The 112,778-nt window shown below is 61.9% G+C and carries 105 protein-coding genes, 1 pseudogene and 1 riboswitch (1 of these 107 only partly in view); of the genes and pseudogenes, 56 read left to right on the plus strand and 50 right to left on the minus strand.

The window, feature by feature from the left end:
* The 9 genes from mdcA to madM all read left to right on the plus strand — a co-directional run.
* A protein-coding gene (gene mdcA / locus AO268_RS10470) for a malonate decarboxylase subunit alpha (protein ID WP_076963175.1) crosses the window boundary here: on the plus strand, nucleotides 1–1,104 show its 3' portion. The gene continues 567 nt to the left of window position 1, outside the view; the window shows 1,104 of its 1,671 coding nt (coding positions 568–1,671); the start codon falls outside the window, past its left edge; it ends in the stop codon at nucleotides 1,102–1,104.
* Nucleotides 1,105–1,962: a triphosphoribosyl-dephospho-CoA synthase gene (locus AO268_RS10475; RefSeq protein ID WP_099168627.1), complete on the plus strand. Its 858-nt coding sequence runs from the start codon at nucleotides 1,105–1,107 to the stop codon at nucleotides 1,960–1,962.
* Nucleotides 1,962–2,261, plus strand: a complete 300-nt coding sequence (locus tag AO268_RS10480; RefSeq protein ID WP_099168628.1) for a malonate decarboxylase subunit delta — start codon at nucleotides 1,962–1,964, stop codon at nucleotides 2,259–2,261. The genes AO268_RS10475 and AO268_RS10480 overlap by 1 nt, the downstream gene beginning before the upstream one ends.
* Nucleotides 2,254–3,096: a biotin-independent malonate decarboxylase subunit beta gene (locus AO268_RS10485; RefSeq protein WP_099168629.1), complete on the plus strand. Its 843-nt coding sequence runs from the start codon at nucleotides 2,254–2,256 to the stop codon at nucleotides 3,094–3,096. The genes AO268_RS10480 and AO268_RS10485 overlap by 8 nt, the downstream gene beginning before the upstream one ends.
* Entirely contained in the window at nucleotides 3,093–3,872 is a 780-nt protein-coding gene (gene mdcE / locus AO268_RS10490; protein ID WP_099168630.1) for a biotin-independent malonate decarboxylase subunit gamma, read from the plus strand. Before AO268_RS10485 ends, mdcE begins: the two co-directional genes overlap by 4 nt.
* A complete protein-coding gene (locus AO268_RS10495; protein ID WP_099168631.1) occupies nucleotides 3,866–4,462 on the plus strand; it encodes a malonate decarboxylase holo-ACP synthase in 597 nt (198 codons plus the stop codon). Before mdcE ends, AO268_RS10495 begins: the two co-directional genes overlap by 7 nt.
* The gene (gene mdcH / locus AO268_RS10500) at nucleotides 4,459–5,364 is read left to right on the plus strand and encodes a malonate decarboxylase subunit epsilon (RefSeq protein WP_099168632.1); all 906 of its coding nucleotides are present in this window, start codon (nucleotides 4,459–4,461) and stop codon (nucleotides 5,362–5,364) included. Before AO268_RS10495 ends, mdcH begins: the two co-directional genes overlap by 4 nt.
* 66 nt (nucleotides 5,365–5,430) lie before the next feature.
* Entirely contained in the window at nucleotides 5,431–5,823 is a 393-nt protein-coding gene (madL, locus tag AO268_RS10505; RefSeq protein ID WP_076963182.1) for a malonate transporter subunit MadL, read from the plus strand.
* A gap of 5 nt (nucleotides 5,824–5,828) precedes the next feature.
* Entirely contained in the window at nucleotides 5,829–6,593 is a 765-nt protein-coding gene (madM, locus tag AO268_RS10510) for a malonate transporter subunit MadM (protein WP_099168633.1), read from the plus strand.
* 42 nt (nucleotides 6,594–6,635) lie between these two features.
* Here the strand turns inward: madM and AO268_RS10515 are convergent, their stop codons facing one another.
* Nucleotides 6,636–7,550: a LysR family transcriptional regulator gene (locus AO268_RS10515; protein ID WP_099168634.1), complete on the minus strand. Its 915-nt coding sequence runs from the start codon at nucleotides 7,548–7,550 to the stop codon at nucleotides 6,636–6,638.
* A gap of 131 nt (nucleotides 7,551–7,681) precedes the next feature.
* On the opposite strand from AO268_RS10515, the gene trhA reads away from it, so the two are divergent.
* Nucleotides 7,682–8,299: a PAQR family membrane homeostasis protein TrhA gene (trhA, locus tag AO268_RS10520; protein ID WP_076963185.1), complete on the plus strand. Its 618-nt coding sequence runs from the start codon at nucleotides 7,682–7,684 to the stop codon at nucleotides 8,297–8,299.
* A 51-nt stretch (nucleotides 8,300–8,350) separates the two neighbouring features.
* Here trhA and AO268_RS10525 read toward each other — a convergent pair whose 3' ends face one another.
* On the minus strand, nucleotides 8,351–9,253 hold the full coding sequence (locus AO268_RS10525; protein WP_057960866.1) for a LysR family transcriptional regulator: 903 nt from the start codon (nucleotides 9,251–9,253) through the stop codon (nucleotides 8,351–8,353).
* 105 nt (nucleotides 9,254–9,358) lie between these two features.
* Between AO268_RS10525 and AO268_RS10530 the strand changes: the two genes are divergently transcribed.
* Genes AO268_RS10530 through AO268_RS10540 form a run of 3 tightly spaced genes read left to right on the plus strand, consistent with a single transcriptional unit; the run spans nucleotide 9,359 to nucleotide 11,890 of the window.
* Nucleotides 9,359–10,600 (plus strand): D-amino acid dehydrogenase, encoded by a 1,242-nt coding sequence (locus tag AO268_RS10530; protein WP_099168635.1) that lies wholly within the window; start codon nucleotides 9,359–9,361, stop codon nucleotides 10,598–10,600.
* A 9-nt stretch (nucleotides 10,601–10,609) separates the two neighbouring features.
* The gene (locus AO268_RS10535; RefSeq protein ID WP_099168636.1) at nucleotides 10,610–10,963 is read left to right on the plus strand and encodes a RidA family protein; all 354 of its coding nucleotides are present in this window, start codon (nucleotides 10,610–10,612) and stop codon (nucleotides 10,961–10,963) included.
* Nucleotides 10,964–10,987: 24 nt separating this feature from the next.
* Nucleotides 10,988–11,890: a transporter substrate-binding domain-containing protein gene (locus tag AO268_RS10540; RefSeq protein ID WP_076963188.1), complete on the plus strand. Its 903-nt coding sequence runs from the start codon at nucleotides 10,988–10,990 to the stop codon at nucleotides 11,888–11,890.
* A gap of 60 nt (nucleotides 11,891–11,950) precedes the next feature.
* Here the strand turns inward: AO268_RS10540 and AO268_RS10545 are convergent, their stop codons facing one another.
* Both AO268_RS10545 and AO268_RS10550 read right to left on the minus strand, forming a co-directional pair.
* Entirely contained in the window at nucleotides 11,951–12,670 is a 720-nt protein-coding gene (locus AO268_RS10545; RefSeq protein ID WP_099168637.1) for a 16S rRNA (uracil(1498)-N(3))-methyltransferase, read from the minus strand.
* Nucleotides 12,671–12,759: 89 nt separating this feature from the next.
* Nucleotides 12,760–14,166, minus strand: a complete 1,407-nt coding sequence (locus tag AO268_RS10550; protein ID WP_099168638.1) for an adenosylmethionine--8-amino-7-oxononanoate transaminase — start codon at nucleotides 14,164–14,166, stop codon at nucleotides 12,760–12,762.
* Between the two features lie 284 nt (nucleotides 14,167–14,450).
* Between AO268_RS10550 and AO268_RS10555 the strand changes: the two genes are divergently transcribed.
* Both AO268_RS10555 and AO268_RS10560 read left to right on the plus strand, forming a co-directional pair.
* On the plus strand, nucleotides 14,451–15,002 hold the full coding sequence (locus tag AO268_RS10555; RefSeq protein WP_076963191.1) for a cytochrome b: 552 nt from the start codon (nucleotides 14,451–14,453) through the stop codon (nucleotides 15,000–15,002).
* Between the two features lie 32 nt (nucleotides 15,003–15,034).
* Nucleotides 15,035–15,634: a YceI family protein gene (locus AO268_RS10560; protein ID WP_076963192.1), complete on the plus strand. Its 600-nt coding sequence runs from the start codon at nucleotides 15,035–15,037 to the stop codon at nucleotides 15,632–15,634.
* 102 nt (nucleotides 15,635–15,736) lie between these two features.
* Here the strand turns inward: AO268_RS10560 and AO268_RS10565 are convergent, their stop codons facing one another.
* The 4 genes from AO268_RS10565 to ahcY all read right to left on the minus strand — a co-directional run bounded on the left by AO268_RS10565 (nucleotide 15,737) and on the right by ahcY (nucleotide 21,201).
* Nucleotides 15,737–17,611: a DEAD/DEAH box helicase gene (locus AO268_RS10565; protein ID WP_076963193.1), complete on the minus strand. Its 1,875-nt coding sequence runs from the start codon at nucleotides 17,609–17,611 to the stop codon at nucleotides 15,737–15,739.
* Between the two features lie 223 nt (nucleotides 17,612–17,834).
* The gene (locus tag AO268_RS10570; RefSeq protein WP_099168639.1) at nucleotides 17,835–18,638 is read right to left on the minus strand and encodes a substrate-binding periplasmic protein; all 804 of its coding nucleotides are present in this window, start codon (nucleotides 18,636–18,638) and stop codon (nucleotides 17,835–17,837) included.
* Nucleotides 18,639–18,767: 129 nt separating this feature from the next.
* Nucleotides 18,768–19,613 (minus strand): methylenetetrahydrofolate reductase [NAD(P)H], encoded by an 846-nt coding sequence (gene metF, locus AO268_RS10575; RefSeq protein ID WP_076963195.1) that lies wholly within the window; start codon nucleotides 19,611–19,613, stop codon nucleotides 18,768–18,770.
* Nucleotides 19,614–19,791: 178 nt separating this feature from the next.
* Nucleotides 19,792–21,201 carry an adenosylhomocysteinase gene (ahcY, locus tag AO268_RS10585; RefSeq protein WP_099168640.1) on the minus strand — a complete coding sequence of 470 codons (1,410 nt, stop codon included), beginning with the start codon at nucleotides 21,199–21,201 and terminating at the stop codon, nucleotides 19,792–19,794.
* Nucleotides 21,202–21,222: 21 nt separating this feature from the next.
* A riboswitch (S-adenosyl-L-homocysteine riboswitch) is annotated at nucleotides 21,223–21,330 on the minus strand.
* Between the two features lie 197 nt (nucleotides 21,331–21,527).
* Here ahcY and AO268_RS10590 point away from each other — a divergent pair.
* From AO268_RS10590 to AO268_RS10605, 4 genes are all read left to right on the plus strand, one after another.
* A complete protein-coding gene (locus tag AO268_RS10590; protein ID WP_076963198.1) occupies nucleotides 21,528–21,926 on the plus strand; it encodes an acyl-CoA thioesterase in 399 nt (132 codons plus the stop codon).
* 87 nt (nucleotides 21,927–22,013) lie between these two features.
* Nucleotides 22,014–22,901 carry a formate/nitrite transporter family protein gene (locus AO268_RS10595; RefSeq protein ID WP_076963199.1) on the plus strand — a complete coding sequence of 296 codons (888 nt, stop codon included), beginning with the start codon at nucleotides 22,014–22,016 and terminating at the stop codon, nucleotides 22,899–22,901.
* A 74-nt stretch (nucleotides 22,902–22,975) separates the two neighbouring features.
* On the plus strand, nucleotides 22,976–23,809 hold the full coding sequence (locus AO268_RS10600) for an EamA family transporter (protein WP_076963200.1): 834 nt from the start codon (nucleotides 22,976–22,978) through the stop codon (nucleotides 23,807–23,809).
* A gap of 31 nt (nucleotides 23,810–23,840) precedes the next feature.
* The gene (locus AO268_RS10605) at nucleotides 23,841–24,227 is read left to right on the plus strand and encodes an MAPEG family protein (RefSeq protein WP_099168641.1); all 387 of its coding nucleotides are present in this window, start codon (nucleotides 23,841–23,843) and stop codon (nucleotides 24,225–24,227) included.
* A gap of 131 nt (nucleotides 24,228–24,358) precedes the next feature.
* Here the strand turns inward: AO268_RS10605 and mltA are convergent, their stop codons facing one another.
* The gene (gene mltA / locus AO268_RS10610; protein ID WP_099168642.1) at nucleotides 24,359–25,546 is read right to left on the minus strand and encodes a murein transglycosylase A; all 1,188 of its coding nucleotides are present in this window, start codon (nucleotides 25,544–25,546) and stop codon (nucleotides 24,359–24,361) included.
* 127 nt (nucleotides 25,547–25,673) lie between these two features.
* On the opposite strand from mltA, the gene AO268_RS10615 reads away from it, so the two are divergent.
* Entirely contained in the window at nucleotides 25,674–26,123 is a 450-nt protein-coding gene (locus AO268_RS10615; RefSeq protein ID WP_076963203.1) for a c-type cytochrome, read from the plus strand.
* An 18-nt stretch (nucleotides 26,124–26,141) separates the two neighbouring features.
* Here the strand turns inward: AO268_RS10615 and AO268_RS10620 are convergent, their stop codons facing one another.
* From AO268_RS10620 to AO268_RS10640, 5 genes are all read right to left on the minus strand, one after another.
* Entirely contained in the window at nucleotides 26,142–26,537 is a 396-nt protein-coding gene (locus AO268_RS10620; protein WP_076963204.1) for a DUF1090 domain-containing protein, read from the minus strand.
* An 80-nt stretch (nucleotides 26,538–26,617) separates the two neighbouring features.
* Nucleotides 26,618–28,297 carry an NAD-dependent DNA ligase LigB gene (gene ligB, locus AO268_RS10625; RefSeq protein ID WP_373562125.1) on the minus strand — a complete coding sequence of 560 codons (1,680 nt, stop codon included), beginning with the start codon at nucleotides 28,295–28,297 and terminating at the stop codon, nucleotides 26,618–26,620.
* Nucleotides 28,298–28,395: 98 nt separating this feature from the next.
* Nucleotides 28,396–28,743: a DUF1090 family protein gene (locus AO268_RS10630; RefSeq protein ID WP_076963206.1), complete on the minus strand. Its 348-nt coding sequence runs from the start codon at nucleotides 28,741–28,743 to the stop codon at nucleotides 28,396–28,398.
* A gap of 250 nt (nucleotides 28,744–28,993) precedes the next feature.
* Nucleotides 28,994–30,184, minus strand: coding sequence for a methionine adenosyltransferase (metK, locus tag AO268_RS10635; protein ID WP_029297363.1), 1,191 nt, complete (start codon nucleotides 30,182–30,184; stop codon nucleotides 28,994–28,996).
* A 19-nt stretch (nucleotides 30,185–30,203) separates the two neighbouring features.
* On the minus strand, nucleotides 30,204–31,199 hold the full coding sequence (locus tag AO268_RS10640) for an ArsR/SmtB family transcription factor (RefSeq protein ID WP_099168644.1): 996 nt from the start codon (nucleotides 31,197–31,199) through the stop codon (nucleotides 30,204–30,206).
* 260 nt (nucleotides 31,200–31,459) lie between these two features.
* Here AO268_RS10640 and tkt point away from each other — a divergent pair, with 260 nt between their 5' ends.
* From tkt to fba, 6 genes are all read left to right on the plus strand, one after another.
* The gene (gene tkt / locus AO268_RS10645) at nucleotides 31,460–33,457 is read left to right on the plus strand and encodes a transketolase (RefSeq protein ID WP_099168645.1); all 1,998 of its coding nucleotides are present in this window, start codon (nucleotides 31,460–31,462) and stop codon (nucleotides 33,455–33,457) included.
* Between the two features lie 138 nt (nucleotides 33,458–33,595).
* Entirely contained in the window at nucleotides 33,596–34,651 is a 1,056-nt protein-coding gene (gene epd / locus AO268_RS10655) for an erythrose-4-phosphate dehydrogenase (RefSeq protein ID WP_099168646.1), read from the plus strand.
* Nucleotides 34,652–34,668: 17 nt separating this feature from the next.
* Nucleotides 34,669–35,832, plus strand: coding sequence for a phosphoglycerate kinase (locus AO268_RS10660; protein ID WP_099168647.1), 1,164 nt, complete (start codon nucleotides 34,669–34,671; stop codon nucleotides 35,830–35,832).
* A 29-nt stretch (nucleotides 35,833–35,861) separates the two neighbouring features.
* Nucleotides 35,862–36,083 (plus strand): hypothetical protein, encoded by a 222-nt coding sequence (locus AO268_RS10665; RefSeq protein ID WP_076963211.1) that lies wholly within the window; start codon nucleotides 35,862–35,864, stop codon nucleotides 36,081–36,083.
* Nucleotides 36,084–36,143: 60 nt separating this feature from the next.
* On the plus strand, nucleotides 36,144–36,479 hold the full coding sequence (locus AO268_RS10670; RefSeq protein ID WP_076963212.1) for an MliC family protein: 336 nt from the start codon (nucleotides 36,144–36,146) through the stop codon (nucleotides 36,477–36,479).
* A 170-nt stretch (nucleotides 36,480–36,649) separates the two neighbouring features.
* On the plus strand, nucleotides 36,650–37,714 hold the full coding sequence (fba, locus tag AO268_RS10675; RefSeq protein WP_029297347.1) for a class II fructose-bisphosphate aldolase: 1,065 nt from the start codon (nucleotides 36,650–36,652) through the stop codon (nucleotides 37,712–37,714).
* Between the two features lie 140 nt (nucleotides 37,715–37,854).
* Here the strand turns inward: fba and AO268_RS32360 are convergent, their stop codons facing one another.
* Nucleotides 37,855–38,127 (minus strand): hypothetical protein, encoded by a 273-nt coding sequence (locus AO268_RS32360; protein WP_130898224.1) that lies wholly within the window; start codon nucleotides 38,125–38,127, stop codon nucleotides 37,855–37,857.
* Between the two features lie 205 nt (nucleotides 38,128–38,332).
* Between AO268_RS32360 and AO268_RS33725 the strand changes: the two are divergent.
* A pseudogene (locus AO268_RS33725) lies at nucleotides 38,333–38,407 on the plus strand (class II fructose-bisphosphate aldolase); the annotation flags it as partial.
* A 122-nt stretch (nucleotides 38,408–38,529) separates the two neighbouring features.
* On the opposite strand, the gene AO268_RS32365 reads toward AO268_RS33725, so the two are convergent.
* From AO268_RS32365 to AO268_RS10690, 3 genes are all read right to left on the minus strand, one after another.
* Complete coding sequence (locus AO268_RS32365; protein ID WP_130898223.1) at nucleotides 38,530–38,787, minus strand: hypothetical protein; 258 nt, start codon at nucleotides 38,785–38,787, stop codon at nucleotides 38,530–38,532.
* A 418-nt stretch (nucleotides 38,788–39,205) separates the two neighbouring features.
* On the minus strand, nucleotides 39,206–40,435 hold the full coding sequence (gene alr / locus AO268_RS10685) for an alanine racemase (RefSeq protein ID WP_099168648.1): 1,230 nt from the start codon (nucleotides 40,433–40,435) through the stop codon (nucleotides 39,206–39,208).
* 130 nt (nucleotides 40,436–40,565) lie between these two features.
* On the minus strand, nucleotides 40,566–41,231 hold the full coding sequence (locus tag AO268_RS10690; RefSeq protein WP_099168649.1) for a polysaccharide lyase family 7 protein: 666 nt from the start codon (nucleotides 41,229–41,231) through the stop codon (nucleotides 40,566–40,568).
* Between the two features lie 320 nt (nucleotides 41,232–41,551).
* Between AO268_RS10690 and AO268_RS10695 the strand changes: the two genes are divergently transcribed.
* From AO268_RS10695 to AO268_RS10705, 3 genes are read left to right on the plus strand one after another with little or no spacing between them, the layout of a single operon-like run.
* Nucleotides 41,552–43,672: a putative bifunctional diguanylate cyclase/phosphodiesterase gene (locus AO268_RS10695; protein WP_076965319.1), complete on the plus strand. Its 2,121-nt coding sequence runs from the start codon at nucleotides 41,552–41,554 to the stop codon at nucleotides 43,670–43,672.
* 42 nt (nucleotides 43,673–43,714) lie between these two features.
* Entirely contained in the window at nucleotides 43,715–44,221 is a 507-nt protein-coding gene (locus AO268_RS10700) for a M48 metallopeptidase family protein (protein WP_099168650.1), read from the plus strand.
* Between the two features lie 17 nt (nucleotides 44,222–44,238).
* Nucleotides 44,239–44,535: a winged helix-turn-helix domain-containing protein gene (locus AO268_RS10705; protein ID WP_099168651.1), complete on the plus strand. Its 297-nt coding sequence runs from the start codon at nucleotides 44,239–44,241 to the stop codon at nucleotides 44,533–44,535.
* A gap of 261 nt (nucleotides 44,536–44,796) precedes the next feature.
* Here AO268_RS10705 and AO268_RS10710 read toward each other — a convergent pair whose 3' ends face one another.
* The gene (locus tag AO268_RS10710) at nucleotides 44,797–45,249 is read right to left on the minus strand and encodes a GNAT family N-acetyltransferase (RefSeq protein WP_076965316.1); all 453 of its coding nucleotides are present in this window, start codon (nucleotides 45,247–45,249) and stop codon (nucleotides 44,797–44,799) included.
* Between the two features lie 256 nt (nucleotides 45,250–45,505).
* Here AO268_RS10710 and AO268_RS10720 point away from each other — a divergent pair, with 256 nt between their 5' ends.
* Nucleotides 45,506–46,243, plus strand: coding sequence for a substrate-binding periplasmic protein (locus tag AO268_RS10720; protein ID WP_099168652.1), 738 nt, complete (start codon nucleotides 45,506–45,508; stop codon nucleotides 46,241–46,243).
* A gap of 94 nt (nucleotides 46,244–46,337) precedes the next feature.
* On the opposite strand, the gene yccS is transcribed toward AO268_RS10720, so the two are convergent.
* From yccS to betI, 11 genes are all read right to left on the minus strand, one after another.
* On the minus strand, nucleotides 46,338–48,521 hold the full coding sequence (yccS, locus tag AO268_RS10725) for a YccS family putative transporter (protein ID WP_076965313.1): 2,184 nt from the start codon (nucleotides 48,519–48,521) through the stop codon (nucleotides 46,338–46,340).
* Between the two features lie 122 nt (nucleotides 48,522–48,643).
* Entirely contained in the window at nucleotides 48,644–49,822 is a 1,179-nt protein-coding gene (locus AO268_RS10730) for an NAD(P)/FAD-dependent oxidoreductase (protein WP_076962327.1), read from the minus strand.
* A 143-nt stretch (nucleotides 49,823–49,965) separates the two neighbouring features.
* Nucleotides 49,966–51,303: an ATP-dependent RNA helicase DbpA gene (gene dbpA, locus AO268_RS10735; RefSeq protein ID WP_232243967.1), complete on the minus strand. Its 1,338-nt coding sequence runs from the start codon at nucleotides 51,301–51,303 to the stop codon at nucleotides 49,966–49,968.
* Nucleotides 51,304–51,433: 130 nt separating this feature from the next.
* Entirely contained in the window at nucleotides 51,434–52,861 is a 1,428-nt protein-coding gene (mdtD, locus tag AO268_RS10740) for a multidrug transporter subunit MdtD (protein WP_076962325.1), read from the minus strand.
* A 35-nt stretch (nucleotides 52,862–52,896) separates the two neighbouring features.
* On the minus strand, nucleotides 52,897–53,787 hold the full coding sequence (locus AO268_RS10745) for an alpha/beta fold hydrolase (protein WP_099168653.1): 891 nt from the start codon (nucleotides 53,785–53,787) through the stop codon (nucleotides 52,897–52,899).
* 164 nt (nucleotides 53,788–53,951) lie between these two features.
* A complete protein-coding gene (locus tag AO268_RS10750; protein ID WP_099168654.1) occupies nucleotides 53,952–55,268 on the minus strand; it encodes a TldD/PmbA family protein in 1,317 nt (438 codons plus the stop codon).
* Nucleotides 55,268–56,710, minus strand: a complete 1,443-nt coding sequence (locus AO268_RS10755) for a TldD/PmbA family protein (RefSeq protein ID WP_099168655.1) — start codon at nucleotides 56,708–56,710, stop codon at nucleotides 55,268–55,270. The genes AO268_RS10750 and AO268_RS10755 overlap by 1 nt, the downstream gene beginning before the upstream one ends.
* A gap of 106 nt (nucleotides 56,711–56,816) precedes the next feature.
* The gene (locus AO268_RS10760; protein WP_029297314.1) at nucleotides 56,817–57,512 is read right to left on the minus strand and encodes an RraA family protein; all 696 of its coding nucleotides are present in this window, start codon (nucleotides 57,510–57,512) and stop codon (nucleotides 56,817–56,819) included.
* Nucleotides 57,513–57,758: 246 nt separating this feature from the next.
* A complete protein-coding gene (gene betA, locus AO268_RS10765) occupies nucleotides 57,759–59,459 on the minus strand; it encodes a choline dehydrogenase (protein ID WP_099168698.1) in 1,701 nt (566 codons plus the stop codon).
* Nucleotides 59,460–59,591: 132 nt separating this feature from the next.
* Complete coding sequence (betB, locus tag AO268_RS10770; RefSeq protein ID WP_076962321.1) at nucleotides 59,592–61,064, minus strand: betaine-aldehyde dehydrogenase; 1,473 nt, start codon at nucleotides 61,062–61,064, stop codon at nucleotides 59,592–59,594.
* 94 nt (nucleotides 61,065–61,158) lie between these two features.
* Nucleotides 61,159–61,752 (minus strand): transcriptional regulator BetI, encoded by a 594-nt coding sequence (gene betI, locus AO268_RS10775; protein WP_032858683.1) that lies wholly within the window; start codon nucleotides 61,750–61,752, stop codon nucleotides 61,159–61,161.
* Nucleotides 61,753–62,130: 378 nt separating this feature from the next.
* Here betI and AO268_RS10780 point away from each other — a divergent pair, with 378 nt between their 5' ends.
* The gene (locus AO268_RS10780) at nucleotides 62,131–64,068 is read left to right on the plus strand and encodes a BCCT family transporter (RefSeq protein ID WP_236309905.1); all 1,938 of its coding nucleotides are present in this window, start codon (nucleotides 62,131–62,133) and stop codon (nucleotides 64,066–64,068) included.
* A gap of 126 nt (nucleotides 64,069–64,194) precedes the next feature.
* Here AO268_RS10780 and choV read toward each other — a convergent pair whose 3' ends face one another.
* From choV to AO268_RS10795, 3 genes are all read right to left on the minus strand, one after another.
* Complete coding sequence (gene choV, locus AO268_RS10785; RefSeq protein ID WP_076962319.1) at nucleotides 64,195–65,373, minus strand: choline ABC transporter ATP-binding protein; 1,179 nt, start codon at nucleotides 65,371–65,373, stop codon at nucleotides 64,195–64,197.
* Nucleotides 65,370–66,215 (minus strand): choline ABC transporter permease subunit, encoded by an 846-nt coding sequence (gene choW / locus AO268_RS10790; RefSeq protein ID WP_076962318.1) that lies wholly within the window; start codon nucleotides 66,213–66,215, stop codon nucleotides 65,370–65,372. The genes choV and choW overlap by 4 nt, the downstream gene beginning before the upstream one ends.
* Before the next feature lie 67 nt (nucleotides 66,216–66,282).
* Nucleotides 66,283–67,230, minus strand: a complete 948-nt coding sequence (locus tag AO268_RS10795; RefSeq protein ID WP_076962317.1) for a choline ABC transporter substrate-binding protein — start codon at nucleotides 67,228–67,230, stop codon at nucleotides 66,283–66,285.
* 427 nt (nucleotides 67,231–67,657) lie between these two features.
* Here AO268_RS10795 and AO268_RS10800 point away from each other — a divergent pair, with 427 nt between their 5' ends.
* Nucleotides 67,658–69,034 carry an L-serine ammonia-lyase gene (locus tag AO268_RS10800; protein WP_099168656.1) on the plus strand — a complete coding sequence of 459 codons (1,377 nt, stop codon included), beginning with the start codon at nucleotides 67,658–67,660 and terminating at the stop codon, nucleotides 69,032–69,034.
* Nucleotides 69,035–69,518: 484 nt separating this feature from the next.
* Nucleotides 69,519–70,622, plus strand: a complete 1,104-nt coding sequence (locus AO268_RS10805) for a GlxA family transcriptional regulator (RefSeq protein ID WP_076962315.1) — start codon at nucleotides 69,519–69,521, stop codon at nucleotides 70,620–70,622.
* A gap of 88 nt (nucleotides 70,623–70,710) precedes the next feature.
* Here AO268_RS10805 and AO268_RS10810 read toward each other — a convergent pair whose 3' ends face one another.
* The 5 genes from AO268_RS10810 to AO268_RS10830 all read right to left on the minus strand — a co-directional run bounded on the left by AO268_RS10810 (nucleotide 70,711) and on the right by AO268_RS10830 (nucleotide 74,826).
* Entirely contained in the window at nucleotides 70,711–70,974 is a 264-nt protein-coding gene (locus AO268_RS10810) for a hypothetical protein (protein WP_099168657.1), read from the minus strand.
* A 248-nt stretch (nucleotides 70,975–71,222) separates the two neighbouring features.
* On the minus strand, nucleotides 71,223–71,696 hold the full coding sequence (locus AO268_RS10815) for a thioesterase family protein (RefSeq protein WP_076962313.1): 474 nt from the start codon (nucleotides 71,694–71,696) through the stop codon (nucleotides 71,223–71,225).
* A gap of 117 nt (nucleotides 71,697–71,813) precedes the next feature.
* Nucleotides 71,814–72,779, minus strand: coding sequence for an L-carnitine dehydrogenase (locus AO268_RS10820; RefSeq protein WP_099168658.1), 966 nt, complete (start codon nucleotides 72,777–72,779; stop codon nucleotides 71,814–71,816).
* Between the two features lie 142 nt (nucleotides 72,780–72,921).
* Nucleotides 72,922–73,809 carry a 3-keto-5-aminohexanoate cleavage protein gene (locus AO268_RS10825; RefSeq protein ID WP_099168659.1) on the minus strand — a complete coding sequence of 296 codons (888 nt, stop codon included), beginning with the start codon at nucleotides 73,807–73,809 and terminating at the stop codon, nucleotides 72,922–72,924.
* Nucleotides 73,810–73,887: 78 nt separating this feature from the next.
* Nucleotides 73,888–74,826, minus strand: coding sequence for a choline ABC transporter substrate-binding protein (locus AO268_RS10830; protein WP_099168660.1), 939 nt, complete (start codon nucleotides 74,824–74,826; stop codon nucleotides 73,888–73,890).
* A gap of 193 nt (nucleotides 74,827–75,019) precedes the next feature.
* On the opposite strand from AO268_RS10830, the gene AO268_RS10835 reads away from it, so the two are divergent.
* On the plus strand, nucleotides 75,020–75,964 hold the full coding sequence (locus tag AO268_RS10835; protein WP_099168699.1) for a GlxA family transcriptional regulator: 945 nt from the start codon (nucleotides 75,020–75,022) through the stop codon (nucleotides 75,962–75,964).
* Between the two features lie 162 nt (nucleotides 75,965–76,126).
* Here the strand turns inward: AO268_RS10835 and AO268_RS10840 are convergent, their stop codons facing one another.
* Together AO268_RS10840 and AO268_RS10845 are read right to left on the minus strand one after the other, a co-directional pair.
* Nucleotides 76,127–76,534, minus strand: coding sequence for a DUF3010 family protein (locus AO268_RS10840; RefSeq protein ID WP_099168661.1), 408 nt, complete (start codon nucleotides 76,532–76,534; stop codon nucleotides 76,127–76,129).
* A gap of 42 nt (nucleotides 76,535–76,576) precedes the next feature.
* The gene (locus AO268_RS10845) at nucleotides 76,577–76,978 is read right to left on the minus strand and encodes a lysozyme inhibitor LprI family protein (RefSeq protein WP_076962307.1); all 402 of its coding nucleotides are present in this window, start codon (nucleotides 76,976–76,978) and stop codon (nucleotides 76,577–76,579) included.
* Between the two features lie 220 nt (nucleotides 76,979–77,198).
* Here AO268_RS10845 and AO268_RS10855 point away from each other — a divergent pair, with 220 nt between their 5' ends.
* The 6 genes from AO268_RS10855 to etfB all read left to right on the plus strand — a co-directional run bounded on the left by AO268_RS10855 (nucleotide 77,199) and on the right by etfB (nucleotide 84,971).
* Entirely contained in the window at nucleotides 77,199–78,176 is a 978-nt protein-coding gene (locus AO268_RS10855; protein WP_032858660.1) for a dipeptidase, read from the plus strand.
* A 69-nt stretch (nucleotides 78,177–78,245) separates the two neighbouring features.
* The gene (locus AO268_RS10860) at nucleotides 78,246–78,776 is read left to right on the plus strand and encodes a 4-vinyl reductase (protein ID WP_076962305.1); all 531 of its coding nucleotides are present in this window, start codon (nucleotides 78,246–78,248) and stop codon (nucleotides 78,774–78,776) included.
* 15 nt (nucleotides 78,777–78,791) lie between these two features.
* Entirely contained in the window at nucleotides 78,792–80,852 is a 2,061-nt protein-coding gene (gene dgcA, locus AO268_RS10865) for a dimethylglycine demethylation protein DgcA (protein ID WP_099168663.1), read from the plus strand.
* Nucleotides 80,853–81,027: 175 nt separating this feature from the next.
* Entirely contained in the window at nucleotides 81,028–82,965 is a 1,938-nt protein-coding gene (gene dgcB / locus AO268_RS10870) for a dimethylglycine demethylation protein DgcB (protein ID WP_099168664.1), read from the plus strand.
* On the plus strand, nucleotides 82,965–84,185 hold the full coding sequence (gene etfA, locus AO268_RS10875) for an electron transfer flavoprotein subunit alpha (protein ID WP_076962302.1): 1,221 nt from the start codon (nucleotides 82,965–82,967) through the stop codon (nucleotides 84,183–84,185). Before dgcB ends, etfA begins: the two co-directional genes overlap by 1 nt.
* 15 nt (nucleotides 84,186–84,200) lie before the next feature.
* Entirely contained in the window at nucleotides 84,201–84,971 is a 771-nt protein-coding gene (gene etfB / locus AO268_RS10880; protein WP_099168665.1) for an electron transfer flavoprotein subunit beta, read from the plus strand.
* An 885-nt stretch (nucleotides 84,972–85,856) separates the two neighbouring features.
* Here the strand turns inward: etfB and gbcA are convergent.
* Nucleotides 85,857–87,152: a glycine-betaine demethylase subunit GbcA gene (gbcA, locus tag AO268_RS10885; protein WP_076962300.1), complete on the minus strand. Its 1,296-nt coding sequence runs from the start codon at nucleotides 87,150–87,152 to the stop codon at nucleotides 85,857–85,859.
* 281 nt (nucleotides 87,153–87,433) lie between these two features.
* Here gbcA and gbcB point away from each other — a divergent pair, with 281 nt between their 5' ends.
* The gene (gene gbcB, locus AO268_RS10895; RefSeq protein WP_076962299.1) at nucleotides 87,434–88,534 is read left to right on the plus strand and encodes a glycine-betaine demethylase subunit GbcB; all 1,101 of its coding nucleotides are present in this window, start codon (nucleotides 87,434–87,436) and stop codon (nucleotides 88,532–88,534) included.
* Between the two features lie 292 nt (nucleotides 88,535–88,826).
* Here gbcB and AO268_RS10905 read toward each other — a convergent pair whose 3' ends face one another.
* The 3 genes from AO268_RS10905 to AO268_RS10915 form a co-directional block, all read right to left on the minus strand.
* Nucleotides 88,827–89,360 (minus strand): REP-associated tyrosine transposase, encoded by a 534-nt coding sequence (locus AO268_RS10905; protein WP_099168666.1) that lies wholly within the window; start codon nucleotides 89,358–89,360, stop codon nucleotides 88,827–88,829.
* A gap of 73 nt (nucleotides 89,361–89,433) precedes the next feature.
* Nucleotides 89,434–89,634 (minus strand): hypothetical protein, encoded by a 201-nt coding sequence (locus AO268_RS10910; protein ID WP_099168667.1) that lies wholly within the window; start codon nucleotides 89,632–89,634, stop codon nucleotides 89,434–89,436.
* A 214-nt stretch (nucleotides 89,635–89,848) separates the two neighbouring features.
* The gene (locus tag AO268_RS10915; RefSeq protein ID WP_099168668.1) at nucleotides 89,849–90,889 is read right to left on the minus strand and encodes a threonine aldolase family protein; all 1,041 of its coding nucleotides are present in this window, start codon (nucleotides 90,887–90,889) and stop codon (nucleotides 89,849–89,851) included.
* 90 nt (nucleotides 90,890–90,979) lie between these two features.
* Here AO268_RS10915 and AO268_RS10920 point away from each other — a divergent pair, with 90 nt between their 5' ends.
* From AO268_RS10920 to fdhA, 8 genes are all read left to right on the plus strand, one after another.
* Nucleotides 90,980–91,708 (plus strand): TraX family protein, encoded by a 729-nt coding sequence (locus tag AO268_RS10920; protein WP_099168669.1) that lies wholly within the window; start codon nucleotides 90,980–90,982, stop codon nucleotides 91,706–91,708.
* A 234-nt stretch (nucleotides 91,709–91,942) separates the two neighbouring features.
* Nucleotides 91,943–93,196 (plus strand): serine hydroxymethyltransferase, encoded by a 1,254-nt coding sequence (locus AO268_RS10925; RefSeq protein WP_076962294.1) that lies wholly within the window; start codon nucleotides 91,943–91,945, stop codon nucleotides 93,194–93,196.
* A gap of 22 nt (nucleotides 93,197–93,218) precedes the next feature.
* Nucleotides 93,219–94,469 (plus strand): sarcosine oxidase subunit beta, encoded by a 1,251-nt coding sequence (locus tag AO268_RS10930; protein WP_076962293.1) that lies wholly within the window; start codon nucleotides 93,219–93,221, stop codon nucleotides 94,467–94,469.
* Between the two features lie 15 nt (nucleotides 94,470–94,484).
* The gene (locus tag AO268_RS10935) at nucleotides 94,485–94,787 is read left to right on the plus strand and encodes a sarcosine oxidase subunit delta (protein WP_076962292.1); all 303 of its coding nucleotides are present in this window, start codon (nucleotides 94,485–94,487) and stop codon (nucleotides 94,785–94,787) included.
* Nucleotides 94,784–97,801: a sarcosine oxidase subunit alpha gene (locus tag AO268_RS10940; RefSeq protein ID WP_099168670.1), complete on the plus strand. Its 3,018-nt coding sequence runs from the start codon at nucleotides 94,784–94,786 to the stop codon at nucleotides 97,799–97,801. The genes AO268_RS10935 and AO268_RS10940 overlap by 4 nt, the downstream gene beginning before the upstream one ends.
* Before the next feature lie 132 nt (nucleotides 97,802–97,933).
* Complete coding sequence (locus AO268_RS10945) at nucleotides 97,934–98,566, plus strand: sarcosine oxidase subunit gamma (RefSeq protein WP_076962290.1); 633 nt, start codon at nucleotides 97,934–97,936, stop codon at nucleotides 98,564–98,566.
* A gap of 123 nt (nucleotides 98,567–98,689) precedes the next feature.
* Entirely contained in the window at nucleotides 98,690–99,547 is an 858-nt protein-coding gene (purU, locus tag AO268_RS10950; RefSeq protein WP_029296961.1) for a formyltetrahydrofolate deformylase, read from the plus strand.
* 179 nt (nucleotides 99,548–99,726) lie between these two features.
* Complete coding sequence (fdhA, locus tag AO268_RS10955; protein ID WP_076962289.1) at nucleotides 99,727–100,926, plus strand: formaldehyde dehydrogenase, glutathione-independent; 1,200 nt, start codon at nucleotides 99,727–99,729, stop codon at nucleotides 100,924–100,926.
* 162 nt (nucleotides 100,927–101,088) lie between these two features.
* Here the strand turns inward: fdhA and AO268_RS10960 are convergent, their stop codons facing one another.
* On the minus strand, nucleotides 101,089–101,547 hold the full coding sequence (locus AO268_RS10960; protein WP_076962288.1) for an anti-sigma factor domain-containing protein: 459 nt from the start codon (nucleotides 101,545–101,547) through the stop codon (nucleotides 101,089–101,091).
* A gap of 182 nt (nucleotides 101,548–101,729) precedes the next feature.
* Here AO268_RS10960 and AO268_RS10965 point away from each other — a divergent pair, with 182 nt between their 5' ends.
* Nucleotides 101,730–102,299 carry a DUF2780 domain-containing protein gene (locus AO268_RS10965; protein WP_076962329.1) on the plus strand — a complete coding sequence of 190 codons (570 nt, stop codon included), beginning with the start codon at nucleotides 101,730–101,732 and terminating at the stop codon, nucleotides 102,297–102,299.
* Nucleotides 102,300–102,439: 140 nt separating this feature from the next.
* Nucleotides 102,440–102,688, plus strand: a complete 249-nt coding sequence (locus AO268_RS10970) for a hypothetical protein (protein ID WP_076962287.1) — start codon at nucleotides 102,440–102,442, stop codon at nucleotides 102,686–102,688.
* Nucleotides 102,689–102,727: 39 nt separating this feature from the next.
* Here AO268_RS10970 and AO268_RS10975 read toward each other — a convergent pair whose 3' ends face one another.
* Nucleotides 102,728–103,606: an acyltransferase gene (locus AO268_RS10975; RefSeq protein WP_099168671.1), complete on the minus strand. Its 879-nt coding sequence runs from the start codon at nucleotides 103,604–103,606 to the stop codon at nucleotides 102,728–102,730.
* Nucleotides 103,607–103,781: 175 nt separating this feature from the next.
* Between AO268_RS10975 and rloA2 the strand changes: the two genes are divergently transcribed.
* Genes rloA2 through creD form a run of 4 tightly spaced genes read left to right on the plus strand, consistent with a single transcriptional unit; the run spans nucleotide 103,782 to nucleotide 107,867 of the window.
* Complete coding sequence (gene rloA2, locus AO268_RS10980) at nucleotides 103,782–104,282, plus strand: retropepsin-like aspartic peptidase RloA2 (RefSeq protein WP_076962285.1); 501 nt, start codon at nucleotides 103,782–103,784, stop codon at nucleotides 104,280–104,282.
* A 58-nt stretch (nucleotides 104,283–104,340) separates the two neighbouring features.
* Nucleotides 104,341–105,018: a two-component system response regulator CreB gene (gene creB / locus AO268_RS10985; protein ID WP_076962284.1), complete on the plus strand. Its 678-nt coding sequence runs from the start codon at nucleotides 104,341–104,343 to the stop codon at nucleotides 105,016–105,018.
* Nucleotides 105,018–106,457, plus strand: a complete 1,440-nt coding sequence (creC, locus tag AO268_RS10990) for a two-component system sensor histidine kinase CreC (RefSeq protein WP_076962283.1) — start codon at nucleotides 105,018–105,020, stop codon at nucleotides 106,455–106,457. Before creB ends, creC begins: the two co-directional genes overlap by 1 nt.
* A 51-nt stretch (nucleotides 106,458–106,508) precedes the next feature.
* On the plus strand, nucleotides 106,509–107,867 hold the full coding sequence (gene creD / locus AO268_RS10995; protein WP_076962282.1) for a cell envelope integrity protein CreD: 1,359 nt from the start codon (nucleotides 106,509–106,511) through the stop codon (nucleotides 107,865–107,867).
* Nucleotides 107,868–108,008: 141 nt separating this feature from the next.
* Here the strand turns inward: creD and AO268_RS11000 are convergent, their stop codons facing one another.
* From AO268_RS11000 to AO268_RS11015, 4 genes are all read right to left on the minus strand, one after another.
* Entirely contained in the window at nucleotides 108,009–108,638 is a 630-nt protein-coding gene (locus tag AO268_RS11000) for a glutathione S-transferase family protein (protein WP_076962281.1), read from the minus strand.
* Between the two features lie 164 nt (nucleotides 108,639–108,802).
* A complete protein-coding gene (locus AO268_RS11005; protein ID WP_099168672.1) occupies nucleotides 108,803–108,982 on the minus strand; it encodes a hypothetical protein in 180 nt (59 codons plus the stop codon).
* Nucleotides 108,979–110,082 (minus strand): PepSY-associated TM helix domain-containing protein, encoded by a 1,104-nt coding sequence (locus AO268_RS11010; protein ID WP_099168673.1) that lies wholly within the window; start codon nucleotides 110,080–110,082, stop codon nucleotides 108,979–108,981. Before AO268_RS11010 ends, AO268_RS11005 begins: the two co-directional genes overlap by 4 nt.
* A 63-nt stretch (nucleotides 110,083–110,145) precedes the next feature.
* Nucleotides 110,146–112,575 carry a TonB-dependent siderophore receptor gene (locus AO268_RS11015; RefSeq protein WP_099168674.1) on the minus strand — a complete coding sequence of 810 codons (2,430 nt, stop codon included), beginning with the start codon at nucleotides 112,573–112,575 and terminating at the stop codon, nucleotides 110,146–110,148.
* Nucleotides 112,576–112,778 lie beyond the last annotated feature (203 nt).

Here is a 112,778-nt window from a genome sequence, read left to right on the forward strand (position 1 = left end):
GTCAACCAATTGGTGGACGACGTCAGCGACTTGCCCCGGGTGGATATCCCGGCCAGTTGGGTGGATTTCGTGGTGGTGGCCGATAAGCCTTTCTATATCGAGCCGCTGTTCACCCGCGACCCCCGGCATATCAAGCCGGTGCATGTGTTGATGGCGATGATGGCGATCCGTGGCATCTACGAAAAACACAACGTGCAGTCGCTGAACCATGGCATTGGCTTCAACACCGCCGCGATTGAACTGATCCTGCCGACCTACGGTGAGTCCCTGGGCCTTAAAGGCAAGATCTGCCGCAACTGGACCCTCAACCCGCACCCCACGCTGATCCCCGCCATCGAAAGCGGCTGGGTTGAAAGCGTGCATTGTTTCGGCACCGAACTGGGCATGGAAAACTACATCGCCGCGCGCCCGGATGTGTTCTTCACCGGCCGCGACGGCTCGTTGCGCTCCAACCGGATGTTCTGCCAACTGGCGGGGCAATACGCGGTGGACCTGTTTATCGGCGCCACGTTGCAGGTGGATGGCGACGGTCATTCGTCCACCGTGACCCGTGGCCGGCTCGCCGGGTTTGGCGGCGCGCCGAACATGGGCCACGACCCACGCGGGCGCCGCCACGGCACCCCGGCCTGGCTCGATATGCGCCACGACGATGCCCCCGAAGCCCTGCTGGAGCGCGGTAAAAAACTCGTCGTGCAAATGGTCGAGACCTTCCAGGAGGGCGGCAAACCGACCTTCGTCGAGACCCTGGATGCGGTGGAAGTGGCGCGCAAAAGCGGCATGCCCCTGGCGCCGATCATGATCTACGGCGACGACGTGACCCACTTGCTCACCGAAGAAGGCATTGCCTATCTATACAAGGCACGCTCCCTGGAAGAGCGCCAGGCGATGATCGCCGCAGTGGCCGGGGTGACCGCCATCGGCCTGCGCCACAACCCCAAGGACACCGCGCGCATGCGCCGCGAAGGCCTGATCGCCTGGCCCGAAGACCTCGGGATCCGCCGCACCGACGCCACCCGCGAACTGCTGGCGGCCAAAAGCGTGGCCGACCTGGTGGACTGGTCCGGTGGCCTGTACAACCCGCCTGCCAAGTTCAGGAGCTGGTAAATGCACGCACTCAAACTGCACACACTGACCCTGGCCGAGCAACTGGCGGACCTGGCGGTCGATGCACTGATCGACGAAGCGGACCTGTCGCCCAAGCCGGCGCTGGTGGATCGGCGCGGCAATGGCGCCCATCAGGATTTGCACCTGGGCCTGATGCACGCCTCGGCGCTGTCCTTGTGGCCGGCCTTCAAGGAAATGGCCGAAGCGGCGATTGCCCTGGGCGAGATCGACCTGCCGCTGCGCGAAGCCCTGGGCCGGATTGGCCGCGAAGGCGAGCAGGCGATGCTCGCCACTACCCAGGGCGTGAATACCCACCGTGGCGCGATCTGGGCCCTCGGCTTGCTAGTGGCCGCCGCCGCGCTGGCGCCTGCTTCGCGCACGGCCAATGCGCTGACTTTAAGGGCTGCGCGCCTGGCCCTGCTCAATGACCGTTTTGCCCCGCAACCGTTGAGCCATGGCGCGCAGGTCGCGCAACGCTATGGCGTACGTGGCGCCCGCGAAGAGGCGCAACTGGGCTTCCCCGCGGTGTTGCAACGGGGCCTGCCGCAACTGCGCGCAAGCCGTTTGCAACAACACGGCGAGCAGAACGCGCGCCTCGATGCGCTGCTGGCGATCATGACCCAACTGGCCGACACCTGCGTGCTCTACCGCGCCGGCACCGATGGCTTGCAGGCCATGCAACGGGGCGCCCAGGCCGTGCTGGATGCGGGCGGCAGCGCGAGCCTGGCGGGGCGGCGTCGCCTCAATGAATTGGACCAGCAACTGCTGGCGCTGAATGCCTCCCCCGGTGGCGCCGCCGACCTGTTGGCTGCCTGCCTGTTTATCGACCGCATCGAGTCTTGCGACGGAGCGTTTTGATGGAAACCCTATCCTTTGAATTCCCCGCCGGTCAGCCACCCAAAGGCCGCGCACTGGTGGGCTGCGTCGGTTCCGGCGACCTTGAAGTGCTGCTGGAACCGGGCACGGCGGGCACCTTGAGCATCCAGGTGCACACCTCGGTCAATGGCGCCGAGCAACGCTGGCAGCATCTGTTCCAGCGGCTCTTCCAGGAGCAGACGCCACCGGCGCTGAACATCCAGATCCACGATTTTGGCGCCACCCCCGGCGTGGTGCGTTTGCGCCTGGAGCAAGGTTTCGAGGAGCTTGGCCATGACTGATTTACTCAACCGGCACAGCTTCGTCGAACTCGGCGCCCGCCAGCGGGCCAAGGCCTTGCTCGATGCCGGCAGCTACCGCGAACTGATCGACCCGTTCCAGCGTGTGATGTCGCCGTGGTTGAGCCGCCAGGGCGTGGTGCCGCAGGCCGACGATGGGGTGGTGATTGCCAAGGGCACGCTCGACGGCCTGGCGCTGGTGATCGCCGCCATCGAAGGCAATTTCCAGGGCGGCAGCCTGGGTGAAGTGGGCGGGGCAAAAATCGCCGGCGCCCTGGAACTGGCCGCCGAAGACAACCGCAACGGCATCCCGACGCGTGCGGTGCTGCTGCTGGAAACCGGCGGCGTGCGCTTGCAGGAAGCCAACCTCGGGCTGGCGGCGATTGCCGATATCCACGCGGCGATTGTCGACCTACGCCAGTACCAACCGGTGATCGGCGTGGTGGCCGGTAGCGTTGGCTGCTTTGGCGGCATGTCGATTGCCGCAGGCCTGTGCAGCTACCTGTTGGTGACCCGCGAAGCGCGCCTGGGCCTGAACGGCCCGCAAGTGATCGAGCAGGAAGCCGGCCTGGAAGAATACGACTCCCGCGACCGACCCTTTATCTGGAGCCTGACCGGCGGCGAGCAGCGCTTCAACACGGGTTTGGCCGACCGCTATGTGGCGGACGATGTGGCGCAGATCCGCCAGCAGATCAGTGAACTGTTGCAGCAAGGTTTGCCGGCCTCGCAACGCAGTCGCCAGGCCGACTATTACCTGGCGCGCCTGGCTGCGCTGGATGCCGAGCCGCAGATCGAGCCGGCCACGGTTCGTGACCTGTATCAGGGAGAACGCCCATGAGAGGCTTGCAGTGGTTCAACGCATTAAGCGCCGGCACAGCGCCTGTGGCGGGTTTGCCGGCATCGTTGAAAGTCGCCGATGGCCTGCTCGGCGAGCAGGCCGTGCGCTTTATCGCGGTGGTGCCGGATGCCGCCAACCGCTTCCCCCGCGCTCGCCAGGGCGAAGTCGGCCTGCTGGAAGGCTGGGGCCTGGCCAAGGCGGTGGATGAAGCCATCGCCTGCGGCGATCAGCGCCCGATCATTGCCATCGTCGACGTGCCGAGCCAGGCCTATGGGCGCCGCGAAGAAGCTCTGGGCATTCATCAGGCCCTGGCGGCGGCAGCGGACAGTTATGCCCGTGCGCGCCTGGCCGGGCACCCGGTGATCGGGTTGCTGGTGGGCAAGGCCATGTCCGGGGCGTTTCTCGCCCATGGCTACCAGGCCAATCGCCTGATTGCCCTGCGCGACCCTGGGGTGATGGTGCACGCCATGGGCAAGGCCTCGGCGGCGCGAGTCACTCTGCGCAGCGTCGAAGAACTGGAAGCCCTGGCTGCCAGCGTGCCGCCCATGGCCTATGACATCGACAGCTATGCCAGCCTCGGCTTGCTCTGGGAAACCCTGACGGTCAGCCAGATTGAACAACCAACCGCCGCCGACCTGGCGCAGGTCAGGGATTGCCTGGTGCAGGCGATCGAGGAGGTGCAGAACAGCGGCGTGCGGGATTTGCGCGGGCGCCTGGGCGCCGCCAACCGTGCCGCGTCCAGCCATGTACGCCAGCTGCTGCGGGAACAATGGTGAACGCCCACGACTTGCTCTGGGGCATGACCCTGGCGCACCTGCCGGCTGACGCACCGGCTTGGGTACGGGCGGTGATCGCTGCGGCACACCCGGTGGTGGTGCGCCGGGCGCTGGCCGAGCCGGGCTATGTGGCGGTGGGTGTGCGCGGGCGTTTGCGTGAGCAGCGTTTTGCGGCCGTGATGCCCCAGGCGGCAGTGCAAAGGCGGGTGACGCCGGAGGCGCTGCGCGGGGTGATTTCGCCCCGGGATTTACCGGCATTGTGCGCCCTCGATCAATTGCGCCCGGTGCTGGCGCGCAAGGTTTGGGGGGTTACCGGCAGCGCGGGTTTCGAGTTGGCCACGGGCATTGAGGCACTGCATGCCCAGAGCGACCTGGATTTGCTGCTGCGCACTCCCGAGCGTCTTGAGCGTGGCGAGGCCGAGGCTCTGCTGGCGATTCTGGACACCGCGCCGTGTGCCGTGGACCTGCAATTGCAAACCCCTTACGGCGCCGTCGCCTTGCGTGAATGGGCCGGCCCAGCGCGGCGGGTGCTGCTGAAAACCGCCAGCGGTGCGCAACTGGTCAGCGACCCTTGGCAGGCCGTGGCATGAGCAGCCTCCTGGTGTTTCCGGGGCAGGGCGCCCAACGCCCGGGCATGCTCCAGCAACTGCCCGCCAGCGTCCTCGATGAGGCCAGTGACGTGTTGGGCGAAGATGTACGCCAGCTCGATTCGGCGCAGGCCCTGGCCAGCACCCGCGCTGTGCAACTGTGCCTGCTGATCGCCGGCGTGGCCCATGCCCGTCAGTTGCAACACACGCCGGACTACGTGGCGGGCCTGTCCATCGGCGCGTATCCGGCGGCGGTGATTGCCGGCGCCCTGGCGTTTGCCGATGCGCTGCGGCTGGTCAGCCTGCGCGGCGAGCTGATGCAGCGCGCTTATCCACAGGGTTACGGCATGACCGCGCTTATCGGCGTGGAGTTATCCACCGTCGAAAATGTGCTGGCCGAAGTCCATGGCCCCGGTTCACCGGTGTACCTGGCCAATATCAATGCCGACAACCAGTGCGTGATTGCCGGCAGCGACGCAGCCATGCAACGGGTCGCGGATCGCGTCAAAGGCCAGGGCGTGGCCAAGCGCCTGGCCGTCAGCGTGCCGTCCCATTGCGCGTTGCTGGATACGCCTGCGCAAACACTGGCCGAGGCGTTCGCCAAGGTCACGCTCAAGGCGCCGGCCATCACCTACCTGAGCAGCACCCGGGCGCGGCCAATTCGTGATCCCGCGCAGTTGCGCGACGACCTGGCGTTCAACATGTGTCGCCTCGTCGATTGGCGCGGCACCGTGCAAAGCGCTTATGAGCGCGGCGTGCGCCTGCATATCGAACTGCCCCCGGGTGCGGTCCTCACCGGCCTTGCGCGGCGGGTATTTGAGCAAGGCACGGTGATCGCCTTCGAGGGCGCGCGCCTGGACACCTTGCAGGCCTTGCTGGAACAGGAGGGCCGCCACCATCGATAAAGCATGACCTTGGCTGTCGAAGCACAAAAACAACAATTTCGATCAAGCATCAAGAGGACTACCAGCATGATTATTTACGGTGTGGCGTTTCTGGCCCTGTGTACCCTGGCAGGCCTGTTTGTCGGCGAGCTGCTGGGCCAATGGATGGGCATCCCGGCCAACGTCGGCGGGGTGGGGATCGCGATGTTGCTGCTGATCGGCCTGGGCAGCTACCTGGGCAAGCGTGGCCTGTTTACCGGCAAGTCGGAGCAGGGTGTGAGCTTCTGGGCGGCGGTGTATATCCCGATTGTGGTGGCCATGGCCGCCCAGCAAAACGTGTATGGCGCCATCAGTGGCGGCCCCATGGCGATCCTTGCCGGCACCTGCGCGGTGCTGGTGGCATTTGCCCTGGTGCCGGTGCTGGTACGCATCGGCAAGCGTGAGCCGGATGCGGTCGTCACTCCCAAGTCGGCAGGGTGAGCGCCATGTATGAATCCTTGATGAAAGTCATCACCGGCTACGGCCTGATCAGTGGTTTTGCGGTGATCGGCCTGACCATGTGGGTGTCCTACTGGATCAGCGACACCTTCACCAAAGGCCGCCTGCATGGTTCGGCCATCGCAATCCTGCTGGGGCTGCTCCTGTCCTATGTGGGCGGTGCGTTTACCGGCGGGGCCAAGGGCGTGGTGGATATCCCGCTGCTGTCGGGCATCGGCCTGCTGGGCGGGGCGATGCTGCGCGACTTTGCCATCGTCGCCACCGCGTTCGGGGTGAGTGTCGATGAGCTCAAGCGCGCCGGGTATGTGGGGGTGCTGGCATTGTTTGTCGGCGTTGGCTCGTCATTTATCGCCGGCGTTGGGGTGGCCATGGCGTTTGGTTATACCGATGCAGTGAGCCTGACCACCATCGGCGCCGGGGCTGTGACCTACATCGTCGGGCCAGTGACCGGCGCGGCGATTGGCGCCAGTTCCGAGGTGATGGCGCTGTCCATTGCCGCAGGGTTGATCAAGGCCATTTTGGTGATGGTCATGACCCCGTTCGTCGCGCCGCTGATCGGCCTGAACAGCCCGCGCAGTGCGGTGATCTTTGGCGGGTTGATGGGCACGTCCAGTGGTGTGGCGGGCGGGTTGGCGGCGACTGACCCGAAGCTGGTGCCTTATGGTTGCCTGACAGCGGCGTTTTATACGGCGCTGGGGTGTTTGTTGGGGCCTTCGTTGTTGTTTTTGCTGATGCGGGGGTTGGTGGGCTAGGGCGTAGATCGTTATTGAAAGATAGGGCCTGCGATGGCGGTTTCAAACCTGCCGATTGGCATACATCCGACACTCCGCCAACAACGCCAGCAAATTCGGATCGCGCTCCTTGGCTTTCAAGAACACCACGCCTATGTGCTGCTGCAACCGGTAGCGTGGCTGCAACGGGATCAGCTTGACCCGGTTCTCATACACCGCCGCAATCCTCCCCGGCAGCAGCGCATAGCCAACGCCCGAGCTGACCATGCTCAGCAGGGTAAAGATGTCGTTGACCTGCATCGCCACCTTCGGCTCGAAACCCGCCTGTTTGAACACCCGTGCGCCGTCCTGGTGGGTGGCGAAGCCTTGGGTCAGGGTGATGAAGGTGGCGTCGCGCACCTGGGCCAGGTCGATTTCCTGTTCGCGGTCCAGGGGCGAATCGGCGGGGGTGGCGAGGAAGATATCGTCGGAAAACAGCTGGATCTGCGCGCAGTCCGGCTCGACGGCCTGGTCGTCGAGGGAGATCAGGATCGCATCCACTTCCATGTTCTTGAGCTTGTACATCAGGTCGACGTTGGAGCCCAGGATCAGGTCGATATTGAGCTCGCTACGCCTGATTTTCAGGCCCATGATCAGTTGCGGCACGGTCTTGACCGTCAGTGAATACAGGGCGCCGAGCTTGAAGCGCTCGGCGGAGAACCCGGCGGCTTCGCGGGTCAGGCGCACGCTGTCGACCACGTCTTGCACCAGCTTTTGCGCGCGTTCTTCGAGCACGTAGGCGCTTTCCAGCGGGGTGAGGTTGCGCCCTTCGTGCTTGAACAGCGGGCAGCGCAGGGCGTTTTCCAGGGAGTGGATGGCGCGGTGCACGCTGACATTGCTGGTGTGCAATTCGGCGGCGGCGCGGGCCAGGTTGCCGGTGCGCATGAAGGCCAGGAAGATTTCCAGTTTCTTGAGGGTGAATTCTTCGTCGATCAGCATGGCGGTGGCTCTTATTGGAATGCGCTCGATTGTGCCCTTAAAGCACCGCAACCGTCATAACGGTCTTGCACTCTCGCCTGTCAGGCATGAGCCTTACGGGGACGTGCAGCCGTTTTGGAGGTGGATGAGGTATGTATCACGGCGAACGATTCAACGCCTGGAGCCATTTGCTCGGCGCCGTGGCGGCCTTTATCGGCGCGGTGTGGATGCTGGTGGTGGCGAGCCTGGACGGCAGCCCGTGGAAGATCGTCAGCGTGGCGATCTATGGTTTTACCCTGCTGGTGCTGTACAGCGCCTCGACGGTGTATCACAGCGTGCGCGGGCGCAAGAAAGCGATCATGCAGAAGGTCGACCACTTTTCGATCTACCTGCTGATCGCCGGCAGCTATACGCCGTTTTGCCTGGTGACCCTGAACGGGGCGTGGGGCTGGACGCTGTTCGGGATTGTCTGGGGGCTGGCGGTGATCGGCATCCTGCAGGAGATCAAGCCGCGCTCGGAGGCGCGGATTTTGTCGATTGTGATTTATGCGGTGATGGGCTGGATTGTGTTGGTGGCGGTCAAGCCGTTGATCGCGGCGCTGGGTACGCATGGGTTTATCTGGCTGGCGTCGGGCGGGGTGTTGTACACGGTGGGGATTATCTTTTTTGCCCTGGAACACCGGTTAAGGCATTCCCATGGGATCTGGCACTTGTTTGTAATTGGCGGCAGCCTGCTGCATTTTGTGGCGATCATGCGCTACGTGCTCTGAAGCTGTAGGCGCTGGCTTGTGTGGGAGCTCCCACATGGATTTTTTGGTGTTTTACAGGCGGTCCAACTGCTCCTGGGCACGGCTGCCAAAGATCTCCAGCAGGCTCGCCAACATATGCGGCGGTGGCTCGTCGGCACGGGTCAGGGCATATAAGGTGATGGGCAGCGGCGGGGCCAGGGGGCGGATGCAGGTGCTGTCGGTGGACGCGCCCAGCGCCGTGAAGGGGTCGATCACCGCCAGGCCGGCGCCGGATTCCACCATGGCGCGGGCCAGGGAATAGGTCTGTACCGAGATCCGCACCCTGGGCGGCGGCTCGACCGCTTCGAGGTAGCTGTCGAGCCGCGCCGAGAGTGGGTCGGCACTGGACAAGCCAATCAACGGCGCGCCCGCCAGGGCCATCAACGGCAAGGGTTTGCCCAGCTCCGCCGCCGGCCAGAAACCCCGTGGCGCCAGGGCCACCAGCACGCCGTGGGCCAATGCCTGGGCCTTGAGCCCGGGATGGTCCGGGGACTTGAGGGTCAGCGCCACATCCATCTCGCGCATCAGCAGGTTTTGCACCAGTTCGCGGCTGTGGGCGCTGGATAGTTCGCAGGCGATGTCCGGGTAGCGCTGGGTCCATTCGCCAATCGCCGGTGGCAACAACGACAAGGCCAGGGCCGGCGTGGCGCCGATGCGCAGGCTTTGGCCGGGTGCGCGCCGCAGGTTCTGGGCCAGGCGCCGCACGCCTTGCAGGCTTTCGCTGACCTTATCGACTTCACGTTCCAGAGCCAGGGCCTCCGGGGTTGGCTGCAGCTTGCCGCGTATGCGCAGGAACAGCGGGAAACCCAACTGCAGCTCGGCATGTTGCAGCACCTTGGTCACCGCCGGTTGTGAGACGTGCAGCAACTGCGCGGCGGCGCTGACCGAGCCGGTCTGGCGGATGGCCTGGAAGATTTCGATATGACGCAAGCGCATGACAAGTCCATAACCTTTGTTTATAGGTGGCCCATCTTTATTCATTGTCCGGCGCCTGTCACCTGGCCCTAATCTTGGTGCTCATTACAACGCTCGGGAATCGACATGGCTCAGCAGGTTTGCATCATTGGCGGTGGGGTCATCGGTCTGGCGAGCGCCTATGCCCTGGTGCGCGCTGGCATGGACGTGACGGTGGTCGAAGCCCGCGACAGCCTGGGCAGCGAGACCAGTTTTGCCAATGGCGGCCAGTTGTCCTATCGCTACGTTGCGCCGCTGGCGGACAAAGGCGTGCCGTTGCAAGCCATTGGCTGGCTGTTGCGCGGCGACTCGCCGTTAAAGCTGCGCCCGCGCCTGGACCCGGCGCAATGGCGCTGGATGGCCGCGTTCCTCGGTGCCTGCCGGGCCTCGGTCAACAAGCGCAATGCCGGCCACTTGTTGCGCCTGGCCACCTTGAGCCAGGGCACCTTGCAGCAGTGGCGCGAAGAAGACGGGCTGGACGGCTTCGACTGGAAACGCAATGGCAAGCTGGTGACGTTTCGCAGCCACCACAGCTTTGAACACGCTCGCAATAAGGTGCTCGATCGCCTGCAACAGCAGGTGCTGTCGGCGGCCGATTGCACGCGCCTGGAACCGACCCTGGGGGCCACGGATTTTGTCGGGGGCATCTACACACCCAATGAAGAAGTGGCGGATTGTCATGGCTTCTGTCAGCAATTGGCGGCACGCCTGGAAGCGTCGGGCCGTTGCCGGTTTGTGCTGGGGCGCAAAGTCACGGGCATCCGCCAGGCCAACGGCACGGTGCAGGGGATTGAGTTGGGCGGCGAGGTGATGCCGGTGCAGCATCTGGTGCTGGCGGCCGGAGTCCGCAGCCCCGAGCTGGCCTTGCCGGGCATCGTGCTGCCGCTGTACCCGCTCAAGGGCTACAGCCTGAGCGTACCGATTGGCGCGCAGCACGCCGCGCCAAAAATCAGCATCACCGACTATGACCGCAAGATCGTCTACGCACGGATCGGCGAGCAATTGCGGGTGGCGGCGATGGTCGACATCGTCGGCTTTGATACCGGCCTTGAGCCCAAGCGCCTGGCCCTGATCAAGCGCCAGGCCAGTGAGACCTTCCCCCTGGCCGGCGACTACAGCCAGGCCATCGAATGGGCCGGCATGCGCCCGGCCACCCCCAGTGGCGTGCCGTTGATTGGCGCCAGTGTGTACCGCAACCTGTGGCTCAACCTTGGCCACGGCGCCCTGGGCTTTACCCTGGCCTGTGGCAGCGGCCAGCTGTTGGCGGAGTTGATCGGCCAGCACACCACTTCCATTGATATGCAGGGCCTCGCGCCCCGCGCCGCTTAGGACACTGCAATGACCATCACCCGGATCAACAGCAATAATCGCCTGTCGGGCGCCGTGGCCTTCCAGGAGCTGGTCTTCCTGTCTGGCCAGGTGCCGGGCGACGGCCAGGACGTGACCACCCAGACCCAAGAGGTGCTGGCCAAAATTGATGCGCTGCTGGCCGAAGCCGGCAGCGACAAGGATCATCTGCTCAACGCGACCATTTACCTGAAGAATATCCAGGAGGGCTTTGCGCCGATGAATGATGTCTGGTCCGCCTGGCTCACGCCCGGCCAGGCACCGACCCGCACCACCCTGCAGGCGGAACTGGCACGCCCCGGTGTGCTGGTGGAAATCAGCGTTATCGCTGTACGCCGCCCATAACAAGAAAACCAACGGAGAATAACAATGCAAAAAATCACGTTGATCGGCACGGCCCTCGGGCTGTTACTGGCGGCCCAGGCCCAGGCCAATGAAGCGCCGCTGACAGGCACCCTGGCCAAGATCGCGAATGCTAAGAGCATCACCTTGGGCTATCGCGATGCGTCGGTGCCGTTTTCCTATGTCGGTGACCACACTGGCAAGCCCATGGGCTATTCGGTGGACCTGGCGAGCAAGATAGTCGAGCGCATCCAGCAGAAGACCGGCGTGCCCCAGCTCAACGTGAAGTACAACCTGGTCACCTCGCAGACGCGCATCCCGTTGGTGATCAACGGCACCGTGGACCTGGAGTGCGGCTCCACCGGGGTGACGGCCGAGCGGCAGAAGCAGGTGGCGTTTTCCTATGGCTTTATCTATGTGAAGGGCCAGTTGCTTACCGCCAACGACAGCGGCATCCAGCGCTTCGCCGACCTGCGCGGCAAGAACGTGGTGACCACCGCCGGCACCACCAACGAACGGTTCCTCAAGAGCTACAACCACGAGCACAAGCTGGATATGTCGGTGATCAGCGCCAAGGATCACGGCGAGGCGTTCCAGATGCTGCAATCGGGCCGGGCCGTGGCGTTCTATATGGACGACGCATTGCTCTACGGCGAGCGCGCCAAGGCCCAAGACCCGCACAAGTGGGTGGTGGTGGGCGAGGAGCAGTCGCGGGAAATCTACAGCTGCATGGTGCGCAAGGACGACCCGCAGTTTCTGGCGGTGGTCAACGAGACCCTGGGCGAGCTGTACAGCTCGGGGGAAATCAACGGGATCTACCAGCGCTGGTTTGAACAGCCGATCCCGCCGAAGGGCTTGAACCTGGAATTCCCCATGACCAGCGAGCTGAAGGCGATTATTGCCAAGCCGGTCAGCGATCCGGTGGAATAAACCACCAATCCCAATGTGGGAGCTTGCTCCCACATTTTTGATTGGGTTTGCAAGGTGGGGTTAGAAGTCGCCCCACAGCTGTTGTGCAACCGCCAGCGCCACCACCGGCGCGGTCTCGGTGCGCAACACCCGCGGCCCCAGCCGTGCGGCGTGGAAGCCAGCGCCTTGCGCGGTCTGGACTTCGCCATCGGTCAAGCCTCCCTCCGGGCCGATCAAAAACGCCAGGCTCGACGGTTTGGCATGGCTCACCAGTGGCTCGGCCACCGGGTGCAGCACCAGCTTCAAATCCGCCTCGGCCTGTTGCAACCAATCGGCCAGTAACAACGGTGGGTGAATCACCGGCACCGTGGAGCGCCCGCATTGCTCGCAGGCGCTGATTGTGACCTGGCGCCAGTGCAGCAGGCGTTTGTCGGCACGTTCGTCCTTGAGGCGTACTTCGCAACGCTCGCTGAAGATCGGCGTGATGGCGTTGACCCCAAGCTCGGTGGCTTTCTGGATGGCCCAATCCATACGCTCGCCCCGGGACAGGCCCTGGCCCAGATGAATGTGCAGCGGTGATTCGACCTGGCCGGCGAAGGCTTCGGTGAGTTGCACCGTCACACGTTTTTTCCCGACTTCCAGCAGGCTGCCGCGAAATTCCTGGCCAGAACCGTCGAACAGTTGCACGGCATCGCCTTCATTCATGCGCAGCACGCGGCTGATGTAATGCGCCTGGGCTTCGGGCAGTTCGTGGTCGCCAAGGCTCAGCGGGGTATCGGTGAAAAAACGCGACAGTCTCATTTCTGTTCTCGGGAAAATGCAAAACCTGTGGGAGCCGGGCTTGCCCGCGATGCGGCAGGCCAGGCGCCAGATTAATAGGCTGGGTTCAATCAGCCGGGGTCGCGAAAGCCTGGGTGGAAGTCCTTGGGCACGGCCACGCTGACTGTGCTGTTAGTGGCGATATCAATGCCTTCAGTGGCCACTTCGGCCAAAAAGTCGATCTGCTCCGGGGTGATCACATACGGCGGCAGGAAATACACCACGCTGCCCAAGGGCCGCAACAACGCGCCGCGCTCCAGGGCGTGCTCGAACACTTTCAGGCCGCGCCGTTCCTGCCACGGGTAGGCGGCCTTGGTGGCCTTGTCCTGGACCATCTCGATGGCCAGCACCATGCCAGTCTGGCGCACTTCCGACACATGGGGATGGTCCACCAGGTGTGCGGTGGCGGTGGCCATGCGCTGGGCCAGGGCCTTGTTGTGTTCGATGACGTTGTCTTCTTCAAAGATATCCAGGGTCGCCAGGGCCGCCGCACACGCCAGCGGGTTGCCGGTGTAGCTGTGGGAATGCAGGAAGGCGCGCAGGGTTGGGTAGTCGTCGTAGAAGGCGCTGTACACATCCTCGGTGGTGACCACGGCGGCCAGGGGCAGGTAGCCGCCGGTCAGGGCCTTGGACAGGCACAGGAAGTCCGGGCGGATACCCGCCTGTTCACAGGCGAACATGCTGCCGGTGCGGCCGAAGCCCACGGCGATTTCGTCGTGGATCAGGTGCACGCCATACCGGTCGCAGGCTTCGCGCAGCAGCTTGAGGTACACCGGGTGGTACATGCGCATGCCACCGGCGCCCTGGATCAGCGGCTCGACGATCACGGCGGCGACGCTGGCGTGGTTATCCGCCAGGGTTTGTTCCATGGCCTGGAACATGTTGCGCGAATGTTCTTCCCAACTCATGCCATCGGGGCGCAGGTAGCAGTCCGGGCTTGGCACCTTGAGGGTGTCCAGCAGCAAGGCCTTGTAGGTCTCGGTGAACAGCGGCACATCGCCAACCGACATCGCGGCGATGGTTTCGCCGTGGTAGCTGTTGGTCAGGGTGACAAAGCGCTTTTTGTTCGGCTGGCCGCGGTTGAGCCAATAGTGAAAGCTCATTTTCAGCGCGACTTCGATGCATGACGAGCCATTGTCGGCGTAGAAGCAGCGGGTCAGGCCTTCGGGGGTGAGCTTGACCAGGCGCTCGGACAGCTCGATCACCGGCTGGTGGCTGAAGCCGGCGAGGATCACGTGCTCCAGTTGGTCCACCTGATCCTTGATACGCTGGTTGATACGCTGGTTGGCGTGGCCGAACACGTTGACCCACCAGGAGCTGACAGCATCGAGGTAGCGCTTGCCTTCAAAGTCTTCCAGCCACACGCCTTCACCGCGCTTGATTGGCACCAGCGGCAGCTGCTGGTGGTCTTTCATCTGGGTGCAGGGATGCCACAGCACCGCCAGGTCGCGTTGCATCCACTGGTTATTCAAGCCCATCTTTTCGTCTCCTCGAAGCGCTGCCGTGACCCGCGCAGGCAAAACAATCGCGCAAGCCTATGCAATGGCGGGCGGTGTCACAACCCAATTGAGCGTTTGTAGGATAATTCGCGATAAATGCAGGACGGTCTGTCACGTATCTTAGGAATAGTCGTTAATCCATCGTTAACTTAATCTGTGTACTCTTTAAGATCGTTTTTTTCGATGTTTCATAGCGAAATTTTCCGCTTTATATCGATAAGTAAAACGCTAGTCTTGAGCACGGCTCTTACGGGATTTGGTTAATGCAACTACGAAACTCATCGACCCGCTACGGCTGGGTCAGCATTGTGATTCATTGGGGCGTGGCACTGGTGGTGTTCGGTCTGTTTGCGCTGGGCTTGTGGATGGTCGGTCTCGACTATTACAGCGCCTGGCGTAAAGACGCGCCGGATTTGCACAAAAGCATTGGCCTTACGTTGTTTGCGGTCATGTTGGTGCGCATTGTCTGGCGCCTGCTCAGCCCGCCGCCGCCAGCGCTGGCCAGCTATAGTCGTCTGACCCGTATCGGTGCCGCATTCGGCCACGGGTTCCTGTATCTGGGGCTGTTTGCGGTGATGATTGCCGGCTATCTGATTTCCACCGCAGATGGTGTCGGGATCCCGGTGTTTGGTTTGTTTGAAATTCCTGCCGTGGTTTCCGGTCTACCGGACCAGGCAGATGTAGCCGGGCTGGTGCATTTGTACCTGGCCTGGGTGCTGGTGGTCTTTGCCGGCCTGCATGGCGTGGCTGCCTTGAAACACCACTTCATTGATCGTGATGCAACCCTGGTCCGTATGCTGGGGCGCAAAGCCTGATGTTCAACCTCGACTCACAAGGAATAGAAAGCATGTTGAAAAAAACTCTCGCCGCTCTGGCAATTGGTTCTGCCCTGCTGTCTGCTGGTTCGGCGATGGCGGCTGACTACGTGATCGACAAAGAAGGCCAGCACGCCTTCGTCGATTTCAAGATCAGCCACTTGGGCTACAGCTTCATCACCGGTACTTTCAAGGACCTGGACGGCAAGTTCAGCTTTGACGCTGCCAAGCCTGAAGATGCCAAGATCGAAGTGAATGTGCGCACCGCCAGTATCTTCAGCAACCATGCCGAGCGCGACAAGCACGTTAACAGCAAGGACTTTCTGGAGTCGGGCAAATTCCCGGATGCCAAGTTTGTCTCCACCAGCGTCAAGCCAACCGGCAAGAATGCCGATGGCAAGCTGACTGCCGATGTCACTGGCGACCTGACTTTCCACGGGGTCACCAAGCCAATCGTGGTCAAGGCTACGTTCCTGGGTGAAGGCAAGGATCCATGGGGTGGCTACCGTGCCGGCTTTGAAGGCACCACCAGCATCAGCCGCAAAGAGTTCAACAAGGATGGTATGGATGTAGGTCCACAGTCCGACAAGGTTGAGCTGTACATCACCTTTGAAGGTGTAAAAGCGAAGTAATGCTTTGTCTGTAGGAGCGAGCAAGCTTGCTCCTACAGTAGTTTGAAGGCATAAAAAAACGCCCCGTATCGCAAGATACGGGGCGTTTTTTATGCCAGCAACTTAGCGGTTGCGGGTCAGCAACGCTGGTTTTTCACCACGAGGGCGGCCTGGCAGTTGATCCAACTGCTCAGGTGTCGGGAAGCGATCGCTTTTCGACTCCTTGTGGATGATCTTCGGCGTGGTGCCGCTGCGCGGGTTCTGCACGGCTGGCTCGGAGGAGCGTGGCTGCTCATCACGGGCGGGGCGGCGGTTGCGCGACTCTTCGCGACGGGCCTGGCCGTCACGTGGTGCGCCGTTACGCGGACCATTGCGCTTGGCCGGTGGGGTGCCGGTGGTGGCGCCGTTGCTGCTGCGCGGAGCGTTCTGGCGACCCTGTGGCTGGCCGCCGGTGCGCGGAGCACCTGCACCCGGTGCCGGGGCACCCGGGCGACGACCACGACCCTGGGCCGGTTTGGCCTGGGGCACGTAGTCTACGCGGTTACCGAAGTTATCCACGTCATCGTCGAGGAACTCATCCGGTGCGCGGTCGGCTGCGGCGCGTGGCGGCTGGCTCGGCTGGCGCTGTTCACGGGCCGGGGTGCCTTCGCGGGGCTTCTGCTCACGGGCTGGGCGTTCGCCACGGCCGTTGGTGGGCGCCTTGTCCTTGCCGCCCTTGTCCTTGCCTTTGTCGCGACGACCACCGCCACCGCCGCCGCCGTTCGGGCCATCGCCCTTGGGACCGCGTGGGTTGCGTGGGTTACGCACGTCCGGGCGCTCGCGCACTTCCGGTTTCTCGGCTTCCACGGTGCTGGCATCGAAGCCCATCAGGTCGCCGTCGGCAATTTTCTGCTTGGTCATGCGCTCGATGCTTTTCAGCAGTTTTTCTTCATCCGGGGCGACCAGGGAAATGGCCTCGCCCGAACGACCGGCCCGGCCCGTACGGCCGATACGGTGCACGTAGTCTTCATCGACGTTTGGCAGCTCGAAGTTGACCACGTGCGGCAGTTGGTCGATATCCAGGCCACGGGCGGCGATATCGGTGGCGACCAGGATCCGTACGGAGCCGGCCTTGAAGTCGGCCAGGGCCTTGGTCCGCGCGTTCTGGCTCTTGTTGCCGTGGATGGCGACGGCGGTCAGGCCGTGCTTGTCCAGGTACTCGGCCAGGCGGTTGGCGCCGTGCTTGGTGCGGGTGAACACCAGGACCTGTTCCCAGGCACCGGCGGTGATCAGGTGGGCCAGCAGCGAACGCTTGTGGCTGGCAGGCAGGCGGAACACCCGTTGCTCGATACGCTCGACCGTGGTGTTGGGCGGCGTGACTTCGATGCGCTCGGGGTTGTGCAGCAGCTTGCCGGCCAGGGCGGTGATGTCGTTGGAGAACGTTGCCGAGAACAGCAGGTTCTGGCGTTTGGCCGGCAGGCGCGCGAGGACTTTCTTCACGTCATGCACAAAGCCCATGTCGAGCATGCGGTCGGCTTCGTCCAGCACGAGGATTTCCACGTGGGACAGATCGACGCTGCCTTGGCCGCACAGGTCGAGCAAGCGACCTGGGCAGGCGACCAGCACGTCAACCCCGCGGGACATGGCCTGAACCTGAGGGTTCATGCCGACGCCGCCGAAGATGCAGGCGCTGACGAACTTCAGGTCGCGGGCATAGAGCTTGAAGCTGTCATGCACTTGGGCGGCGAGTTCGCGGGTGGGGGTCAGGACCAGTACGCGGGGTTGGCGCGGGCCGTGACGTTGGGATTTGTCCGGGTGACCGTTGGGGAACAACCGCTCCAGAATCGGGAGGGCGAAGCCGCCGGTTTTACCAGTACCTGTCTGAGCCGCGACCATCAGGTCGCGACCTTGCAACACGGCGGGAATAGCCCGCTGTTGCACCGGAGTAGGCTCGGTATAGCCCGCTGCCTCGATGGCGCGGACTAAAGCCTCGGAGAGACCGAGGGAAGCAAAGGACATGAGTAATCCTGTTTGTAGTTAGGGCTTGGCCCAAAGGGATAATCTTGCCGGGCGCGAATCGCGTTTAGAGGAACGCAACCCCGTCCGGTCCTGCTGGGGCTGGCACGCACTCCAACAGCTCGCGCGGGCTGCAAAGCTGCGCAGTAGCGGGGTTGGATGCCTGTTAGACGACCACAGCGGCCGGGCGTAAGCCTGGCGGAAAGGCCGGAGTATAACAGAGCAATCACTGCGCGCTGCTTTCCTGCTGCTCAACGGTGTCGTCCAGCCGCGGCGAGGGCGCTATTTTCGCATGGATACCGGCATATTTCGCACTCAGGGCTGCGTAGGCCGGCTCTTGCTTGAAGCGCTTGAGTTCGGCAGCAAAACGCTGCACCAGCAGGTCCATGCCCGCGCCACGGCGCACGGCGAGGAATTGCTTCTGGCTGCTGATCACTGGTGACGCCTGTGTGACCTGGTGTTCCAGGCCCAACGCCTTGAGCACATGTTGGCCAACCCGGCGGTCGGTGATCACCAGGTCAATCCGACCACGGGCCAGCTTGCCGAAGTTGGCCTCATGGCTGGGCGCCGGTTCCCGGGTAAACAGGGTGGATTCGCTGAACCCGGCGCTATACAGGTAGCCAGGGGAGGTGCCGATGGTCAGCCCCTTGAGGTCATTCAGGGTCTGGAATGGATGCGGGCGTTCGTTGGCGTAGAACATCACAAACTCAACCTTGGACAGCGGTTCGCTGGGGTAAAGCAGCGCAGCGTCGCGTTCGTGGCTGTGGAAAATATCCAGCGCGCCATCGGCCAGGCCCTGGTCGAGCATGGCCAGGCAACGTTTCCAGGGCAGGAACTGCCATTGCACCTCGATCCCCAGGCGCTGGAACACGATGACGGTGGTCTCGTAGTCGAGCCCGCGCATCTGGCCGTTTTCTTCGTAGACGTAAGGTGCCCAGGGCTCGGTGACAATGCGTAGTTTCTCGCCGTGGGCGGCCAGGCTCAGGCAAGTGAAAAGGACAGCGGTCAACAACTGGAGAATGACGGGCATACCCTGAGGTTACGACTGTCTCAGGGTAAAGAGAAGCTCTGGATCGGGGATCTTCAGGCCGCAAACCTGAACTTTTATTGTGCCGCCGAGCCGGGAAGGAGTCCGGGTCGGCGGTACGGGAGGGCAGCCTCAGCGTGGCAGCTTGAGGTTGTTCCAGATCGCCAGGCTCGGGTCGGCCTGGTTCAGGGTGTAGAAGTGCAGCCCCGGTGCGCCACCTTGCAGCAAGGTCTCGCACATGTCACTGATGACCTGCTCGCCAAAGGCCTGGATGCTCTTGACGTCATCGCCATAGGCTTCCAGCTGCTTGCGTACCCAGCGTGGGATTTCTGCACCGCAGGCGTCAGAGAAGCGCGCCAGCTTGCTGTAGTTGGTGATCGGCATGATGCCCGGCACGATCGGGATATTCACACCCATGGCCTGCACGCGCTCGACAAAGTAGAAGTAGCTGTCGGCGTTGAAGAAGTACTGGGTGATCGCACTGTTGGCGCCGGCATTGGCCTTGCGCACGAAGTTGTTGAGATCGTCCTCAAAGTTGCGTGCCTGCGGGTGCATTTCCGGGTAGGCGGCCACTTCGATATGGAAGTGATCACCGGTTTCCTCACGAATGAAGCTCACCAGGTCATTGGCGTAGCGCAATTCGCCGCTGGCCATGCCCATGCCGGACGGCAGGTCGCCACGCAGGGCAACGATACGCTTGATGCCGGCGGCCTTGTATTGGCTCAGCAGGCCACGCAGGTCGGCCTTGCTGTCGCCCACGCACGACAGGTGCGGCGCGGCGGGCACCTTGGCTTCGCTTTCCAGTTGCAGCACGGTGTTGATCGTGCGATCACGGGTCGAGCCGCCTGCGCCGTAGGTGCAGGAGAAAAAATCGGGGTTGTAGCTGGCCAACTGCTTGGCAGTCGCCATTAGTTTTTCATGCCCAGCATCGGTCTTGGTCGGGAAGAACTCGAAGCTGTAGCGACGGTCTTGGGACATGGTAATACCCTTGGAAACTCAAAAACCTGGAAGGCATACACAATCGATGCGGGTGCCGGGCTTTCTGTGGGAGCTGGCTTGCCTGCGATAGCATCAGCGCGGTATTGCTGGAATACCGTGGTACCTGCATCGCGGGCAAGCCCGGCTCCCACAGAGGAGCCGGCGCCGGCAGGGCCGATCAGTAGCGGTAGGCGTGCGGCTTGAACGGACCTTCAACCGTCACGCCGATGTAGTTGGCCTGGGTCTTGGTCAGTTGCGTCACCACGCCGCCGAAGCCGCGGACCATTTCCAGGGCCACTTCTTCGTCGAGTTTCTTCGGCAGTACTTCCACGGTCAGGCGCTCGGCTTTCTGGGCAGGCGACAGGTCGGCGTATTTTTGGCCGAACAGGAAGATCTGCGCCAGTACCTGGTTGGCGAACGAGCCATCCATGATGCGGCTTGGGTGGCCGGTGGCGTTGCCCAGGTTAACCAGGCGGCCTTCGGCCAGCAGGATCAGGTAGTCGTCGTTCTGCGGATCAAAGCTGCCAGCACCGGTACGGTGAACCTTGTGCACCTGAGGTTTGACTTCTTCCCATGCCCAGTGCTTGCGCATGAAAGCGGTGTCGATTTCGTTGTCGAAGTGACCGATGTTGCACACCACGGCGCGCTTTTTCAGGGCCTTGAGCATGTTGGCATCGCAGACATTGACGTTACCGGTGGTGGTCACGATCAGGTCGATCTTGCCCAGCAGGGCCTTGTCGATGCTGGCTTCGGTGCCGTCGTTCTGGCCGTCGATGAACGGCGAGACCACTTCAAAACCGTCCATGCACGCTTGCATGGCGCAGATCGGGTCGACTTCGGAAACCTTGACGATCATGCCTTCCTGGCGCAGGGACTGGGACGAACCCTTGCCCACGTCACCGTAACCGATCACCAGGGCTTGCTTGCCCGACAGCAGGTGGTCGGTGCCGCGCTTGATCGCATCGTTGAGGCTGTGACGGCAGCCGTACTTGTTGTCGTTCTTGCTCTTGGTCACCGAGTCGTTGACGTTGATGGCCGGGATTTTCAGCTCGCCCTTGGCCAGCATGTCCAGCAGGCGGTGCACGCCGGTGGTGGTTTCTTCGGTCACGCCGTGGACACGGTCGAGGATGGCCGGGTACTTCTTGTGCAGCAGCTCGGTCAGGTCGCCGCCGTCGTCGAGGATCATGTTGGCATCCCAAGGCGCGCCATCTTTCAGGATGGTTTGCTCCAGGCACCACTCGTACTCTTCTTCGGTCTCGCCTTTCCAGGCGAACACCGGGATACCGGCAGCGGCGATGGCGGCAGCGGCCTGGTCCTGGGTCGAGAAGATGTTGCAGGACGACCAGCGCACTTCGGCACCCAGGGCAACCAGGGTCTCGATCAGCACGGCAGTCTGGATGGTCATGTGGATACAGCCGAGGATCTTCGCGCCCTTGAGCGGCTGCTCGGCGGCGTACTTGCGGCGCAGACCCATCAGGGCAGGCATTTCGGATTCGGCGATAAAGGTTTCGCGACGGCCCCAGGCAGCGAGGGACATATCGGCGACTTTGTAGTCGGTAAAACCTGCAGGCGTGATTACAGCGCTCATGAAGAGCCTCCATTCGTAGTGTGCGAATGGGCGCCGTTGTGCGTTTAGTATCCAGCCAGGACAACCCGGCGGGGCAACGCCCCATCCGAGCCTGACAGGCCAGGGCCTGCTGCAGCGCCCCTCGGACAGGTGGCGGGAGAACGGTATCGATCACCGATGACCGTTTGAAGCGGTGGCGATTATAGCTGCCTGCGCCTGACTTCCCAAGCCTTTCTGTCGGGCTCATGAAGATCGCTCATGGCGCTGATAGGTAATGGCTCGTAGAGCTTGGGCCGGCGCTCTGCCATGATGTCGGCCATCATTCGGCAAGACGCTTTGGAGTGAACATGAACTTCCACACCCGCAAATGGGTAAAACCCGAAGACCTCAACCCCAACGGCACCCTGTTCGGTGGCAGCCTGCTGCGCTGGATCGACGAAGAGGCCGCGATCTACGCCATCGTTCAACTGGGCAACCAGCGGGTGGTGACCAAGTACATCTCCGAGATCAACTTTGTCAGCGCTTCGCGCCAGGGCGACATCATCGAACTGGGCATCACCGCCACCGAGTTTGGCCGCACCTCCATCACCCTGACCTGTGAAGTGCGCAACAAGATCACGCGCAAGAGCATCCTGACTGTGGAAAAAATGGTCTTCGTCAACCTCGGCGAAGACGGCCTGCCGGCCCCCCATGGTCGTACCGAGATCAAGTACGTCAAAGACCAGTTCAAGGACGACAGCGAGTAACCTTCCTTGTCAGTAAGTGGCCATTGAACGCTGGTGATGGCTGGTAGGTCGTACCTGAACATCGTCACCCAACGTTCAGGTACGCCCATGGCCACGCAAGAAGACGGCAAGACTCCCAACCTGTCGCAGGCAGAGCAGCAGGATGTGGACAAGAACCAGCCACCCCGGGCGGCGGTGTTGCATGAAATCATCCGCACCCAGGGCGACCAGGAGCTGGAGCGCAGCGTCGCGGCGCTATGGTGGTCGGCGCTGGCCGCCGGCCTGACCATGGGCCTGTCATTGATGGCCATGGGGTTGCTCAATTCCCGTCTGCCCGACGGCGAAGCCTTCAAGGTGATCGCCAGCTTTGGCTACTGCGCGGGCTTTCTCGCGGTGATCCTCGCACGCCAGCAACTGTTCACCGAAAACACCCTGACCGCCGTGCTGCCGGTGATGAGCAAGCCGACCCTGGGCAATGCCGGGCGCCTGGTGCGGCTGTGGACGGTGGTGCTGGTGGGCAACCTGTGCGGCACGTTGCTGGTGGCCTATGTGATGTTGCACCTGCCGATCTTCGACACCAGGACCGACCAGGCCTTCCTCGAAATCGGGCGTAAGATCATGGAAAACGACACGGGCCAGATGTTCGCCAAGGGCATCGTTTCCGGCTGGATGATCGCCACCATGGTGTGGATGATCCCGTCCATGGAAAGCGCCAAGATGTGGATCATTATCCTGATCACCTACCTGATGGCGCTGGGCGACTTTACCCACATCGTCGTCGGTTCGGCAGAGGTGTCCTACCTGGTATTTGCCGGCGAACTGCCGTGGAAGGACTTCTGGCTGGTGTTTGCCGGGCCGACCCTGGCCGGCAATATCATCGGCGGCAGTTTTATCTTCGCGCTGATCAGCCATGCGCAGATTCGCAGCGAATGCAGCCTGCCGGGCAAAAAGGCGGCGGCCCCCAGGCATCCGCAGCGGACCGACAAGGATCAGTGAGGCCAGGGTGCGCCAGCGCGGTATTTGGTATATGTATGTGCTGACACATCACGAATCACTTACAGGAGGTTCCATTGCTTGCGACAGTCCTGGTACTGATAGCCGCACTGTTGCATGCGACGTGGAACACCTTGATCAAATTCAGCGGCGAACGCCTGTTGGTGATCGCCTGCATGGACAGCGTTGCGCTGCTGTTTGTGCTATTGGCGGTAGGGTTTGTGACGCTGCCGCCCCTGGAAATCTGGCCGTGGATCATCGCGTCGGCCCTGTTCGAGTTGCTCTACCGTTACCTGCTGATCCAGGCCTACCGCGTCGGCGACCTGGGCTTGGTGTATCCACTGATGCGTGGTTTGTCGCCGCTGGTGGTGCTGGCGTTGACCCTGGTGTTTGCCGGGGAAGTCCTCAGTACCCAGCAGATTGTCGGCATCCTGCTGATCCCGTTCGGCATGTTGTGCCTGTTGTGGCAAGGCGGTGGCGGGGATCGGTTGCCCTGGTCGATGTTACCGGTGGTGGCGCTGATCGGCCTGTGCATTGGCTGCTATACCTTCCTTGATGGGCAGGCGCTGCGACGCTGGTCGCACCCGTTGGACTACCTGGTCTGGCTGACCCTGATTAGCGCCTGGCCCTTTCCCTTGCTGGCCATGGTGCGCAAGCGCGCGGCGTTCAGCCTGTTCTGGCGCACCCAGTGGCGGTTGGGGTTGAGCGTGGGATTGTGCGTGTTGTTGAGCTACGCTCTGGTACTTTGGGCCATGCAGTTGGGCTCGATTGCCGAGGCCGCCGCGCTGCGGGAAGTCAGCGTGATCCTGGTGGTGTTGTTCGGTATGCGTTACCTGAAAGAACCTTTCGGCCGCTCCCGGCTCTTAGCCTGTGGGTTGGTGCTGATCGGCATGTTCGTGATGAAACTCTAACCAGCCGATAAAACCAAAAAAGGAATGAGTGATGACTGTCGCTTTCTGGTGTGTGTTGATCGCAATTTTTCTGCCTTACCTGTATACCGGCGTGGCCAAGTTCAGTGGTGGCAAGTTCGGCCCCCGGCAGAACCATGACCCCCGGGCCTTCCTCGAAACCCTCGAAGGCTTCGCTAAGCGCGCCCATAGTGCACAGCTCAACAGCTTTGAAGTGACCCCGGCGTTTGCCGCTGCGGTGATCATTGCCCACCTGGCCGGCAACGCGGAACTGGTGACCATCAACGTACTGGCGGTGCTGTTTATCACCAGCCGCCTGCTGTACATCATCTGCTACCTGGCGGACTGGGCGATCTTGCGTTCGCTGGTGTGGTTCGTGGGCATGGCGTTGATTGCGAGCTTCTTCTTCGTCTCGATGTAAAGCCCACCGTAGATCCCGTGTGGGAGCGGGCTTGCTCGCGATAGCGGAGTATCAGCGACAGATTGGTTGGCTGACCCACCGCAATCGCGGGCAAGCCCGCTCCCACACAGGCCCGCTCCTACATTTGCATCTTAGCTTCCTGTCGGGGCGTCCGGCACTTTAGGCAGTGCCGCGCCCTTGGGCCACAGCATCCAGATCTGGCCTTGCTGCTTCATATTCCCGGCCAATTCACCCGCTGCATCACCCGTGCCCCAGAACAAGTCCGCACGCACCTCACCGACAATCGCCCCCCCTGTATCCTGGGCCGCTACCGGTCGTACGATCGGCGCGCCATCGGGACGGGTCGTCGACAACCACAACAGGCTGCCCAGTGGGATGACCTTGCGGTCCACGGCCACGCTGTAACCGGCGGTCAGCGGCACGTTCAGCGAGCCGCGTGGGCCTTCATTGCTGTCGGGGCGGGTGCTGAAGAAGACGTAGCTTGGGTTGCTCGCCAACAGTTCCGGGATCCGTTCAGGATGGGCCTTGGCCCAGGCACTGATCGCGCCCATGCTCACTTCGTCTTTCTTCAGCTCGTCTTGCTCCACCAGCCAGCGGCCGATAGGGCGATAAGGGAAGCCGTTCTGGTCGGCATAGCCCACGCGCAGTTGGCGCCCGTTCGCCAGTTGGATACGGCCCGAACCCTGGATCTGCAGGAATTGCAGGTCCATCGGCTGGGTCAGCCAGGCGATGGGCTTGGCACTGGAGCCTTGCTGGTTGATGGTGCCCGCATCGTCATAGGGCTTGAGCACCCGGCCTTCCAGGCGCCCGCGCAGGCGTTTGCCCTTGAGTTCGGGGTAGATGCTTTCCAGGTTGACGATGATCAGGTCGTCCGGCACGCCAAACACGGGCACATGGGCGGTCTTGGTCTCGGTGAGGCTGCCCGGGTAGACCGGTTCGTAGTAGCCGGTGATCAGGCCATTGGGGGTATTGTCCGCCGAGCGCAAGCCATACACGTCCAGCTGTTGCTTGAGGAAGCCACGGATATCGCTGGCGTTGCCCGGCACATTGGCGGCTGCAGCGCAGGTGGTGCCCCATACCGGGTCGTTTTTCAGGCGTTGGCAGGCACTGCGCCAGGACTCGAAGCCGGCTAGCAGGTCGTTGTCCGAGACCGTCGGCAGGGCTTCCCAGGTGGCGCTGACATAGGTCGCTACGGCGTGGGGTTTTTCCGGCTCGGGCTTGGGGGCCGGAGCATTGCCGCCGTCGCATCCGGCCAGCAGCGCGATCATCGGCAGAGCCCAGGCCAGCCGGCGGCTCCAGGGGTTGAACAGGTTATTCATGCAAGTAATTCCCAAGGCGATTGCCCACGCACGTTACCGCGCAAGCATCCATATTATTAATAGGGCTATTGGCCTTTACGGGTGGGGCGAGGATACTGGCCGCCGTTTCCCGTGACCCTGAGCCACCATGACTTTTAAAAAACTGACTGTTGTATTGCTGGCCTGCCTGACGCTGACCGCCTGCGGTGGCGTGGACCCGAACTCGCCGCTGGGCCAGCGCAAGGCCATTTTCAAGCAGATGCTCAAGACCGGCGAAGACCTGGGTGGCATGCTGCGTGGTCGCATCCCGTTCGACGGGGCGAAATTTGCCGAGGGTGCGGTCAAGCTCGACGCCCTGTCCCATGAGCCGTGGCAGCACTTTCCAACGGTGCGCGAAGAAGACCACACCAGCGCCAAGGACGACGTATGGCAGAAACAGGCCCAGTTCCAGGAACTGGCGCGCAACCTTGAGGCGGCCACCGGTGAATTGGTGATCGCCAGCCAGGTGCAGCCTTACAAGGCCAGTAACCTGGGGCCGGCCGTGCAGAAAGTCGAAGATGCCTGCAGCGCCTGTCATAAGCAGTTTCGCGACCATTGAGGTTCGGTCTTATGGGTCTTACTTGTCCAGATCGTCGAGGGCTTGCTGCAGTTCTTTGCGCGATTCGGCGAGCTTGTCCTTACGCTTGTTGATCTTCTCGGAGTCGCCCTTTTTCATGGCTTTATCGAGGTCGGCCTGACGGCGGCTGACTTCGTGCTTGGCATCCAGCACCTTGTTCTCGCGTTCCTTTTTCAGGGCGGCGTCGGTGCAGTGCTCGGTGACTTCGCTCAAGGCTTTTTCCAGGCCGGCTTGTTGCTCGCTGTTGCCGTGGGCCTTGGCTTGTTCGATCTGCTGGCTGATGGCCTGGCGCTTGGCGGCGCAACCGGTCAGTTGCGCGGCTGTCTCGGTCGCCAGCAATGGCGTGGCCAGGAAACTGGTGAGGGTCAGCAGGGCAAGCGGTGCAAGAAACTTCATAAAAACTCCAAAATCAACAAGATCGTTGTCAGGTGGGCAGGGTGATTTCTGCTGGCACCGGTTAATGTCGCGGGGCGGGACTAAAAGCCGTCTATCCCGGCCGCCCGCAGTGTTTCGCTCATGGCCACCACCTGGGGGTCGCGAAAAAAAGCGCTCAACTGCGCCGCTCGCCCCGGGCCGATTCCCGCCTCGGCCTGCCATGCTTGCGTGTCTCGGGCGGCCAGGGCGTGCCAGCCGCCGGCCAGGTTGTTGCGCGCAGTGGGTGGAACGCCCAGCGCCGTCAACCACTGGGCGAACGGCCGCTGGCGCGCACTGCGCAGGCTCGCAAGCAGGCGTGCACTGCTGCGCTCGCCGAATCCGTCAATGGTAGCAAGCTCTGTCTCATCAAGGTTCAACCAATCCACCAAACCGTTGATTTGCCCGGCCTGGATCAAGTTGCTCCAGGTCTCGCGGCCAATGTGTGGCAGATCCAGGCCCTGCTTGCCACTGAGCCAGGTCAGCCGGGCCAGCAGTTGCTCCTCGCAGGCCGGGGCCAGCCGCCAGCAGCTCAGGTGATGGAAATCGCTGGCTAGCGGTACCGCGACATCGACCCGTGGATAACTGCGCAGGATGACCTGGTCGAGCCGTGGGATCACCTGGCCGGCAAGGCTGATGGACACCTGGTCGCCGGGGCGGATATCCAGGGCTTGCCAGCGTTTCAGCGAGCCGATGCTGACGCGTTTGATCTGGCGATCGTCGAGCAGCACCGGGTCCAGTTCCAGGATCGGTGTGATACGGCCGGTGCGGCCGATCTTGAACCGCACCTGGCGAACATGGGCCAGGGCTTTGATGACCGGGTATTTCCAGGCGACGGCCCAGTACGGCGCACTGGCTTGCCAGCGACTGGCCGGGGCACGTTGGCTTTGGTGCAGCACCACGCCATCCGTGGCGAAGGGCAATGGATGCCCAAGCCAGAAAGCGCGCCAGTAACGCGCCTGTTCAAAGGTGCCGATAGGCTGGCTGTAGCGCTGGCTGTCGACAAAGCCCCAGTGAGCGAGGCTGTCCAATTGCTGCCTGATGTCCGCCGGCCCTTGTGGCCAGGCCCAGACGAACAGACCGATACCGGCGGCGTCGGCATCACTCAGTTGTTGGCGGTTCATCAGCCCGGAGATTTTGCTGCGGGCATTCAGGCCGCCCGTTTCCCCTTGGATATGGGCCTCCAGGCGCCAGTACAACTCGCCTTGCAAGAGCAAGTCGATGGCCTCGGGCAGTTGTTGCACAATGCCAGGGATCTTGCGGGCCGAGGCGGTCCAGTCCTGGCCGAACAGGCCATCGCCGCGGCTGATGACCTGGGCCAGGCGCCCCGCGCGATAGACCAGGGTCACGGCCACGCCATCGACCTTGGGTTGTATCCACAGGTCGCTGCGGGCCTGGATCCAGTCTGCCACGGCGCGGTCATTGACCCGCTTCTCAAGACCCGTGTGCGGGACTGGATGGGCGACGCTGCCCCGTGCGCTGGACAGGGGATTGTCGGCCGCTGACGGCGCCTGGGCAAAACAGCCCCGCCATTGCTCCAGGCGCCAGCGGGCCTGGTCGTAGAGTTCGTCGCTGATCAGGGATTGGCCGAGGCGATGGTAGCTGTCGTCCCACAGGCTGATTTGCCGTTGCAGGGCGGTGATTTCGTCCCGGGCCTTGTCGGCTGGCCAGTCCGGGCAGCCCTGCGCCCAAGGGGCGAGGGGAAAGAGCATCAACAGCAGGTAGGTCAGCAGGCGTGGCGTCATCATGAGCATCCTTGCTCTGAAGGGGCGCCCAGCCTAAAACAAGCAAACGCCCATAAAAAAGCCCCGCAGGCGCGAGGCTTTTTACTGGGTGTTTCTGCTTACTTGAACAGACCGCCCAGGGCTTTCACGGTGTCATTGCTGTCAGCCTTGGCTTGCTGCTTTTGCGAGGCTTCGTCGAGCTTGCCCTGGGACTCGCCGACTTTTTTGCAACCTTTGTTTACCTGGTCCAGTGCAGCCTGCATGGCTTTCACTTTCAGGTCTTCGCCATTGGCTTTGGCCGCATCGACCTTGGCTTGCAGTTCCTGGCTCTGTTTTTCGCAGTTGCCGGTAGCACCGCCCAGTTGGGAGGTCAGGGCGCCAGTCAGGCCGCTCAGGTCAGCAGCTTGCGCGGACAGGGTGAACAGGCTGAGCAGCAGGGCGGCAGGGGCGAGCGTGGAAATACGCATGAAAAACCTCAATGTTCGATTGCCTGCGCACTTGGCTGTCCCGAGCAGGCGCAATGCAATATCCAGGTGGGGTGAATGCTCGGGAGGGCGCGGATTTTAGTGGGCCATCATTTGGCCTGCAAGGGTTGGATCCAATAAATGTGAACTATTTGCCAAGCCCGCCAGCGCGAGCCAATCGGGCCGGCAAAAAAGTGCAACAAAAAGCCCCGCCGGGAAAACCCGGCAGGGCCTTGGGTGTTGCATACAGCGATTACAGGCCGGCGGCGGTACGCAGGTCGTCGGCGCGGTCGGTTTTTTCCCAGGTGAACGTGGTGAAGGTGTCGTCGCCGACGGTCTTCTGTTCAGGGGTACGACCGAAGTGGCCGTAGGCCGCGGTTTCCTGGTACATCGGGTGCAGCAGGTCGAGCATGGTGGTGATTGCGTACGGACGCAGGTCGAAGATCTCACGCACCAGCTTGACGATCTTGTCATCGCTGATCTTGCCGGTACCGAAGGTGTTCAGCGAGATCGATGTAGGCTGGGCCACACCAATGGCGTAGGACACCTGGATCTCGCAACGCTCGGCCAGGCCGGCCGCGACGATGTTCTTGGCCACATAGCGACCGGCGTAGGCGGCCGAACGGTCAACCTTGGATGGATCCTTGCCGGAGAACGCGCCACCGCCGTGACGGGCCATGCCGCCGTAGCTGTCGACGATGATCTTGCGCCCGGTCAGGCCGCAGTCGCCCACCGGGCCACCAATGATGAACTGGCCGGTCGGGTTGATGTGGAACTGGGTGTCCTTGGTCAGCAGCTCGGCAGGCAGCACGTGCTTGACGATCAGCTCCATCACGCCTTCGCGCAGGTCTTTGTAGGAGACTTCCGGGTTGTGCTGGGTCGACAGCACCACGGCGTCGATCCCCACCACTTTGCCGCCTTCGTAACGGCAGGTGACCTGGGACTTGGCATCCGGGCGCAGCCAAGGCAGCAGGCCGGATTTGCGGGCCTCGGCCTGGCGCTTGACCAACTGGTGCGAGAAGGTGATCGGCGCCGGCATCAGCACGTCGGTTTCGTTGCTGGCGTAGCCGAACATCAGGCCCTGGTCGCCGGCGCCCTGGTCTTCCGGCTTGGCGCGGTCGACCCCCTGGTTGATGTCGGGCGACTGCTTGCCGATGATGTTCATCACGCCGCAGGTCGCGCCGTCGAAGCCGACGTCGGAGCTGGTGTAGCCGATGTCGGTGATCACGTCACGGACGATCTGCTCCAGGTCGACCCAGGCCGACGTGGTGACTTCACCGGCGATGATCGCTACGCCCGTTTTCACCAGCGTCTCGCACGCCACGCGGGCGAACTTGTCTTCAGCAATGATGGCGTCCAGCACCGCATCAGAAATCTGGTCGGCGATTTTGTCCGGATGCCCTTCAGACACGGACTCGGAGGTGAAAAGGGAATATTCGCTCATCTCGATGTTTTCCTGATATTTACCGATGGTGAGTGTCGCCAGTTGGCCGCTGAAAGTGGCGGACCTGAATCTGGAAACCATTACGTAAGCCTACATACAGGCTTTCCCCGGGAACGAGTCCCGCAGCAGTGGCCCAACGGGCCAGATCGTCCTGTTCAAACCCCAACCAGAGATCACCGCAGGCCTCCCTGGCCCAACTCTGGTTGTGGCTGCATAAATCGGTTACCAAAAGACTGCCGCCCGGTTGCAGCAAACCGGCCATTTGTTTGAGGGCGTCGGCCGGAGCGGCGAAATGGTGCAAGACCATGTTCAACACCACGCAATCGGCTTGTAGCCCTACATCATCCAAGGCATCGGCCAGCCGCAGGCTGACGTTGCCCAAGTGCTCGCGCTCGCACAGCTGGCGCGCCAGCTCCAGCATGGCCGGGCTGTTGTCCAGCGCCGTCACCTGGTGGAAGCGGCGTGCCAGGTCCGGTAGGAACCCGCCGTCGCCCGGGCCGACTTCCAGCGCCGTGGCGCCTTGGTCGAAGCCCAGTTTGTCGAGCAGCGCCAGCACGCTTTCGCGGTATTGGGGCAGCCCGGCAATCAGGTCCTGCTGGGCGCGGAACTTGTCCGCCACCCGTGAGAAAAAATCCTGGCTGGCCGCGGCGCGTTGCCCGTGGACCTGAGCGATCCGCGACTGCACGTCAGCCGGCAGGGCCAGGTTGTCTACTTCTTCCAGCAAGGCTGCGTGCAGCTTGCCCCCCAGCAAATCGGTGTGGGGCAGGGCGCGACGGTAAAAAATCGCATTGCCTTCACGGCGGGTGGCCACCAGGTCGGCCTGGGCCAGCACTTTCAAGTGGTGGCTCATGCCGGACTGGCCAATGGCAAAGATCCGCGCCAGTTCCAGCACGCCAAACGAATCGTTGGCCAGGGCGCGCAGTACATTCAGGCGCAGCGGATCGCCGCCGGCCTTGCACAGGGCGGCCAGCTCATCACAATCGTCGGGGCGAATGGAAGGCGCAGGTAAGTTCATAAGGCCAGCAGTCTAGTGATGAGGTCAAATCCTCGCAAGGCCAATATCAAAAAGTTTTGATATTGGTCGATAATCGGTGGTTATAAGCAGGCGCTATAACCTTTAGACGAACGGCGGGAAGTGTTCTGGCCGCCAATGCAGTCCAAACCACAGGAAAAACCTACATAAGTCGGTATCTGTCATTGCCCCGAAGGCGTTGGCTGAGGGAAAATGCCGGTCCTTTTTTCCGTTTCTTTTATTCAACCCTCAGGAGAACAGCGATGCCCAGCCGTCGTGAGCGTGCCAACGCCATTCGTGCCCTCAGCATGGATGCCGTGCAAAAAGCCAACAGCGGCCATCCCGGTGCCCCGATGGGCATGGCGGATATCGCCGAGGTACTTTGGCGTGACTACCTGAAACACAACCCGAGCAACCCATCGTTCGCCGACCGCGACCGCTTCGTGCTGTCCAACGGCCATGGCTCGATGTTGATCTATTCGTTGCTGCACCTGACCGGCTACGACCTGTCCATCGACGATCTCAAGCAGTTCCGCCAACTGCACAGCCGCACCCCGGGCCACCCGGAATTCGGCTACACCCCAGGCGTGGAGACCACCACCGGTCCCCTGGGCCAGGGTCTGGCCAATGCCGTGGGCTTTGCCCTGGCGGAAAAAGTCCTGGCGGCGCAGTTCAACCGTCCCGGCCACAACGTTGTCGATCACCACACCTACGTGTTCCTGGGTGATGGCTGCATGATGGAAGGCATTTCCCACGAAGTCAGCTCCCTGGCCGGCACCCTGGGCCTGGGCAAGCTGATTGCTTTCTACGATGACAACGGTATCTCCATCGACGGCGAAGTCGAAGGCTGGTTCACCGACGATACGCCCAAGCGTTTCGAGGCCTATAACTGGCAGGTGATCCGCAATGTCGACGGCCACGATCCAGAAGAGATCAAGACTGCTATTGAAACGGCGCGTAAAAGCGAGCAGCCGACCCTGATCTGCTGCAAGACCACCATCGGCTTCGGTTCGCCGAACAAGCAAGGCAAGGAAGACTGCCACGGCGCCCCGTTGGGTGACGCGGAAATCGCCCTGACCCGCGAAGCACTGAAGTGGAACCATGGCCCGTTTGAAATCCCGGCGGATATCTACGCCGAGTGGGACGCCAAGGAAGCCGGCCGCGCCGCTGAAGCCGAGTGGGACCAGCGTTTTGAAGCCTACGCCGCCCAATTCCCGGCATTGGCCAATGAGCTGATGAGCCGCCTCAATGGCGACCTGCCGCTGGACTTCTCGGCCAAGGCTGACGAGTACATCGCCGAAGTGGCCGCCAAAGGCGAAACCATTGCCAGCCGCAAAGCCAGCCAGAATGCGCTGAATGCCTACGGCCCACTGCTGCCTGAGCTGTTCGGTGGTTCGGCTGACCTGGCCGGTTCCAACCTGACCCTGTGGAAAGGTTGCAAAGGTGTCTCGGCTGAAGACGCCAGCGGCAACTACATGTACTACGGCGTGCGCGAGTTCGGCATGAGTGCCATCATGAACGGCGTTGCCCTGCACGGCGGCCTGGTGCCTTACGGCGCGACCTTCCTGATGTTCATGGAATACGCACGCAATGCCGTGCGCATGGCCGCGCTGATGAAGAAGCGCGTGATCCACGTGTACACCCACGACTCCATCGGCCTGGGCGAAGACGGCCCGACGCACCAGCCAGTCGAGCAACTGACCAGCCTGCGCACCACGCCGAACCTGGATTGCTGGCGCCCAGCGGACGCGGTCGAATCGGCCGTGGCCTGGAAACACGCGATCGAGCGCAAGGATGGCCCATCGGCGCTGATCTTCTCGCGCCAGAACCTGCAACACCAGGTGCGTACCGACGCGCAGATCGCCGCGATCAGCCGTGGTGGCTACGTGCTCAAGGATTGCATCGGCGAGCCGGAGCTGATCCTGATCTCCACCGGTTCCGAAGTGGGCCTGACCGTCCAGGCCTACGACAAGCTGACCGCCCAAGGCCGTAACGTGCGCGTTGTGTCCATGCCGTGCACTAGCGTGTTTGAAGCCCAGGACGCGGACTACAAGCAATCGGTCCTGCCGTTGCAGGTCAGTGCGCGTATCGCCATCGAAGCGGCTCACGCCGACTACTGGTACAAGTACGTGGGCCTGGAAGGCCGCGTGATCGGCATGACCACCTACGGTGAGTCGGCGCCAGCGCCAGCGTTGTTCGAAGAGTTCGGTTTCACCCTGGAAAACATCCTGGGTCAGGCTGAAGAGCTGCTGGAAGACTAAGTCAGTCTACGTTGTCTGTACTGGCGCCATCGCGGGCAAGCCCGCTCCCACATTTGGATCGCGGTCTAATGTGGGAGCGGGCTTGCCCGCGATAGCGATGGAACATTCAACACTGAACGAACATTGATCGAGAACCCCATGCCTGAACCCCGTCCCTACAAAGTTGCACTCAACGGCTACGGCCGGATTGGTCGTTGCGTCTTGCGTGCGCTGTTCGAGCGAGGGGCGGCGGCCGGGTTTGAAATCGTCGCCATCAACGATCTGGCCGACATGGCCAGCATCGAATACCTGACACGCTTCGACTCCACCCACGGCCGGTTCCCCGGCGAAGTGCGGATCGACGGCGATTGTCTGCATATCAATGGCAACTGCGTGAAGGTTTTGCGCAGTGCCACGCCCGAGGGCATCGACTGGGCGGCGCTGGGCGTCGACCTGGTGCTGGAATGCTCCGGTGCCTACCACACCCGTGCCGATGGCCAGCGCTTCCTCGACGCCGGTGCGCCGCGCGTGCTGTTTTCCCAGCCGATGGCCAGCGAGGCGGATGTGGATGCCACTATCGTCTATGGCGTCAACCAGGACTGCCTGACCGGTGACGAGTTGCTGGTGTCCAACGCCTCCTGCACCACCAACTGCGGCGTGCCGTTGTTGCGCCTGCTGGACCAGGCGATTGGCCTGGAGTATGTGTCGATCACCACCATTCACTCGGCGATGAACGACCAGCCGGTGATCGATGCCTACCACCATGAAGACCTGCGCCGCACCCGCTCGGCGTTCCAGTCGGTGATCCCGGTGTCCACCGGCCTGGCCCGTGGTATCGAACGCCTGCTGCCGGAGCTTGCCGGGCGAATCCAGGCCAAAGCCGTGCGTGTGCCGACGGTGAACGTGTCGTGCCTGGATATCACCATGCAGACCGTCAGCGACACCGACGCCGGCGAGGTCAACCGGATCCTGCGCGACGCCGCCACCAGCGGCCCGCTCAAGGGTTTGCTGGCCTACACCGAGTTGCCGCACGCCAGTTGTGATTTCAACCACGACCCGCATTCGGCCATTGTGGATGCCAGCCAGACCCGTGTTTCCGGGCCAAGGCTGGTGAATATCCTGGCCTGGTTCGATAACGAATGGGGCTTTGCCAACCGCATGCTGGATGTGGCGGAACATTATCTGCACATCGCCTCTAAACAACCTCAACAGTAATTCAGGAACTGCGACCCATGACCGTGTTGAAGATGACCGACCTCGATCTGCAAGGTAAGCGCGTACTGATCCGCGAAGACCTCAACGTCCCAGTCAAGGACGGTGTAGTCACCAGCGATGCGCGAATCCTGGCCTCGCTGCCGACCATCAAGCTGGCCCTGGAAAAAGGCGCGGCCGTGATGGTCTGCTCCCACCTGGGTCGTCCGACCGAAGGTGAGTTCTCCGCCGAAAACAGCCTCAAGCCTGTAGCCGATTACCTAAGCAAGGCCCTGGGCCGCGAAGTGCCGCTGGTGGCTGACTACCTGGGCGGCGTCGACGTCAAGGCCGGCGACATCGTGCTGTTTGAAAACGTGCGCTTCAACAAGGGTGAGAAAAAGAACAGCGACGAACTGGCCCAGCAATATGCGGCGCTGTGCGACGTGTTCGTGATGGATGCCTTCGGCACCGCGCACCGCGCCGAGGGTTCGACCCATGGCGTGGCCAAGTTCGCCAAGGTGGCCGCTGCGGGCCCGTTGCTGGCTGCCGAGCTGGATGCCCTGGGCAAGGCCCTGGGTGCACCGGCCCAGCCAATGGCCGCCATCGTGGCCGGCTCCAAGGTGTCGACCAAGCTGGACGTGCTCAACAGCCTGAGCCAGATCTGCAACCAACTGATCGTTGGCGGCGGTATTGCCAACACCTTCCTGGCCGCTGCTGGCCACCCGGTAGGCAAGTCCCTGTACGAGCCGGACCTGCTGGACACTGCCCGGGCCATCGCGGCCAAGGTCAGCGTGCCGCTGCCGGTGGACGTGGTAGTGGCCAAGGAGTTTGCCGAAAGCGCCGAAGCCACCGTCAAGCTGATCGCCGACGTGGCGGCTGACGACATGATCCTGGATATCGGCCCGCAAACTGCAGCCAACTTCGCCGAACTGCTGAAAGCCTCCCGCACTATCCTGTGGAACGGCCCGGTCGGCGTGTTCGAGTTCGACCAGTTCGGCAACGGCACCCAAGTGCTGGCCAAGGCGATTGCCGAAAGCTCGGCATTCTCCATTGCCGGTGGTGGCGACACCCTGGCGGCCATCGATAAATATGGCGTTGCTGAGCAGATCTCCTACATTTCTACCGGTGGCGGCGCGTTCCTTGAGTTTGTCGAAGGCAAGGTGCTACCAGCCGTTGAAGTGCTGGAAAGTCGAGCCAAGGGCTGAGCCCCTCGGTCTGGAAAAGGAGCGTTCCCATGATCAAGCCATTCGCGCTGGTGATTGCCGCGGGCCTGTTGGCCGGCTGCGGCAGCGCGCCCAAGGCGTCGCCAGAGGCACCAGGGGCTGCGCCGCACACGGGCTGCTACCAGGCCGACTGGCAGGCTGAGACCATGCCGGTGATCAGCAAGCGCATAGGGCCTGACAGGCTGGAGAAATACGACTCCCCGCCCAAAGGTAAGGAACAGGGTTGCCCTTGATGGGTCTGACTCACTAACCGACAGCAATGGCGGCCCCAGGCCGCCGTTCGAGGATTGGCAATGAAAGGCGTTATCGCCCTGGCAGCACTGGCTCTATTGGCCGGTTGTGCCAACCTGAACATGTTCAACAAGGCACAGCCGCAGCAAGACACCTGGACCACCTGGGTCTGTGACAGCCAGGCCCAGGTGAACTGGCGGTTTGTCGGCAGCGACCGCAAGCAGGTGGATGTGCGCCTTGGCGGCTCCGACCAGGTGTATCGCCTCAAGCAAGACGTGGCGGCCTCCGGCGCGCTGTACAGCAATGAGCAGCTGGCGTTTCACACAAAAGGTGAGGAAGGCCTGGTTTACTGGGTTGCCACCGATGATTTGATCGGCCGGGGTTGCAAGGCCCAGTAATACAGAGCACATGGGATCCGGTTCCAATTCGACAAAGATTGCGAACCGCACCCTGCAATAACGATTCAGCAGGCCAAGGCTCAACCCCTTGATCTGCAATAACTTGAATAGCAGCCGCCGCTACGGCAGGCTTGCACGATTAACGACCCTCGACCGGGAGAGACAACACAATGGCACTTATCAGCATGCGTCAAATGCTGGACCACGCAGCCGAATTCGGCTACGGCGTCCCAGCCTTTAACGTCAACAACCTTGAGCAGATGCGCGCCATCATGGAAGCCGCTGACAAGACTGACTCCCCAGTGATCGTCCAGGCTTCGGCCGGTGCGCGTAAATACGCCGGCGCCCCGTTCCTGCGTCACCTGATCCTCGCCGCGATCGAAGAATTCCCACACATCCCGGTGTGCATGCACCAGGACCACGGCACCAGCCCTGACGTGTGCCAGCGCTCGATCCAACTGGGCTTCAGCTCGGTGATGATGGACGGCTCCCTGGGCGAAGACGGCAAGACCCCGACCGACTACGACTACAACGTGCGTGTTACCCAACAAACCGTCGCCCTGGCTCACGCCTGCGGTGTTTCGGTAGAAGGCGAGCTGGGCTGCCTGGGTTCCCTGGAAACCGGCATGGCCGGTGAAGAAGACGGCATCGGCGCCGAAGGCGTGCTGGATCACAGCCAGATGCTGACCGACCCGGAAGAAGCCGCTGACTTCGTCAAGCGCACCCAGGTCGACGCCCTGGCCATCGCCATCGGCACCAGCCACGGCGCCTACAAGTTCACCAAGCCGCCTACCGGCGACGTACTGGCCATCGACCGGATCAAGGAAATCCACAAACGCATCCCCAACACCCACCTGGTGATGCACGGTTCTTCCTCGGTACCGCAAGAGTGGCTGGCGATCATCAACCAGTACGGCGGCGACATCAAAGAAACCTACGGCGTCCCGGTTGAAGAAATCGTCGAAGGCATCAAGCACGGCGTGCGCAAGGTCAACATCGACACCGACCTGCGCCTGGCCTCCACTGGTGCGATGCGTCGCCTGATGGCCACCAACCCGAGCGAGTTCGACCCGCGTAAATTCTTCGGCGCCACCGTAACGGCCATGCGTGATGTGTGTATCGCACGTTACGAAGCGTTCGGCACTGCTGGTAATGCGTCGAAGATCAAGCCGGTGTCGTTGGAAGCGATGTATCAGCGGTATTTGAAAGGTGAGTTGAACGCCAAGGTTAACTAAGCCTGAAGCGTTAACTGAAAAAACCCGCAGAGATGCGGGTTTTTTTATATCTGAAAGTTTTACTTTGGGTCGATGAATGTTTTTGAACAGGGTTCATAAATAGGGCTATTTGGATATGGCGAAAATCGGACGTTAATTTTTCACTTTTCCTCTATGCATGAAACGTCTACGGAAGTCATGCCATAGATTCTTTTGGCTGTATCTGCTATGTCTTTTTTTACTTTTTCAGCTGCCTCACTCGCCGAGGAGGCTGTGACAGTTTGAGTTGGGTTTTGAGGTAGTGAAATATAGCAGATGTATGTTGTCTCCTTTGCATAGCTTAATAGTGGCAAGGTAAGTGTGCATGCAAAGAGAGCAGCGGTGGTTAGTGTTTTTCTAAAGTCAAGTGGCTTCGTAAGAGTGAAGTTTTTCATGATTTTTACTCCGTTAGATAAGTGTGCGATCTTAGAGATAAGGGTGTTATATGGGCTCGTGTAAAGAGTAGAGCCTCAATGAGCGTGGGGCACCTGTCATAATTCACAGTTTTTAATATTTTTTTTGCGATAGTTGTTGTAAACAAAAGTTTTGTTATTTGTGAGGGGGGGTAAGCGGGGCGGATCGATTCAGCCCTCTAACCCTAAGATCAAGCGGGTTTCGCTGGAAGCGATGTATCAGCGGTACTTGAAGGGTGAGTTGAACGCCAAGGTTGATTAAACCTGAAGCGTTAACTGAAAAAGCCCGCAGCGATGCGGGCTTTTTTGTGGCGATGTTTGAGCAAACTTCCTTCGGTTGCTTTTGTAGTGTTCAGAGGGGTATCTCAGATTATTAATCTTGGTCTATCGGACGTCTACATAATAGTAAGGCGTGTATCGACTGATGGTTATATCGTAGATCGTCAAATCTTGTCGTGTTCCTGAAGGGATACCTGCAAATGTTCCAGCAAAACTGCCATCGTAACTTGAGGTCATTTGCCCATAGAGATATCCGGTGTTGGCTTGCTGTAAGTTTAGAACAGTATTTGGTGCGGCGCCTGTGCCGCCGACGGTAATGGTCCCGGTTGAAGTGCTTTGTGCATAGTTGATTGAAATGGCCATTTCATATTCCTTTATTAGAGAAAGTTGATGGGCGAATCAGATAACTCCCGGTTTCAGCTTCACCCTTCCTGGGTGGTGCGAGGAAAATGATAGGGGCGGTGATTGTTACTTTCATCTGTAAGAAATGACAGTTTTTTAGAATTTTTTGGAATGACTGTTATTTAGAAATGTAAGTTGTGTAAGGGTGGTAAATTTGAAGGGCTTTTTAAAGTGAGTAATAAGGCTAACTAAACCTCAGGTGTTAATAAAAAAACCGCAGAGATGCGGTTTTTTTGTGGCTGGGCTTTGAAAATACATTCATGTGTGGGCTTGCCCGCGATAGCGGCGGGTCAGTCACTAAAAATGCTGACTGATACACCGCCATCGCGGCGATGCGGCGACCCGACAAGCCCGCTTTCACATTTGGAGGGTGTTCGGCTTATTTATCGACCAGTATTTTGGGGTTTGAATTCCCCCAAACCGTATACAGGTCCGCCAACAACGCCCCATTAATATCCTCTACCTCCGCCTGGGTCGTCTGCACATTGCCCTGCTTGCCAAACAACACCACCTCATCGCCGCTCTTCACGGTCGGCACGTCGGTCACATCCACCATCAGGGTGTTCATCGACACTTTGCCCACCACCGGCACGCGATGCCCATTGATCAGCACGATGCCTTTATTGGTGAATGCCCGGCGATAGCCGTCGGAATAGCCCACGGTGACGTTGGCCAGTTTCGAGTCCCGCGCCAGGGTGTAGGTGCGGTCGTAGCCGACGGTGTTGCCCTTGGGGTAGCTGTTGACCGAGGCCACGTGGGATTTGAACTGCATCACCCGTTTGTATTCGGTAAACGACGGCACGGTGTCGCCGAACAGCAGGCCGCCGGGGCGCACCATGTCCAGGCGCGACTCGGGCACTTCCAGGGTGGCGAAGGAGTTGGCGGCGTGCAGGGTGATTTTGCTGCGGTCCAGTTGGGCGACGTTGATCAGCCAGTTGGCCTGTTCGTTGAAGGCCTTGAGGCCGGTGCGCACGTCGGCGGCGTCTTCGACGGCGAAGTGGGTCATGATCGCCTTCACCTCCAGGTTGGGCACCTGGGTGATGGCGACGGCGTCGCGGCGGCCTTGGGCGGTGGTCATTTCCACGCCATTGCGGCTCATGCCGCTGGAGTTCAGGCCCAGGTGCACCACCAGCGGGCGGCCATGATGCTCGGCGATCAGGCTGGCGCGCACGGCGAAATCGAGGTTGCCCACCAGTTCTTCGACGTTGTACGGCAGGGCGGCTTCCAGCTCGCTCAGGGCGGCGGTGCGTACGCGGATCAGTTGGCCCTTGAAGCCGCTTTCGCGTACCACGCGGGCCTCTTCATTGCTGGCCACGCCCACGCAGGGCACGCCGAGCTTGATCACCGAGGGCATCAGCAGGCCAATGCCGTGGCCGTAGGCGTCGGCCTTGAGTACCGCGCAGATTTTCGACTTGTCGGCGAGGCTGGTTTGCAGGGTACGGATGTTGTGTTCAAACGCGGCTTTGCTGATCTCAACCCAGGCGTTGCTGTCCTGGATAGTGACCTGGGCTACCCCGTCGGTCATCGACAGCGGCGGGGCAGCGAAGGCCGGGTTTTGCAGCAGAACCATGCCCATGGACAGGGCGAGTAGGGTGCGAGTGAAGGGCATTGTGAGTCTCCATGACTTTCTTATAGGGAAGCATTGCGCGTGCGCGGCGCCATACTCGAATTGTCCTACAAAAAAGTCGAGACCCTGGGTCGCAGTTTTGTCCTAAAGCGTCGTGAGAAGGATCAGACTGTCAGTTGTGATCGATATCCAGCTTGGCAAACGTCACCTTGCCGCCTTCCTGGCTATCGCCACTGTTGTCTTGCACATACACCCCGGCCTTGAAGTACAGCGGCTTTTTGCCCCAGGCCGCGCCGAGGCGTTCGTTCCATTGCCCGCTGGCGGCCTCGATGCTCAGCAGCCCGGCCTTGTTCAGGTGGATGACGTAGGTAAAGTTGCGCTCCAGGGGCACATTCTCGGCCACGATAATCACCCGGCCCTTGCTGTCATCCGGGCGCATGCGCACTTTGGCGACGATGTTGCCGGTCCGGGTTTTTTCCTTGTACTGGTATTCGACTTTGACCAGCGGTTTCTGGCTGTCATAGGCGTGAATCTGGCCGATCACGATCTTGCCCGAAGAGGGCACCTGGTTGATGGCCAGGGTGGCACGCAGGTAGTTGTCGGCTTCGGGGTAGGTCCAGTTGCGCAGTCGGCCGTCGGCATAGGTTTCTCGCAGTTCGCTGCGCGGGTAGATGGCGTTTTCGGTACGGGTGCCGGTGACGGGAGACCAGAATTGCACGCTGCTGCCTTCGGCCTGGAAGTATTTGCCATTGAAACCACTGAGCAGTTTGGGCGTGTCGATGGTGGCGGGTGGGGTGCCGACAGGGATGCTCAGGTTCCAGGTGGACAGATCAATCATTGAGTGCGCCTTTGCTGTACGTAAAGAGGGGGTCAAAAGGCTTTGGCCCAAGGGTTGCCGCGTTCTTTATAAGCGGCTGGTCACTGTTTGTTAATGACTTTATGGCGATTTATTGGCGCCAATAGTCTGTCAAAAAGCCATCTTTCCCGTAATCCGTGGGCTGTAGGTGCTGACCGTTAGTCGGTTGTGTGGTCTTTGGCGCAATGATGGCACTGTCGCGCCTTCTGCTTTATGGGATCCAGGGCTAGAGTGACTCCACATAGAATGTCCGGTTTTGTCACAAAAATGACCGGAATGAATCCTCAAGGAAGAGAGTCCGCATGGAAGGTGCTCCAACCCCAGCCGAAGGCTGTTCAGTGCTCCTGGTGGTCGATGACTACCCGGAAAACCTGATCAGCATGCGTGCGCTCCTGCAGCGCGACGACTGGCAGGTGGTGACGGCGGCCTCTGGCGAGGAAGCCCTGGGGCTGTTGCTCGAACGTGACGTCGACCTGGTGCTGCTGGATGTGCGGATGCCGGGCATGGACGGCTTTGAAGTGGCGCGCTTGATGCGCGGCAGCCAGCGTACCCGCATGACCCCGATCATCTTCCTGAGTGCCAATGAGCAATCGCCTGCCGCGGTGCTGGAAGGCTATGCCAGCGGCGCCATCGACTACCTGTTCAAGCCCTTCGACCCGCATATCCTCAAGCCCAAGGTCCAGGCCTTGCTGGAGCATCAGCGCAACCGGCGGGCCTTGCAGCGTTTGAGTCATGACCTGGAACTGGCCCGGGCCTTCAATGCCTCGGTGCTCGACAACGCCGCCGAGGGCATCCTGGTGGTGGGCGAAGACGGGGTGATCAGCTATGCCAACCCGGCCATTTCGCGCTTGCTCAATGCCACGGTGGGCGAGTTGCAAGGCCAGGCGCTCCTGGGCTTCCTGCAAAAGCCCCATATGCCTGACTGGTTCGGCTGCGAGCTGTACGCCGCTTACCGCCGCGGCGAAACCTGGCGCCTGCATGACGCGATCCTGCGCACCGCGCCCGGCCAGCAGCTGCCGGTGGCGATGTCCTGTGCGCCGCTGCCCCGGGAGCAGAAGGCCATGGTGGTGACCGTGCAGGACATGTCGCAAGTGCGGCACCTGCATCAACAACTCGAATCCCAGGCCGTCACCGACCCGCTCACCGGCCTGCTCAACCGGCGGGGGTTCTACCAGGCCGTAGAAACGAGCCTGTTGCGCCACGAGCGCAGCGAGCAGGCCACGGTGCTGCTGTACATGGACCTGGACGGCTTCAAGCGGGTCAACGATTGCGTGGGGCACGACGCCGGCGACCGGGTGTTGCGCTGGGTCTCGGAGCAATTGGAGCTGTGCCTGCGCAGTTGTGACATTCTTGGCCGCCTTGGGGGGGATGAGTTCGTCGCGTTGCTGGAACTGCAATACCCGGAACAGGCCGCCAAGCTCGCCGAGCAGTTGATCGAGCGGGTGTCGATCTGCCAGCAAGTGGATGGCCTGGAGGTGATGCTGGGGGTCAGTATCGGCATTGCCACCTTCCCCGATTGTGGTCGCGATCTTACGGGCCTGCTACGCGCCGCCGATATCGCCATGTACGAAGCCAAGCGGGCGGGGCGTCAGCAATATCGCTATTACGATCAGGAAATGAACGGCCGCGCCCGCTCGCGCCTGCTGCTTGAAAGCAGTGTGCGCGAGGCCATCGACAACAAGCAGGTGACGTTGGTGTACCAGCCCCAGGTGTCCCTGGTGGATGGGCACCTGCGCGGGGTCGAGGCCTTGTTGCGCTGGCAGCACCCGAGTGTTGGCGATGTGCCGCCTGGGTTGTTCCTGCCCTTGCTGGAAGAGACGCGCCTGATCAGCCAACTCAGCAGTTGGATCTACCACCAGGTGGCACTGGCGCGACAGGCCTGGGCACCGGTCATGCACGACGACTGGGTGCTGAGCGTGAGCCTGAGCAGCAGCCAGTTCAATATGCCCAACCTGGCGACCCAACTGCAGCAGGCACTGGAGCGACATGGGCTGCAGGGGCGGCAACTGGAAGTGGCAATCGGCGAAGAAAGCCTGATGCACAATATTGAAGAGTCCACCAAGCAGCTCAAGCAGCTACGGCGCCTGGGCGTTCGGATTGCCCTGGATGACTTTGGCTCGGGCCACTGCTCCCTGGCGCACCTGCGTGACCTGGAGTTCGACACACTCAAGCTCGACCCGGGCCTGGTCGCCCGCGTGCTTGGCTCGCCCCGGGAGGCGGCGCTGGCCCGCAGCATTATCGAGCTGTGCGGGCACTTCGGTTTGCTGGTGATTGCCGAAGGGGTAGAAACCCTTGAGCAATGCCACTGGCTGCAGGCCAATGGCTGCCAATTCATCCAGGGGCCGCTGGTGGCCCTGTCCCTGACCGCCGAGGACATTGCCCACTGGCCACAGTCGTTTGCCCTGCGCGCAGGCCCCTGCTGAATTCGCTACACTGGCGGCCTCACGCCCCTGCCGTTTGAACCCATGACTGCGCTGAAATACCTCCAGGCCTATCCCGCCGCCCTGCAAGAGCAAGTGCGCCAATTGATCGCCAAGGATCAGCTGGGCGACTACCTGCACCAGCGTTACCCCGAGCGCCATGGGGTGCAGAGTGACAAGGCGTTGTACAGCTACGCCCTGGCCTTGAAGCAGGAGCACCTGCGCAATGCGCCGGCCATCGACAAAGTGCTGTTCGACAACCGCCTGGACCTGACCCACCGCGCCCTGGGCCTGCACACCACGATCTCGCGGGTACAGGGTGGCAATCTCAAGGCCAAGAAAGAGATCCGCATCGCGGCGTTGTTCAAGGACGCGGCGCCGCAGTTCCTGAAGATGATCGTCGTCCACGAACTGGCGCACTTCAAGGAATCGGACCACAACAAAGCGTTTTATAAACTCTGCGAATACATGATGCCCGGCTACCATCAGGTGGAGTTCGACCTGCGGGTGTACCTGACCTACCGCGACTTGCAGGGTGCGGCGCGGGATTGAACCAAGAGGAAGCGAGCATGGATGTGAGCAAGACCAAGAGCAGTTTCTACCGCCGCCTGTATGTGGCGTATCTGATCGATAGCCAATTGGCCAGCAGCGTCCCGGCATTGACCGAAGCGACCGGCATGCCCCGGCGCACGGCCCAGGACACCATCGCCGCGTTGGCGGACCTGGATATCGTCTGTGAATTCGAGCAGGAAGATGGCGCCCGCAATCATGCCGGGCGCTATCGGATTCGCGACTGGGGGGCGATTGACCGCAGCTGGATTGAGCGCAACCTGATGCAGGTCAAGCAGGTGTTGGGTTATCCCTGAGTTCGCGGTGACAGGCCTGGCGCTATCGCGGGCAGCCCGTTCCCACAGGTTGATTGCGGCCACATGTGGGAGCGGGCTTGCCCTAATGCCAGTCAGTTAAGCCTTTTTGTAGGAGCGAGCTTGCTCGCGAAGAACTTGAGAGCGCCGCGTTTACCTAGCAAACACGCGTTATCGTTGACGTCCTTCGCGAGCAAGCTCGCTCCTACAGAAAGCAGAATCCGCTTAACTGACTGGCATTAGGGCTTGCCCGCGATGGCGTCCTCAGGCGCGCCGCATCCCAATATGCGGAATATCATCCTCCAGATACACCTCCCCCTCGACCTTGAACCCATATCTGGCGTAGTACCCCTGCAAATGCGCCTGGGCTGAGAGAAAGATCGGCGTCTGCGGCCAGATATCGTCGATCTGCTTGAGGGTTTCCTCCAGCATCTGGTGGCCCAGGCCGGTGCCCCGGGCCACCTCGGCCACCAGCACACGGCCGATAACCACGTCACCGCCATGCAGCTCCGGGTCCAGCAGGCGCAGGTAGGCCACCAGTTGGTTGTCCTGCCAGGCCATCAGGTGGTGGGTATCGCCTTCCAGGTCCTGGTCATCGATATCCTGGTAGATGCATTTCTGCTCGACCACAAACACCGCTGCCCGCAGACGCAAAATGGCGTAGAGCTGTTCCTTGCCCAGATCATTGTGGTGCTTGCAAACCCAATCGACAGTCATTGTTCCATCTCGCATAAAGACCTGACCCGGATAGTAATGCCCTGGCCGGCGACTGTCTTGGGCGACGGTGCAAACACCGGTAAAACCGCGTTTTTTGTGAGTGGCGTCAATTTGCCATCATTGAGTGCTTTCGCCGTGGGGTTCTTTGTGTAATCTGCGGTACACCGCGAGCGATAAGCTACAGTCAGAACCTGGAAGACCTCCCGCCAGGCGCCATCGCCCGCAAGGAACTGCCCGTTGTGCAAGGACATTAAGCATGCTGCGATTGTCTCGTGCCGTTGCTTTGATCGTATTGTTGTTGCTGGCCCCCACGGTGGCCGCAGAACGCTTGCGCCTGGTGGCGGATGCGTGGCCGCCGTTTACCGATGCGAGCCTGGTCAATGGTGGCCTGGCCACTGATATTGTCAGCACCGCCCTGGCGCGTGCCGGCTATGCCAGTGATTTCGAGCAGGTGCCGTGGGCGCGGGCATTGATGGGGGTGGGTGACGGGCGTTATGACGTGCTGATCAATGCCTGGTACGACGAGGCGCGCACGCACTTGGGGCAGTTTTCCGCCGAGTACCTGCTCAACCGCGTGCGTTTTATCAAGCGCCGCAATGACCCCATCGAGTTCCAGAACCTGCAGCAATTGCACGACTACCCTGTCGCCGTGGTGCGTGGCTACGCCTATTCGGCAGACTTTGATGCCGATCCCCATTTGCACAAAGTCCCGGTGCATAACTTCGCCATGGCCGTGCGCATGCTGGCGGCCCAGCGGGTGCGGCTGACGGTGGAGGACGAGTATGTCGCGCGTTTTTACCTGGCACGGGAGTCACCCAGGGTACGCAATGCGGTGGAGTTTTTGCCCAAGGCCTTGAGCGAGAACAGCCTGCATATTCTGGTCAGCCTGAAAAACCCCAAGCATGAGCAGATTGTTGCCGGGTTTGATCGGGAGATCAGCAAGATGAAGGCGGATGGCAGTTATGCGCGTCTTCTTAAGCAACATGGGATGTAGTGTTCTTAAGGCCGCCATCGCGAGCAAGCCCGCTCCCACATTTTGATCTGCGAATACTTTCAAGTGTGGGAGCGGGCTTGCTCGCGATAGGGCCCTAGGCCGCGCTGGTTTCCTTGATCAAATGCGCCGCCAACGTACGCAGCGGCCCCAACTGCCGACAGATCAACGCCAGTTGCGTCTGCACCAGCCTTTGCGCCTCATCGATCTCATCCGGCATCTGCTCCAGCTCCACCGCCAGCGCTTCCTCGGCATCGCTCTGCACCGCAATCGGCTGTTTGTTCGCCAGCCCCGTGGCGATTTCGTCGATGCTGCTGGCCAGGGTCTTGCCCGCGCCTTCGATCAGGTGCTCGCGCACGTCCGCTGGCAGTTGGGTATCGCGGTGTGCACCCAGCCCCGACAGGTAGCTGAGCAAGGTGTGGGACAGCACCAGGAAGCGGAAACCCACATCGGCTTCCTTACGGAAGTGCCCAGGCTCCATCAGCATATTGGCCAGGGTGGTGGACAGCGCGGCGTCGGCGTTGTGCGCATTGCGCCGGGCCAGGCGGTAGGCCAGGTCGTCGCTCTTGCCGGCGGCATATTGCTGCATGATCTGGCGTAAATAGATGCTGTTGCAGGTCAGGGTGTTGGCCAGCACTTTGTTCAGGCGCCGGCCTTGCCAGTCTGGCAGGAACAGGAACACCGCGAGCCCGGCGATCAGGCTGCCGAGCAAGGTATCGAACAGGCGCGGCAGGAACAGCCCGTAGCCATCGCCCACCTGGTTGAAGCAGAACAGCACCATCAGGGTAATGGCGGCGGTGGCCAGGGTGTAGCGGGTGGTGCGGTTGATAAAGAACACCAGCCCGGCGGCGATGGCGAACATCGACTGCACCAGGGGGCTGGGGAACAGGTCGAACAGCGCCCAGGCCACCGTCAGGCCAATGGCTGTGCCGACGATCCGCTGGCCGAGCTTGCGCCGCGTGGCGCCGTAGTTGGGCTGGCAGACAAACAGAGTGGTGAGGATGATCCAGTAGCCCTGGGACGGGTGGATCAAATGCACCATGCCGTAGCCGACACTCAGCGCCAGGGGCAGGCGCAGGGCGTGACGGAACAGCAGCGAAGTCGGCGTCAGTTGGGTACGCAGGCGCGTCCACATTTCCTTGAGGTTGCGCGGCGAACGGTCCAGCAGGCTGCTGTCGCTGGCATCGGCCAGGCTGTCGGGGTTGCTGGCGTCACTGAGCAGGCGGTCGAGGGTCGACAGGTTGGCCGCCAGCGCGCGCAACGAACGCAGCAGGCCGCGCCAGGCCGGGTTGCTCTGGATGCGCAGGTGTTCGAGGGAGGCATTCAGGTCGCCCAGGGCCTCGGCGAAGCTATCGTCATAGACAAACGGCTGGCGCAACTGGATCGACTCGGCGAGGGCCTGGCAGGCCTTGCCTTGCTGGCGCAAGAGGCGCTGGCAGCGGAACAGCACGTCACTGTGGAAGAACGCCTCGGCCAGGGCGTTGTAGGGGTAGTGGGAGGAACTGGCGCGTTCGTGGATGTCCTGGGCCAGGAAATACAGCTTGAGGTAGCGGCTGACCTTGGAGCCCGGCCGGCCATTGCCGACACGGTGCAGGATGATTTCCTTGGCCGCATTGAGCGCCGCCACCACCCGGCCATTTTGTTGCGCCAGCTCCAGGCGACGGGCTTCGACGTCCAGTTGGCGAATGGGCTCGAACAGCGACGACTTGAGCTTGAGGTAACGCCCCAGTTCGCGAAACAGCCGGGCCAGGCTCTGTTGCACCGGCTGGTTGGAAAACAGCGCCTGCCACAGCACCGACAGCACGCCATACCAGGCGGCGCCGGCCACCAGCAGCAAAGGCTCGTGCCAGAAGTCGGTGACGGCGCCACCGCGCTGGTCCACGCCGATCATGGTGTAGACCGACAGGATCAAGGTGGCCGAGGCAATCGCGCCATAGCGCTCGCCCAGGGCGCCGAGCATGGTCAGGCAGAAACTCGCCAGGGCAATGGCGATGGCAAAGATCCACGGGTAGGGAAACAGCAACTCCACCGACAGCGCCGCCACGCTGAAACACACCAGCGTTACCGCCAGTGCATTGAGGCGGCCTTGCCAGCTGTCATCGGTCTCGGCCAGGGCGCTGGCGATAATCCCCAGGAACAGCGGGATCAGCAGCGACATTTCATCCTGATACCAGCACAGCGCCATGCTGCCGGTGAGGGCGATAAACACCCGTACGCTGTAACTGAACTTATCCAGTGCCCAAAGGCGCCGCATGGACTGCTTGAACGAGGTCGAGGACATGAAGGCTGGGGTCTTCCGGGACGATGCCGCTAAATTGAGCCAGTAATGACGCTACGGCAAGCGTGGCGATCACATTCATAAGCAAAAAATATCCCAGGCACACCACAATCCAACTGTGGATATCAGGCGTATTGCGCCGCCGCATACCCCGACGCCCACGCCCACTGGAAGTTGAACCCGCCCAGGTGCCCGGTCACGTCCAGCACTTCGCCGATAAAATACAGGCCGGGGCTTTTCAGCGATTCCATGGTCTTGGACGACACTTCCCGCGTATCCACCCCGCCCAGGGTGACTTCGGCGGTGCGGTAGCCTTCGGTGCCGGCCGGGACCAATTGCCAGTTGCCCAGCTGGGTGGCGATGTCTGCCAGTTCGGCGTGGGTGTACTGCTTCATCGGCTTGGACACAAACCACGTCTCGGCCAGCAGGTTGGCCATCTTCTTGGTGAAGATCTCGCCCAGCAGGGTCTTGAGCTCGCTGTTGGGGCGCTCGGCCTGTTGCTGTTGCAGCCAGGCGTGGGCGTCGTGGTCGGGCAGCAGGTTGATCTCTACCGTGTCGCCGGGCTCCCAGTACGAGGAAATCTGCAAAATCGCCGGCCCGCTCAGGCCGCGATGGGTAAACAGAATGTTCTCGCGAAAGCTCTGCCCATTACAGCTGACCAGGCAATCGACTGAGGTTCCGGACAGCTCGCCACACAGCGCCTTGAGCTGATCGGTGATGGTAAACGGCACCAGCCCGGCGCGGGTCGGTAGCAGCTCATGGCCGAACTGCTTGGCCACCTGGTAGCCAAAGCCGGTGGCGCCCAGGGTGGGAATCGACAGGCCGCCGGTGGCGATCACCAGGGACTCGCAGCGCAATTCGCCGAGGGTGGTCTGCAACTGATAGCCGCTGTCGAGTTTGCTGATCGCCTGGATCGAGGTGTCCAGGTGCAGGCTCACGCCGGTCTGGATGCACTCGTCGAGCAGCATGCCGAGGATGTCGCTGGATTTGTTATCGCAAAACAGCTGGCCGAGTTTTTTCTCGTGGTACGGCACGCCATGCTTGGCCACCAGGCCGATGAAATCCCACTGGGTGTAGCGGGCCAGGGCGGATTTGCAAAAGTGCGCATTGTGCGAGAGAAAGTTGGCCGGCTCGGTGTACATATTGGTGAAGTTACAGCGGCCACCGCCGGACATCAGGATCTTCTTGCCGGCCTTGTTCGCATGGTCGATCAACATCACCTTGCGCCCACGCCCGGCGGCGGTCAGCGCGCACATCAAGCCTGCGGCGCCAGCGCCAATGATCACAACTTCGGTCGAGCGCACAGCAATGTCCTCACAAAAACCTGATGATCGTTCCCACGCTCTGCGTGGGAACGCCTCATGGACGCTCTGCGTCCGCTTGATGACGCAGAGCGTCACGGGATGCGCTCCCACGCAGAGCGTGGGAGCGATCGGGAGTGGTGTGTTTACAGGATCCGCACGCGCAACGAACGGCCCTTGATCTTGCCGTCGTTCAAGCGCTGCAATGCCTGCTTGGCAACGCTGCGCTCCACTGCCACGTAGGCCTGGAAGTCAAAGATCGCGATCTTGCCCACCTGGGCGCCCGGGATCCCGGCTTCACCGGTCAGCGCGCCAAGGATGTCGCCTGGGCGAACCTTGTCTTTACGACCGGCAGCAATGCACAGCGTGCTCATCACCGGCAGCAGCGGCGCGCCGCCCTGGGATTTGAGGTTGCTCAGTTGGTCCCAGTTCAGCGGGGCCTTTTGCAGCAGTTCGATGGCCTGGGCACGGTGTGCCTCGGACGGCGCCACCAGGCTGATGGCGATCCCGGTCTCACCGGCACGACCGGTACGGCCCACGCGGTGGATGTGGATTTCCGAGTCGCGGGCCAGTTCGACGTTGATCACCATGTCCAGCGAGTCGATGTCCAGGCCACGGGCCGCCACGTCGGTGGCCACCAGTACCGAAGTACTGCGGTTGGCAAACATCGCCAGCACCTGGTCACGGTCGCGCTGTTCCAGGTCGCCATGCAGGCCGACCGCAGAAATGCCCTTGGCGGTCAGGTGATCCACGGTTTCTTGCACTTGCTGCTTGGTAAAGCAGAAGGCCACGCAAGAGGCGGGACGGAAGTGCGACAGCACCTTGGTCACCGCGTCCATGCGTTCATCCGGGGAGATTTCGTAGAAACGCTGCTCGATCTGCTCGTCGGAGTGGAACGCTTCGGCCTTGACCTGCTGTGGCGCGCGCATGAATTTGGAGGCCAGTTGCTTGATGCTCACCGGGTAGGTGGCCGAGAACAGCAGGGTCTGGCGACGGGCCGGGGTCTTGCTGATGATGTCTTCGATGGCGTCGTAGAAACCCATGTCGAGCATGCGGTCGGCTTCATCGAGGATCAGCGTGTTCAAGCCGTCCAGCACCAGCGAACCCTTGCGCAGGTGTTGCTGGATGCGGCCCGGGGTGCCGACGATAACGTGGGCGCCATGCTCCAGGGAGGCGATCTGCGGGCCCAGGGACACGCCGCCGCACAGGGTCAGCACCTTGATGTTGTCTTCGGCGCGGGCCAGGCGGCGGATTTCCTTGGCCACCTGGTCAGCCAGCTCGCGGGTCGGGCACATCACCAGGGCCTGGCAACCGAAGTAGCGCGGGTTGATCGGGTTCAGCAGGCCGATACCGAAGGCGGCGGTCTTGCCGCTGCCGGTCTTGGCCTGGGCGATCAGGTCCAGCCCCTTGAGGATCACCGGCAAGCTTTGCGCCTGGATCTGCGTCATCTCGGTATAACCCAGCGAGTCGAGGTTAGCCAGCATGGCGGCGGAGAGCGGCAAAGTATTAAAAGCGGTGGCGATGGTGGTCACGGGACTGGCTCTGCAAAACAAAATGTCGCGCAGTGTACCAGTCCCGTGGGAATTTCCCTGCAAGTTCTAGACGAGTCGCTGCTTAAGGCTCAATGTCGTGCTCGCGGCTGACCACCCGTTTGCCATCTTTTGGCGACAATTGCAGGAAGATCGCCGCCGCCAGCATCGCCATGATGCCCACGGTCAGGAACGTCAACTGGAAGGCCTCAAGCACCGTATTGACTCCATCGTTACCGGCTTGGGCAGTAAACCCGCCGAGCAGGGCGCCGGCACAGGCCACGCCCAGGCTCAGGGCCAGTTGTGCCACCACCGACAGCAAGCTGTTGCCGCTGCTGGCCTGGGCGTCGTCGAGGTCGATCAGGGTCACGGTGTTCATCGCGGTAAATTGCAGGGAGTTGATCGCCCCCAGCACGGCGAGCATCGCCAGCAGCAGCGGGTACGGCGTCTGTTCGCTGACCAGGCCCATGCTCGCCAGCATGATGCCCAGCGCCAGGGTGTTGCCGGTGAGCACGAGGCGATAGCCCAGGCGTTCGATCAGCGGCCGGGCGATGGACTTGGCAACCATCGCCGCCGCCGCCAGGGGCAGCATGCTCATCCCGGCCTGGGACGGCGAGTAGCCCAGGGCGATCTGCAGCAGCAAGGGCACGAGGAACGGCAGGGCGCCGCTGCCCAGGCGCGCGAACAGGTTGCCGAGAATGCCCACGGCAAAGGTGCGGGTCTTGAACAGCACCGGCGAGAACAAGGGGTTGTCGACATGCCCGGCGCGCAGCCAGTAGGCCGCCAGGCACGCCATGCCGCCGAACAGCAGCAACATCACGCGCAAGTGCGGCAGGTGCAGCTCGCCCAGGCCTTCCATGGCAATGGTGATCAGTACCATCGCTGCGCCAAACAGCAAAAAGCCCAGGCTGTCGAAGCGTGTACGCTCGCTGCCGCGCAGGTCGGGGATGAATTTCCACACGGCGTAGCAGCCGATCATGCCCACCGGCAGGTTGATCAGGAAGATCCAGTGCCAGGTCAGGTACTGCACCATCCAGCCACCCATGGTCGGGCCGAGCAGGGGGCCGAGCAGGCCGGGAATGGTGATAAACCCCATGATCCGCACCAGCTCTGAGCGCGGGTAGGCGCGCAGCACCACCAGCCGGCCCACCGGCAGCATCAGCGCACCGCCCAGGCCCTGGATCACCCGTGCACCCACCAGCATGCTCAGGCTGCTGGACAGGGCGCACAGCAGCGAGCCGATGCTGAACAGCATGATCGCGCCAAAGAAAATCTTCTTGGTGCCGAAACGGTCGGCGATCCAGCCCGAGGCCGGGATCAGCAAAGCCACGGTAAGCATGTAGGCGATGATCACGCCCTGCATGCGTAGCGGGTTTTCTGCCAAGTCTTCGGCCATGGCGGGCAGTGCCGTGTTGAGAATCGTGCCGTCGAGCGATTGCATGAAGAAGGCAATCGCGACCACCCAGGGTAACCAGCGGGCGGTCTTGGCATCGAGCACGACACGATTGGGCATGGGATCCCTTTTGTTAGCAGGCTATGTGTTGCCGATTATGCGCCAACCTCTACCGGTTTTCCCACTGGCGGTTCGTCTATATCGGCGATGGCCACGTCCTGGCCCACCAGGAAGTCGATCAGCGCCCGATGCACCGCCAGCGCCGCCTCCCGCGACTCCAGGTCGAGCAAATGGCCGGTGTGTTCGGCGCTGGCGAAGCTGCTGCGGCCCACGTACTGCTTGAACAGTTGGGCTTCATTGGCCGGGGTGTATTCGTCCAGGGTGCCGTTGAGAAAGTGCACCGGGGTTTCGATCTGGCGCAATTGCGGCAGGTAGTTACCATCACCCAGGGCCAGTACCTGGTGAATATGAAAGCGCGCCTGGCGGTATTCGGTGGTGGCCATGGTCGACAAGTGCCGATGGTTATTGCGCTTGAGCCGGCTGGAGAGGAATTTGCCGACCGTCTCATTGAGCAAGTGGCCGACGGCGGACTTGTCATCGGCCTCGATCAGCACCCGCACGCGCTCCACATATTCGAGCATCGCCGGGTTGAGGTTGGGCGCCAGGGCCATGACCACCGAGCTTTCGATGGACGGCGGGTTGCGCGCCAGGGTCAGCAGGGTCGAGATGCCGCCCCAGGAGGCCGACACCAGGTGGTTGACCTGGAAGCGCTCCACCAGCGCCCGCAGGATCTCGACTTCGTCGTCCTTGGTCACCAGGTCCAGGTCGGTGTTGTAATGGCGCGAATAGCCGGAAAACGGTAGGTCGAACATCAACACATTGAAGTGCTCGGCCAGGCACTTGCTGGTGCGGGCGAATGAGCGGGTGGTGGACAGCGCGCCGTTGACCAGCAGCACGGTCTTGCGTTGCGGATCGTTGCCCAGTTGCTCTACGTGAACGTTGTAGTGCTTGAACAACTTATCAATGACAAAACTTCCTTGGTACATGTCAACGCTCCGGCTCGCCCTATCCCGGGCGAGGTCATGCATCATTTGCGAACAAATGGGTTGAGAGTGGCGGGATGCCACTAACCTTTATAACGAGGTTTTGGAGTGTCGACAACAGCCCGCCAGACAATGGGATTTTTCATCAAGATGCAGGGCGCTTACTCCTACAACGTTAGCGTGAGGCGTTTTACCAGCGCGCCGGGCAGCAAGTTGGACGAGGTGTTGCGCTCGCCATAGGTACTGGCCGACAGCAGCAACTCGCGCTCGGCCGTCAGCGCTTCCAATTGCGAACCCAACAGGTGATACACGCTGTCATCAAAACGCATGGTGCTGACCGGCGCCTTGATCTTGCCGTCTTCCACCCAGAAGGTGGCGAACCGGGTCATGCCCGTCAGGCGCGCCGCCGGTTGGTCGGAGTAGTTCAGGTACCACAGGTTGCTGATATACAGGCCGGTGCCCAGTTGCTTGAGGATATCGGCCTGGGCCAGGTTGCCGGCCGCCATCTGCAAGGCGCTGGGCGACTCATCGCCGCTGGCGCCGTTGGTGCTCAAGCCGTATTCGGCGGCGCTGCGCGAGTTGACCAGTTGCCCTTGCGCCTGGCCCTTGGCGATCAAGGTCACGTCGCTGCGCGGGTAACCGTCCCGGGAAAACGCCGGGCTCAGGGAGGTCGTGATCTGTTCGCCCAGGCCCACCAGCGGGCTTAGCGCCTGGTCGCCGGCATACAGGCGCTGCAACGGGCTGCCCTTGCTGGCGATGGCCTGTGCAGAAAAACCACCCCAGGCCAGCAGGCCGATGATTTCTTCCATGGCCGCCGGTGCCAGGTAGGCGCGGTATTGGCCAGGCGCCAGGGGGTGTAACGGCCGGCCAAGGAACGCCAGTTGTTCGCGGGCTTGCTGCAAGCGCTGGGCAAAGGCCGCGCTGTCCCAGGCAGCGCCGGCGTAGCTGGCCTTGACCGCCTCGCCATTGGCATGGAACAGGCTGAAGTCAAAGTTGAAGCTATTGGCCTGGTGCCAGCCAAAAGCCCCCGCTGAGCTGGCGAACCCACGGCTGATCGGCCCGGCGGCATAAATGCCGACCAGATCGAGCCCTTGGGCGCCCTGGCTGATGTCGGCCAGCACCTGATCGAGGGCCGGCAGTGCCTGGGCCTGCTCGCTGGTGGTTTGCCAGGCCGTGCGGTTGAGCAGCAGGTAAGGATCCCTGGGCAGCAACGGCAAGGTGTCGCGCAGTTGTTGCAGGCCCTCGGCCAGGCGCTGGCGGTCCACCTCGGGGGTGCCAGCCAGGGTGATAGCGAGGTCGGCGTGCCGGCCATCGTTGATCAGTTTGAGGTTGAGGCCGGCCTGCTGCACCTGGCCGGCCTGGCGTACTTTGGCGTGGTTGAAACGCACGAATTCGGACGACTCCGCCGCGTAGCCCAGGTGAAACTGTTCCTCGTCGGTGATGGCCTGCTGGAGCCACTGCACCAGGTCCTTGAAAGCCTTCATCAGGCGTCTCCTCCAAACACATCCACATTGCTGAAGACACACGCCGGCGATGCATGGCCGACGCGGATCACCTGGTTCGGCTCGCCCTTGCCACAGTTGGGCGTGCCCAGCACCTTGAAGGTACTGGCATCGCCCACGGCACTGAGCTTGCGCCAGAACTGCGCGGATATCGCCCGGTAGTTGGGGTTCTTCACCACGCCCTTGAGCTCGCCGTTCTCGATCAACCGGCCCCATTCGCAGCCGAACTGGAACTTGTTGCGGGCGTCGTCGATGGACCAGGAACGGTTGGTCGACATCAGGATGCCGTGTTCGATGCCGCCGATCAGTTGCGCCAGGCTCTGGTCGCCAGCCTCGATATTGAGGTTGGCCATGCGGTCGATGGGGGCGCGGTTCCAACTGCTGGCACGGCTGTTGGCCACGCCGCCCAGGCCCGAGCGGTATTGCGACAGCGCCCCGCCCAGGGGCCTGAGCAGCAGGCCGTTACGGATCAGGAACTGCTTGCTGGCGGGGGTGCCGTCATCGTCGTGGGCGTAACTGGCCAGTTGCTCGGGGATATCCGGGTCGAAGGTCACGTTCAGCAGATTGGAGCCGTATTGCAGATGGCCGAAGTCGCTGGCCTTGACGAAGCTGGTGCCGGCGTAATTGCGCTCGTCCCCGAGGATGCGGTCCAGCTCCAGCGGGTGGCCGATGGATTCGTGGATCTGCAGGATCATCTGGTCGGGCATCAGCAGCAGGTCGCGCGGGCCCTGGGGTGTGTTGGGGGCCAGCAGCAGTTGCAGGGCCTCGTCGGCCACCCGTGGCGCGGCGCCGACCAGGCCGAAGCGGCTGATCACATCAAAGCCGCCTTGCTGGCCAAAGTTGCTGCCGCCCAGGGTGCGGGTCTGGCTGTCGGTGCCGTCGTAGGCGGTCACGTTGACGCCGGGGAACATAAAGCGTTGGGCCTGGCGCAACTCGGCGCCGGCACTGTTGAGGTAGATCTGTTCAACATGGGTGGTGCCCAGGCTGACTTCCCAGCTCACCAGGCGCTCGTCCTTGGGCACGGCGGCCGATTCGGCGCCGAGCAGTTGGTAGCAGTCGCTCAGGGACGGGAAGGGTTGGTCGAGCTCTGGCGACAGGTAGTCGGCAATGTCACTGGACACCGGCTGGTCGCGCAGGTCGAGCAGGGCATGGGGCCTGATCCGCCGTGCTTGCTGTTCGGCGCGCTCCAGGGCGGCTTGCAGGCCGGCCAGGGAAATATCGTGAGTGGCCGCGTAGGCTTCGACACCGTTGAGGCGCACGGTGAGCATGGCGCCTTCATCACGGCTCAGGTGCGGCGGTTCGGCGACGTTCTTGCGCACCGACAGGGACTGGCCGGACTCGCGCACGTAGCGCAGGGAGAAGAATTCGGCGCGGGTGCGCAGGGCGGCGAAATGTTGTTTGAGTTGCGGGTGTTTGTCGAACATGGGGACCTCCTTGTTGGCCTTGAGGGCCCCATCGCGGGCAAGCCCGCTCCCACAGGGGGAACGCATTCCAAATGTGGGAGCGGGCTTGCTCGCGATGCTATTGGCTTTAGACCGGGCAACCCTTGGCGCGCAGGATGGCGTCAAAGCGATCAGGGTCCAGGGTGCCGGCTTCGATGGCGGCCAGTGTGGCTTTCTCGCGGGCCAGCAGGTCATGGCAGCGCACCAGCAATTCCGGCAGTTCGCTGCGCGAAGCGGCGACCACGCCGTCGCCGTCGCCGATCATCAGGTCGCCAGGGGCAACCAGCATGCCGGCGCAAGAGATCGGTACGTTGATCTCGCCACCGCCGTCCGTGCTCGGGCCACGGTGTACGCCGCCGATGGCGTAGGCCGGCAGTTCGCCGGTCTGCCATTCGTCGAGGTCGCGCAGGGCGCCGTTGATCACCACGCCCACAATGCCGGCCTTCAGGGCCATGGCGCGCATGATGCCGCCGAACACGGCGCGGGTCAGGTCGGCGCTGCCGTCGATCACCAGCACATCGCCCGGGCGGGCCATCTGCATGGCTTTGAGAATCATCAGGTTGTCACCGGGGCGCACCCGCACGGTCAGGGCGCTGCCGAGCATCGGTGCATTGCCGTGGAAGGCCTTCAGGCCCAGGCCACCGACGTTACGGCCCAGGCAATCGCTGACGGCCGCAGCCGGGATCTTGCTGAATTCCTTCAGCCATTTCGGATCCAGCGGTTCAACGTTTGGATTGATCAGGAAGCCGGTAGGCCATTTGCTCGAAGAAACGACATCAAACATGAGAAAGCCTCGTGGCCAGGCAGAAGCCGGCGTGTCGGTAGGAAGGTGAAACGTTTGCGCGAGGGGCTAGATTAGGCCGGCGCGGGGGGTGGGATCAAGGGCGGGGCGGTGTAGGAAGAGTCTGGGAAGATGTGTGTTGGCTGGTCGGGCCTTATCGGGAGCAAGCCCCCTCCCACATTTTGCTGTGTGAATACATTCAAATGTGGGAGCTGGCTTGCCTGCGATAGGAGCGCCGCGGTGTAACGGTTACTGCGCGGTAGGACCCACTTCACGCAACGGCTTGCCACGCACCGGCGCATCGCCAGCCACGTAGTAGTCCGCCGTGCTGCGCGGCAACTGGCGGCCACGCATCTTGTCGGCGATTTTCTCGGCGATCATGATGGTGGGCGCGTTCAGGTTGCCGGTGGTGATGATCGGCATGATCGACGCATCGACCACCCGCAGGCCCTGCATGCCATGCACGCGGCCTTCGCCATCGACCACGGCCATCTCGTCGGTGCCCATCTTGCACGAGCAGGACGGGTGGAACGCGGTTTCGGCGTGTTCGCGGATGAACTTGTCCAGTTGCTCGTCGGTTTGCACCTCGATGCCCGGGCTGATCTCGCGGCCACGGTAGGGGTCCAGTGCCGGCTGCTGCATGATTTCACGGGTTAGGCGGATGCCATCGCGAAATTCCTGCCAGTCCTGCTCGGTGGCCATGTAGTTGAAGAGGATGCTCGGGTAGTCCCGTGGGTTCTTCGACTTCACGTGCACGCGGCCACGGCTCGGCGAGCGCATGGAGCCCATGTGCGCCTGGAAACCGTGCTCTTTCACACCGTTGCTGCCGTTGTAGTTAATCGCTACCGGCAGGAAGTGGTACTGGATGTTCGGCCACTCGAATTCTTCACGGGTACGGATAAAACCGCCCGCCTCGAACTGGTTGCTGGCGCCGATGCCGGTGCCGTTGAACAGCCATTCGGCACCAATGGCCGGCTGGTTGTACCAGAGCAGCGACGGGTACAGCGAGACCGGCTGGGTGCAGGCGTATTGCAGGTACAGTTCCAGGTGGTCCTGCAGGTTTTCACCGACGCCCGGCAGGTCGTGGACCACCGGGATGTCGAGGCTTTCCAGGAGTTTGGCCGGGCCCACACCGGAACGTTGCAGCAGTTGCGGCGAACCAATGGCGCCGCTGCAGACGATGACTTCCTTGCGAGCACGGGCTTCAACGCGCTCTTCGGCAGCGCCGATCAGGTAACGCACGCCGACTGCGCGCTTGCCTTCAAACAGCACTTTGTCGCTGAGGGCATGGGTGACGATGGTCAGCGTGGAGCGCTGTTTGGCGGTGTCCAGGTAGCCACGGGCGGTACTGGCGCGACGGCCTTTGGGCGTCACGGTACGGTCCATCGGGCCGAAGCCTTCCTGCTGGTAGCCGTTCAAGTCTTCGGTGCGTGGGTAACCGGCCTGCACGCCGGCTTCAACCATGGCGTGGAACAGCGGGTTATTCCCGGCTTTAGGCGTGGTCACACTGACCGGGCCGTCGCCACCGTGGTAGTCGTTGGGGCCGATGTCGCGGGTTTCGGCCTTGCGGAAATACGGCAGGCAGTCGAGGTAGCTCCAGTTTTCCAGGCCTGGCAGTTTCGACCAGTTGTCATAGTCCATGGCGTTGCCACGGATGTAGCACATGCCGTTGATCAGCGACGAGCCGCCCAGGCCCTTGCCGCGCCCACATTCCATGCGGCGGCCGTCCATATGTGGCTCTGGATCGGTTTCGTAGGCCCAGTTGTAGCGGCGGCCTTGCAGCGGGAACGCCAGGGCGGCCGGCATCTGGGTACGGAAATCGAAACGGTAGTCCGGGCCGCCGGCTTCCAGCAGCAAAACGGTGACGCCTTCGTCTTCGGTCAGACGGGTCGCCAGGGTGTTACCGGCGGAGCCGGCACCCACAATGATGTAGTCGTATTCTTGGGACATAAATGCACCCTCTTTGGAGTTGGTCAGGTTGGGGCCCATCGCGGGCAAGCCCGCTCCCACAGGGGAACGCATTCCAATGTGGGAGCTGGCTTGCCTGCGATGGCGGCCCGGCAGGCAATACAGAACCCGGGTTTAGAACACCGAGGCGTAGTCGCCCAGCTCAACCTGTACCGATTTGATGCGGGTGAAGTTGTTCAGCGAACTGATGCCGTTTTCACGGCCCACACCCGACTGCTTGTAGCCGCCCACTGGCATCTTGGCGTCGGACTCGCCCCAGGCGTTGATCCAGCAGATACCCGCTTCGAGCTGGTGAATCACGCGGTGGGCGCGGTTCAGATCCTTGGTGACCAGGCCCGCGGCTAGGCCGAAGTCGGTGTCGTTGGCACGACGGATCACTTCTTCTTCAGTCTCGTAGGTGAGGATGCTCATCACCGGGCCAAAGATTTCTTCACGCACGATGGTCATTTCGTCGGTGCAGTCAGTGAACACCGTCGGTGCCACGAACGCGCCCTTGGCGAAGTCGCCAGTGGTCAGGCGGTCGCCGCCACACAGCAGGCGTGCGCCTTCTTCCTTGCCCTTGGCGATGTAGCCCAGCACGCTTTCCATGTGGGCGAAGCTGACCAGTGGGCCGAAGTTGGTGTTTTCGTCTTCTGGGTTGCCGACGCGGATGCGCGCAACACGCTCGACGATCTTGGCTTCAAAGGCGGCCTGCAGGTGCTTTGGAATAAACACACGGGTGCCGTTGGTGCAGACCTGGCCGGAGCTGTAGAAGTTGGCCATCATCGCAGTGTCGGCGGCGCGATCCAGGTCGGCGTCGTCGAAGATGATCAGCGGGGACTTGCCGCCCAGTTCCATGGTCACGTCCTTGAGCGAGGAGCTCGAAGCGCTGGCCATGACCTTCTTGCCGGTGTCGGTGCCGCCGGTGAAGGAGATTTTCTCGATGCGTGGGTGCTCGGTCAGCCAGGTGCCGACTTCACGGCCGCTGCCGGTCAGGACGTTGAACACACCATCCGGTACGCCGGCTTCGGTGTAGATCTCGGCCAGTTTCAGGGTGGTCAGCGACGTCACTTCACTTGGCTTGAAGATCATGGCGTTGCCGGCCGCCAGGGCTGGGGCAGACTTCCACAGGGCGATCTGGATCGGGTAGTTCCACGCGCCGATACCGGCGACCACGCCCAGCGGCTCGCGGCGGGTGTAGACGAACGAAGTGGTACGCAGCGGGATCTGCTCGCCTTCGATGGCGGGCACCAGGCCGGCGTAGTATTCCAGCACGTCGGCACCGGTGACGATGTCGACGTACTTGGTTTCGGAGAAGGATTTACCGGTGTCCAGGGTTTCCAGGGCGGCCAGTTCATCGTTGCGCTCGCGCAGGATTTCCACGGCGCGACGCAGGATGCGCGAACGCTCCATGGCGGTCATCGCGGCCCAGATTTTCTGGCCCTTTTCGGCGCTGACCACGGCACGCTCAACGTCTTCAAAAGTAGCGCGTTGCACATTGGCGAGAACTTCACCGTTAGCCGGGTTGATGGCCTCGAAGGTGGCATCGCTGCCAGCGTCGCTGTAGCGGCCGTCAATGTAGAGTTTTTGCAGGTCGAAACGGGCCATAAAGTCCTCGCAAGTGCATAAGTGGTTGGCGTTAACCACTGAAGGGGCGTAGCCCGCTCAGTAGCCGTTCAGGGGTTGAGCGTTTATGTGTGCTCTAACTCACCTGCTTGGCCAATTGGAAATCCATGTATTCGTAAGCGATCCGTTGCGCTTGCTCCGTGTCGAAAGCGTCTCCCGACAGGGCGCCGCGCAACCACAAGCCGTCGATCAGGGCCGCCAGGCCTCGGGCTGCGCTGCGTGCATCTTCCAGCGGCAGCACACGGCGGAACTGGCAGCACAGGTTGGAATACAGGCGGTGATCGTTGATCCGCTGCAACCTGTGCAAAGACGGGTGGTGCATGCTGGTGGCCCAGAAGGCCAGCCAGGTTTTCATTGCCGGGCCATTGACCTGGCTGGCGTCGAAGTTGCCGCCGATAATCACTTGAAGGTGGGCCCGTGGGCTGTCTTCCTTCAAGGCCTGCCGGCGTTCGTGGACGTTCTCGATCAGCACATTCATCAGGTACCGCATCGTGGCGGCGATCAGGCCATTCTTGTCCTGAAAGTAGTGACTGATGATGCCGTTCGAGACACCGGCCAGACGGGCGATCAGCGCAATGCTGGCATCCCCCATCCCGACCTGATCGATGGCCGTCAATGTGGCTTCGATCAACTGCTGGCGGCGTATGGGTTGCATACCGACCTTGGGCATGTAGCACCTCTCCTTAGGCCTGCCGACGGGCGTAAACGCTCGTCGGCTTGAGGGCCAGTCTATTTTGTTTTGATTGAACGTTCAATCAACAAAGAATAAGATCTGCGGCAAATGGTCGCTGCCTACAGGTATTTCCTACATGGCGGCAGGCACATCTGACATCCATAAAAACCCTTGAAACAGCCCATGACAGCGCGTCGCTGGGGTGCGGGGATTTTCGGGATGTCTTTATAACACCCGTCCGTCGACTGCCGAAAAATCGATGGCGCGGGTCAAGCGCTGCCTTGTGTCCCCTCTCGCACTGCCCGGAGCCTCTGTGCCATGAGTTCTGCCTCTCTTATAAAGACCCCACCGGAAAAGGTGCGGGTCAACGGTTGGGTGTTCTACACCTCCACCGCGCTGATCCTGCTGTTGACCGCCATTCTGATCATCGCCCCGCAAGAGGCCGGCAGAATGCTGGGAGTCGCCCAGACCTGGCTCTCGAAAAGCTTTGGCTGGTACTACATGGTGGTCATCGCCGCCTACCTGGTATTCGTGGTGGGGCTGGCGTTTTCGTCCTACGGCAAATTGAAGCTGGGCAGCAAGGCCGATACCCCGGACTTCAGCTACGGCGCCTGGGCTGGCATGTTGTTTTCCTCGGGCATCGGCATCTCGTTGCTGTACTTCGGCGCGTCCGAACCGCTGGACCACTACTTCAACCCGCCTGAAGGCGCCGCCGCCACCCAGATGGCCGCGCGCCAGGCGTTGCAGCTGACCTTCCTGCACTGGGGCCTGCATGGCTGGGCGATCTATGCGCTGGTCGGCCTGGCCGTGGCGTACTTCGCCTACCGGCATAACCAGCCGCTGGCCCTGCGCTCGGCCCTGTACCCGCTGATGGGCGAGCGTTGGGTCAAAGGCGCGGCCGGTCACGCGGTGGACGGCTTCGGCATGTTCGTGACTCTGCTGGGCCTGGTGACGAACCTGGGGATTGGTTCGATGCAAGTGTCGTCCGGGCTGGAAAACCTGTTCGGCATGGAGCACAGCAACACCAACCTGCTGATTGTGATCATCGTGATGAGCACCGTGGCGACCATCGCCGCTGTGTCGGGCGTGGAGAACGGCATTCGCCGCCTGTCCAACCTCAACATCGTGCTGTTCAGCGGCCTGCTGATTTTCGTGCTGCTGTTTGGCCCGACCTTGCACCTGCTTAACGGCTTTGTGCAGAACATCGGCGACTACATGAACGGCCTGGTGCTCAAGACCTTCGACCTGTACGTGTACGAAGGCGATGGCGAGAAGTCCGAGCGCTGGATGGGCCTGTGGACCCTGTTCTACTGGGCCTGGTGGATTTCCTGGGCGCCATTTGTGGGCATGTTTATCGCGCGTATTTCCCGGGGCCGTACCGTGCGTGAACTGGTAGCGGGCGTGCTGCTGATCCCGTTGGGCTTTACCCTGGCGTGGCTGTCGATCTTCGGTAACTCGGCCCTGGACCTGGTGCTCAACCATGGCGCCGTGGAGTTGGGCAAGACCGCGCTGGAGCAGCCCTCCATGGCGATCTACCAGTTGCTGGAGTACTACCCGGCGTCGAAAGTGGTGATCGGCGTGTCGATCTTTGTCGGCTTTGTGCTGTTTTTGACGCCGGCGGATTCCGGCGCGGTGATGATGGCCAACCTGTCGTGCAAAGGTGGCAATGTGGATGAAGATGCGCCGCACTGGCTGCGGATCTTCTGGTCGGCGGTGATCACCCTGGTGACCATCGGCTTGCTGTTTGCCGGCAACTTTGAGGCGATGCAGACCATGGTGGTACTGGCGGGCCTGCCGTTCTCGGTGGTGCTGATCTTCTTTATGTTCGGTTTGCACAAGGCCATGCGCCAGGATGTGGCCATCGAACAGGAGCAGGCGCAATTGGCCGAACGTGGCCGTCGCGGTTTCAGCGAGCGCCTGAGCGCCCAGGACCTGCAACCGAGCCAGGCCGTGGTACAGCGCTTTATGGACAAGAAAGTCACCCCGGCGCTGGAAGAAGCGGCCGTGGCATTGCGCGCCCAAGGGCTGGATGTGCAGACGCTGCTGGGTAAATCCAAGCGCTGCATTGGCGTGCGGATCGAGATGGAAGGCAACCCGTTTGTCTACGAGGTGAGCCTGGATGGCTACCTGGCGGCGCCGAGCGAGTCGATCGAGGCCGAGGAGGAGCGTGCGCGCTACTACCGCGCTGAGGTCTACCTGCACAACGGCGGTCAGGAATATGACCTGATGGGCTTCACCCAGGAGCAGATCACCCGGGATGTGCTCGATCAGTTTGAAAGCCATCGGCAGCTCCTTGGCCGTGTCTATAGCTGACAGTGAATGATCGTTCCCACGCTCCGCGTGGGAACACCTCCTGTGACGCTCCGCGTCACGCTTTGGGACGCAGAGCGTCCAGGGCTGCATTCCCACGCAGAGCGTGGGAACGATCAAAGATCAGTCTTAGCCCAGGTTCTTGCCCAGCAGGGCGTGGTACAGCTCGCTGTCCCCCAGAATCCCCACCACCTTGTTGTTGTCGTGCAGCACCAGCTTGTTGCCGGTCTGGTAGCGAATCTGCAATGCATCGCGCATGCCGATATTGGAGTCCACCAAGGTCGGCAGCCGCCCCAGGCCTTCCACGGCTTGCCCCGGTGCCCAGTTCTGCAGGTTCATCGCCACGCCATTTTGCCGCGCGCCCTGGATGGTGTTGCCTTCGGCCAGATCCAGCCACGAGTCGCCGCCCGGGTCCAGGCACACCGAGCCGTTGACCCGCTTGCAGTTGTCCAGGGTGCGCATCAGGCTGCGGCCGCACAACACGTTCAGCGGGTTGGTATGGGCGACGAAGGTGCGCACATAGTCATCCGCCGGGTTCAGCACAATTTCTTCCGGCACGCTGTACTGGATGATCTTGCCGTCCTTCATGATCGCGATACGGCTACCGAGCTTGAGCGCTTCATCCAGGTCGTGGCTGACGAACACAATGGTCTTGCTCAGCTTGCGTTGCAGCTCCAGCAACTCATCCTGCAGGCCTTGGCGGATCAGGGGGTCGAGGGCGGAGAAGGGTTCATCCATCAGCAGGATATCGGCGTCCATCGCCAGGGCGCGGGCCAGGCCGACACGCTGTTGCATGCCGCCCGAGAGCTCGTCGGGCTTCTTGTTGCGCCATTGGGTCAGGCCCACCAGCTCAAGCTTCTCGTCCACCAGCTTGCGCCGTTCCTTTTCGGGGCGGCCCTGCATCTCCAGGCCAAAGCTGATGTTTTCCCGCACCGTCAGCCAGGGCATCAGGGCGAACTTCTGGAACACCATGGCGATGCGCTGGGTGCGCATCATTTTCAACTCTGCCGGGGTGCACGAAGCAATGTCGATTTGCCGACCTTCATGCTCGACAAACAACTGGCCACGGCTCACGGTGTTAAGCCCGTTGATACAGCGCAACAGGCTCGACTTGCCGGAGCCGGACAGGCCCATCAGCACGCAGATCTCGCCTTTCTCGATATCCAGGCTGGCCTTTTCCACACCGACGATCTGCCCGGTCTTTTTCAGGATTTCGTTGCGGTGCATGCCCTCGTCCAGCAGCTTGAGGGCTTCGCGTGGGTCTTTGGAGAAGATCACATCGACATTGTCGAATCGGATAATGCTCATGCATCACCCCCTACTTTGGCGTCGGGTTGTTTGCAAATGCGGTCGAGCATGATGGCCAGCAGCACAATCGCCAGGCCGGCTTCAAAGCCCAGGGCGATGTCAGCGGTGTTCAGCGCGTTGACCACGGGTTTGCCCAGGCCATCGGCGCCCACCAGGGCCGCGATCACCACCATCGACAACGACAGCATGATGCATTGGGTAATGCCGGCAGCGATGCTCGGCATGGCGTGGGGCAGTTCGATGCGCGAGAGCAGTTGGCGGCGCGAGCAGCCAAAGGCCTTGCCGGCATCCATCAACTCTTGCGGTACATCGCGGATGCCCAGGTAGGTCAGGCGGATCGGCGCGGCAATCGCGAACACCACCGTGGAGATCAGGCCGGGCACCACACCCAGCCCGAAGAGGGTCAGGGTCGGGATCAGGTAGACGAAGGTCGGCACGGTCTGCATCAGATCGAGCACCGGCCGCATCATGGTGTAGAACATCGGTTTGTGCGCGGCAACAATGCCCAGCGGCACACCGATCACCACGCAGACCAGGGTGGCGAACAGCACCTGCGCCAGGGTCTCCATGGTTTCTTGCCAGTACCCCAGGTTGAGGATCAGCAGGAAGGAGGCAATCACAAAAACAGTCAGCCCCCATTTACGTTGAATGAAGTGAGCAAGCAGCGCAATCAGACCGATCAATGCCAGCGGATTGAACCAGGTCAGCGCAAACGTCACGCCATGGATCATCGTTTCCAGTGTCGATGCGATCGCGTCGAAATAATCGGCGCCATTCTGCGTCAACCATTCGACGAAGGCAGCGATGTACTGGCCTAGGGGGATTTTCTGTTCAGTCAGCATGGTAGTGAATGTCCACATGCGAAGAGGGAAAACATCCCGGGCCGGCACGCCGGCCCAGGGTCAGCGGTTACTTGTCGAGGTAGGCTTTCACGGCGGCAAGTCCTGGTTGGCCATCAACGGTGGTGACCCCGGCGAGCCAGGTGTCGAGCACTTGCGGGTTCTTCTTCAGCCAGGCCTTGGCGGCGGCGTCGGGCTTCATCTTGTCGTCGAGGACGTTGCCCATCAGGGTGCTTTCCATGTCCAGGGTGAACGACAGGTTTTTCAGCAGTTGGCCGACGTTGCTGCATTCCTGCACGTAGCCCTTGCGGGTGTTGGTGTAGATGGTGGCCTGGCCGTAGTTGGGGCCGAATGAAGTGTCCCCGCCGGTCAGGTACTTGAGTTTGAAACGGGTGTTCATCGGGTGCGGTTCCCAGCCGAGGAACACAATGGCCTGGTCCCGTTTGGTGGCACGTTCCACTTGCGAGAGCATCCCGGCTTCGCTGGACTCGACCACCTTGAAACCGGCGTCCTTCAAGCCGAACTGATTCTTGTCGATCACGCTCTGGATCGTACGGTTGCCGTCGTTGCCCGGCTCGATGCCATAGATCTTGCCGCCCAGCTCCTTCTTGAACTTGGCGATATCGGCGAAGTCTTTCAAACCCTTGTCGTACAGCGCTTGTGGCACTGCCAGGGTGTACTTGGCGTTTTCCAGGTTGGCGCGCACGGTTTCCACGGTGCCGGCATCACGGTACTGCTTGATGTCGTTTTCCATGGTCGGCATCCAGTTGCCGAGGAAGATATCCATGTTCTTGCCATCGGCCAGGGACTTGTAGGTCACAGGTACGGAAATCATCGTGGTGCGGGGCTTGTAGCCCAGGCCCTTGAGGACTTCGCTGGTGGCGGCGGTGGTGACGGTGATATCGGTCCAGCCGACATCGGAGAAGTTGACGGTGCTGCATTGCTCAGGCTCTGCAGCGTGGGCCGCAAGGGGAAGACTCAGCATGGCTGCCAACAACAACGGGGGGGAACCTTTCATGGGTTTGGACTCCTGGTGTTTTTCCGGCGGTGCTTGACCGCGCTTATAAGTGTTGCAGTTGGGGCGTGCGAGTGACGCGCAACCTCGGTGCCTTGCAAACGAGTCGAGACTGATCATGTACCAGTGAAAATCTGACGCCTACAGGGTGGGTCGTATCCAGTACAGGGATGGTCGTATCCAGTGTCGGTGACGTCGCATACAGGTTTTTCCACAGGCAAAACTGCACTTTTTCTCGATCTGCACCGCAAAAAACGGCGATTACGCCCCATTGCACGGGGACGACGCTGGTGAGCATGGGTATGTCGGTGTCAGACGCCGGACGGCGCAACGAAAGCTTGATGATGCCGCCATCTGGGCGACTTGAGCGTAGCAGCTCCGCCACCAGGCGTTATTGCGCCTGGCCTGTGCTATCGAGGAGTTTCGCACAATGGCTATCAGCGTTTTCGACCTGTTCAAGATTGGCATCGGGCCGTCCAGTTCCCACACCGTCGGGCCCATGCGCGCCGCGGCGTTGTTCGTCCAGGGCTTGCGTGAACGTGCTCTTTTGGAACAGGTGCGGCGCGTCGAAGTTCAGCTGTATGGCTCGTTATCGGCCACTGGCATTGGGCATGGCAGCGACAACGCGGTGATCATGGGGCTGATGGGCGAGTGGCCGGACGCGATTGATCCGTCGCAGATCGGCCGGCGTATCGAGACCCTGCGCCAGACGCAGACACTGCTGCTGGACAACCGTGTGCCGGTGCCCTTTGTGTGGTCGCGGGACATGCGCCTGATCGACGAAAACCTGGCGTTCCATCCCAATGCCATGACCCTGGTGGTGTATGGCGCCCAGGCCGAGTTGCACCGCGATACCTACTATTCGGTGGGCGGCGGTTTTGTGGTGGATGAAGCCCAGGCGCGCAGCGGCGTGGCCGATCTGGATCGCACCGAGCTGCCTTATGATTTTTCCAGCGCGGTGGAGTTGTTGCAGTTGTGCAAGCGCCACAACCTGCGCGTCGCCGAACTGATGCTGGCCAATGAAAAGGTGTGGCGCACCGAGGAAGAAATCCGCAGCGGCCTGATGACACTCTGGCGCGCCATGCAGGACTGTGTCGAGCAGGGCCTCAAGCACGAAGGCATCCTGCCCGGCGGCCTGAACGTGCGCCGCCGCGCCGCCAAGTTGCACCGCAGCCTGCAGGAGTTGGGCAAGCCCAATGTGATCGGCTCGACCTTGAGCGCCATGGAGTGGGTCAACCTGTTCGCCCTGGCCGTCAACGAAGAAAACGCCGCCGGCGGGCGTATGGTCACCGCCCCGACCAATGGTGCGGCGGGGATCATCCCGGCGGTGCTGCATTACTTTATGAAGTTCAGTGAGGTGGTCACCGAGGCCAATGTGGTGGACTACTTCCTGGGCGCGGCGGCCATCGGCATCTTGTGCAAGAAGAATGCTTCGATCTCCGGTGCCGAAGTCGGTTGCCAGGGCGAAGTCGGCTCGGCCTGCGCCATGGCGGCGGCGGGGCTGGCAGAGATTCTTGGCGCGACCCCGGAGCAAGTGTGCAACGCCGCCGAAATCGGCCTGGAACACAACCTGGGCCTGACCTGCGACCCGGTGGGCGGCCTGGTGCAAGTGCCGTGCATCGAGCGTAATGCGATTGCGGCGGTCAAGGCGATCAATGCGGCGCAGATGGCGTTGCGTGGCGACGGCCAACACTTTATCTCCCTGGACCGGGTGATCCGCACCATGCGCGATACCGGGGCGGACATGCATGACAAGTACAAGGAGACCTCGCGGGGTGGGTTGGCGGTGAGTGCTGTCGAGTGCTGAGACCGCATCGCAGGCAAGCTCCCACATTTGAAGGTATTCGCAGCTCAAAATGTGGGAGCTGGCTTGCCTGCGATAGCTATGGGGCAAACACCACTGCGCATAAAGTGAACACCCCAACCAAAATCGCCACCTTTTAGCGCGTCGCAAACAGATAAGTAGCCCCCAAACGATCTCCCTCCCGACCCCCCGTCGCCCGTGCGTGCGGTGACACCCGTTTCCTACGCCCTGAAAGCGCCTTCCCACAAGTGCTACCGATCTGCTCACGGACCTTGAGCGTAGGCTTTTTCCGAGGCATATCCTCACGCCGGGCGCGGGCTTATATAGACACCTCAACAGGTCGTTTTCAGGAGTTATTGAATACCTATTCAACTTTAGGCATGGCATTTGCTCTGTCAATTCAAAGCCTCTCTCCTGATGGATGAAGAGTGCAATAACAAGAGCCTCGCCTGAGGCCATCCACTGCTTTGTGTGAGGAGATACCGCGATGACGTCGTTCAACTCCGGGGCCCAGCCCCAGAACCGTGCGCCTCAATCCATCGGCTTTTTGCTGCTGGACAATTTCACGCTGATTTCCCTGGCGTCCGCAGTCGAACCGCTGCGCATGGCCAACCAGTTGTCCGGCCGCGAGCTGTATCGCTGGAGCACCTTGAGCGTTGACGGCAACCAGGTCTGGGCCAGCGATGGCCTGCAAATCACTCCCGATTGCTCCATGCACAAAGCCCCGGCCCTGGACACCGTGATTGTCTGCGGTGGCGTGGGTATCCAGCGCACCGTGACCCGCGAACATGTGTCGTGGCTGCAAAGCCAGGCGCGCCAGTCCCGCCGCCTTGGCGCGGTGTGCACCGGCAGTTGGGCCCTGGCCTGCGCCGGCCTGCTCGACGGGTTTGATTGCAGCGTGCACTGGGAATGCCTGGCGTCGATGCAGGAAGCCTTCCCACGGGTGTCGATGAGCACGCGCCTGTTCACCCTCGACCGCAACCGCTTCACCAGTTCCGGTGGCACCGCGCCGTTGGACATGATGCTGCACCTGATCAGCCGCGACCACGGCCGTGAATTGTCGGCGGCGATTTCCGAGATGTTCGTGTACGAACGTATCCGCAACGAGCAGGACCACCAGCGCGTGCCACTCAAGCATATGCTCGGCACCAACCAGCCGAAGCTGCAGGAAATCGTCGCGTTGATGGAGGCCAACCTGGAGGAGCCGATCGACCTCGACGAACTGGCGGTCTACGTCGCCGTCTCGCGGCGCCAGCTGGAGCGGCTGTTCCAGAAATACCTGCACTGTTCGCCGTCGCGCTATTACCTCAAGCTGCGCCTGATTCGCGCCCGGCAGTTGCTCAAGCAGACGCCGATGTCGATCATCGAAGTGGCCTCGGTGTGCGGGTTTGTGTCCACGCCACACTTCTCCAAGTGCTACCGCGAATACTTCGGCATCCCGCCACGGGATGAGCGCGTAGGCTCCAACACCACCCAGCAAGTGGCGATGCTGCCGATTCCGCAGGCGCTGGTATTGTCACCGTTGGCGGGGCCGCTGTCGGCGTTGAGCCAGGCGCGTAATGAGTCGACGTTTGCCAGTGTAAGGCTGTAGACCGAGGCGCCTGCATCGCAGGCAAGCCAGCTCCCACATTTGCAATGCATTCCCCTGTGGGAGCGGGCTTGCCCGCGATAGCGATCTATCAGGCCCCGGAATTCTGTTTGAACTGCATCAGGGCCGGCAACAACTGCTTATCAATCGCCTGGCGCACCGCCGGCAGAATCGTCGCGCTGCTGGTGTACATCTGTTCAACCATGCCTTTGAGCGCCTTGGCCCGCGCTTCACTCAACCCGCGCACCGCGCATTCACAGGCCTGTTCGGCGGTGGCGCCGCTGGCTACTTCAAAACCCAGGGAGCGCAGCTGGCTCAGCAGGTCATCCTGATCAATCAAATCCGCGTGCATCATGATGTTCATCCTGGCTAGGGGAGACTTCGATCAACCTCGATTCTGGTGGGCCGTCAGCAGGTCGGCAAGGCCTGAGTGGCACAATGGCTGGAACGACTATGAACAGGTCGTTTTCGGGCCAGTTGTCGAAGGTGGTTGCGGGCACACTTAGGTTCAAGCAGGCAGATTGAAGGTTTGGTCACCCTCGGCCCGCAGGCTCGCACAAAGCACTCTGCCCCGATCCTGTCACGGCTTGATCGGGGCTTTTTTTATTGGGCGGGCAGGCCGATGACGCGACCGAGCAACGCGGGCCTGGGCAAGTCGGACTGCCCGGCACTGATTGCCGCCAAACGCTGGGCAACCCCTTCGCTGAATGGTGTCGAGTGTGGCCCGGCGAGATCGACATGCAGCAGCATCTGTTCATTGCCCGCCAGCTCCCGTGCTGCGCCGACCAGGTGCAGGCTGTGATACAGATGCAGGCGCTTGCTGTCATGGGCGATCAACTGGGTGTGCACCTCGACCTCGGCGCCCAGCTTCACTTCGTGCAGGTAATTGAGGTGCAGTTCCAGGGTGAACAGCGAATGGCCGCTGGCCTCGCGGTTATCGCTGTCCAGGCCCAGGGTGTCCATCAGCGCATCGGTGGCGTAGCTGAAGATCAGCAGGTAGAACGCATCGCGCAGGTGGCCGTTGTAATCGACCCAGTCGGGGAGGATGTGGGTGGTGTAGGTGGTCAGCGTCGGCACTTCATAAACTCCAGATCTGTACTCGGTCAACTGTGTGGGCTGGCTTGCCTGCGATGGCGGTGGTGAATCCAACACCGCCATCGCAGGCAAGCCAGCTCCCACAGAAATCAACAGCCGTTATTCGGCGAAGCTCATGCCGTGTTTTTCCTTGGTGGTCTTCACCGCTTCCAGCACCGCCAGCAGGCAATCATCACGATAGCGCTCCAGCGCCGCAATGCTATGGCTGCCCAACTGCTCACGGGTGCCATCGACCACATCATCAATCAGCTTGTCCGTCAGTTCCGGTGCCGGCAGATACGTCCACGGCAGTTGCAACGCCGGGCCGAACTGCGCCATGAAATGCCGCATCCCGGCGTCGCCGCCGGCCAGGGTATAAGTGAGGAAGGTGCCCATGAACGACCAGCGCAACCCGGCGCCAAAGCGGATCGCATCGTCGATCTCGCCGGTGGTGGCCACACCGTCGTTGACCAGGTGCAGTGCCTCGCGCCACAGCGCCTCAAGCAAGCGGTCGGCGATAAAACCGGGGACTTCCTTGCGCACATGCAGCGGGCGCATGCCCAGGGCTTGATACACCTTGATCGCCGCCTGGATCGCTTCGGGCGCGGTGTGTTTACCGCCGACCACTTCCACCAGCGGCAGCAGGTACACCGGGTTGAACGGGTGGCCGACCACGCAGCGCTGCGGGTGTGTAGAGCCTTCATAAAACTCACTGGGCAATAGCCCCGACGTGCTGGAGCCGATCAAGGCATCGGGCTTGGCCGCCGCGCTGATCTTGCTGTGCAGTTCCAGCTTCAGCTCCAGGCGTTCGGGGGCGCTTTCCTGGATGAAATCGGCGTCTTGCACGCATTCTTCGATGGTCGCGACAAACCGCAGACGGTCCTGGGAGGCGCCCGGTGCCAGGCCCTGCTTTTCCAGGGCGGCCCAGGCATTGGCGACACGCTTGCGCAGGGCCGCTTCGGCGCCGGGCGCCGGGTCCCAGGCCACCACATCCAGGCCATGGGCGAGGGCGCGGGACACCCAGCCGCTGCCGATAACACCGCTGCCCAGGGCGGCGAAGGTTTTGATTTCGGTGATAAAGCTCATTTCGGTAATTTCCAGTGCTAAAGAGGTTCATTGTGGGAGCTGGCTTGCCTGCGATAGCGGTGTGCCAGTTGATGCATTTGGCACTGACACACCGCTATCGCAGGCAAGCCAGCTCCCACATTTTTTGATCCGGTTTCGACAGTTAGCTACGTTTGGTCAGGCCCATTTTTACTCGGCCTTCAGCCGGGCTCAGAACCCGCGCCCCCAGGCGGCTGAGGATTTCCCCGGCGCGCTCCACCAGTTGCCCATTGGTCGCCAGCACGCCCTTGTCCAACCACAAATTGTCTTCCAGCCCGACCCGCACGTTGCCGCCCAGCAGCACTGCCTGCGCCGCCATCGGCATCTGCATGCGGCCGATGCCAAAGCCGGCCCACACGGCATCGGCGGGCAGGTTATCGACCATGGCTTTCATGGTGGTGGTGTCGGCCGGCGCGCCCCAGGGGATGCCCAGGCACAGCTGGAACAACGGGTTGTCGAGCAGGCCTTCCTTGATCATTTGCTTGGCGAACCACAAGTGGCCGGTATCGAAAATCTCCAGCTCGGCCTTCACCCCCAACTCTTGGATGCGCTTGGCACCCGCCCGCAACTGGGCCGGGGTGGACACATAAATGGTGTCGCCATCGCCGAAGTTCAGGGTGCCGCAGTCCAGGGTGCAGATTTCCGGCAGCAGTGCCTCGACGTGGGCCAGGCGGGTCAACGGGCCGACCAGGTCGGTGTTGGGGCCGAACGCCATGGGGTTCTCGCCGCCGCCGATTTCCAGGTCGCCGCCCATGCCGGCGGTGAGGTTGACGATGATGTCGATATCCGCCTCGCGGATGCGCTCCATCACTTCGCGGTACAGCGCCACATCGCGGCTGAACTTGCCGGTGTGCGGGTCACGCACATGGCAATGCACCACAGTGGCACCGGCTTTGGCCGCTTCTGCTGCTGCCGCGGCGATTTGCTTGGGGGTGACCGGCACGTGCGGGCTTCTGGCGGTCGTGTCGCCAGCACCGGTGAGTGCGCAGGTGATGATGACGTCGTGGTTCATGGGGCGGGTTCCTTACAGGCAGGCGTAGTGATGCCGTTCGCAGCCGGTATCAGCTGCGAAGCGGTGCTTTGAAAGAGGTTATTTGCTGCTCAGTTGCAGGTTTTGCGCCGCCGGCTTGCCATCGAAGGTGGTCACACCTTCCAGCCAGCGCTGCTGGTCCTGGGGGTGATCCTTGAGCCATTGCCGGGCGGATTCGAGCGCGTCCTTGTGCTCCAGCAGCGGTTGCATCATCCGGCTCTCGTCGGCGGCGGTGAAGGTCAGGTTGGTCAGCAACCTATGCACATTCGGGCATTGCTCGGCGTAGGTCGGCGTGGTGACGGTCCAGACCGTGGCCATGCCTTCGTTGGGGCCCAGGGCGTCCTCGCTGCCGGACAGGTAAGTCATCTGCACATTGACGTTCATCGGGTGCGGCGCCCAGCCGAAGAACACCACGGCCTCCTTGCGGCGCACGGCGCGGTCCACGGCGGCGAGCATGCCGGCCTCGCTGGACTCCACCAGTTGGAATTTGCCCAGGCCGAACTGGTTCTTGGCGATCATCGCCTTGATCTGGATATTGGCCCCTGAACCGGGCTCGATCCCGTAGATCTTGCCGCCCAGTTCTTTCTGGAACCTGGCAATGTCGGCGAAGGTTTTCAGGCCCTTGTCAGCCAAGTAGGTCGGCACCGCGAGCGTGGCGCGGGCATCCTTGAGGCTGGGTGAGTCGAGGACTTTTACCTGCCCGGCGTCGATGAACGGGGTGATGGTCTGGGTCATCAACGGGTTCCAGTAGCCGAGGAACAGGTCCAGGCGCTGGTCGCGAATGCCGGAAAAGATGATTTGCTGGGACGCGCTGGTTTGCTTGGTGCTGTAGCCGAGGCCGTCGAGCAGCACCTGGGTCATGGCGCTGGTGGCGATCACGTCGGTCCAGTTCACCACGCCCATGCGCACGTTCTTGCAGGAGGCGGCATCGGCGGCCCAGGCGCTGGTGCTCAACACGGCGCTGAGTGCGAGCACGCAGCGGCTGATCAGTCGGTTCATGAGGGATCCCTCGGCAGGTCGTTATTGTGGGTTCCGGCGTCTTTGTGCGCCGTGCCGCCAAGTTACCCAGCTTGCTGCCCGGCAAAACGCACGGCGGCGACCCACTTTTGCACTGGTGCGACCTGCGCCCTTGAATGGGCGCTGGAACTGGCGTATCACAGGGGCCACGCTGCCCGTCCCGCGAGTGCGCACCATGTCCCAGGATTTCTACTTTCTGTTGATGCCGGGGTTCTCGGCCATCGGCTTTATCTCGGCCATCGAACCGTTGCGCGTGGCCAACCGTTTTCGCGGCGAGCTGTATCGCTGGCACGTGCTGAGCGCCGATGGCGGCGCGGTGCTGGCGAGCAATGGCATGTCAGTCAATGCCGACGCCGGGCTGGAGCCCCTGAAAAAAGGCGCGACCTTGTTGGTAGTGGCCGGTTTTGAGCCGCTGGAGTGTGCGACGCCGGCCCTGGAGCACTGGCTGCGCCGCCTCGACCATGACGGTGTGACCCTTGGCGGCATCGACACGGGCAGCTTCGTCCTGGCCCAGGCCGGCCTGCTCGACGGCTACCGCCTGACCCTGCACTGGGAAGCCATCGATGCCTTCAAGGAATCCTATCCTGCCTTGACGGTGACCCAGGAACTGTTCGAGATCGACCGCCGGCGCATCACCTGCGCCGGTGGCACCGCCTCCATCGACCTGATGCTCGACCTGATCAGCCAGGCCCACGGCCCAGAACTGGCGATCCAGGTGTCCGAACAGTTCGTACTGGGCCGCATCCGCCCGCGCAAGGATCACCAGCGCATGCAGATTGCCACGCGCTACGGCATCAACAACCAGAAGCTGGTGCAGGTGATTGGCGAGATGGAGCAACACACCGAGCCGCCCCTGAGCACCCTGGCGCTGGCGCAGATGATCAAGGTTACACGGCGCCAGTTGGAGCGCCTGTTCCGCCTGCATCTGAATGACACCCCAAGCAACTTCTACCTCGGCCTGCGCCTGGAAAAAGCCCGGCAGCTATTGCGCCAGAGCGGCATGAGCGTGCTGGAAGTGAGTATCGCGTGTGGGTTTGAGTCGCCGTCGTACTTTACCCGCAGCTACCGGGCGCGATTTGCCAAGTGCCCACGGGAGGATCGGCGGCGGGAGGTGGTGTAAGTCTATTGGGCATACGCCGACCCCATGTGGGAGCTGGCTTGTGTGGGAGCTGGCTTGCCTGCGATAGCATCACTGCGGTGTGACTGACACACCTCGGTGCTTGCATCGCAGGCAAGCCAGCTCCCACACAAGCCAACTCCCACATTGGATTTGTGGTGGGGCTTACTTTTTTACCAAGGCCGAACATGCCGCCTTGAAGGCTTCATGCTGATACTTGTTCAGCGTCGCCGGCAACGCAAAGTCGTGCTTCTTGTTCTGCGCATTGATGGTCTGCGGCGACAGCAGCGTCACTTCAACACCATCGAGCAACTGCAGCACCCCTTCAATCTTGAACGTGGTCGGGCCACCGGCGAATTCGCCTTTTTTGCTGCGTTTTTTGATTGCAATGCGGGTGATGCCGTTGGCGCGTACAAACGCCGCCACTTGACTGGCGAAGGCTTTGACGTTGGCCGCCTCGTCATCGTCCTCGAGGGCGATTTTCTTGGTGGCCAGGGCGATGTGGGTCAGGTCCGGGGCGGCAACGGCGATGATGGCTTCGCTGCCTTTGATTTCGATGCCGCAGAGCGTCATGGGGTGGCCTTGGTTCAGAGGAAAGAAGGGCGCGATTGTCGCTTATTCCTGGCCAATCGACTCCAAAAACTCCGACCGCTCATCACTCATCCGCGCCAGGCAGTCATTCTGCGCAATGGCGTAGGCCTTGGTGCCGGTGACGGCCGGGAAGGTGTCCACCGCGCAATCGGCATCCCGCAGTTTTTCCCACTTCTGCTGGGCATCCTTCAGACGAGCGGTGATGTCCGCCAGCTGCGCCTTGTTGCTGGCGTAGGTAGAACCCATGCGTTCCAGCAGGCCCTGGTAGTTATCCTTGAGCAGCTGTTCGGCGGTGGTTTTGTTGTAGGCGGCGCATTCGATGGTCTGTTTGTCGTTTTCGATGCCATCACACGGGGTGCTGTCGGTGTCTTCGGCCGCGTGGACGCCGGTGGCGAGGAGTGCCAAAGCCAGGAAAATCGGTTTCATTGCGCCTTCTCATATCAGTGGATGGGTCGAATTCTGGCTCAAGCGTAGGCCAAAGAACAGATGCAGAACAGACACGTCCGTGCACCCTTTGTCGTGGATTGACGCTTTCGGCAATTCCCCTGTCGTTTTTGCACCCGGCTCCGTCAGCCCCTGGGCATATGCTGGCCCCAAAGCGCCGGCAGACGATTCGGCGCATGAATTGCCAATAAGGGGACGCCTGATGAGCCCAGCCGAACTGCACGCCGACAGCATCGTTATCGACGGGCTGATCATTGCCAAGTGGAACCGCGACCTGTTCGAGGACATGCGCAAGGGTGGCCTGACCGCCGCCAACTGCACGGTGTCGGTGTGGGAAGGCTTCCAGGCCACCATCAATAACATCGTGGCCAGCCAGACCCTGATCCGCGAGAACAGCGACCTGGTGATCCCGGTGAAGACCACCGCCGATATCCGCCGCGCCAAGGAGCAAGGCAAGACCGGCATCATCTTCGGCTTCCAGAATGCCCATGCCTTTGAGGACCAGCTTGGCTATGTGGAGATCTTCAAGCAGCTCGGCGTCGGTGTGGTGCAGATGTGCTACAACACCCAGAACCTGGTGGGCACTGGCTGCTACGAGCGCGATGGCGGCCTGTCGGGCTTCGGGCGCGAGATCGTCGGTGAGATGAACCGTGTCGGCATTATGTGCGACCTGTCCCACGTCGGCTCCAAGACCAGCGAAGAAGTCATCCTCGAATCGAAGAAACCGGTGTGCTACTCCCACTGCCTGCCGTCGGGCCTGAAAGAACACCCGCGCAACAAATCCGATGCCGAACTCAAGTTCATTGCCGACCACGGCGGTTTTGTCGGCGTGACCATGTTTGCGCCGTTCCTGGCCAAGGGCATCGACTCGACCATCGATGACTACGCCGAAGCCATCGAATACACCATGAACATCGTTGGCGAAGACGCCATTGGCATCGGCACCGACTTCACCCAGGGCCATGGCCAGGATTTCTTTGAAATGCTGACCCATGACAAGGGCTATGCCCGCCGCCTGACCAGCTTCGGCAAGATCATCAACCCGCTGGGCATCCGCACCGTGGGCGAGTTCCCCAACCTGACCGAGACCCTGCTCAAGCGCGGCCACAGCGAGCGCGTGGTGCGCAAGATCATGGGCGAGAACTGGGTCAACGTCCTCAAGGACGTCTGGGGCGAATAAGCCCTGCTTTCTTTCCCGCTGCCATCCGTGTGGCGGGCACTAAACCGAATTTTCTGGAGTTGAGTTTCCATGGCCAAGATCGCCCCGCAATTGCCTATCGAAGTCGACAGCGAAACCGGTGTCTGGACCTCCGACGCCCTGCCGATGCTGTACGTGCCGCGTCATTTCTTCGTCAACAACCACATGGGCATCGAAGAGGTGCTGGGCGCTGATGCCTACGCCGAAATCCTCTACAAGGCCGGCTACAAATCCGCCTGGCACTGGTGTGAAAAAGAAGCCGAATGCCACGGCCTGGAAGGCGTCGCGGTGTTCGAGCACTACATGAAACGCCTGTCGCAACGCGGCTGGGGCCTGTTCAAGATCCAGGACATCGACCTCGACCAAGGCACCGCCAGCGTCAAGCTCGAACACTCGGCCTTTGTCTATGTGTACGGCAAGGTCGGGCGCAAAGTGGACTACATGTTCACCGGCTGGTTTGCCGGCGCCATGGACCAGATTCTGCAAGCGCGCGGCAGCAACATCCGCACCGTCGCCGAACAAGTCTACGGAGGCTCCGAAGAGGGCCACGACGACGGTCTGTTCATCGTCAAGCCGTTGTAAGCCGAGGACCGTGCCATGGCTTTTGAAGCAATGTTTGCGCCGATCCAGATCGGCAAACTGACCATCCGTAACCGCGTGCTCAGTACTGCCCACGCCGAGGTCTATGCCACCGACGGCGGGATGACCACCGAGCGCTACATCAGGTATTACGAAGAGAAAGCCAAGGGCGGCATTGGCCTGGCGATCTGTGGCGGCTCCTCGGTGGTGGCGATCGACAGCCCGCAGGAGTGGTGGAGTTCGGTGAACCTGTCCACCGACCGCATCATCCCGCACTTCCAGAACCTGGCCGATGCCATGCACAAGCATGGCGCCAAGATCATGATCCAGATTACCCATATGGGCCGCCGCTCCCGCTGGGACGGCTTTAACTGGCCGACGTTGATGTCGCCCTCCGGCGTGCGTGAGCCGGTGCACCGTGCCACCTGCAAGACCATCGAGCCGGAAGAAATCTGGCGGGTGATCGGCAACTACGCCAGCGCCGCCGCCCGGGCCAAGGCCGGTGGCCTGGATGGCGTGGAACTGTCGGCGGTGCACCAGCACATGATCGACCAGTTCTGGAGCCCACGGGTCAACAAGCGTACCGATGAATGGGGCGGCAGCTTCGAGGGGCGGATGAAATTCGGCCTGGAAGTACTCAAGGCCGTACGCGCCGAAGTCGGCCCGGATTTTTGCGTGGGCATCCGCCTGTGCGGCGACGAGTTCCACCCCGATGGCCTGTCCCACGAGGACATGAAGCAGATCGCCAAATACTACGACGACACCGGCATGCTCGACTTTATCGGCGTGGTCGGCTCGGGGTGCGACACCCATAACACCCTGGCCAACGTGATCCCCAACATGAGTTTCCCACCGGAGCCGTTCCTGCACCTGGCCGCCGGGATCAAGGAAGTGGTCAAGGTCCCGGTGCTGCACGCGCAGAACATCAAGGACCCGAACCAGGCCACGCGCATTCTCGAAGGCGGCTACGTGGACATGGTCGGTATGACCCGCGCACACATGGCCGACCCGCACCTGATCGCGAAGATCAAGATGGGCCAGATCGACCAGATCAAGCAGTGCGTCGGCGCCAACTATTGCATCGACCGCCAGTACCAGGGCCTGGACGTGCTGTGCATCCAGAACGCCGCGACCTCCCGTGAATACATGGGCGTGCCGCACATCATCGAGAAATCCACCGGGCCCAAGTGCAAAGTGGTGGTGGTCGGTGCCGGCCCGGCCGGGATGGAAGCGGCGCGGGTGGCTGCCGAGCGCGGCCACGACGTGACCCTGTTGGAGAAAAAAGACTTTATCGGCGGGCAGATCACCACCGCCTCCAAGGCACCGCAGCGCGACCAGATCGCCGGTATCACCCGTTGGTTCCAGCTGGAACTGGCGCGGCTGAATGTCGACCTGCGCCTGGGCGTGGCGGCGGATGCCGCGACCATCCTCGATTTGCGCCCCGATGTGGTGGTGCTGGCGGTGGGCGGGCATCCGTTTATCGAGCAGAACGAACACTGGGGCGCGGCCGAAGGCCTGGTGGTCAGCAGCTGGGACGTGCTCGACGGCAAGGTGGCACCGGGCAAGAACGTGCTGGTGTACGACACCATCTGCGAATTCACCGGCATGTCGGTGGCCGACTTTTTGGCCGACAAGGGCTGCCAGGTGGAGATCGTCACCGACGACATCAAGCCGGGCGTGGCCATCGGTGGGACGTCATTCCCGACCTACTACCGCAGTATGTACCCCAAGGAAGTGATCATGACCGGCGACATGATGCTGGAGAAGGTCTACCGCGAGGGCGACAAGCTGATCGCGGTGCTGGAGAACGAATACACCGGCGCCAAGGAAGAGCGGGTGGTGGACCAGGTGGTGGTGGAAAACGGCGTGCGCCCGGATGAAGAAATCTACTACGCCCTCAAGCAAGGGGCGCGCAACAAGGGGCAGATGGACGTCGAGGCGCTGTTTGCGATCAAGCCGCAGCCGTGCCTGAGCGAGCCGGGGGAGGGCTACTTGCTGTTCCGCATCGGTGACTGTGTGGCCCAGCGCAATACCCATGCTGCGATCTATGACGCCCTGCGCTTGTGCAAGGATTTCTGAGTCGCCACTGAACCAATGTGTGTACTCGGTCAAAAATGTGGGAGCGGGCTTGCTCGCGATGGCGGTGTGTCAGTCACCGGATGTGTTTACTGACACACCGCCATCGCGAGCAAGCCCGCTCCCACATTTAGGGCCGGTTTCACAGTAGACCTGCGTGGTCTTTGGGAGCTTTACCATGTTGAACACTGTGCTTCCCATCCTGCTGTTCGCCGCCCTGGGCCTGGCCGTCCTCGGCGCTGTGCGCCGGATGAACATGTGGCGCCGTGGCCGTGCCGCCAAGGTCGACCTGCTGGGCGGCCTGCTGGCCATGCCCAAGCGCTATAGGGTCGACCTGCACCACGTGGTCGCCCGCGACAAATACATCGCCAACACCCACGTCGCCACGGCCCTGGGCTTTGTGTTGTCGGCGTTGCTGGCGCTCCTGGTGCACGGCTTTGGCCTGCATAACCGTCTCCTCGGCTACGCCTTGTTGCTGGCCTCGGTGCTGATGTTTGTGGGTGCCATCTTCGTCTATCTGCGCCGGCGCAACCCGCCGTCGCGGCTGTCCAAAGGCCCATGGATGCGCCTGCCAAAAAGCCTGATGGCGTTCTCGGTAAGCTTCTTTGTGCTGACGTTGCCGGTGGCCGGGATCCTGCCCGCCGACTTCGGTGGCTGGCTGCTGGCCGCGCTGCTGGGTGTGGGGGTGCTGTGGGGCGTGTCGGAGATGTTCTTCGGCATGACCTGGGGCGGGCCAATGAAACATGCGTTTGCCGGTGCCCTGCACCTGGCCTGGCACCGCCGCGCCGAGCGCTTTGGCGGTGGCCGTTCCACCGGTCTGAAGCCACTGGACCTGAGCGACAAACGCGCGCCCCTGGGCGTGGAAAAACCTAAGGATTTCACCTGGAACCAACTGCTGGGCTTCGACGCCTGCGTGCAGTGCGGCAAGTGCGAAGCCGCGTGCCCGGCGTTCGCTGCCGGCCAGCCACTGAACCCGAAAAAGCTGATCCAGGACATGGTGGTCGGCCTGGCCGGTGGCACCGATGCCAAGTTCGCCGGCAGCCCTTACCCGGGCAAGGCCATCGGCGAGCACAGTGGCAACCCGCACCAACCGATCGTCAATGGCCTGGTGGACGCCGAGACCTTGTGGTCGTGCACCACCTGCCGCGCCTGTGTCGAAGAATGCCCGATGATGATCGAGCACGTAGACGCCATCGTCGATATGCGCCGCCACCTGACCCTGGAAAAAGGCGCGACCCCGAACAAGGGCGCCGAAGTCCTGGAGAACCTGATCGCCACCGACAACCCCGGCGGGTTTGCCCCGGGTGGGCGGATGAACTGGGCGGCGGACTTGAACCTGCCGCTGCTCGGCGATAAAGGCAGCACCGACGTGCTGTTCTGGGTCGGCGACGGCGCCTTCGACATGCGTAACCAGCGCACCCTGCGCGCCTTCGTCAAAGTGCTGAAGGCGGCCAAGGTCGACTTCGCCGTACTGGGCCTGGAGGAGCGTGACAGCGGCGACGTGGCCCGGCGCCTGGGCGATGAGGCGACGTTCCAGCTGCTGGCTGCGCGCAATATCCAGACCCTGGCCAAGTACCGCTTCCAGCGCATCGTCACCTGCGACCCCCACAGTTTCCATGTGCTGAAAAACGAATACGGCGCCTTCGACGGCCACTACCAGGTGCAGCACCACAGCACCTACATGGCCGAACTGATCGACGCAGGCCTGCTGAACCTGGGCCAACACAAAGGCAACAGCGTGACCTATCACGACCCGTGCTACCTGGGCCGCTATAACGGCGAGTATGAGGCACCGCGCCAAGTGCTGCGGGCGCTGGGGATCGAGGTCAAGGAGATGCAGCGTTCGGGTTTCCGTTCCCGTTGCTGCGGTGGCGGGGGCGGCGCGCCGATCACCGATATTCCCGGCAAGCAGCGCATCCCCGATATGCGCATGGACGACATCCGCGAGACCGGCGCCGAGCTGGTGGCCGTAGGTTGTCCACAGTGCACGGCGATGCTCGAAGGGGTGGTCGAGCCCCGCCCACTGATCAAGGACATTGCCGAGCTGGTGGCGGATGCCTTGCTCGAAGAGGCGGCACCGGCCAAGAACACACGCGTACCCGCGGAGGTCCACTGATGAGCGACATTATCCGCCGCGACCCACGGGCCGAATGGATCGCCCGCAACCGCTTGCACCCGCTGCATGCGGCGATGCAACCGGAGCAGCACAGCTGGATGGGGCCTAACGGCATCCTGCGCAAAAATGTGCACGGCATCGGTTTTATCGGCCCCAACGGCATCAAGCGTATCGACCGCAGTGGCGCCCAGCAGGGCGGCGCGAGCAAACGTACGGCAGCGGTGCAAGTGCAGTTGCCGCTGCACCAGGTGCCCGCCCCGGCGTTCTACATCAACGTGGTGCCGGACATGGTCGGCGGCCGCCTGAGCAGCCACGACCGCGACTTGCTGGGCCTGGCCCGGCAACTCGCTGGCAGCGACGGCGCGGTGCTGGCGGTGGTATTTGGCGAGCATAAGGAGAGTGCCTTCGACACGGCCGGCGTGGACCGTCTGCTGGTGCTGGAGGGCAACGAATTCGACGGTTATTCACCGGAGCAGCGGGTGCAAGGCCTGCGGGCTGTGGATAACCAGTTCCGCCCGCGCCATTGGCTGCTGCCCGACAGCCGCAGCGGCGGTGGCGAACTGGGACGACGCTTTGCCGCCAGCCTCAAGGAACGCCCGGCGACCCGGGTGTGGCAGATCAAGGGCCATGAGTGCATCGGCCGTGCCGGTGCGGGCCAGCAAGACCTGGCGCGAGCGCTGCCACGGCTGATCCTCGCGGCGGTGGAGTGTGCCGATCCGGTCAGCGAGACGCGCCATGCCGTGTTGCCGGTGGAGTTATCCACAACCCTGGCGCGCAGTTTGCCGCGTATCGAGGATTTGGGCGCGGTGGCGGTGGATCCCGGTGCGATCCCCATGGCCGAGGCCGAGTTTATTTTCTCCGGCGGCAATGGGGTCAAGGACTGGGACCTGTTCCACCAGACCGCCGCCGCCCTGGGCGCCACCGAAGGTGCGTCGCGGGTGGCGGTGGATGATGGCTTTATGGCCCGTGATCGCCAGGTCGGCGCCAGTGGTATCTGGGTCACTGCGCGGGTGTACGTGGCAGTGGGGATTTCCGGGGCGATCCAGCACCTGCAAGGCATCGGCGCCTGCGACAAGGTGGTGGCGATCAACCTCGATCCGGGTTGCGACATGATCAAGCGCGCTGACTTGTCGGTGATCGGCGACAGCGGTGACATTCTCCGGGCCTTGATCGCGGCGGTCCAGGCCCACCGCAACGGCGCCAAGCGCGATGCGGCTTAAACAAAGGATATGGCCATGACCACCCATGTAATCAGCCTGGTCTCCATAGGCGCCCACCCGACCTCCGGCCGGCCGCGCCGCGCCGAACAGGATGCGCGCGCCGTCGAGCTGGGGCTGCAACTGGCTGGGGATAACCTGCAAGTGCTGCATGCCGGCGACATTGCCGAACCGACCCTGCGCGCCTACCTGGGCATGGGGCTGGCGCAGTTGCACGTGCTGGAACAACCGGCTGGCGCCGATGCCTTGCCGGTACTCGGTGACTACCTGCGGGACGCTGGCGCCCAGGTGGTGCTCACCGGCAGCCAGGCCGAAACCGGCGAAGGCTCAGGCATGTTGCCGTTCCTGTTGGCCGAGCAACTGGGCTGGCCGCTGATCGTCGGCCTGGCCCAGGTGGAGTCCATCGACAGCGGCGTGGCCCAGGTACTGCAAGCCCTGCCGCGCGGTCAGCGGCGGCGCCTGAAGGTACGCCTGCCGTTTCTGGCCACGGTGGATAACGCCGGGCCCAAGCCACGGCAAAGCGCCTACGGCCCGGCCCAGCGTGGCGTGTTGCAGGAGCACGAGGTGCAGGTGGTGGACGATGAGTTATTCACAGGCGCCGTGCTGCAACCGGCCAAGCCTCGGCCCAAGCGGCTCAAGGTGATCAAGGCCAAGAGCGGCGCCGACCGCATGAAAGCTGCCACGGCCAAGGCCAGCGGCGGCGGGGGGCAGGTGCTCAAGGGGGTGAGCCCTGAGGCGGGGGCCGAGGCGATTCTCAAGCTGTTGGTCGAAGAGGGCGTGGTGCGCTGACCCTGTGGGAGCTGGCTTGCCTGCGATGCAGGCACCGCGGTTTTTCAGTTACACCCAGGTGATGCCATCGCAGGCAAGCCAGCTCCCACAGGGTTTACGGTGTTACCCACAATCCCTGTTAACCCACCTGTGGATAACCTGTTCGCGGCTGTCCACACCCCATGTAAATCGTGCCCTGTAGCCCTCTGTACGAAAAACAACCAACCTAAGCGACGGTTTTTACTGGGCTTTTTCTGTGGATAAGGAAAAAGCCCGGGCCAGAGTTGCCCCCAAAGTCTGTTGGTGCTTCTGTGGATAAGATGTTCGCTACCCGCTACAGGCCATGTGGATAGAGGCTTGCAGTGAGTTGGTTGAAATATGATCAATATCGCCATTTCAATCGCTTTACGCGCGTAAAGCCTCGATTTTGCTCGGTTGCAGACGGTTTTCCACAGAACGGCCAAAGTTGCCCCCAAAGTCTGTTGGCGCTTCTGTGGATAAGGTGTTTGCGATCCTCTGGAGGCCATATAGAACGTGGTTTTCAAGCTAATGATTAAAAATTGATCAATGTTGGATAAAACCCGGTGCTTTGAATAAGTCACGGATTTTCTTGGTTTTATTTCGAGGGTAAAGGGGAGTTGCGCACAATTACTGTGGGTGGCTTTGTGGATAAGTTGTTGGGGGATGGCTGGAGGGCAGGACAGTAGTGGGCTGGAGCAGTGATGATCAATTTATGAACAGATAAAGAACCGATGTGGGAGCGGGCTTGCCCGCGATTACGGTGGGTCAGCCAACAAATCTGTGACTGATACACCGCAATCGCGGGCAAGCCCGCTCCCACACAAGCCCGCTCCCACACAAGCCCACTCCCACACAAGCCCCACAGTTTGATCTCTGGTGTGTCCGTTATTCGTGTGCGGCGACACCTTTAAGGTACGGCGCCGGTGCCGCCCCCAGGTTGTTGAGCATGCGCTCGCTGTACCAGTCCACAAAATTCACCACGCCAAATTCATAGGTCTTGGAGTAGGGCCCGGGCTGGTAAGCGGTGGAGTTGATCCCGCGCTGGTTCTCTTCGGCCAGGCGCCGGTCCTGGTCGTTGGTGGCGTCCCACACCTGGCGCATGCGCTCGACGTCATAGTCCACGCCTTCCACGGCGTCCTTGTGCACCAGCCACTTGGTGGTGACCATGGTTTCCTGGGCGCTGATCGGCCACACGGTGAAGACGATGATGTGATCGCCCATGCAGTGGTTCCACGAGTGCGGTAGGTGCAGGATGCGCATCGAACCCAAGTCGGGGTTCTGGATGCGGCCCATCAGTTTCTTGCAGCCCTGCTTGCCGTCCAGGGTCATGGACACGGTGCCCTTGAGCAGCGGCATGCGCACGATGCGGTTGCGCAGGCCGAAGCTGGCGTGGGCGTAGGGGATCTTCTCGGCGTCCCAGGCGGCGGCGGACGCGGCCACATGGTCCTTGAAGGCCTGGTCGGCCCGGGGGTCGGTGACGTCGTCCCATTCCAGCAGGGTTTTCAGCAACTCAGGGTGCGAGGCGTTGCAGTGGTAGCACTCGCGGTTGTTTTCCAGCACCAGTTTCCAGTTGGCTTTTTCAAACAAGGTGGTCTGGATCGCCACCTTGGTGTTTTCCATGTCATAGGGTTCCATGTAGTGGTTGAGCGTCGACAAAAAGTCATCAATGGCCGGCGGGTTCTCGGCCAGGCTGATGAAGATGTAGCCGCCGGCGGTCTTTACGTTCACCGGTTTTAGGCCGTACTGCTTCATGTCGAAGTCGGCACCCATCTCGGTGCCGGCGAACAACAGGCGCCCGTCCAGTTCGTAGGTCCACTGGTGGTAATGGCACACCAGCTTGGCGACCTTGCCCTTGTCACTGGTACACAAGCGCGAGCCGCGGTGGCGGCAGACGTTGTGGAAGGCATGCACCACGCCTTCGGCGCCACGGATCACGATGATCGGGTTCTTGCCGATCTGCAGGGTCAGGTAGTTGCCCTTGCTGGGGATTTCGCAGGTCATGCCGGCGATCAACCATTCCTTCTGGAAGATCTCCTGCATATCGATATCGAACAGCCGCTGGTCCGAGTAAAACGGCTGGGGCAGCGAAAAAGTGCGCTCACGCTCTTGCAGCATTTGCGCGGTGGCCTTGCGTGCGGGTTCCAGCGGATCGCCCAAGCTCAAGGTTGCGGTGACGTCCATCGTGTGTGTCCTCAAGGCCATTCTGTGTGGCCGCGATAAGTGGCTGATCAGGTTTGCAGCAAGGCGTAAAGAAAGCGTCGTTGTTGGCTGCGAGTGTGGGCCCGGCGATGCCCGCAACCTTATCCATTAACGACATGGCCCACTCTGTTCCCGACGCGCAACCCCAGTGGCATGGGGGCTGGTCGCGATAAGTATGCGAATGTCGCAGATAGGTAAATGGCAGGTGGCGGCCTTACGCAGAATCGCCAGCATCAAGCCGAACTACGGCCGTGGAGAACAGCATGTCCAACAGCTTCCTGAATCCTGTCACCACCCAGACCTGGGCCAATGGTCGGCACATTGTCCGTTGCGTCAAAGTCATCCAGGAAACCTGGGATGTGCGCACCTTCTGCTTTATGGCCGACCAGCCGATCCTGTTCTTTTTCAAGCCGGGGCAGTTCGTCACCCTGGAACTGGAGATCGACGGCCAACCGATCATGCGTTCATACACTATTTCCAGCTCGCCGTCGGTGCCCTACAGCTTCTCGGTGACCATCAAGCGCGTGCCGGGCGGCAAGGTTTCCAACTGGCTGCATGACACCCTGCATGAAGGCCAGGAGCTGGCGGTGCACGGGCCGGTCGGGCTGTTCAATGCCATCGACTTCCCAAGCCCGAAGGTGCTGTACCTCAGCGGCGGTGTCGGCATCACCCCGGTGATGTCCATGGCGCGCTGGTTCTACGACACCAACGCCAACGTTGACATGACGTTTATCCACAGCGCCCGTTCGCCCAAAGACATCATCTACCACCGCGAGCTGGAGCATATGGCGTCGCGGATCGATAACTTCAGCTTGCATCTGATCTGCGAGAAGCACGGCCTGGGCGAACCCTGGGCCGGTTATCGTGGGTACCTGAACCACAAGATGCTGGAATTGATGGTGCCGGACTTCCTTGAGCGTGAAGTGTTCTGTTGCGGCCCCACGCCGTACATGAATGCGGTCAAGCGCCTGCTGGAAGCCAATGGCTTCGACATGAGCCGTTACCACGAGGAGTCTTTCGGCGCCACGCCACCGGAAGCTCGGGCCGATGCGGTAGAACAGGCTGAGCAAGCTGCGGATGCGCCGGAAATCGACCTGGCGGATTTGCACCAGGTGGAATTTATCTCGTCGGGCAAAAGCATTCGTGTGGCGCCCGGGGAAACCGTGCATGCGGCGGCGGCCAAGCTCGGCCTGCTGATTCCCAAGGCCTGCGGGATGGGCATTTGCGGCACATGCAAGGTGATGAAGCTGGGTGGGGAAGTGGAGATGGAGCACAACGGCGGGATTACTGAGGAAGACGAAGCCGAAGGCTACATCCTGTCGTGTTGCAGCGTGCCAAAGGGCGATGTGCGGATCGAGTTCTAACCCCCCTGATGATCGTTCCCACGCTCCGCGTGGGAATGCCTCCTGGGACGCTCCGCGTCCCTTATGCGTGATGTGACGCGGAGCGTCACGGGCTGCGTTCCCACGCGGAGCGTGGGAACGATCTTCAAAGGGCGATGTGCGGATCGAGTTCTGCCCCCCTGACAATCGTTCCCACGCTCTGTGTGGGAATGCCTCCTGGGACGCTCCGCGTCCCTTATGCGTGATGTGACGCGGAGCGTCACGGGCTGCATGCCCACGCAGAGCGTGGGAACGATCTTCATCTTCACGAGCTTCAGGACCAGCACTGGATATCGATCAACCCCTCCATGCCCACATAGTTACGAGCACTGGAGTACCTCCAGTGTTCAGCAAGGTCCACATAACCCCGCTTCACCGGGTTGTGGTGGATGTAATCAAGCTTCTGGCGCATCACCGCCTCGCTGTACACCAACTCGGCATGTGAGCCTTCCTGCCAGAGTTGATAAACCCGATCTACCTTGTGTGCACGTTTGCAAAAGCGCAGGCGGTGTAATACCCGTTCAGCGCCTTTGCGGTGCAGGTCATCGATGATGGTTCGAGCGGTGAAGGATTTGAATTGGCTGACGCATTTGTTCAGGTCAGGCGCCTGAGCGATGAAGTGCAGGTGGTTTTCCAGGACGACGTAGCCATACAGGCTAAGGGCATGGTGGTTTTGTTGATATCGCCAACAATCCAGGAGATGGCTGACGAGGTAGTCACGGGTGAACAGTGGTAGCCATTCCATGACGGTACACGTCAGGAAGTGTGGTTTTTCGGGTTCGGTGATGACGTAGCGGCTTCTACCCATAGGCTCATCCTTGAGGGACGCTGAGCGTCCTGAGAGGCATTCCCACGCGGAGCGTGGGAACGATCATCAGGGGTTAGCGAGCGTAGATATGAATTGCGAACTGTTCGCCTGAAGCTGTCGGTTCAAAGACTTTTTCGGTGATTCTCAAAACCCTGCCAGGTTCCTGGATGATGTCACCGACTTTTGCCAGTTTCCTGAACTCATCCCAGCCGACGAGGGTGGTCGAGAGTGGGGTGTCACTTTGCAGGATGTTACCGAAGCTTTGATTTTCCATGGTGTAGCCCTCTGCTGGATTTCCGTTTCCGGCCGATTATTCGGCAGGCAGTATGGCCCGGAAGGTGGCCTCTGCAGCGGCCATTTCCTTCCGGGTTCCAAGAGGCTAGACCATGCAATCCGGGTTTGAGGCTGTCAGAAATATCAAAAAACAGTCTCGGCAATCCGCCAGTATCCGTGGCCGGATCAGGGGCAGGTCGGCCACCCGGATGAGATCAGGCGCCCATCACCTCACGAATATCCGCCGCCAGCTCACGCACCCGCTCTTCCTTGGTGTCCCACGCGCACATGAAGCGCGCGCCGCCCTTGCCGATGAAGGTGTAGAAGCGCCAGCCCTTGGCCGTCAAGGCGGCGATGGCCGGTTCCGAGAGTTGCAGGAACACGCCGTTGGCCTGCACCGGGAACATCAATTCCACACCCGGAATATCCGCCACCAGGCTGCTGAGCAACTGGGCGCAGTGGTTGGCGTGGCGCGCATGTTTGAGCCAGGCGTCGTGTTCCAGCAGGCCCACCCACGGTGCTGACAAAAAGCGCATTTTCGACGCCAACTGGCCGGCCTGTTTGCAGCGGTAGTCGAAGTCTTCCGCCAGCTTGTGGTTGAAGAACAGGATCGCTTCACCCACCGCCATGCCGTTTTTGGTGCCGCCAAAACACAGCACGTCCACGCCGGCTTTCCAGGTCAGGTCCGCTGGCGAGCAGCCGAGGAAGGCGCAGGCATTGGAGAAGCGTGCGCCGTCCATATGCAGGTTCAGCCCCAGTTCCTTGCAGGTGGCGCTGATGGCGCGGATTTCAGCCGGGGTGTACACGCTGCCCACTTCGGTAGCCTGGGTCAGGGTCACGACGCGCGGCTTGGGGTAGTGGATATCCTGGCGCTTGAGGGCGATCTCGCGGATCGACTCGGGGGTCAGCTTGCCGTTTTCGGTGCGGGCGGTGAGCAGCTTGGAGCCGTTGGAGAAAAACTCCGGCGCGCCGCATTCGTCGGTCTCGACGTGGGCGGTTTCCGAGCAAATCACGCTATGGTAGCTCTGGCACAGGGAGGACAGGGCCAGGGAGTTGGCCGCTGTGCCGTTGAAGGCGAAGAATACTTCACAGTCGGTTTCAAACAGTTTGCGGAAACCGTCGGCGGCGCGGTGGGTCCATTCATCGTCGCCATAGGCGCGCTGATGGCCCTGGTTGGCGAGTTCCATGGCGGCCCAGGCTTCCGGGCAGATACCGGAATAGTTGTCACTGGCAAATTGTTGGCTCTTGTCGGTCATGGCCCGTTCCTGTGGTCGATGTTGGTGCGCACTGTAACCAAGAATATCCGGCGGGCGCACGCACTGTTAATGCAAAGTCACTGGGGAATTATGCACGGTACTGAAACGATTCCTGTAAGGCGTGTGCGCGACGGCGCCCTCGACCTGCTCAAATGGCTGGCGCTCTTGAGCATGGTGCTGGACCACCTGCGCTATGTCGGTTTGAGCCTCGATGGCCTGTACGTGCCGGGGCGCCTGGCGTTCCCGTGGTTTTGCCTGGCGATTGCGGCCAATTTGCAGCGGGTCCGGGGTGCGCCTGTCACCGGGCAGTGGCGTTACCTGGGCTGGTTGTTGCTGTTTAGCGTGATCAGCGAGGTGCCGTATCGGCTGTTTATCGAGGATGCCGATACATTGAATGTGCTGCCGACCCTGGCGTTGGGTTTACTGGTTGCCCGGGGATGGCAGCAGAAGACGCTGTTTGATCGTGGATTGGCGCTGCTTGCCCTGCTGGCCGGTGCTGTGTTTTCGGCGCAACTGATGTTCGGCTTTTTTGGTGTATTGCTGCCGCTGGCGATGTTGTTGGTGTTTAGTCGCCCCTGGTATTTCAGCGTGTTGCCGGGTTTGGTGTGTGTGGCGGCCAATCAATGGCAGGTATTGCTCGATAGCGGCAACCTCGTGGCGCTGCTCGGGTTGGCTACATGCCTGATTGCGCCATTGGCTGGGCGGGTCTTATTGCGACATGCCCAAGGCGCCTCGCCCCCGGCCATGCGCCGCTGGGCCTACGCCCTTTACCCCCTGCATTTCCTGCTGCTGCTACTCGTGCGCCAGATCATCGCCTAACCCCTGTGGGAGCTGGCTCGCCTGCGATGCAGGCACCGCGGTGGGCCAGCTTCAATCGCGGGGATGCCATCGCAGGCAAGCCAGCTCCCACATTTGTTCAGTGGCGCTCATGCAATGTCGTAAACGCACCTTTGCGTGGCGTGCGCAGGCATTTGGTCGATTTGCGCCAGCCCTACCATCGCATCAAAGGGCCCTGCACGGGCCTCAACAATACGAAAGGCTGGGAGAGACGCGATGTTCAGCAAACAAGACCAGATCCAGGGATATGACGATGCACTGCTGGCGGCCATGAATGCCGAGGAGCAGCGCCAGGAAGATCATATCGAGCTGATCGCGTCGGAGAACTACACCAGCAAGCGCGTGATGCAGGCCCAGGGCAGCGGCCTGACCAACAAATACGCCGAAGGCTACCCGGGCAAGCGCTACTACGGTGGCTGCGAGCATGTGGATAAAGTCGAGGCCCTGGCCATCGAGCGCGCCAAGCAGCTGTTCGGTGCCGATTACGCCAATGTGCAGCCGCATTCCGGCTCGTCCGCCAACAGTGCGGTATACCTGGCACTGCTGAACGCCGGTGACACCATCCTCGGCATGAGCCTGGCCCACGGCGGCCACCTGACCCACGGCGCCAAGGTGTCGTCCTCGGGCAAGCTGTACAACGCGGTGCAGTACGGCATCAACACCGACACCGGGCTGATCGACTACGACGAAGTCGAGCGCCTGGCCGTGGAGCATCAGCCGAAGATGGTCGTTGCCGGCTTCTCCGCCTACTCCAAGACCCTGGATTTCCCACGCTTTCGCCAGATCGCCGACAAGGTCGGCGCGCTGCTGTTCGTCGATATGGCCCACGTCGCCGGCCTGGTGGCGGCGGGCCTGTATCCGAACCCGCTGCCCTACGCCGATGTGGTCACCACCACCACCCACAAGACCCTGCGCGGCCCCCGTGGCGGGCTGATTTTGGCCAAGGCCAACGAAGCGATTGAAAAGAAACTCAACGCCGCAGTATTCCCCGGCGCCCAGGGCGGCCCGCTGATGCATGTGATCGCCGGCAAGGCGGTGTGCTTCAAGGAAGCCCAGGAGCCTGGCTTCAAGGCCTACCAGCAACAGGTGATCGATAACGCCCAGGCCATGGCCGAGGTGTTTATCAAGCGCGGCTACGATGTGGTGTCCGGCGGCACCGATAACCACCTGTTCCTGGTCAGCCTGATCCGCCAGGGCCTGACCGGCAAGGACGCGGACGCCGCCCTTGGTCGCGCCCATATCACCGTCAACAAGAACGCCGTGCCCAATGACCCGCAGTCGCCGTTCGTGACCTCGGGCCTGCGTATCGGCACCCCGGCGGTGACCACCCGTGGTTTCAAGGTGGCGCAATGCGTGGAGTTGGCTGGCTGGATCTGCGACATCCTCGACAACCTCGGCGACGCCGATGTCGAGGCCAACGTGGCCAAGCACGTGTCTGCCCTGTGCGCGGATTTCCCGGTTTATCGCTGAGCGCGGTTTTGGAGTAATGCCTATGCAACGCTACTCGGGCTTCGGCCTCTTCAAACACTCCCTCAGCCACCACGAAAACTGGCAGAAGATGTGGCGCACGCCGACCCCGAAAAAGGTCTACGACGTGGTCATCGTCGGCGGTGGCGGGCATGGTCTGGCCACTGCTTACTACCTGGCCAAGGAACACGGCATCACCAATGTGGCGGTGGTCGAGAAAGGCTGGCTGGGCGGCGGTAACACCGCGCGCAACACCACCATCGTGCGTTCCAACTACCTGTGGGATGAGTCGGCGCACCTCTATGAGCATGCGATGAAACTCTGGGAAGGGTTGTCCCAGGACCTGAACTACAACGTGATGTTCTCCCAGCGGGGCGTGTACAACCTGTGCCACACCCTGCAGGACATCCGCGATTCCGAGCGCCGTGTCAGCGCCAACCGCCTCAACGGCGTGGACGGCGAGCTGCTTAATGCCAAGCAGGTCGCGGACGAGATCCCGTACCTCGACTGCTCGAAAAACACCCGCTACCCGGTACTGGGTGCCACCGTGCAACGGCGCGGCGGCGTGGCCCGTCATGATGCCGTGGCCTGGGGCTTTGCCCGTGCCGCCGACGCTCTGGGCGTGGACCTGATCCAGCAGACCGAAGTCATCGGCTTTCGCAAGGACAACGGCGTGTGCATCGGCGTGGAAACCAACAAGGGCTTTATCGGCGCCAAGCGCGTCGGGGTGGTCACCGCCGGTAACTCCGGGCACATGGCCTCGCTGGCCGGGTTCCGCTTGCCGATCGAGTCCCACCCGCTGCAAGCGTTGGTGTCGGAGCCGATCAAGCCGATTATCGACAGCGTGATCATGTCCAACGCCGTGCACGGTTACATCAGCCAGTCCGACAAGGGCGACCTGGTGATCGGCGCCGGTATCGACGGCTATAACGGCTACGGCCAGCGTGGTTCGTACCCGGTGATCGAACACACCATCCAGGCCATCGTCGAGATGTTCCCGGTGCTCTCGCGGGTGCGCATGAACCGCCAGTGGGGCGGCATCGTCGACACCACGCCGGACGCGTGCCCGATCATCTCCAAGACCCCTGTGCCGAACATGTTCTTTAACTGCGGCTGGGGCACCGGTGGCTTCAAGGCCACCCCCGGTTCCGGCAACGTATTTGCCGCGAGCCTGGCCAAGGGTGAGATGCACCCGCTGGCGGCGCCTTTCTCCATCGACCGTTTCCACAACGGTGCGTTGATCGACGAACACGGCGCTGCGGCCGTCGCCCACTAACAGGAGAAATTCCCTATGTTGCATATCTTCTGTCCTCACTGTGGCGAACTGCGCTCCGAAGAGGAATTCCACGCTTCCGGCCAGGCGCATATCCCGCGCCCGCTGGACCCCAATGCCTGCACCGACGAGGAGTGGGGCGACTATATGTTTTTCCGCGATAACCCCCGTGGCCTGCACCACGAACTGTGGATCCATGCCGCCGGTTGCCGCCAGTACTTCAACGCCACCCGCGACACCCTGAGCTACGAAATTCTTGAAACCTACAAGATCGGCGAGAAGCCGCAATTCACCGCCAAGGCCTCTGGAGAGAAGGTATGAGCCAGATCAATCGCCTGTCCAACGGTGGCCGCATCGACCGTAATAAAGCCCTGACGTTTACCTTCAACGGCCAGAGCTACAAAGGCTTTGAAGGCGACACCCTGGCCGCTGCCCTGCTGGCCAATGGCGTGGATATCATCGGCCGCAGCTTCAAGTATTCGCGCCCGCGCGGCATCTTCGCCGCCGGCGCCGAAGAGCCGAACGCGGTGCTGCAGATCGGTGCCACCGAAGCCACGCAGATCCCCAACGTGCGCGCCACGCAACAGGCGCTGTACCAGGGCCTGGTCGCCACCAGCACCAACGGCTGGCCGAGCGTGAACAACGACATGATGGGCATCCTCGGCAAGGTCGGCGGCAAGCTGATGCCGCCGGGTTTCTACTACAAAACCTTCATGTACCCGCAATCGTTCTGGATGACCTACGAGAAGTACATCCGTAAGGCCGCCGGGCTGGGCCGCTCGCCGACCGAGAACGACCCGGACACCTATGACTACATGAACCGCCATTGCGATGTGCTGATCGTCGGCGCCGGGCCTGCGGGCCTGGCGGCGGCGCTGGCCGCTGCGCGCACTGGCGCGCGGGTGATCATCGCCGATGAGCAGGAAGAATTCGGCGGGTCGCTGCTCGACTCGCGCGAAAGCCTCGACGGCAAGCCGGCCGCCGAATGGGTCGCCAGTGTAATCGCCGAGCTCAAGGCCCTGCCGGACGTGGTGTTGCTGCCTCGCGCCACTGTCAATGGCTATCACGACCATAACTTCCTGACCATCCACGAGCGCCTCACCGATCACCTCGGCGACCGTGCGCCGATTGGCGTGGTGCGCCAGCGTATCCACCGGGTGCGCGCCAAGCGTGTGGTGCTGGCGACCGGCGCGTGCGAGCGTCCGCTGGTGTACGGCAATAACGATGTGCCGGGCAATATGCTCGCGGGTGCGGTCTCGACCTATGTGCGCCGTTATGGCGTGGCGCCGGGTAAAAAACTGCTGCTGTCGACCAACAACGATCACGCCTACCGTGTGGCGCTGGACTGGTTTGACGCCGGCCTTAGCGTGGTCGCGGTGGCCGATGCACGCCACAACCCACGCGGTGCGCTGGTGGAAGAGGCCCGCGCCAAAGGCATTCGCATCCTTACCGGCAGCGCCGTGATCGAAGCCCGTGGCAGCAAGCACGTCACTGGCGCCCGCGTGGCGGCCATCGACGTCAAAGCCCACACAGTCACCAGCCCTGGCGAGTGGCTGGACTGCGACCTGGTGGCCAGCTCCGGTGGCTACAGCCCGGTGGTGCACTTGGCTTCGCACCTGGGCGGCAAGCCGACCTGGCGTGAAGATATCCTCGGGTTTGTACCGGGCGAGGCACCGCAGAAACGCGTGTGTGTGGGCGGTATCAACGGTGTCTATGGTCTGGGTGATTCCCTGGCCGATGGTTTTGAAGGTGGCGTGCGCGCCGCCAGCGAAGCCGGGTTTGCCCCGGTGGAAGGTACGCTGCCCAAGGCCCTGACGCGCCTGGAAGAGCCGACCCTGGCGCTGTTCCAGGTGCCCCACGAGAAAGCCACTGCCCGGGCGCCCAAGCAATTTGTCGACCTGCAGAACGACGTCACCGCCGCCGCCATCGAACTGGCGACCCGCGAGGGCTTCGAGTCGGTGGAACACGTCAAGCGCTACACCGCGCTGGGCTTCGGCACCGACCAGGGCAAGCTGGGTAACGTCAACGGCCTGGCGATTGCCGCGCGCTCGCTGAACGTGAGCATCCCGCAGATGGGCACCACCATGTTCCGCCCCAACTACACACCAGTGACTTTTGGCGCCGTGGCAGGCCGGCACTGTGGGCATATCTTCGAGCCGGTGCGCTACACCGCGCTGCACGCCTGGCATGTGAAAAACGGCGCCGAGTTCGAGGATGTCGGTCAGTGGAAACGCCCGTGGTACTTCCCGCGCAACGGTGAAGACCTACACGCGGCAGTCAAGCGCGAATGCCTGGCCGTGCGCGACAGCGTCGGCCTGCTGGATGCCTCGACCCTGGGCAAAATCGATATCCAGGGCCCGGATGCCCGTGAGTTCCTCAACCGCATCTACAGCAACGCCTGGACCAAGCTCGACGTGGGCAAGGCGCGCTACGGCCTGATGTGCAAGGAAGACGGCATGGTCTTCGACGACGGCGTGACCGCCTGCCTGGCCGACAACCACTTCCTGATGACCACCACCACTGGCGGCGCGGCGCGGGTGTTGCAGTGGCTGGAAATCTACCAGCAGACCGAATGGCCGGACCTCAAGGTGTACTTCACCTCGGTCACCGACCACTGGGCGACCATGACCCTGTCCGGGCCCAACAGCCGCAAGCTGTTGAGCGAGGTCACCGATATCGACCTGGACAAGGACGGCTTCCCGTTCATGACCTGGAAAGAAGGCTTGGTGGGCGGCGTGCCGGCGCGGGTGTTCCGCATCTCGTTTACCGGTGAGCTGTCGTATGAAGTCAACGTGCAGGCCGACTACGCCATGGGCGTGCTGGAGCAGATCGTCGAGGCCGGCAAACAGTACAACCTGACCCCGTATGGCACCGAGACCATGCACGTGCTGCGGGCCGAGAAGGGGTTCATCATCGTCGGGCAAGACACCGATGGTTCGATGACCCCGGATGACCTGAACATGGGCTGGTGTGTAGGCCGTACCAAACCGTTTTCGTGGATCGGCTGGCGTGGGATGAATCGCGAGGATTGCGTGCGTGAAGAGCGCAAGCAATTGGTGGGCTTGAAGCCGATTGATCCGAAGGTGTGGCTGCCAGAGGGCGCGCAACTGGTGCTTGATCCGAAGCAGAGCATTCCGATGAAGATGGTCGGTCATGTCACTTCCAGCTATGCCCACAACTCCCTCGGCTATTCGTTTGCGATGGCGGTGGTCAAGGGCGGCTTGAAGCGTATGGGCGAGCGGGTGTTCTCGCCCCAGGCGGATGGCAGCGTGATCGAGGCCGAGATTGTGTCTTCGGTGTTCTTTGACCCGAAAGGCGAGCGGCAGAACATCTGACACCTGATCATTCCCACGCTCCGCGTGGGTATGCATCCCGGGGCGCTCTGCGCCCCAAGAGCGGACGCAGAGCGTCCATGGCGGCATTCCCACGCAGAGCGTGGGAACGATCAAATTCAACACAGGTGCTTTATGACCGCAGCCAATGTTTACCAACAACGCCCCACCACCGGCGCCAAGGCCGAGTCGTCGCTGCACCATGCCGACCTTGCCAGCCTGGTTGGCAAGGGGCGCAAGAACGCCGGTGTGACCGTGCGTGAAAAGAAACTGCTGGGCCACCTGACCATTCGTGGCGATGGCCATGACGCAGCTTTCGCCGCCGGCGTGCACAAGGCCCTGGGTATCGAATTGCCCGGCGCGTTGCAAGTCATCGTCAAAGGCGAAACCAGCCTGCAATGGCTTGGCCCGGATGAGTGGCTGCTGGTGGTGCCCAGCGGTGAAGAATTTGCCGCCGAGCAAAACCTGCGCGCAGCCCTGGGCGATCTGCACATCCAGGTCGTCAACGTCAGTGGCGGCCAGCAGATCCTCGAACTCAGCGGCCCGAACGTGCGTGACGTGCTGATGAAGTCCACCAGCTACGACGTGCACCCCGACAACTTCCCGGTGGGCAAGGCGGTGGGCACGGTGTTCGCCAAGTCGCAGCTGGTGATCCGTCATACCGCGCAAGACACCTGGGAACTGGTGATTCGCCGCAGCTTCTCGGACTACTGGTGGTTGTGGTTGCAGGATGCCTCGGCCGAGTATGGCCTGAATGTCCAAGCCTGATGATCGTTCCCACGCTCTGCGTGGGAACGCATCCCGGGACGCTCCGCGTCCCAATAACGGACGCAGAGCGTCCATGCCGGCATTCCCACGCAGAGCGTGGGAACGATCAAGGAGTTACCTAGAATGAGCCGCGCACCCGATACATGGATTTTGACCGCCGACTGCCCCAGCGTGCTCGGCACGGTGGACGCGGTCACCCGCTATCTGTTCGAGCAGGGCTGCTACGTCACCGAGCACCATTCGTTCGATGACCGCCTCTCGGGGCGTTTTTTTATCCGTGTGGAATTCCGCCAACCCGATGGCTTCGACGAGCAAGGCTTTCGCGATGGCCTGGCCACCCGTGGCGAGGCCTTTGGCATGATTTTCGAGCTGACGGCGCCGAACTACCGGCCAAAAGTGGTGATCATGGTGTCCAAGGCCGATCACTGCCTCAACGACCTGCTGTACCGCCAGCGCATCGGCCAACTGTCGATGGACGTGGTTGCGGTGGTGTCCAACCACCCCGATCTCAAGCCCTTGGCCGACTGGCACCAGATTCCCTACTACCATTTCCCCCTCGACCCCAACGACAAACCGTCCCAGGAGCGCCAGGTGTGGCAAGTGATTGAAGAGGCGGGTGCCGAGCTGGTGATCCTTGCGCGTTATATGCAAGTGCTGTCGCCGGAGCTGTGCCGCAAGCTCGACGGCAAGGCGATCAATATCCATCACTCGTTGCTGCCGGGGTTCAAGGGCGCTAAGCCGTATCACCAGGCGTACAACAAGGGCGTGAAGCTGGTCGGCGCCACCGCGCACTACATCAACAACGACCTGGATGAAGGCCCGATCATCGCCCAGGGCGTGGAGGTGGTGGACCACAGTCATTACCCAGAGGATTTGATTGCCAAGGGGCGGGATATCGAAGGCCTGACCTTGGCGCGGGCGGTGGGGTATCACATTGAGCGGCGGGTGTTTTTGAACGCCAATAGAACGGTGGTGCTCTGACTGACGCCATCGCAGGCAAGCCAGCTCCCACAGGGTGATGTGTGAATGTGGGAGCGGGCTTGCCCGCGATGAGGCCCTTACTAACAACGCAAAAACAGCATCTGTAACCCGAGCACTTAAACGCGCTGCCCACCCAAAGGGGCACCGCAGTTCCATAAAAACAACAGCGAGGTGAAAGCATGTCTGGTAATCGTGGTGTCGTGTATCTCGGCAACGGTCAGGTCGAAGTACAGAAAATCGACTATCCCAAAATGCAGGACCCCCGTGGCAGGAAGATTGAGCACGGCGTCATCCTGCGCGTGGTCTCCACCAATATCTGCGGCTCCGACCAACATATGGTGCGCGGCCGCACCACTGCCCAGACCGGCCTGGTGCTCGGTCACGAAATCACCGGCGAGGTGATCGAGAAGGGCAGCGACGTCGAGAACCTCAAGCTCGGCGACCTGGTGTCGGTGCCCTTCAACGTTGCCTGTGGCCGCTGCCGCTCGTGCAAGGAGCAACACACCGGCGTGTGCCTGACCGTCAACCCGGCCCGTGCCGGTGGCGCCTACGGCTATGTGGACATGGGCGATTGGACCGGCGGCCAGGCCGAGTATGTGCTGGTGCCGTATGCCGACTTCAACCTGCTCAAACTGCCGGATCGCGACAAGGCCATGGAGAAAATCCGCGACCTGACCTGCCTTTCCGACATCCTGCCCACCGGTTATCACGGTGCCGTTACCGCCGGCGTTGGCCCCGGCAGCACTGTGTACATTGCGGGCGCCGGTCCCGTGGGCCTGGCGGCGGCCGCTTCGGCGCGTTTGCTGGGCGCGGCGGTGGTGATCATCGGCGACGTCAACCCGATCCGCCTGGCCCACGCCAAGGCCCAGGGCTTTGAAATCGCCGACCTGTCCCAGGACACGCCGCTGCACGAGCAGATCGCCGCGCTGCTGGGCGAGCCGGAAGTGGACTGCGCCGTCGATGCCGTGGGCTTTGAAGCCCGTGGGCATGGGCATGAAGGGGCCAAGGCCGAAGCCCCGGCCACGGTGCTCAACTCATTGATGGGCGTGGTGCGCGTGGCGGGCAAGATCGGTATCCCCGGCCTGTATGTCACCGAAGATCCAGGGGCAGTGGACGCGGCGGCCAAAATGGGCAGCCTGAGCATCCGTTTTGGCCTGGGTTGGGCCAAATCCCACAGCTTCCACACCGGCCAGACCCCGGTGATGAAGTACAACCGCCAGTTGATGCAGGCGATCATGTGGGACCGCATCAATATCGCCGAGATCGTGGGGGTGCAGGTGATCAGCCTGGATGATGCACCGCGTGGGTACGGCGAGTTCGATGCCGGTGTGCCGAAGAAGTTTGTGATTGACCCGCACAAGCTGTTCAGCGCGGCGTAATCCAGGCAACACCTACCTAATGTGGGAGCTGGCTTGTGTGGGAGCCGGGCTTGCCCGCGATGCAGGCACCTCGGTTATTCAGTTAGACCGGGGTGATGCTATCGCAGGCAAGCCAGCTCCCACACAAGCCAGCTCCCACATTGGTTTTAGGGTGTTTGAGGTTTAGCGGATCGCCAGCGCGCCCTGATACACCGTCGGGCCGGTAGGCTGCTTGCTCACCGAGCCACCCTTGGTTTCCGAGCTGACCATCAACTCTACCGGCTGGCTGATGGTTTCCTGCTGGCGTGGGTTGAGGCCGATGATGCCTTTGCCGTCTTCCGGCAACAGGCCCAAAGACACCGGTGTGCCGCCGGCCGGCAGGGCCCACAGTTCGAGGCTGCGGTCCGGTTGCGGGGCGGTGGTGGCGATCGGTTGGACTTCCAGGTAATCCTTGTGCGCCATGATTTGCGCAGCCGGTTGTTGGGTGGTGCTGACCAGGGTCGCGGCGGACTTGACGCTGTCCTGGGTGTAGAGCGCGCCGCCGATACCGGCAACCACCACCACGCAGACGCCGATGAACAGGCGCGGGCGGGTCCAGAATGAGGGCTTGTGCTCGATCACTGGAGGTTGGGACGCAGTCATAAGGCTCTTCCTGACAAGTTTTGTAGTGTGTTGATTGACCCTGTGGCGGGCGATGGGTTCCTAGTGGCAGTTTGATGGTGTGGGCTTTCGGGGCTTTCCTGAACAAATCTGTGACGTGGAACAAGCGGCTGGATGCTCAGTCAAACGGCTGCTTTAGCTCCTACACCTACGAGGTTGTCTCGATGAAGATTTCACGCGGTTTTGCCCTGTCCTGCCTCCTGAGCGTGGCGGCCAGCCCGGTATTTGCAGCAGGTTTTAGCCTGGGCGATGTGGCCAACGCCGTTTCCGGCGCCCAGGGCACCAACAAGGCCGCCGCCGCGGCGCCGAGCTCACAAACCGCCGGCTTGCTGGGGGCACTGACCAAGCAGTTGAATGTCACTCCCGAGCAGGCCATCGGCGGTACCGGTGCGATGCTGGGCCTGGCCAAGAACCAACTCAGCAGCACTGATTATTCGCAGTTGGGCAAAAGCGTACCGGGCCTGGACAAGCTGTCGGGCAACAACGCATTAGGCAGCCTCGGCGCCCTGAGCGGCCTGCTCGGCCAGAACGGTGGCAGCAAGACCAGTGGCCTGGACAGCGTGCTGGGCAACGTCAAGGACACCAACGACCTGAACACCGCCTTCAGCGCCCTGGGCATGGACAGCGGCATGATCGGCCAGTTTGCCCCGGTGATCCTGCAGTACTTGGGCGGGCAGGGGGCCAACACTTCTGTACTGGGCAAGCTTGCTGGCATCTGGGGGGCTGGGAGCTGAGAGATACGTGGGTGTGAGGGGGGCAGGGAACTGATTGGTTGGTCCGAGCCACTGATCAATACCCGCCTGGAACCCAGCGCTCTCCAGCTCCCGTGAGGGCACGCCAGGATGGGTGTTATTCCCTTTATGGAGATCTTTCAATGAGCGATTCAACAATATCATCGCGCAATTTAAACCCAGCATTTTGGCAACGCGAGGGTGCCGACAGCAAAATGACCAAGGAGGAGGCTGAGAAGGCCACCGGTATGAAGTTCATGACTTATTCCGAAATGGCAGGCGGCAAAAAACCTGAAGCCGAGACGGGTAGCGCCTCCGGCGGTGTGCAGGCCTCTGCTGGCGTCGGCGATGTCAGTTTCAGCGCAGGCAACAGTGCTTCGATCTCGTTTTAAGTACGTGAGCTCGCCAGGCCTGGCCCTGGCGGCGACGAGTCAGCGGATGAGCTCATCAATGCGCGCATCCTTCTCCATCCAGAGCTGGTTGACCCAGCTCTGGACGTTCTGGCGAAACGCCGGGTCCTTCTCATAATCCCCCTGCCACAATGCGGGATCCAGCTCGCGGGTGCGGATATCGACAATCACCCGGGGCACCGCGCCGCTGATCAAATCCCTGAACCCTGGAATCTTCTCCTGTGGATACACCACGGTCACGTCGAGGATCGCGTCCAGTTGTTCGCCCATCGCTGCCAGTACAAACGCCACGCCACCGGCCTTGGGCTTGAGCAGGTGGGTGAAGGGTGATTGCTGCTGGGCCCGCTTGGCCTCGGTAAAGCGTGTGCCTTCCAGGTAGTTGACCACCGTCACCGGCTGGCGCTTGAACAGCTCGCAGGCCTGTTTGGTGATCTTCAGGTCCTGGCCCGCCAGTTCCGGGTGCCTGGCCAGGAACGCCTTGCTGTAGCGCTTCATGAACGGGTAATCCAGGGCCCACCAGGCCAGGCCCAGGAACGGCACCCAGATCAGTTCCTTTTTCAGGAAGAACTTGAAGAACGGCGTGCGCCGGTTGAGGGTCTGGATCAGCGCCGGGATATCCACCCAGGATTGATGGTTGCTGATCACCAGGTACGAGGTATCGACCCGCAACCCGGTGTCGCCGCGAATATCCCATTGGGTGGGGATGCACAGGGCAAAGATCAGCTTGTCGAGCTCGGCCCAGGTCTCGGCAATCCACATCACGGCCCAGGAGGCGTAATCGCGTGAGCGTCCGGGCGCCACCAGCTTGAGCAGGGCGAAGACCATCAGGGGGCCGATCAGGATCAGCGTGTTGAGTAACAGCAGCAGTGTGACAAAACAGCCGGTGAGCAGGCGGCGCATAAGGAACTCTTGCAAGCGGGTGGACGGGCCATGATAAGCAGCTTGAGTCTAGAGGCCAAATCGCAATTCACCTGACGAATGTTTCACGTTGTGTTGCGTAGGCTGGGGCATGATCCAACTTCGGGCTGTATTTGCAGTCTAGTATTGGCCTACTTACTTCAAGGAATCCCCCTAAGTGAAATATCTCCTTGCCCTGTCAGCCCTTATTGCCCTGCCGGTGATGGCCGCCGAGCCGACCCTGTACGGGCGCTACGAATATATCCAGTTGCCGGAAATCGGCGAGACCTTCAAGGCCAAGATGGACACCGGCGCGCTGACCGCTTCGCTGTCGGCGCGCGATATCGAAACCTTTACCCGTGATGGCGAGGACTGGGTGCGCTTTCGCCTCAGCGGCAAGGATATGAGTAACAAGGTCTACGAACACAAAGTGGCGCGCATCAGCAAGATCAAGAACCGCGCCGACGAAGACGAGGACAAGGAAGACACCAGCGTGGCCAAGCGCCCGGTGGTAGAGCTGGAAATGTGCCTGGGCAAGGTCAAGCGCACGGTGGAGGTCAACCTGACCGACCGCAGCAGCTTCAACTACCCGCTGCTGATCGGCGCCAAGGCCCTACGCGAGTTCGGCGCCGCAGTGAACCCGGCCCGCCGCTATACCGCCGACAAGCCTGGCTGCTGATTGACGCCGCACCAGGCATGGGGCACCGTTCACCTTTAGCTCCCAGTGCTCGGACGCCATGCCCCATATCCTGATTGTCGAAGACGAAGCGGCCATAGCCGATACCCTGATTTTTGCCCTGCAGGGCGAGGGTTTCACCACCACCTGGCTGACCCTCGGCCAGTCTGCCCTGGAGCATCAACGGCAAACCCCGGCGGACTTGCTGATCCTCGATATCGGCCTGCCGGACATCAGCGGCTTTGAAACCTGCAAGCAACTGCGCCGCTTCAGCGAAGTACCGGTGATGTTCCTCAGTGCCCGCGACGGCGAGATCGACCGGGTGGTGGGCCTGGAAATCGGCGCCGACGACTATGTGGTCAAGCCCTTCAGCCCACGGGAAGTGGCGGCGCGGGTCAAGGCGATCCTCAAGCGCGTGGCACCGGTGGCAGCGCCGGCCAGCGGCGGGCTGTTCCAGGTGGATCACGAGCGGGTGCAGATCCAGTATCGTGGCCAGCCACTGGGCCTGACCCGCCATGAATTCCGCCTGCTCAACTGCCTGCTGGAGCAGCCCGAACGGGTGTTCAGCCGCGAGCAACTGCTGGATGCCGTCGGCGTGGCCGCCGATGCCGGCTACGAGCGCAATATCGACAGCCATATCAAAAGCCTGCGCAGCAAGTTGCGTGGCGTGGCCGCCGAGGCCGAGCCGATCCAGACCCATCGCGGCCTGGGCTACAGCTACAGCCCGAGCCACGCCTGATGCGCCTGGGGCTGCGGATTTTCCTGGTGTATGCGCTGTTTATCGGCCTCACCGGCTACTTTGTGCTCAACACGGTGATGAAGGAAATCCGCCCCGGCGTGCGTCAGTCCACCGAGGAAACCCTGGTGGACACCGCCAACCTGCTGGCGGAAATCCTGCGCGATGACGTGAAGAACGGCACCCTCGGCCAAAGCCACTGGCCCACCGTGCTTAAGGCCTACGGCGAGCGCCAGCCGGGTGCAACCATCTGGGGCCTGGCGAAAAATCAGGTCAACCACCGCATCTATGTAACGGACGCCAAGGGCGTTGTATTGCTGGACTCCAGCGGTACGGCAGTGGGCCAGGACTACTCGAAATGGAACGATGTGTACCTGACCCTGCGCGGTGAGTACGGCGCCCGTTCGACCCGCAGCGAGGCCGATGACCCGGCGTCGTCGGTGATGCACGTGGGCGCGCCGATCCGCGATAACGGGCAGATCATTGGTGTGGTCACCGTGGCCAAGCCCAACAGCTCGCTGCAGCCCTATGTCGACCGTACCGAGCGCCGCCTGTTGTGGTATGGCGCCGGTCTGGTGGCGCTGGGCCTGTTGCTGGGGGCACTGTTGTCCTGGTGGTTGAGCGCCGCGCTACGGCGCCTGACCACCTATGCCCAGGCCGTCAGCGAAGGGCGCCGCGCCGAGTTGCCACACTATCGCGGCGGTGAACTGGCGCAGTTGTCCACCGCGGTGGAGCACATGCGCACACAACTGGAAGGCAAGGCCTACGTCGAGCGTTACGTGCACACCCTGACCCATGAATTGAAAAGCCCGTTGGCGGCGATTCGCGGCGCGGCGGAGCTGTTGCAGGGGGAAATGACCCCGGCCCAGCAGCAGCGGTTTGTCGGTAATATCGCCAGCGAAAGCGCGCGTTTGCAGCAGTTGATCGAGCGCCTGCTGAACCTGGCCCAGGTCGAGCAGCGCCAGGGGTTGGAGCAGCAAATCCCGGTGCCTTTGGCCGCCTTGGTCGATGAGGTGCTCAAGGCGCAATGCGCGCGGATCGAGCAGGCCGGGTTGCAGGTCGAGCGCCTGATCGAGGCCGACGTCAAGTTGTATGGCGAGCCGTTTTTGCTGCGCCAGGCCCTGGGCAATCTGCTGGAGAACGCCCTGGACTTCACCCCACCCGGCGGCACGCTGCGTTTTAGCGCCCAGGTGCGGCATCACGCGGTGGATGTGCGCCTGTTCAACCAGGCCGAGCCGATCCCCGAATACGCCCTGCCACGCCTGAGCGAGCGCTTCTACTCCCTGCCGCGCCCGACCAGCGGGCGCAAGAGCACCGGCCTGGGCCTGAACTTTGTCGAGGAAGTGATGAAGCTGCACGGCGGCTCATTGCAGATCGGCAACGTGCCGGGGGGCGTGGAGGCGGTGCTGCATCTCCACACAGTCTCCACATTGCCCTCATAAATCCCCCACAGGGCCCGGCCAGACTCTCCCCATCAAAACAGGGAGAGACCCATGAACCGCAGCCTGCTATTCAAACTGGGCGCCATCGCGCTGCTGATCCTGCTATTGCTGATTCCGTTGCTGATGATCAACGGCATCATCACCGAGCGCCAGGAACTGCGCGACGGCGTGTTGATGGACATTGCCCGCAGCTCCAGCTACAGCCAGCAAGTCAGCGGGCCGTTGATGGTGGTGCCGTATCGCAAGACCGTGCGTGAGTGGAAGCTCAACGAAAAACTCAACAAGCGCTATGAAGTACTCAGCGAAGAACAGGGCCGCCTGTACTTCCTGCCGGAGCAGTTCGAGCTTGACGGCCAGGTGCAAACCGAACTGCGGGCCCGGGGGATCTACCAGGCGCGGCTGTTCCATGCCGACAACCGCATCAGTGGCCGCTTTGTGCTACCGGCGCAGATGGGCATCAAGGAAGATTTTGCCGATTACACGTTTGAGCAGGCGTTCCTGGCGGTGGGGGTCAGCGACATCCGCGGGATTGAAAACGCCCTGAAACTGGAGCTGGGCAGCCAACGCCTGGAGTTTGCCCCGGGCACCCAGGTGAGTTTTCTCGGCGCCGGCGTGCACGTGATGTTGCCGGCCCAGGACAGCAAGAACCCCACACCGCTGGATTTTGCCTTCGACCTGCGCCTGCAAGGCACCGAACAACTGCAAGTACTGCCGGTGGGCAAGACCACCAAGGTCAAGCTGGCCTCCAACTGGCCCCATCCCAGCTTTGTCGGCAACTTCCTGCCGGCGCAGCGCGAGATCAACGACCAGGGCTTTAGCGCCAACTGGCAGACCTCGTTCTTCTCCACCAACCTTGAGGAGTCGTTGTCCGGCTGTGTGGTCGGCAGTCGCTGCGAGGACTTCAACGAGCGCAGCTTTGGCGTGAACTTCATCGACCCGGTGGACCAGTACCTCAAGAGCGACCGCGCGATCAAATATGCGCTGTTGTTCATTGCCCTGACATTCGCCGGTTTCTTCCTGTTTGAAGTGCTCAAGAGCCTGGCGGTGCACCCGATCCAGTACGCATTGGTGGGGGTGGCCCTGGCGTTTTTCTACCTGCTGCTGTTGTCGTTGTCCGAGCATATCGGCTTTGCCCTGGCGTACCTGGTCTCGGCCAGTGCCTGTGTGTTGTTGATCGGTTTTTATGTGTGCCATGTGCTGCGCAGCGTGGCCCACGGCCTGGGGTTTTCGGCGGGGTTGGCGGCGTTGTACGGCTTGCTGTACGGGCTGTTGAGTGCCGAGGACTACGCGCTGTTGATGGGCTCGCTGTTGCTGTTCGGGCTGTTGGGCACGGTGATGGTGCTGACGCGCAAACTGGACTGGTATGGCGTGGGCAAACGCAAGGCTGACGGGCTGGAGGTGATGCAATGATCGGGCTGCGGGAGGATCAGCGGGAGAGGGGAGAGTTGCTGGCAATGATTCGGACATTGCTCCCCATCCCCTGTCGGCACGAGCTGGCTCGTGAAAAAGGGAAGACCTTCGTGAGCCCGCTCGCTCCAGGGCGGGCGACGGTCAGGCCGGTGGCTGAGTCGCCAGCATCGAAGGCCGCTGGCTGACCTCGGCGTACCAGGCGGCCAGCTTGGGGTTGCTTGAACGCCACCGCAGGTCCGGGTGGCGCAAGTCCAGGTAACCCAAGGCACAGGCGACACTGATCGCGGCGATGTCGAAATGGCTGGCCAACTCGGCGATGGTGTCCTGTTCCAACTCGGCCAGGGTGCGGCGGATCTTGTTGCGCTGCTCTTGCAGCCAGCTGTCCCAGTGTTTATCTGCCGGGCGCAGGGCGGTTTCGTAGCGCACCAACACGGCGGCGTCCATGATCCCATCGGCCATCGAGGCCAGGGTCAGGCGCCGCCAGCGGGCCGAGCCGTCACGGGGGATCAGCGGGGTGCCGACATGCTGGTGGTCGAAGTAATCGAGGATCACCCGGCTGTCGTGCAACAGATTGCCATCGGCCAGGCGCAGGGCCGGGATCTTGCCTACCGGGTTGCCCTCGTTCAGCGCGGTGACCGGGCTGACCGGCGTGACCAGCACGGTTTCCAGGGCCACCCGGTCCTGCTGGCCGGTTTCGTGGAGCAGCACCAGGACTTTGCGGACAAACGGCGAAGCGGGGTTGTGGAACAAGGTCATGCTGGGCGCGAACATGGGCAATCCTCGGAAAGGGTCGGCCATAGACTAGACAGTTGTAGTGGGGCTGGCGAGGGGGATCTTGGTTGTTTTTGCGGGCCAGATCGCAGGCAAGCCAGCTCCCACATTTTGATGGGTGAACACCGTCAAATGTGGGAGCTGGCTTGCCTGCGATGGCGTCCTCACGGCCGCCGCAGCAACCCCCAGACACCGATGACCGCCGGGACACCCAGCCCAATCCAGCTCAGGGAATCCCAACCCCCATCCCCCAGCAACGCCGCAAACAACCCGGCGGCGCTAAGCAGCCCGATCCCCAGCGGCACCCCGAACACCTTCCAGAAATTCGACTGCCGCGGCCTCATGGCCTGGCCGCCTTGCGCCGCACCCGCCACAGGTACACACCGCTGCCCAGCACAATGATGGTCAGCACATCCAGCACCGCCCAGAGGATCTTCATCGGCATGCCGCCGTAGTCGCCAAAGTGCAGGGGCTGGGACATGCCCATGGCGTCCATGTACCACGGCCGCTCGGCGACGGCGGTGACGCGCAGGTCGCTGGCATCGATCAGCACCGGGGTCAGCAGGTGCGAGGTCAGGTGCGTGCTGCCTTTCATAAACACCGCGTAGTGGTGTTCGCTGGAAAAGCGCGTACCCGGGAAGGCAATAAAGTCCGGGGTCATGCCCGGCGCGGCCTGCTCGGCGATTTTCAGCAGGTCGGTGGCCGGCGCGCGCAGGGTCAGCGGCGCGGCGTTCTTGTACGGCTCGATCATGGCGGTGAGGCTGTCATTGCGCCACGCAGCGATGATCAGGTCGGCACAGGCGCTGATTACCCCGGTAACGCCCACCACCAGGGCCCAGGTCAGGGTGACGACGCCGATCAGGTTATGCAGGTCCAGCCAGCGCAGGCGCGTGGACTTGTCCTGGCGCACCGTGGCGAACTTCAAGCGCCGCATAAACGGCAGGTACAACACCGTGCCGGAAACAATCGCCAGCACAAACAGCACGCCCATCAAGGCCAGCAGCAACTTGCCCGGCAGGCCGGCGAACATATCCACATGCAGGCGCAGCAGGAACATCGTCAAGCCGCCATTGGCCGACGGCATCTCCACGCTTTCGCCGGTGCGCGCATCAAGCATGAAGGTGTGGGACGAATTGGGCTCGGTGCCAGCGGTGGCCGCCATGATCGCAATCACGCCGTTCGGGTCGTCTTCGTCCCAGGCCAGGTATTGCATGGCTTCGCCAGGGCGATGGGCCTGGGCCTTGGCCACCAGTTGCTCAAGGTTGAGCTGCGGGGTATCGGCTGGCATCTGCTTGAGCTCGGGCTCGTTGCCCAGCAGGTGATCGATCTCATGGTGAAAGATCAACGGCAGGCCGGTCAGCGCCAGCATCAGCAGGAACACGGTGCAGATCAGGCTGGTCCAGGTGTGGATGAAGGACCAGCGGCGGATGGTTGTGCTTTTCATTTTCTAGCCTTCAGACAAGCCAAAGCCGCCCTCTGGGGACGGCCTGGTTGTTAACTCAGCCGATTACCACTGGTAGGTGGCACTGGCGACGACGCTGCGCTGATCACCGTAGTAACAGTAGGACGCATCACAGGTGGAGATGTACTGCTTGTCGAACAGGTTGGTCGCGTTCAGTTTTACCGAAGCACCTTTGAGGCTGTTGTCCAGGCGGCCGAGGTCGTAATGCAGCGCGCCGTCGAACACCGTGTAGGCATCGGCCTTGCCCAGCCAAGTGTTGCCCTGGTCGCCATAGGTGTTGCCGGTGTAGCGGGCACCAAAGCCGATGCCGAACCCGTCGAGCACGCCATCGTGCCAGGTGTAGTCGGTCCACAAGGAGGCCTGCTGGTTGGGCATCAGTTGCAGGCGGTTGCCTTTGTAGATGCCTGTTTGCACCTCGGACTTGGCCAGGGTGTAGGCGGCGATGACCTTGAGGTTCTCGGTCACGTCAGACACGGCTTCCAGCTCCAGGCCCTTGACCTTCACTTCGCCGGTCTGGTCGGTGATCGACTGGCCGCTCGAGCCGGTTCTGGTCACCAGCACGTTTTTCTGGGTTAGATCGTAGACCGCCGCACTCAGCAGGGTATTGGAGCCGGGTGGCTGGTACTTGATCCCGAGCTCCCATTGCTTGCCTTCGGTGGGCTTGTACGATTTGAGCGGGTCGACGCTGGCGTTGCTCGCGGGTTGGAACGATTCGGCGTAGGACAGGTACGGCACAAAGCCCGAGTCGAAGACATAGCTCAGCGCCGCATTGCCACTGAAGTTCTTGCTGCGGTCAGTGTTGGTTGCGTCGCTTTTGTTGAGGTACGTGGTGCCTTGATGCACCCAGTCTTCACGGCCGCCCAGGGTCAGGCGCCATTTGTCCAGGGCCATTTGGTCTTGTACGTAGAGGCCGGTCTGGACGGTTTTCTGGTCGTAGTCGTAGTACGCATCCTTGCGCGCCGGGCGCTCAATTGGCTGCCCATAAACCGGATTGTAGATGTTAACAGTCCCGGCTTTGCCGAAAATCGACAGATAGGAAGAGTCAGTGCGCTGATGATCCAGGCCTATCAGCACGGTATGACTGATATCACCGGTGGCGAAGTCGGCCTGGAAGTTGTTGTCCACCGCAAACTGCCCGATATCCTCATCCACATTGGTCGAGGAGCGGCTGATATTGCCCTCGGCGTCCACCGGGGAGTAGAAGTAAGCACCCACGGTCAGTTGCTGGAAAGACAGCTCCGACTTGGTATAACGCAAGTTCTGCTTGAACTGCCAGGTATCGTTGAAACGATGTTCAAAGGCGTAGCCCAACGCGTAGTAGGTGCGGTCGTAGAACTCGTAGTCCGGGTCACCCAGGTTTTTGTGGTGCGAGACGTCGCCCAGCGGCGATTTGATCTTGGTGCCCACGATCGGCAGGAACTGGCTGGTTGCCCCGGTATCGTCGCGCGTGAACTGCGAGAGCAGGGTCAGCTTGGTATCGGTATCGATATTCCAGGTCAGGCTCGGCGCAATGTTGTAGCGCTTGTTGTCGATGTGATCGACCTGGGTGCCCGCATCGCGTACCACGCCACTGAGCCCATAGAGAAACTGCCCTTCATCATCGATCTTGCCGGTGCTGGCGAAGTTGATCTGGCGGTAGTTGTCGCTGCCGTACTGCACCTGGATGGCATGGCTCGATTCAGCGCTGGGGCGGCGGCTGACCATATCCAGCAGGCCGCCCGGCGGGGTCTGGCCGTAGACCGAGGAGGCCGGGCCGCGCAGCAGGGCAAGACGATCAAGGTTCCAGGTTTCCGCTTTCGGGTTGGCATACACGCCACGCGGCAATGGCAGGCCATCGAGGAAATGGGTGGGTTCAAAGCCACGCACACGCATCCAGTCGTAGCGGGTGTCACTGCCGTAGCTGGCGGAGACGATGCCGGGCATGTACTTGACCGCATCATCCAGGTTCTGCACGTTGCGGTCCTGCATCTGCTGGCGGGTGGCGACGGAAATCGAGCGGGGTGCTTCTACCAGAGCCGTATCAGTCTTGCTCCCCGCCGCCGTACGCGTAGCCACATAACCCTCCACCGGCCCCCACGCACTTTCATAATTGCCCTGCCCGGTGATGTTGGTCTCTGGCAGCGCTAGCACGCCCTCTGGGAGTGCCACCAGGCTGTAGGTGCCGGCGCTGCTCTGTTCCAACTGCAAACCCGTGCCGCGCAAGGCCTCGCGCAATGCGCTCGGGGCATCGAACTGGCCCTGGACCGGGGCCGAGGTCTTGCCGGCTGCCAGCGCTGGGCTGAGGGTCAGTGCGAGGCCGGCCTGGCTGGCGATCTGGTTCAGGGTGCTGGTCAACGGTGCGGCCGGCAGGTTGTAGGCGCGTACGCTAGATGCCTGTTCGGCGGCGAACAACGAGGTGCTGGCCAGCGGGGCGCTGAGGGCAATGGCCACGGCTAACAGGCTGGGGCGCAACAAGGTGTCTAGCGTGCGGGACATAGGGTGGCTCCTGAATGGAAATATTTCTCAATTGCCTGTGTGCCGAACGAGAATCAAAAAGTGATAGGGCTGGGGGGAAATATTTTTGTCTGGGGAGAATGGGGTGTCTTTTCGGGCCTCATCGCGAGCAAGCCCGCTCCCACATTTTGAGGGTGTTCACAAATCAAAATGTGGGAGCGGGCTTGCTCGCGATGACTTAGGCC

It is taken from the genome of Pseudomonas sp. ICMP 8385, from assembly GCF_002699915.1.
Classification (GTDB): Bacteria; Pseudomonadota; Gammaproteobacteria; order Pseudomonadales; family Pseudomonadaceae; genus Aquipseudomonas; species Aquipseudomonas gessardii.

Bases quoted from the DNA above. Each gene is read 5' to 3' on its own strand.
- AO268_RS10475 (WP_099168627.1), top strand. From the start codon at position 1,105: ATGCACGCACTCAAACTGCACACACTGACCCTGGCCGAGCAACTGGCG.
- AO268_RS10480 (WP_099168628.1), top strand. From the start codon at position 1,962: ATGGAAACCCTATCCTTTGAATTCCCCGCCGGTCAGCCACCCAAAGGC.
- AO268_RS10485 (WP_099168629.1), top strand. From the start codon at position 2,254: ATGACTGATTTACTCAACCGGCACAGCTTCGTCGAACTCGGCGCCCGC.
- mdcE (WP_099168630.1), top strand. From the start codon at position 3,093: ATGAGAGGCTTGCAGTGGTTCAACGCATTAAGCGCCGGCACAGCGCCT.
- AO268_RS10495 (WP_099168631.1), top strand. From the start codon at position 3,866: ATGGTGAACGCCCACGACTTGCTCTGGGGCATGACCCTGGCGCACCTG.
- mdcH (WP_099168632.1), top strand. From the start codon at position 4,459: ATGAGCAGCCTCCTGGTGTTTCCGGGGCAGGGCGCCCAACGCCCGGGC.
- madL (WP_076963182.1), top strand. From the start codon at position 5,431: ATGATTATTTACGGTGTGGCGTTTCTGGCCCTGTGTACCCTGGCAGGC.
- madM (WP_099168633.1), top strand. From the start codon at position 5,829: ATGTATGAATCCTTGATGAAAGTCATCACCGGCTACGGCCTGATCAGT.
- AO268_RS10515 (WP_099168634.1), bottom strand. From the start codon at position 7,550: ATGCTGATCGACGAAGAATTCACCCTCAAGAAACTGGAAATCTTCCTG.
- trhA (WP_076963185.1), top strand. From the start codon at position 7,682: ATGTATCACGGCGAACGATTCAACGCCTGGAGCCATTTGCTCGGCGCC.
- AO268_RS10525 (WP_057960866.1), bottom strand. From the start codon at position 9,253: ATGCGCTTGCGTCATATCGAAATCTTCCAGGCCATCCGCCAGACCGGC.
- AO268_RS10530 (WP_099168635.1), top strand. From the start codon at position 9,359: ATGGCTCAGCAGGTTTGCATCATTGGCGGTGGGGTCATCGGTCTGGCG.
- AO268_RS10535 (WP_099168636.1), top strand. From the start codon at position 10,610: ATGACCATCACCCGGATCAACAGCAATAATCGCCTGTCGGGCGCCGTG.
- AO268_RS10540 (WP_076963188.1), top strand. From the start codon at position 10,988: ATGCAAAAAATCACGTTGATCGGCACGGCCCTCGGGCTGTTACTGGCG.
- AO268_RS10545 (WP_099168637.1), bottom strand. From the start codon at position 12,670: ATGAGACTGTCGCGTTTTTTCACCGATACCCCGCTGAGCCTTGGCGAC.
- AO268_RS10550 (WP_099168638.1), bottom strand. From the start codon at position 14,166: ATGGGCTTGAATAACCAGTGGATGCAACGCGACCTGGCGGTGCTGTGG.
- AO268_RS10555 (WP_076963191.1), top strand. From the start codon at position 14,451: ATGCAACTACGAAACTCATCGACCCGCTACGGCTGGGTCAGCATTGTG.
- AO268_RS10560 (WP_076963192.1), top strand. From the start codon at position 15,035: ATGTTGAAAAAAACTCTCGCCGCTCTGGCAATTGGTTCTGCCCTGCTG.
- AO268_RS10565 (WP_076963193.1), bottom strand. From the start codon at position 17,611: ATGTCCTTTGCTTCCCTCGGTCTCTCCGAGGCTTTAGTCCGCGCCATC.
- AO268_RS10570 (WP_099168639.1), bottom strand. From the start codon at position 18,638: ATGCCCGTCATTCTCCAGTTGTTGACCGCTGTCCTTTTCACTTGCCTG.
- metF (WP_076963195.1), bottom strand. From the start codon at position 19,613: ATGTCCCAAGACCGTCGCTACAGCTTCGAGTTCTTCCCGACCAAGACC.
- ahcY (WP_099168640.1), bottom strand. From the start codon at position 21,201: ATGAGCGCTGTAATCACGCCTGCAGGTTTTACCGACTACAAAGTCGCC.
- AO268_RS10590 (WP_076963198.1), top strand. From the start codon at position 21,528: ATGAACTTCCACACCCGCAAATGGGTAAAACCCGAAGACCTCAACCCC.
- AO268_RS10595 (WP_076963199.1), top strand. From the start codon at position 22,014: ATGGCCACGCAAGAAGACGGCAAGACTCCCAACCTGTCGCAGGCAGAG.
- AO268_RS10605 (WP_099168641.1), top strand. From the start codon at position 23,841: ATGACTGTCGCTTTCTGGTGTGTGTTGATCGCAATTTTTCTGCCTTAC.
- mltA (WP_099168642.1), bottom strand. From the start codon at position 25,546: ATGAATAACCTGTTCAACCCCTGGAGCCGCCGGCTGGCCTGGGCTCTG.
- AO268_RS10615 (WP_076963203.1), top strand. From the start codon at position 25,674: ATGACTTTTAAAAAACTGACTGTTGTATTGCTGGCCTGCCTGACGCTG.
- AO268_RS10620 (WP_076963204.1), bottom strand. From the start codon at position 26,537: ATGAAGTTTCTTGCACCGCTTGCCCTGCTGACCCTCACCAGTTTCCTG.
- ligB (WP_373562125.1), bottom strand. From the start codon at position 28,297: ATGACGCCACGCCTGCTGACCTACCTGCTGTTGATGCTCTTTCCCCTC.
- AO268_RS10630 (WP_076963206.1), bottom strand. From the start codon at position 28,743: ATGCGTATTTCCACGCTCGCCCCTGCCGCCCTGCTGCTCAGCCTGTTC.
- metK (WP_029297363.1), bottom strand. From the start codon at position 30,184: ATGAGCGAATATTCCCTTTTCACCTCCGAGTCCGTGTCTGAAGGGCAT.
- AO268_RS10640 (WP_099168644.1), bottom strand. From the start codon at position 31,199: ATGAACTTACCTGCGCCTTCCATTCGCCCCGACGATTGTGATGAGCTG.
- tkt (WP_099168645.1), top strand. From the start codon at position 31,460: ATGCCCAGCCGTCGTGAGCGTGCCAACGCCATTCGTGCCCTCAGCATG.
- epd (WP_099168646.1), top strand. From the start codon at position 33,596: ATGCCTGAACCCCGTCCCTACAAAGTTGCACTCAACGGCTACGGCCGG.
- AO268_RS10660 (WP_099168647.1), top strand. From the start codon at position 34,669: ATGACCGTGTTGAAGATGACCGACCTCGATCTGCAAGGTAAGCGCGTA.
- AO268_RS10665 (WP_076963211.1), top strand. From the start codon at position 35,862: ATGATCAAGCCATTCGCGCTGGTGATTGCCGCGGGCCTGTTGGCCGGC.
- AO268_RS10670 (WP_076963212.1), top strand. From the start codon at position 36,144: ATGAAAGGCGTTATCGCCCTGGCAGCACTGGCTCTATTGGCCGGTTGT.
- fba (WP_029297347.1), top strand. From the start codon at position 36,650: ATGGCACTTATCAGCATGCGTCAAATGCTGGACCACGCAGCCGAATTC.
- AO268_RS32360 (WP_130898224.1), bottom strand. From the start codon at position 38,127: ATGAAAAACTTCACTCTTACGAAGCCACTTGACTTTAGAAAAACACTA.
- AO268_RS32365 (WP_130898223.1), bottom strand. From the start codon at position 38,787: ATGGCCATTTCAATCAACTATGCACAAAGCACTTCAACCGGGACCATT.
- alr (WP_099168648.1), bottom strand. From the start codon at position 40,435: ATGCCCTTCACTCGCACCCTACTCGCCCTGTCCATGGGCATGGTTCTG.
- AO268_RS10690 (WP_099168649.1), bottom strand. From the start codon at position 41,231: ATGATTGATCTGTCCACCTGGAACCTGAGCATCCCTGTCGGCACCCCA.
- AO268_RS10695 (WP_076965319.1), top strand. From the start codon at position 41,552: ATGGAAGGTGCTCCAACCCCAGCCGAAGGCTGTTCAGTGCTCCTGGTG.
- AO268_RS10700 (WP_099168650.1), top strand. From the start codon at position 43,715: ATGACTGCGCTGAAATACCTCCAGGCCTATCCCGCCGCCCTGCAAGAG.
- AO268_RS10705 (WP_099168651.1), top strand. From the start codon at position 44,239: ATGGATGTGAGCAAGACCAAGAGCAGTTTCTACCGCCGCCTGTATGTG.
- AO268_RS10710 (WP_076965316.1), bottom strand. From the start codon at position 45,249: ATGACTGTCGATTGGGTTTGCAAGCACCACAATGATCTGGGCAAGGAA.
- AO268_RS10720 (WP_099168652.1), top strand. From the start codon at position 45,506: ATGCTGCGATTGTCTCGTGCCGTTGCTTTGATCGTATTGTTGTTGCTG.
- yccS (WP_076965313.1), bottom strand. From the start codon at position 48,521: ATGTCCTCGACCTCGTTCAAGCAGTCCATGCGGCGCCTTTGGGCACTG.
- dbpA (WP_232243967.1), bottom strand. From the start codon at position 51,303: ATGCTGGCTAACCTCGACTCGCTGGGTTATACCGAGATGACGCAGATC.
- mdtD (WP_076962325.1), bottom strand. From the start codon at position 52,861: ATGCCCAATCGTGTCGTGCTCGATGCCAAGACCGCCCGCTGGTTACCC.
- AO268_RS10745 (WP_099168653.1), bottom strand. From the start codon at position 53,787: ATGTACCAAGGAAGTTTTGTCATTGATAAGTTGTTCAAGCACTACAAC.
- AO268_RS10750 (WP_099168654.1), bottom strand. From the start codon at position 55,268: ATGAAGGCTTTCAAGGACCTGGTGCAGTGGCTCCAGCAGGCCATCACC.
- AO268_RS10755 (WP_099168655.1), bottom strand. From the start codon at position 56,710: ATGTTCGACAAACACCCGCAACTCAAACAACATTTCGCCGCCCTGCGC.
- AO268_RS10760 (WP_029297314.1), bottom strand. From the start codon at position 57,512: ATGTTTGATGTCGTTTCTTCGAGCAAATGGCCTACCGGCTTCCTGATC.
- betA (WP_099168698.1), bottom strand. From the start codon at position 59,459: ATGTCCCAAGAATACGACTACATCATTGTGGGTGCCGGCTCCGCCGGT.
- betB (WP_076962321.1), bottom strand. From the start codon at position 61,064: ATGGCCCGTTTCGACCTGCAAAAACTCTACATTGACGGCCGCTACAGC.
- betI (WP_032858683.1), bottom strand. From the start codon at position 61,752: ATGCCCAAGGTCGGTATGCAACCCATACGCCGCCAGCAGTTGATCGAA.
- choV (WP_076962319.1), bottom strand. From the start codon at position 65,373: ATGAGCATTATCCGATTCGACAATGTCGATGTGATCTTCTCCAAAGAC.
- choW (WP_076962318.1), bottom strand. From the start codon at position 66,215: ATGCTGACTGAACAGAAAATCCCCCTAGGCCAGTACATCGCTGCCTTC.
- AO268_RS10795 (WP_076962317.1), bottom strand. From the start codon at position 67,230: ATGAAAGGTTCCCCCCCGTTGTTGTTGGCAGCCATGCTGAGTCTTCCC.
- AO268_RS10800 (WP_099168656.1), top strand. From the start codon at position 67,658: ATGGCTATCAGCGTTTTCGACCTGTTCAAGATTGGCATCGGGCCGTCC.
- AO268_RS10805 (WP_076962315.1), top strand. From the start codon at position 69,519: ATGACGTCGTTCAACTCCGGGGCCCAGCCCCAGAACCGTGCGCCTCAA.
- AO268_RS10810 (WP_099168657.1), bottom strand. From the start codon at position 70,974: ATGATGCACGCGGATTTGATTGATCAGGATGACCTGCTGAGCCAGCTG.
- AO268_RS10820 (WP_099168658.1), bottom strand. From the start codon at position 72,779: ATGAGCTTTATCACCGAAATCAAAACCTTCGCCGCCCTGGGCAGCGGT.
- AO268_RS10825 (WP_099168659.1), bottom strand. From the start codon at position 73,809: ATGAACCACGACGTCATCATCACCTGCGCACTCACCGGTGCTGGCGAC.
- AO268_RS10830 (WP_099168660.1), bottom strand. From the start codon at position 74,826: ATGAACCGACTGATCAGCCGCTGCGTGCTCGCACTCAGCGCCGTGTTG.
- AO268_RS10835 (WP_099168699.1), top strand. From the start codon at position 75,020: ATGTCCCAGGATTTCTACTTTCTGTTGATGCCGGGGTTCTCGGCCATC.
- AO268_RS10840 (WP_099168661.1), bottom strand. From the start codon at position 76,534: ATGACGCTCTGCGGCATCGAAATCAAAGGCAGCGAAGCCATCATCGCC.
- AO268_RS10845 (WP_076962307.1), bottom strand. From the start codon at position 76,978: ATGAAACCGATTTTCCTGGCTTTGGCACTCCTCGCCACCGGCGTCCAC.
- AO268_RS10855 (WP_032858660.1), top strand. From the start codon at position 77,199: ATGAGCCCAGCCGAACTGCACGCCGACAGCATCGTTATCGACGGGCTG.
- AO268_RS10860 (WP_076962305.1), top strand. From the start codon at position 78,246: ATGGCCAAGATCGCCCCGCAATTGCCTATCGAAGTCGACAGCGAAACC.
- dgcA (WP_099168663.1), top strand. From the start codon at position 78,792: ATGGCTTTTGAAGCAATGTTTGCGCCGATCCAGATCGGCAAACTGACC.
- dgcB (WP_099168664.1), top strand. From the start codon at position 81,028: ATGTTGAACACTGTGCTTCCCATCCTGCTGTTCGCCGCCCTGGGCCTG.
- etfA (WP_076962302.1), top strand. From the start codon at position 82,965: ATGAGCGACATTATCCGCCGCGACCCACGGGCCGAATGGATCGCCCGC.
- etfB (WP_099168665.1), top strand. From the start codon at position 84,201: ATGACCACCCATGTAATCAGCCTGGTCTCCATAGGCGCCCACCCGACC.
- gbcA (WP_076962300.1), bottom strand. From the start codon at position 87,152: ATGGACGTCACCGCAACCTTGAGCTTGGGCGATCCGCTGGAACCCGCA.
- gbcB (WP_076962299.1), top strand. From the start codon at position 87,434: ATGTCCAACAGCTTCCTGAATCCTGTCACCACCCAGACCTGGGCCAAT.
- AO268_RS10905 (WP_099168666.1), bottom strand. From the start codon at position 89,360: ATGGGTAGAAGCCGCTACGTCATCACCGAACCCGAAAAACCACACTTC.
- AO268_RS10910 (WP_099168667.1), bottom strand. From the start codon at position 89,634: ATGGAAAATCAAAGCTTCGGTAACATCCTGCAAAGTGACACCCCACTC.
- AO268_RS10915 (WP_099168668.1), bottom strand. From the start codon at position 90,889: ATGACCGACAAGAGCCAACAATTTGCCAGTGACAACTATTCCGGTATC.
- AO268_RS10920 (WP_099168669.1), top strand. From the start codon at position 90,980: ATGCACGGTACTGAAACGATTCCTGTAAGGCGTGTGCGCGACGGCGCC.
- AO268_RS10925 (WP_076962294.1), top strand. From the start codon at position 91,943: ATGTTCAGCAAACAAGACCAGATCCAGGGATATGACGATGCACTGCTG.
- AO268_RS10930 (WP_076962293.1), top strand. From the start codon at position 93,219: ATGCAACGCTACTCGGGCTTCGGCCTCTTCAAACACTCCCTCAGCCAC.
- AO268_RS10935 (WP_076962292.1), top strand. From the start codon at position 94,485: ATGTTGCATATCTTCTGTCCTCACTGTGGCGAACTGCGCTCCGAAGAG.
- AO268_RS10940 (WP_099168670.1), top strand. From the start codon at position 94,784: ATGAGCCAGATCAATCGCCTGTCCAACGGTGGCCGCATCGACCGTAAT.
- AO268_RS10945 (WP_076962290.1), top strand. From the start codon at position 97,934: ATGACCGCAGCCAATGTTTACCAACAACGCCCCACCACCGGCGCCAAG.
- purU (WP_029296961.1), top strand. From the start codon at position 98,690: ATGAGCCGCGCACCCGATACATGGATTTTGACCGCCGACTGCCCCAGC.
- fdhA (WP_076962289.1), top strand. From the start codon at position 99,727: ATGTCTGGTAATCGTGGTGTCGTGTATCTCGGCAACGGTCAGGTCGAA.
- AO268_RS10960 (WP_076962288.1), bottom strand. From the start codon at position 101,547: ATGACTGCGTCCCAACCTCCAGTGATCGAGCACAAGCCCTCATTCTGG.
- AO268_RS10965 (WP_076962329.1), top strand. From the start codon at position 101,730: ATGAAGATTTCACGCGGTTTTGCCCTGTCCTGCCTCCTGAGCGTGGCG.
- AO268_RS10970 (WP_076962287.1), top strand. From the start codon at position 102,440: ATGAGCGATTCAACAATATCATCGCGCAATTTAAACCCAGCATTTTGG.
- AO268_RS10975 (WP_099168671.1), bottom strand. From the start codon at position 103,606: ATGCGCCGCCTGCTCACCGGCTGTTTTGTCACACTGCTGCTGTTACTC.
- creB (WP_076962284.1), top strand. From the start codon at position 104,341: ATGCCCCATATCCTGATTGTCGAAGACGAAGCGGCCATAGCCGATACC.
- creC (WP_076962283.1), top strand. From the start codon at position 105,018: ATGCGCCTGGGGCTGCGGATTTTCCTGGTGTATGCGCTGTTTATCGGC.
- creD (WP_076962282.1), top strand. From the start codon at position 106,509: ATGAACCGCAGCCTGCTATTCAAACTGGGCGCCATCGCGCTGCTGATC.
- AO268_RS11000 (WP_076962281.1), bottom strand. From the start codon at position 108,638: ATGTTCGCGCCCAGCATGACCTTGTTCCACAACCCCGCTTCGCCGTTT.
- AO268_RS11005 (WP_099168672.1), bottom strand. From the start codon at position 108,982: ATGAGGCCGCGGCAGTCGAATTTCTGGAAGGTGTTCGGGGTGCCGCTG.
- AO268_RS11010 (WP_099168673.1), bottom strand. From the start codon at position 110,082: ATGAAAAGCACAACCATCCGCCGCTGGTCCTTCATCCACACCTGGACC.
- AO268_RS11015 (WP_099168674.1), bottom strand. From the start codon at position 112,575: ATGTCCCGCACGCTAGACACCTTGTTGCGCCCCAGCCTGTTAGCCGTG.